At 72.3% G+C, this 115,343-nt stretch carries 76 protein-coding genes and 2 pseudogenes (1 of these 78 running past the window's edge); 23 read left to right on the forward strand and 55 right to left on the reverse strand.

The window, feature by feature from the left end; genetic code table 11:
- Window positions 1-258: glycoside hydrolase family 11 protein (locus FLV34_RS12610; protein WP_147943159.1), on the reverse strand; the 258-nt coding region annotated here is incomplete at its 3' end.
- 867 nt (window positions 259-1,125) lie between these two features.
- On the opposite strand from FLV34_RS12610, the gene FLV34_RS12615 reads away from it, so the two are divergent.
- A complete protein-coding gene (locus FLV34_RS12615) occupies window positions 1,126-2,856 on the forward strand; it encodes an RICIN domain-containing protein (protein WP_147943160.1) in 1,731 nt (576 codons plus the stop codon).
- A gap of 63 nt (window positions 2,857-2,919) precedes the next feature.
- Here FLV34_RS12615 and FLV34_RS41385 read toward each other — a convergent pair whose 3' ends face one another.
- The 5 genes from FLV34_RS41385 to FLV34_RS12640 all read right to left on the reverse strand — a co-directional run bounded on the left by FLV34_RS41385 (window position 2,920) and on the right by FLV34_RS12640 (window position 7,310).
- Entirely contained in the window at window positions 2,920-3,060 is a 141-nt protein-coding gene (locus FLV34_RS41385; protein ID WP_205830212.1) for a hypothetical protein, read from the reverse strand.
- A 172-nt stretch (window positions 3,061-3,232) separates the two neighbouring features.
- A complete protein-coding gene (locus FLV34_RS12625) occupies window positions 3,233-4,432 on the reverse strand; it encodes an MFS transporter (protein ID WP_187280619.1) in 1,200 nt (399 codons plus the stop codon).
- A 167-nt stretch (window positions 4,433-4,599) separates the two neighbouring features.
- The gene (locus tag FLV34_RS12630; protein WP_142647537.1) at window positions 4,600-5,202 is read right to left on the reverse strand and encodes a helix-turn-helix transcriptional regulator; all 603 of its coding nucleotides are present in this window, start codon (window positions 5,200-5,202) and stop codon (window positions 4,600-4,602) included.
- Between the two features lie 177 nt (window positions 5,203-5,379).
- Window positions 5,380-6,063 carry a response regulator transcription factor gene (locus FLV34_RS12635; protein WP_147943162.1) on the reverse strand — a complete coding sequence of 228 codons (684 nt, stop codon included), beginning with the start codon at window positions 6,061-6,063 and terminating at the stop codon, window positions 5,380-5,382.
- The gene (locus tag FLV34_RS12640) at window positions 6,060-7,310 is read right to left on the reverse strand and encodes a sensor histidine kinase (protein ID WP_147943163.1); all 1,251 of its coding nucleotides are present in this window, start codon (window positions 7,308-7,310) and stop codon (window positions 6,060-6,062) included. The genes FLV34_RS12635 and FLV34_RS12640 overlap by 4 nt, the downstream gene beginning before the upstream one ends.
- 248 nt (window positions 7,311-7,558) lie before the next feature.
- On the opposite strand from FLV34_RS12640, the gene FLV34_RS12645 reads away from it, so the two are divergent.
- Window positions 7,559-7,975: a DUF6223 family protein gene (locus FLV34_RS12645; protein WP_222709484.1), complete on the forward strand. Its 417-nt coding sequence runs from the start codon at window positions 7,559-7,561 to the stop codon at window positions 7,973-7,975.
- Window positions 7,976-8,098: 123 nt separating this feature from the next.
- Here FLV34_RS12645 and FLV34_RS42345 read toward each other — a convergent pair whose 3' ends face one another.
- The 6 genes from FLV34_RS42345 to kdpF all read right to left on the reverse strand — a co-directional run bounded on the left by FLV34_RS42345 (window position 8,099) and on the right by kdpF (window position 14,385).
- Window positions 8,099-8,419 carry a cellulose-binding domain-containing protein gene (locus FLV34_RS42345; protein ID WP_261985757.1) on the reverse strand — a complete coding sequence of 107 codons (321 nt, stop codon included), beginning with the start codon at window positions 8,417-8,419 and terminating at the stop codon, window positions 8,099-8,101.
- Window positions 8,404-9,330, reverse strand: coding sequence for a hypothetical protein (locus FLV34_RS42350; protein WP_261985758.1), 927 nt, complete (start codon window positions 9,328-9,330; stop codon window positions 8,404-8,406). The genes FLV34_RS42345 and FLV34_RS42350 overlap by 16 nt, the downstream gene beginning before the upstream one ends.
- A gap of 290 nt (window positions 9,331-9,620) precedes the next feature.
- A complete protein-coding gene (locus FLV34_RS12655; protein WP_142647545.1) occupies window positions 9,621-10,493 on the reverse strand; it encodes a potassium-transporting ATPase subunit C in 873 nt (290 codons plus the stop codon).
- Window positions 10,494-12,635, reverse strand: coding sequence for a potassium-transporting ATPase subunit KdpB (kdpB, locus tag FLV34_RS12660; protein ID WP_147943165.1), 2,142 nt, complete (start codon window positions 12,633-12,635; stop codon window positions 10,494-10,496).
- Window positions 12,635-14,296 carry a potassium-transporting ATPase subunit KdpA gene (gene kdpA, locus FLV34_RS12665; protein ID WP_147943166.1) on the reverse strand — a complete coding sequence of 554 codons (1,662 nt, stop codon included), beginning with the start codon at window positions 14,294-14,296 and terminating at the stop codon, window positions 12,635-12,637. Before kdpA ends, kdpB begins: the two co-directional genes overlap by 1 nt.
- Window positions 14,296-14,385 carry a K(+)-transporting ATPase subunit F gene (gene kdpF, locus FLV34_RS12670; protein ID WP_142647549.1) on the reverse strand — a complete coding sequence of 30 codons (90 nt, stop codon included), beginning with the start codon at window positions 14,383-14,385 and terminating at the stop codon, window positions 14,296-14,298. Before kdpF ends, kdpA begins: the two co-directional genes overlap by 1 nt.
- 549 nt (window positions 14,386-14,934) lie before the next feature.
- Here kdpF and FLV34_RS12680 point away from each other — a divergent pair.
- The 4 genes from FLV34_RS12680 to FLV34_RS12695 all read left to right on the forward strand — a co-directional run bounded on the left by FLV34_RS12680 (window position 14,935) and on the right by FLV34_RS12695 (window position 16,567).
- Complete coding sequence (locus tag FLV34_RS12680) at window positions 14,935-15,195, forward strand: SAV_915 family protein (RefSeq protein WP_222709485.1); 261 nt, start codon at window positions 14,935-14,937, stop codon at window positions 15,193-15,195.
- Entirely contained in the window at window positions 15,195-15,398 is a 204-nt protein-coding gene (locus tag FLV34_RS12685; RefSeq protein WP_147943167.1) for a hypothetical protein, read from the forward strand. The genes FLV34_RS12680 and FLV34_RS12685 overlap by 1 nt, the downstream gene beginning before the upstream one ends.
- A gap of 23 nt (window positions 15,399-15,421) precedes the next feature.
- Entirely contained in the window at window positions 15,422-16,297 is an 876-nt protein-coding gene (locus tag FLV34_RS12690) for a DNA-processing protein DprA (protein ID WP_147943168.1), read from the forward strand.
- Between the two features lie 66 nt (window positions 16,298-16,363).
- A complete protein-coding gene (locus FLV34_RS12695; protein WP_147943169.1) occupies window positions 16,364-16,567 on the forward strand; it encodes a hypothetical protein in 204 nt (67 codons plus the stop codon).
- Here FLV34_RS12695 and FLV34_RS12700 read toward each other — a convergent pair.
- Window positions 16,564-18,468 carry an amino acid transporter gene (locus FLV34_RS12700; RefSeq protein ID WP_205830214.1) on the reverse strand — a complete coding sequence of 635 codons (1,905 nt, stop codon included), beginning with the start codon at window positions 18,466-18,468 and terminating at the stop codon, window positions 16,564-16,566. The genes FLV34_RS12695 and FLV34_RS12700 overlap by 4 nt on opposite strands.
- A 303-nt stretch (window positions 18,469-18,771) precedes the next feature.
- Here FLV34_RS12700 and FLV34_RS40400 point away from each other — a divergent pair, with 303 nt between their 5' ends.
- The gene (locus FLV34_RS40400; RefSeq protein WP_187280620.1) at window positions 18,772-19,239 is read left to right on the forward strand and encodes an Lrp/AsnC family transcriptional regulator; all 468 of its coding nucleotides are present in this window, start codon (window positions 18,772-18,774) and stop codon (window positions 19,237-19,239) included.
- The gene (gene lysA / locus FLV34_RS12710) at window positions 19,236-20,564 is read left to right on the forward strand and encodes a diaminopimelate decarboxylase (protein ID WP_147943171.1); all 1,329 of its coding nucleotides are present in this window, start codon (window positions 19,236-19,238) and stop codon (window positions 20,562-20,564) included. Before FLV34_RS40400 ends, lysA begins: the two co-directional genes overlap by 4 nt.
- Before the next feature lie 293 nt (window positions 20,565-20,857).
- Here the strand turns inward: lysA and FLV34_RS12715 are convergent, their stop codons facing one another.
- Window positions 20,858-24,946, reverse strand: a complete 4,089-nt coding sequence (locus tag FLV34_RS12715; RefSeq protein WP_147943172.1) for a trypsin-like peptidase domain-containing protein — start codon at window positions 24,944-24,946, stop codon at window positions 20,858-20,860.
- Window positions 24,943-25,290 (reverse strand): CU044_2847 family protein, encoded by a 348-nt coding sequence (locus FLV34_RS12720; RefSeq protein ID WP_142647565.1) that lies wholly within the window; start codon window positions 25,288-25,290, stop codon window positions 24,943-24,945. The genes FLV34_RS12715 and FLV34_RS12720 overlap by 4 nt, the downstream gene beginning before the upstream one ends.
- 144 nt (window positions 25,291-25,434) lie before the next feature.
- Between FLV34_RS12720 and FLV34_RS12725 the strand changes: the two genes are divergently transcribed.
- Together FLV34_RS12725 and FLV34_RS12730 are read left to right on the forward strand one after the other, a co-directional pair.
- On the forward strand, window positions 25,435-26,292 hold the full coding sequence (locus FLV34_RS12725; RefSeq protein ID WP_142647567.1) for a hypothetical protein: 858 nt from the start codon (window positions 25,435-25,437) through the stop codon (window positions 26,290-26,292).
- A 21-nt stretch (window positions 26,293-26,313) separates the two neighbouring features.
- The gene (locus tag FLV34_RS12730; protein ID WP_142647569.1) at window positions 26,314-26,667 is read left to right on the forward strand and encodes a nuclear transport factor 2 family protein; all 354 of its coding nucleotides are present in this window, start codon (window positions 26,314-26,316) and stop codon (window positions 26,665-26,667) included.
- A gap of 104 nt (window positions 26,668-26,771) precedes the next feature.
- Here FLV34_RS12730 and FLV34_RS12735 read toward each other — a convergent pair whose 3' ends face one another.
- From FLV34_RS12735 to FLV34_RS12745, 4 genes and pseudogenes are all read right to left on the reverse strand, one after another.
- Window positions 26,772-27,704 carry an LLM class flavin-dependent oxidoreductase gene (locus tag FLV34_RS12735; protein WP_147943174.1) on the reverse strand — a complete coding sequence of 311 codons (933 nt, stop codon included), beginning with the start codon at window positions 27,702-27,704 and terminating at the stop codon, window positions 26,772-26,774.
- Window positions 27,701-27,985: pseudogene (locus FLV34_RS42355) on the reverse strand (sulfurtransferase); the annotation flags it as partial. The gene FLV34_RS12735 and the pseudogene FLV34_RS42355, both read right to left, overlap by 4 nt.
- A gap of 60 nt (window positions 27,986-28,045) precedes the next feature.
- Window positions 28,046-28,309 (reverse strand): annotated as a pseudogene (locus FLV34_RS40405) (LLM class flavin-dependent oxidoreductase); the annotation flags it as partial.
- On the reverse strand, window positions 28,198-29,289 hold the full coding sequence (locus tag FLV34_RS12745; protein WP_147943175.1) for an ATP-binding cassette domain-containing protein: 1,092 nt from the start codon (window positions 29,287-29,289) through the stop codon (window positions 28,198-28,200). The pseudogene FLV34_RS40405 and the gene FLV34_RS12745, both read right to left, overlap by 112 nt.
- 108 nt (window positions 29,290-29,397) lie before the next feature.
- Between FLV34_RS12745 and FLV34_RS12750 the strand changes: the two genes are divergently transcribed.
- Both FLV34_RS12750 and FLV34_RS12755 read left to right on the forward strand, forming a co-directional pair.
- Entirely contained in the window at window positions 29,398-29,853 is a 456-nt protein-coding gene (locus FLV34_RS12750; protein ID WP_147943176.1) for a MarR family winged helix-turn-helix transcriptional regulator, read from the forward strand.
- A 202-nt stretch (window positions 29,854-30,055) separates the two neighbouring features.
- Complete coding sequence (locus FLV34_RS12755; RefSeq protein ID WP_142647574.1) at window positions 30,056-30,814, forward strand: AfsR/SARP family transcriptional regulator; 759 nt, start codon at window positions 30,056-30,058, stop codon at window positions 30,812-30,814.
- Between the two features lie 76 nt (window positions 30,815-30,890).
- Here the strand turns inward: FLV34_RS12755 and FLV34_RS12760 are convergent, their stop codons facing one another.
- The gene (locus FLV34_RS12760) at window positions 30,891-32,324 is read right to left on the reverse strand and encodes an MFS transporter (RefSeq protein ID WP_142647576.1); all 1,434 of its coding nucleotides are present in this window, start codon (window positions 32,322-32,324) and stop codon (window positions 30,891-30,893) included.
- Window positions 32,325-32,466: 142 nt separating this feature from the next.
- Between FLV34_RS12760 and FLV34_RS12765 the strand changes: the two genes are divergently transcribed.
- The 4 genes from FLV34_RS12765 to FLV34_RS12780 all read left to right on the forward strand — a co-directional run bounded on the left by FLV34_RS12765 (window position 32,467) and on the right by FLV34_RS12780 (window position 37,677).
- Entirely contained in the window at window positions 32,467-33,051 is a 585-nt protein-coding gene (locus FLV34_RS12765) for a TetR/AcrR family transcriptional regulator (RefSeq protein WP_142647579.1), read from the forward strand.
- A 216-nt stretch (window positions 33,052-33,267) separates the two neighbouring features.
- Window positions 33,268-36,060 (forward strand): LuxR family transcriptional regulator, encoded by a 2,793-nt coding sequence (locus FLV34_RS12770; protein ID WP_147943177.1) that lies wholly within the window; start codon window positions 33,268-33,270, stop codon window positions 36,058-36,060.
- A gap of 60 nt (window positions 36,061-36,120) precedes the next feature.
- The gene (locus tag FLV34_RS12775; RefSeq protein ID WP_168065913.1) at window positions 36,121-36,666 is read left to right on the forward strand and encodes a hypothetical protein; all 546 of its coding nucleotides are present in this window, start codon (window positions 36,121-36,123) and stop codon (window positions 36,664-36,666) included.
- Between the two features lie 12 nt (window positions 36,667-36,678).
- Window positions 36,679-37,677 carry an aldo/keto reductase gene (locus FLV34_RS12780; RefSeq protein WP_142647583.1) on the forward strand — a complete coding sequence of 333 codons (999 nt, stop codon included), beginning with the start codon at window positions 36,679-36,681 and terminating at the stop codon, window positions 37,675-37,677.
- Between the two features lie 295 nt (window positions 37,678-37,972).
- On the opposite strand, the gene FLV34_RS12785 is transcribed toward FLV34_RS12780, so the two are convergent.
- The 20 genes from FLV34_RS12785 to FLV34_RS12880 all read right to left on the reverse strand — a co-directional run bounded on the left by FLV34_RS12785 (window position 37,973) and on the right by FLV34_RS12880 (window position 88,918).
- Window positions 37,973-38,215 carry a ferredoxin gene (locus FLV34_RS12785; RefSeq protein ID WP_147943178.1) on the reverse strand — a complete coding sequence of 81 codons (243 nt, stop codon included), beginning with the start codon at window positions 38,213-38,215 and terminating at the stop codon, window positions 37,973-37,975.
- Window positions 38,216-38,244: 29 nt separating this feature from the next.
- The gene (locus FLV34_RS12790; RefSeq protein WP_260617249.1) at window positions 38,245-39,483 is read right to left on the reverse strand and encodes a cytochrome P450; all 1,239 of its coding nucleotides are present in this window, start codon (window positions 39,481-39,483) and stop codon (window positions 38,245-38,247) included.
- A gap of 125 nt (window positions 39,484-39,608) precedes the next feature.
- Window positions 39,609-40,718 (reverse strand): acyltransferase family protein, encoded by a 1,110-nt coding sequence (locus FLV34_RS12795; protein ID WP_369074151.1) that lies wholly within the window; start codon window positions 40,716-40,718, stop codon window positions 39,609-39,611.
- Between the two features lie 110 nt (window positions 40,719-40,828).
- Window positions 40,829-41,044 carry a ferredoxin gene (locus tag FLV34_RS12800; protein ID WP_260617250.1) on the reverse strand — a complete coding sequence of 72 codons (216 nt, stop codon included), beginning with the start codon at window positions 41,042-41,044 and terminating at the stop codon, window positions 40,829-40,831.
- Window positions 41,041-42,228, reverse strand: coding sequence for a cytochrome P450 (locus FLV34_RS12805; RefSeq protein WP_142647589.1), 1,188 nt, complete (start codon window positions 42,226-42,228; stop codon window positions 41,041-41,043). Before FLV34_RS12805 ends, FLV34_RS12800 begins: the two co-directional genes overlap by 4 nt.
- 114 nt (window positions 42,229-42,342) lie before the next feature.
- The gene (locus FLV34_RS12810) at window positions 42,343-43,998 is read right to left on the reverse strand and encodes an ABC transporter ATP-binding protein (protein WP_147943180.1); all 1,656 of its coding nucleotides are present in this window, start codon (window positions 43,996-43,998) and stop codon (window positions 42,343-42,345) included.
- Window positions 43,995-44,795 (reverse strand): ABC transporter permease, encoded by an 801-nt coding sequence (locus FLV34_RS12815; RefSeq protein WP_142647593.1) that lies wholly within the window; start codon window positions 44,793-44,795, stop codon window positions 43,995-43,997. The genes FLV34_RS12810 and FLV34_RS12815 overlap by 4 nt, the downstream gene beginning before the upstream one ends.
- Before the next feature lie 3 nt (window positions 44,796-44,798).
- Window positions 44,799-45,803, reverse strand: a complete 1,005-nt coding sequence (locus FLV34_RS12820; protein WP_142647595.1) for an ABC transporter permease — start codon at window positions 45,801-45,803, stop codon at window positions 44,799-44,801.
- A complete protein-coding gene (locus tag FLV34_RS12825) occupies window positions 45,788-47,416 on the reverse strand; it encodes an ABC transporter substrate-binding protein (protein ID WP_147943181.1) in 1,629 nt (542 codons plus the stop codon). The genes FLV34_RS12820 and FLV34_RS12825 overlap by 16 nt, the downstream gene beginning before the upstream one ends.
- Before the next feature lie 227 nt (window positions 47,417-47,643).
- Window positions 47,644-48,630 carry an LLM class flavin-dependent oxidoreductase gene (locus FLV34_RS12830; protein ID WP_205830216.1) on the reverse strand — a complete coding sequence of 329 codons (987 nt, stop codon included), beginning with the start codon at window positions 48,628-48,630 and terminating at the stop codon, window positions 47,644-47,646.
- Window positions 48,631-48,726: 96 nt separating this feature from the next.
- Window positions 48,727-50,628 (reverse strand): HAD family hydrolase, encoded by a 1,902-nt coding sequence (locus FLV34_RS12835; protein WP_205830217.1) that lies wholly within the window; start codon window positions 50,626-50,628, stop codon window positions 48,727-48,729.
- Window positions 50,625-54,050, reverse strand: a complete 3,426-nt coding sequence (locus FLV34_RS43255; RefSeq protein ID WP_147943183.1) for a type I polyketide synthase — start codon at window positions 54,048-54,050, stop codon at window positions 50,625-50,627. Before FLV34_RS43255 ends, FLV34_RS12835 begins: the two co-directional genes overlap by 4 nt.
- On the reverse strand, window positions 54,043-64,713 hold the full coding sequence (locus FLV34_RS42370; RefSeq protein WP_147943184.1) for a type I polyketide synthase: 10,671 nt from the start codon (window positions 64,711-64,713) through the stop codon (window positions 54,043-54,045). Before FLV34_RS42370 ends, FLV34_RS43255 begins: the two co-directional genes overlap by 8 nt.
- A 60-nt stretch (window positions 64,714-64,773) precedes the next feature.
- Window positions 64,774-83,982, reverse strand: a complete 19,209-nt coding sequence (locus FLV34_RS42375) for a type I polyketide synthase (RefSeq protein WP_147943185.1) — start codon at window positions 83,980-83,982, stop codon at window positions 64,774-64,776.
- Between the two features lie 46 nt (window positions 83,983-84,028).
- Window positions 84,029-84,790, reverse strand: a complete 762-nt coding sequence (locus tag FLV34_RS12855) for a thioesterase II family protein (RefSeq protein WP_142647602.1) — start codon at window positions 84,788-84,790, stop codon at window positions 84,029-84,031.
- Window positions 84,787-85,869: an alpha/beta hydrolase gene (locus FLV34_RS12860; RefSeq protein WP_142647604.1), complete on the reverse strand. Its 1,083-nt coding sequence runs from the start codon at window positions 85,867-85,869 to the stop codon at window positions 84,787-84,789. The genes FLV34_RS12855 and FLV34_RS12860 overlap by 4 nt, the downstream gene beginning before the upstream one ends.
- On the reverse strand, window positions 85,866-86,621 hold the full coding sequence (locus FLV34_RS12865) for a 2-oxo acid dehydrogenase subunit E2 (RefSeq protein ID WP_142647606.1): 756 nt from the start codon (window positions 86,619-86,621) through the stop codon (window positions 85,866-85,868). Before FLV34_RS12865 ends, FLV34_RS12860 begins: the two co-directional genes overlap by 4 nt.
- A complete protein-coding gene (locus tag FLV34_RS12870) occupies window positions 86,618-86,851 on the reverse strand; it encodes a phosphopantetheine-binding protein (protein WP_142647608.1) in 234 nt (77 codons plus the stop codon). Before FLV34_RS12870 ends, FLV34_RS12865 begins: the two co-directional genes overlap by 4 nt.
- A complete protein-coding gene (locus tag FLV34_RS12875; protein ID WP_142647610.1) occupies window positions 86,851-87,882 on the reverse strand; it encodes a 3-oxoacyl-ACP synthase III family protein in 1,032 nt (343 codons plus the stop codon). Before FLV34_RS12875 ends, FLV34_RS12870 begins: the two co-directional genes overlap by 1 nt.
- 202 nt (window positions 87,883-88,084) lie before the next feature.
- Window positions 88,085-88,918 carry a metallophosphoesterase gene (locus FLV34_RS12880; RefSeq protein ID WP_147943186.1) on the reverse strand — a complete coding sequence of 278 codons (834 nt, stop codon included), beginning with the start codon at window positions 88,916-88,918 and terminating at the stop codon, window positions 88,085-88,087.
- Between the two features lie 876 nt (window positions 88,919-89,794).
- Here FLV34_RS12880 and FLV34_RS12885 point away from each other — a divergent pair.
- Together FLV34_RS12885 and FLV34_RS12890 are read left to right on the forward strand one after the other, a co-directional pair.
- On the forward strand, window positions 89,795-90,400 hold the full coding sequence (locus tag FLV34_RS12885; protein ID WP_142647614.1) for a bifunctional 2-polyprenyl-6-hydroxyphenol methylase/3-demethylubiquinol 3-O-methyltransferase UbiG: 606 nt from the start codon (window positions 89,795-89,797) through the stop codon (window positions 90,398-90,400).
- Between the two features lie 120 nt (window positions 90,401-90,520).
- Complete coding sequence (locus tag FLV34_RS12890) at window positions 90,521-91,426, forward strand: hypothetical protein (protein WP_147943187.1); 906 nt, start codon at window positions 90,521-90,523, stop codon at window positions 91,424-91,426.
- 323 nt (window positions 91,427-91,749) lie between these two features.
- Here FLV34_RS12890 and FLV34_RS12895 read toward each other — a convergent pair whose 3' ends face one another.
- From FLV34_RS12895 to drmA, 5 genes are all read right to left on the reverse strand, one after another.
- Window positions 91,750-94,020 carry a DUF262 domain-containing protein gene (locus FLV34_RS12895; protein WP_147943188.1) on the reverse strand — a complete coding sequence of 757 codons (2,271 nt, stop codon included), beginning with the start codon at window positions 94,018-94,020 and terminating at the stop codon, window positions 91,750-91,752.
- A gap of 95 nt (window positions 94,021-94,115) precedes the next feature.
- Complete coding sequence (locus FLV34_RS12900) at window positions 94,116-95,639, reverse strand: serine/threonine-protein kinase (protein WP_312845738.1); 1,524 nt, start codon at window positions 95,637-95,639, stop codon at window positions 94,116-94,118.
- Window positions 95,640-95,680: 41 nt separating this feature from the next.
- Window positions 95,681-96,439 carry a DISARM system phospholipase D-like protein DrmC gene (gene drmC, locus FLV34_RS12905; protein WP_260617252.1) on the reverse strand — a complete coding sequence of 253 codons (759 nt, stop codon included), beginning with the start codon at window positions 96,437-96,439 and terminating at the stop codon, window positions 95,681-95,683.
- Window positions 96,436-98,352: a DUF1998 domain-containing protein gene (drmB, locus tag FLV34_RS12910; RefSeq protein WP_147943189.1), complete on the reverse strand. Its 1,917-nt coding sequence runs from the start codon at window positions 98,350-98,352 to the stop codon at window positions 96,436-96,438. The genes drmC and drmB overlap by 4 nt, the downstream gene beginning before the upstream one ends.
- Complete coding sequence (gene drmA / locus FLV34_RS12915; protein ID WP_147943190.1) at window positions 98,352-102,269, reverse strand: DISARM system helicase DrmA; 3,918 nt, start codon at window positions 102,267-102,269, stop codon at window positions 98,352-98,354. Before drmA ends, drmB begins: the two co-directional genes overlap by 1 nt.
- Window positions 102,270-102,467: 198 nt before the next feature.
- On the opposite strand from drmA, the gene FLV34_RS12920 reads away from it, so the two are divergent.
- On the forward strand, window positions 102,468-102,974 hold the full coding sequence (locus FLV34_RS12920) for a hypothetical protein (protein ID WP_142647624.1): 507 nt from the start codon (window positions 102,468-102,470) through the stop codon (window positions 102,972-102,974).
- Window positions 102,975-103,100: 126 nt separating this feature from the next.
- Here FLV34_RS12920 and FLV34_RS12925 read toward each other — a convergent pair whose 3' ends face one another.
- From FLV34_RS12925 to FLV34_RS12955, 7 genes are all read right to left on the reverse strand, one after another.
- Window positions 103,101-103,880 (reverse strand): DUF6082 family protein, encoded by a 780-nt coding sequence (locus FLV34_RS12925; RefSeq protein WP_147943191.1) that lies wholly within the window; start codon window positions 103,878-103,880, stop codon window positions 103,101-103,103.
- 32 nt (window positions 103,881-103,912) lie between these two features.
- Window positions 103,913-104,521, reverse strand: a complete 609-nt coding sequence (locus FLV34_RS12930) for a DUF6879 family protein (protein ID WP_147943192.1) — start codon at window positions 104,519-104,521, stop codon at window positions 103,913-103,915.
- A 4-nt stretch (window positions 104,522-104,525) separates the two neighbouring features.
- Window positions 104,526-104,795, reverse strand: coding sequence for a hypothetical protein (locus tag FLV34_RS12935; RefSeq protein WP_147943193.1), 270 nt, complete (start codon window positions 104,793-104,795; stop codon window positions 104,526-104,528).
- Between the two features lie 412 nt (window positions 104,796-105,207).
- On the reverse strand, window positions 105,208-105,627 hold the full coding sequence (locus FLV34_RS12940; protein WP_142647629.1) for a hypothetical protein: 420 nt from the start codon (window positions 105,625-105,627) through the stop codon (window positions 105,208-105,210).
- 84 nt (window positions 105,628-105,711) lie between these two features.
- Window positions 105,712-105,930 (reverse strand): DUF397 domain-containing protein, encoded by a 219-nt coding sequence (locus FLV34_RS12945; protein WP_147943194.1) that lies wholly within the window; start codon window positions 105,928-105,930, stop codon window positions 105,712-105,714.
- A gap of 131 nt (window positions 105,931-106,061) precedes the next feature.
- Window positions 106,062-106,397 (reverse strand): hypothetical protein, encoded by a 336-nt coding sequence (locus FLV34_RS12950; protein ID WP_147943195.1) that lies wholly within the window; start codon window positions 106,395-106,397, stop codon window positions 106,062-106,064.
- On the reverse strand, window positions 106,394-106,612 hold the full coding sequence (locus tag FLV34_RS12955) for a hypothetical protein (RefSeq protein ID WP_147943196.1): 219 nt from the start codon (window positions 106,610-106,612) through the stop codon (window positions 106,394-106,396). Before FLV34_RS12955 ends, FLV34_RS12950 begins: the two co-directional genes overlap by 4 nt.
- A 178-nt stretch (window positions 106,613-106,790) precedes the next feature.
- On the opposite strand from FLV34_RS12955, the gene FLV34_RS12960 reads away from it, so the two are divergent.
- Window positions 106,791-108,038, forward strand: a complete 1,248-nt coding sequence (locus FLV34_RS12960) for a transcriptional regulator (RefSeq protein WP_142647637.1) — start codon at window positions 106,791-106,793, stop codon at window positions 108,036-108,038.
- Between the two features lie 12 nt (window positions 108,039-108,050).
- Window positions 108,051-108,767, forward strand: a complete 717-nt coding sequence (locus FLV34_RS12965) for a 5-formyltetrahydrofolate cyclo-ligase (protein ID WP_142647639.1) — start codon at window positions 108,051-108,053, stop codon at window positions 108,765-108,767.
- A 98-nt stretch (window positions 108,768-108,865) separates the two neighbouring features.
- Here FLV34_RS12965 and FLV34_RS12970 read toward each other — a convergent pair whose 3' ends face one another.
- Together FLV34_RS12970 and FLV34_RS12975 are read right to left on the reverse strand one after the other, a co-directional pair.
- Entirely contained in the window at window positions 108,866-109,138 is a 273-nt protein-coding gene (locus tag FLV34_RS12970; RefSeq protein ID WP_312845739.1) for a helix-turn-helix transcriptional regulator, read from the reverse strand.
- Window positions 109,056-109,724 (reverse strand): HAD family hydrolase, encoded by a 669-nt coding sequence (locus FLV34_RS12975; protein WP_142647641.1) that lies wholly within the window; start codon window positions 109,722-109,724, stop codon window positions 109,056-109,058. Before FLV34_RS12975 ends, FLV34_RS12970 begins: the two co-directional genes overlap by 83 nt.
- Before the next feature lie 462 nt (window positions 109,725-110,186).
- Here FLV34_RS12975 and FLV34_RS12980 point away from each other — a divergent pair, with 462 nt between their 5' ends.
- Together FLV34_RS12980 and FLV34_RS12985 are read left to right on the forward strand one after the other, a co-directional pair.
- Window positions 110,187-110,561, forward strand: coding sequence for a hypothetical protein (locus tag FLV34_RS12980; RefSeq protein ID WP_142647643.1), 375 nt, complete (start codon window positions 110,187-110,189; stop codon window positions 110,559-110,561).
- A 294-nt stretch (window positions 110,562-110,855) separates the two neighbouring features.
- On the forward strand, window positions 110,856-111,203 hold the full coding sequence (locus FLV34_RS12985; RefSeq protein ID WP_142647645.1) for a type II toxin-antitoxin system PemK/MazF family toxin: 348 nt from the start codon (window positions 110,856-110,858) through the stop codon (window positions 111,201-111,203).
- A gap of 647 nt (window positions 111,204-111,850) precedes the next feature.
- Here the strand turns inward: FLV34_RS12985 and FLV34_RS12990 are convergent.
- On the reverse strand, window positions 111,851-115,343 hold the 3' portion of the coding sequence (locus FLV34_RS12990) for a DNA methyltransferase (RefSeq protein WP_187280621.1). It continues 650 nt past the right edge of the window; the window shows 3,493 of its 4,143 coding nt (coding positions 651-4,143); its start codon lies off the right edge, out of view; its stop codon occupies window positions 111,851-111,853.

The raw sequence follows: 115,343 nt of genomic DNA on the forward strand, positions 1-115,343 counted from the left end.
GAAGTTGCCGGTGTTGCGCCAGGAGGTGCTGTAGTTTCCGCCGGAGCCCAGCTCCATGGAGACCGTGCCCTGGCTGTCGGTCCAGAACGAATAGAAGTATCCGTTGTTGGTGCCGGTCTGGTTCGTCGTCACGGCCGCGTTGGCGACACCGGGCAGCAACGCCACGGCAGCGGCCAGCGCCACGGCGCAGACACGGCCGATGAACAGCCGTACGCCGCCGGACCCGCGGCTTCTCATCCGGACGGGAAGGTGATTCATGTACGCGCCTCCTCCTCAACGGGCCGACGGCGGCCGGAGCGACGTGGTGCCGACGGCCGGGGTGGCGGCCCCCGCAGCGCCGCGGCGGAGGTTGGCCGGTCGTCACACGGCCGCCGATCTGAGGACCCTGTCGCGGTCCGCGATCCGGATCGACAGCGGTCGAGACCCTTCGTAGCGGGCGAAATTATCGGACAGACGGCGAAAGTGTCGGCTCGAACCTGCGGGGCTGTCAACGACGCGGGTAAAGCCGCTTTCACCCCGCAGGTCATCTTGACAGATCGGCCCTGGTTACCGGCGACATACGACGGAACGGACGCTGGCGAAGGCGATGAAAGTTACGTGAAATCCTCCGGGCGAATCAGGGTCACCCCAGGCGGGACGGCGGCGATCTCACGTCCTGAGCTCCGAGATCTTACGGCAGGATGCCCAGAAAGCTATCGCGAGATGAGCGAAATTTTCACGCTCACTCATCCCGAGCGTCGCCGGTGAAGCCTCCCGGCATGCGCCCGCTCGGCCGACGAGGAGCCTCCGGCGGCGGGCGGCCGGGGAAATCCCCTGGCCAGGCCGGTTTTCGCGGAGGCTCGCCGACGTGATCGTACGGCTCGATTCCGGCGTACGCAATCCTTTGCCTCCACCTTTGCGGTGGTCCCGATACCCCCGCTGTCCGCGTCGGGAAATCGTGCGCAGAAAGAAAGCCGCATGGCGGACAGTCTTGACGGCCGGACAAGTTCATCGTACGTTTCCGGCTCGGAAAACCTTTGCGCACAGTTGCTCAGCCCGGGTTGTGCGCCCCGCGTCATCCTCGTCGCCCGCCGACGCCCCCGCGGTCCACTCCGCGGACACCCCCACACCCCCCAGGAGAGACGCATGAAGACGACCAGATCCAGAGCCGGGCAGGCCGCCGCCCTGCTCACCTCGCTCGCCCTCAGCGCGGCCGGCGCGCCCCTCGCCGCCGCCCCCGCCGGCGCCGCCGCGAGTCCCTCGACCACGCTGGTGGTCAACGCCGACCAGCCCTTCCGTCCGGTGACGCACGTGGCGAGCGGCTCGCTGTACGGCCTGGCGGACGCGTCGACGCCGGCGGACAACCTCGCCCAGGCCATCAAGCCGAACACCTTCGTGCAGAAGCCGCAGGGCGGCAGGCAGCAGCCGACGGGCGACATCCTGACCGTCGCCCCGAAGGCGGCCAGGGCCGGCGCGAAGGTCGTGAACCGGCTGTCCGACGTGTACGCGGGCTGGCCATACCAGTTCAGCTGGAGCAACTGGTTCAGCCTGGTCGACCAGCAGATCGCGCAGACCAAGGCGTCCGGCATCACCAACCTCGCCGCGTACGAGCTGTGGAACGAGTCGGACAACACCTGGAACTCGGCGAACGGCACCTTCGAGGACTTCTGGACCAGGACCTACCGTGAGGTGCGGGCCAAGGACCCGACGACCCCGATCCAGGGGCCGAGCTTCTCGGACAACATCAGCGACATGGACAACTTCCTGAGGAACGCGGTCGCGACCAACACCGTGCCGGACATCATCGCCTGGCATGAGCTGATCAGGTCCTCGAAGATCGCCGGCGACATCGCCACGGTCGTCAACCTCGAGAAGAAGTACGGCATCAGCCCGCGTCCGATCGCCATCGAGGAGTACGCCGCCCCATCGGAGGTCGGCATCCCCGGCGCCCTCGTCGGGTACATCGCCAAGTTCGAGCGGCTGGGCGTCCACGACGCCGAGCTGGCGTTCTGGAACCAGTCCGGCACGCTCGGCGACCTGCTCACCGGCCGCGGCGGCTCGCCCAACGGCGCCTACTGGCTCTACAAGTGGTACGCCGACATGAGCGGCAACATGGTGACGACCACGCCGCCCGCGCAGACCGGCATCGACGGCGCCGCGGCGATGAACAGCGCCGGTGACCAGCTCAGCGTCATCGTCGGAGGCGGCTCCGGTGACAGCGCCGTGGCGATCAACGGGCTCGGCTCCTTCGGCGGGACCGCCCATGTGAAGGTCGAGTACACCCCCTCCCCCGGCCGTACGGTGGCCGTCTCCGGACCCAGCACGCTGGCCGAGTCGAACTACACCGTGAACAACGGCTCGATCACCGTGCCCATCCCGGCGATGAACGCCACCTACGGATATCACCTGGTCGTCACTCCGGGCAGCGGCGGCGGCAACCCCGGCACCTCGCTGGCCGGGTCGTACCAGATCAGGAACGTGAACAGCGGCCTCGCCCTGGACACGCTGAACTCCGGCACCGGCCAGGGCACCCTGGTCGACCAGGCCACTCCCTCGTCCAGCGCCACCCAGACGTGGACCCTCGTCGACAGCGGCTCCGGCCTCTACAAGATCGTCAACAGGGCGAGCGGGCTGCTCCTCGGCATCACCAACATGAGCACCGGCAACGGCGGTACGGCCCTGATCTGGGGTGACAACGGCACCGCCGACCATCTGTGGTCGTTCCTACCGGACGGGAACGGCCGCTACAAGATCCGCAACTACAACAGCGGTCTGCTGCTCGGCGTCAACGGCATGAGCAAGTCGCCCGGCGCCCAGGTCCTCCAGTGGGAGGACAACGGCACCGCCGACCACCTCTGGACCCTCACGGCCCGCTAGCGGCGGCTCGTCCCCGCCGGCCGGACCCGGCCGGCGGGGATCGTGCGCGTTCGGCCCGCGGGGTCAGATGATCGGGGGGCGGCCCGCCAGGGTGAGCCGCACCACGGTGGCCCACGACATGGGGCGGCGCTGCCCGTGCCCGCCCTCGGGCCGGTCGTTCATGGTGAGCACCACCACGTCGACGGTGGCCCTGTGGCTGGACATCGTGTCGCGTCTCCCGGGTGGGCGTGGCGTACGGACACGAGCAGGGAACGCGTCATGCGCCGTTCCCGTCGCGTCGACCCGCCCACCCTAGTGGCCGTCGCCTGCGTCTCCGGGCCGAACACGAAGGAAAAGCGGCCGCTCGGTCTCGTGATGGCTCCCGCAGCACCGGACCTCATGCAGGGTGGTGACGATCCGCCGGGTCTTCGCGGGGTGTGGTGGCCGCGCGGATCGATCGGGTGCCGAGGGCTACGCCGGTGGCGGCGATTTCGGCGATCGCGCAGGCGCCGAACGCCGCGTGGAGGCTGAAGCGCTCGACCATGACGGCGAAGACGGTGTAGGAGACGGGCACCAGCCCGAGGGCGGAGAAGCTGACCAGTGCCATGACGCGCCCCAGGTAGGCATGGCTGGTGTTGGCCTGGACGACTCCGAGGAGCAGTGCGCCCGCGGGTCCCGAGGTGAACCCGAGCCCGGCGGCCGCGACGGCCGCGAGCGGGAGGCCGGGCACGAACGGCAGCAGCGCGACGAAGGCGGCGCCCGCGGCGACCCAGCGCAATCCCGTGACGGCCGGTTTACGCGCGGGCGGGAGAGCCACGAGAAGCAGCGCACCGGCGACGGCTCCGATGCCGAATCCGCTGATGACGAGGCTGAAGCCGGTCGCGTTCCACCCACGGTTTTCGGCCAGCAGCGCCACGCCGACGTTGAGGGGGGCGGAGAGCGCGAGATTCAAGGTGGTGACGACCAGCAACACGGGGCCGAGGACGGGTGTGGTGGCGGCGTAGCGCAGTCCGGTCCACAGGGACGCGAACAGGTTCTCCTTTTCACGAGGGTTCTCCGGCTCGTCCGGCTGCGGTCGTACGCGGAGCCGCAGGGAGCGCAACAGCAGCAGCGCGGCGGTGAACAGCGCGGCGTTGGCGGCGGCGGCCAGACCGGGGCCGCCGGCGGCGACGAGAATCCCCCCGAGCGGAGCCCCGAGCACCGTGGCCGTTCGTTCCAGGGTCTGGACGAGTCCCTGACCTGCGGGCAGCTGCCGCGGCTGCAGCAACGCGGGCGGCAGCGCCGCTGCGGCGGGCATGTGGGCGGCGTCCAGTGCGCCGAACAGCAGCGCCACCCCGATCAGCAACCAGAGGTGCGGCGCGGATGCCGTCACCACCGCGACGGCGAAGGCGAGCATGAGGGCGGCGCGCAGCGTCTGGCTCGCCAGGGTCACCCGCAAGGGACCGTAGCGGTCGGCGACCGTCCCCCCGAGCAGGATCAGCACCGCCCGGGGAACGGACGCGGCCGTCATGACGAGTGCCGCCTGCCGGGGGTCTCCCGTGCGGGCCGCCGCCCAGCCCAAGGCGATGAACCAGATCTGGTCGCCCACCAACGACATGCCGAACCCGGTGAGATAACGGCCGAAGCCCGGCGCGCGCAGTACTCCCGCCGGCCGCTCAGTCCGCTGCCGTCCGGTAGGGCTCAGGGGCCGTGGCAATCGTCGTTGCGACCTGCTGTCGTGCGGCATGGCGGTGTTCCTGGGGAGAAGGGGGATGAGGTCTGGGCCTACCGGGGCTCGGTGCCCGTGTCGCTCGCGGGTGCGGACCCTGCGATGGGAAAGGCGTGCAGGAACAGGAACACGTGGTCTCGACCCGGGCCGTCGGGGCGTCCGGCCCATCGTTCGATGACGGCGTCGAGTTCCCTGCCGAGCTCGCGCAGCTCGTCGGGTGTGAGGCGGAGCACGCTGTCGGTGCTCTTCGCCGCCGACGCCCAGGCGGTTCCCCAGCGCTGCGGACCGTCGGCCAGCCATTCCTGCAGCCGATCGATGTGGCGCCCGATGAGCACCCGCTGCGCGGTCGCCGCCACCTCCTGCGCCCCCGGGCTGTCCGCGAAGTCCTCCGGGGACCAGCGGACGCCGCCCGGTATCGCCCGCCACCAGCGCTCCCGCCCGTCCTCGCACAGGTCGGGCGCCTCCTCGATGAAGCCGTGGGCGGCGAGCCTGCGCAGGTGGTAGCTCAGCGAGCCGGGCGCCCCGGGGACATGTCTGGCCAGTTGGGCGGCGGTCGCCGGCCCGTCCGCCACCAGGACCTCGTACAGCCGTAGCCGTGCGGGGTGGGCGATGACCTTGAGGACCGTTGGGTCGGTGATCCGGCCCGTCTTCTTGCTCACGCCCGACAGCGTAGCAAATCCACGAGATAATTTGCGCAAATAAATTTGTGCTTCCGCCGCCCGCAGTCGTCAAGAGGTGCGGTTGCCGCACCTGCGGCGCCCACCTGGAACGCCGGTGCGGTGCGGGCGGTGGCGGCACGGCCCCCAGCCGCCGCACGAGCGCGACCCGGCCGTGCCTCACATCGCGGGGCCGACCAGTCCTGCCTGATAGGCGATGACGACCAGTTGCGCGCGGTCGCGCGCGCCCAGCTTCGCCATCGCGCGGCTGACGTGGGTGCGCGCGGTGGCCGGGCTGAGGAACAACTCGGCGCCGATCTCGTGGTTGCTCAGCCCCCGTCCCACCAGGGCCAGCACCTCGCGCTCGCGCTCGGTCAGCACCGCGAGGCGGTCCTCCCCCGCCCGGGCGGCCGTTCGCAGCGCGGCGAACCGGCCGATGAGGCGCCGGGTGATCCGCGGCGCGAGCAGCGCGTCCCCGGCGGCGATCACCCGGATGGCGTGCAGGAGCTCGGCAGGCCCGGCGTCCTTGAGCAGGAAGCCGCTCGCCCCGGCCTGCAGTGCGTCGAACACGTACTCGTCGGTGTCGTAGGTGGTGAGGATGAGCACCCGCACCTGCTCCAGCCCGCGCGTCTCGGAAATCCGGGCGGTCGCCTGGATCCCGTCCAGCCTGGGCATGCGGATGTCCATGAGGACGACGTCGGGGCGGGTGGCACGGGCCCGTTCGACGGCTTCGGCGCCGTCGGTGGCCTCCCCCACCACCGTGATGTCGTCCTCGATGTCGAGCAGGACCTTGAACCCGGAACGCACCAGACGCTCGTCATCGGCGATCAGCACCTTGATCGGTGCGGCCTCCGCCGCGTTCATGCGCGCGGCCCGGTCGGCGCGAGGGGCAGGCGTGCCCTGACCTCGAACCCGCCGCCCGGAAGCGGCCCGGCGTCGAGCTCTCCGCCCAGCAGCCGGCAGCGCTCGCGCATGCCGGCGATGCCGCGGCCGGGCCCGGCCGAGCCTGCGACGCCGCTCGGATGCCGGGCGGGCAGGCGCGGATCAGCATGACCTGCGGCGGCGCGGCGGCCCTCATCGGTGACGCGGATCTCCAAGGCCTCGATCCCGGGGTTCAGCTCCACCGTCACCTGGGTCGGGCCGACGTGACGGACCACGTTGGTGATCGATTCCTGGACGATCCGGTAGGCGGCGCTGCCCACCGCGCTCGGCAACGACGTCGCGGGCGGAGCCTCCTCGACCGTGATGTCGAGTCCGGCCTCGCGCGCCTTGGCGGCCAGCTCGCCGATCTGTCCCAGCCCGGGGTACGGCTCCCGCCCCTCGTTGTCGTCGCCGTCGTCGTCGCGGAGCACTCCCAGGATGGCCCGCATCTCCCGCAGCGCCCGGGAACTGTGCTCCTCGATGGCGCGCAGCGCCTCGCGCGCCACTTCCGGCCGCTTGTCGAGCACGTGCGCGGTGACACCGGACTGGACGTTGATGACCGCGATCGCGTGCGCGACGGTGTCGTGGACCTCGCGCGCGATCCGGAGCCGTTCGGCGTTCACGCGCGCCCGCGCCTCCTCCTCGCGGGTCCGCTCGGCCAGCTCGGCGCGCTCCCGGGCCTCGGCCGCGATGACCTGCCGGGACCGGACGGACTCGCCGAGGGCCGCGCTCATGACCGACGCGCCGATGCGGAAGTACACCCAGCCGATGGCGGCGCGTGGCTCGATGCCGGACGCGGCGACCAGCCAGACGGCGGTGAGCACCGCGATACCCGCCCCGGCGATCACCAGCGACCGGCGCCCGTCCCCGTACGCGGCAAGCGTGTAGAGGGCGGCGAAGAGCCCGAGCCAGCCCGGCCCGTCCGGGAAGCCGAGGCCGTAGTACACCAGGCTGGCGAGCGCGGCGGTGACGAACACCGGCACCGGCCACCGGCGGCGTACGGCGACGACGACGCCGCTCACGACCAGCAGGACATATCCGAGGTTTCCCAGGTCGGTGAGGGGACGCTGCACCACCTCGCCGGCGTTGCGGACGATCGTGCCCTGCACCTGCGCCACCGTGACGAACAGCGCGAGCAACACGTCCTGCGCCGGTGCCGGCAGGCGCAACGACGCCACGCGGTGTTCCATGCCGCGATCCTACGGTTCCGCGTGTGCGGGGCCACTCCGCCCGGACGCGCGGCCGCCCTACCGCCAGGGGCGTACCTGGGTCCGGCCCGGCTACGCGGAACCGCGTAGCCGGTGCCGACCGCTGCCGGAAGCCCCGGCCGCCCCGGCGGCGCGACGATCGGTTTCCGTGAGGCCCCTCCCGGGCGCTCCGCACCGGCGCCTCGGCACGCGCATGCCGCGGGCCCGTTCAGCCGACCGAAAGGATCCCCATGTCCCTTCTGCACCTGCCCGCCGCCGCCACCGCCGCCCTGCTCACGATCGCGGGGCGCACCACACCGGCGGCCGCGCGCGTTCTGGTCCAGCCGGTCGGTGCCTACACCCTGACCACCGGGCGTCTCTGGGCCCTGGCGGCGGCGCTGCTGGGGCTGGCCGGCGTCGTCGTCGGCGGGCTGGCCCTGGCCCGCGCCGCGGGCCGAATCGGTGCAGGCACCGGGAGAAGGGGGGCCGTCGTGGCCCTGGCGGCTGGGCTGACCTGCACGATCATCGGCGTGCTGGTCGTGGCCGCCGCCAAGGGTGGTCCCGGCACCGGCTACGGCATCGTCGGGGGCTGGGTGGACCTGGTGGCCGGGCCGATCGCCATGCTTCTCGGCGGGCTCGCTCTGGCCCGCTCCCGCCGCACCACCTGACCTGGTCCCGTGCCGGCGCGCATAGTGTTCTCCAGGCGCCGCCTCGGCGGAGACGACCACCCGTGAGTCATCGTCGGTTCCGGGCGGCGCGAGCGCGCGCGTCGGCCGGGGCCGGTCGCGGGGTCACCTCCGTACGCAGGGGGCGCCGTTGAGCGTGAACATGCCCGGGGCGGCGTTGGATCCGCTGTAGCTCGCCTGGAAACCGAAGCTCGCCGTGCCGCCGTTGGCCGGGATCGCGCCGTTCCAGCTCGCGTTCTGCACCGTCACCCGGGTGCCGGACTGGGTGGCGGTGCCGTTCCAGGCGTTGGTGATCTTCTGGTTTCCGGCGAAGTCGAACACCAGGGTCCAGCCGTTGAGCGCGCTGCTCGTGCCGTTGGCGATCGTGACGTCAGCGGTGAAGCCGCTCCCCCAGTCGTTGGTCTTGTACGTCACCGTGCAGGGCACCGACGTCGGCGTAACCGAAGGAGAGGGAGACGGGGCCGAAGGAGAGGGAGACGGGGAGACGGACGGGCCGGCGGAAGGAGACGGTGACGGCGACGGTGGCGACGGGGACCGGCTGGGCGAGGCGGACGGAGACGCGCTGGGAGACGCGCTGGGAGACGCGCTGGGAGACGCGCTGGGAGACGCGCTGGGAGACGCGCTGGGAGACGGAGAGGGCGAGGCGGCGCCTCCGCTCTTGGCCGCCATCCGGGCCGAGTGCGCCCGGAACACGGCGAGCGCCGGGTGATCCCGCTGTAGTGGTTCGTGCGGTTGAGTGCGTAGTCGACATAGTTCTTGTACTGGGTGAAGCAGCCCGGGCACTTGGTCTTGTCGAAGAAGACGGCGCGCCCGGGGTGCCCGCCGCTCAGGCCCTCCCACCTCAGCCGGGTGTCGATGCCGCCGTACGCCTCCCAGTAGTTCTCGAACACCGGGATGAGCCGGATGTCGTGCGCCTTGGCGGACTCGATGACGTAGTCGAACAGCGCGAACTGCTGGTCGTTGTACACGCCCTTGCCGGGCTCGAACCCGTGCCGGCTCTCATGGCTGAACATCCACAGCCGCAGCACGCTCACCTTGTCGGCCTGCAGCTCGGCCATGTGCGCGTCGATGCGCGCCTTGTCCATGTACTGCGTCTCGGTGTCGCCGTAGCTGCCGCCGTAGGTGAACACGTCGTAGGTGTTCGCGCCCGCGAAGTAGTACATCTTGCCGTCCAGGCAGAAATGGATGCCACACCGCTGCACGAAGCCGGAGCTCGCCGCGCCGGCGGCCGTGTGGGAGAACGCCACCATGCCCGCCGCCATGCCCGCCGCCATGCCCGCCGTCAGGGCGAGAGCCGGCGACACGAGCAGGTGGAGTGGGCGTAACCCTCGTCTCATGGGGACTTCCTCATCGAGCGTACGTACGGGAGCGTTCGCACCGAATACGCCCGGAGGCCCTCTCCGCAATCACGCCGCCCGGCCCGATCTTCCCACATGCCTTCTCACCTGTGGTGAACCGGTTAGTGCCAGGACCCGGCCGATGAAAGTTACACCTGCCTGCACCGGTTAAGCGGGCGCCCCGTCCACCGGCTCCAGACGCCGGACGTTCGCCACCGGGCGGTCGTGGGTCCTGCCGGCCCCGGGTGCCGCGCCGCGGTGGACTCGCGGCCGCCCGAGCGCCCTTCAGCTCATCTCTTCAGCCTGTCGAGATCCAGGTTGAGCTCCAGCACGTTCACGCCGGGCTCTCCCATGAACCCGAGCGCCCGGCCGGTCGTGTGCCGCCTGATGAGGGCTCGTACGGTGTCCAGGCCGACGCCGCGCTCCCTGGCCACCCGTGGGGCCTGCAGTTCGGCGTACGCGATGGAGATGTCCGGGTCGAGGCCGCTGCCGCTCGCGGTGACGGCGTCCGGCGGGACGACCGCGCGGGCGTCGCCGCGCACCGGCACAGTGCGCCCGGCCGAGTAGTCCTCGCCCGGCCTGCCGCACTCGACCTTCACCCCTTCGTAGACCGGGACGAACGGCGTGGCGGGACAGGCCTGGTTGACGCTGACGACCTTCGTGGGTGTGCCGGCGGCGGGGAAGACCTTGAGCACCGCGCCGACGCCGTCCGCCGTGCAGTACGGCCTGGCCCCGCTGACGCCCTCCAGTTCGCCGATCGCCTTGGACCGGGCGCACACCTGGGTGAGCAGGCTCTGCCTGCCGGTGTCGGGGTTCCCCTCGTCGTCCTTGGCGCCCGGCACGGGGAGGGTGTCGAGGACGTCCTCCGGGCCGAGGTTGCTCGCGCCCGAGGCCGACGGATCGTAACCGCTCGCGGATGGGCGGCTCTGGAAGTACGTTTTGATCGGGTTGCCGTCCGCGTCGGTGAAGCTCTGGCCGATGAGGGCGCTGCCCACATCCTTGCCGCCCTCCTTGAGGAGGGAGCCGTCGGCGTTGCCGTTGAACACGGCCTGCGCGACGCCCGTGACCAGCAGCGGGTATATCGCGCCGGTCACCAGGGTGAGCACGAGAAGCGCGCGCAGCGCCGCGATGTGCCGGCGGATCCAGCTTGGCAGGCGTTCCATTTATGACATCCCCGGAAGGAACATGATGAGCAGGTCGATGAGCTTGATGCCGATGAACGGGACGACGATCCCGCCGAGGCCGTAGATGTAGAGGTTGCGGCTGAGCAGTTTCGACGCGCTGGAGGGGCGGTAGCGCACGCCGCGCAGGGCGAGCGGGATCAGCGCGACGATGACCAGGGCGTTGAAGATGACCGCGGACAGGATGGCCGACTGCGGGCTGTGCAGCCGCATGACGTTCAGCGTGTCCAGGCCCGGATAGACGGCGGCGAACATGGCCGGGATGATCGCGAAATACTTCGCGATGTCGTTGGCGATGGAGAAGGTGGTCAGCGCACCCCGGGTGATCAGCAGTTGCTTGCCGATCTCGACGATCTCGATGAGCTTGGTCGGGTTGGAGTCGAGATCGACCATGTTCCCGGCCTCCTTGGCGGCCGAGGTGCCGGTGTTCATCGCCACCCCCACGTCGGCCTGGGCCAGCGCCGGGGCGTCGTTGGTGCCGTCGCCGGTCATCGCGACCAGCCGCCCGCCCTCCTGCTCCTTGCGGATCAGGGCGAGCTTGTCCTCCGGGGTCGCCTCGGCCAGGAAGTCGTCCACGCCCGCCTCGTCGGCGATGGCCTTGGCGGTGAGCGGGTTGTCCCCGGTGATCATGACGGTGCGGATGCCCATCCGGCGCATCTCGTCGAACCGCTCGCGCATGCCCGTCTTGACGACGTCCTTGAGGTGGATGACGCCGAGCACCCGGGCCGTGCAGCCATCGATCTCGCCCACCACGAGCGGCGTGCCGCCGGAGGCGGAGATCCCGTCGACCAGCTGCCCGACGTACGCGGAGGGCCGGCCGCCGTTGTCGCGCACCCACCTGATCACGGCGGCCGCGGCGCCCTTGCGGACCCGGCGCCCGTCGACGTCGACGCCGGACATGCGGGTCTGCGCGGTGAACGGAATCCAGCCGGCGTGGGCCAGCTCGCCCGGCCGCCGTTCGCGCAGGCCGAAGGTGTTCTTGGCGTAGACCACGATCGAACGGCCCTCGGGGGTCTCGTCCGCCAGGCTGGACAGCTGCGCCGCCCGCGCGAGCTCCATGACGGGCACACCGGGCACCGGAAGGAACTCGGCCGCCTGCCGGTTGCCCAGGGTGATCGTGCCGGTCTTGTCGAGCAGCAGCGTGCTGACGTCACCGGCTGCCTCGACCGCGCGGCCGGACATGGCCAGCACGTTGCGCTGCACCAGGCGGTCCATGCCGGCGATGCCGATGGCCGACAGCAGCGCCCCGATCGTGGTCGGGATGAGGCAGACCAGCAGCGAGATCAGCACGATGCCGGTGACGCCGTTCCCGTTCAGTGCCAGGGAGTCGGGGATACCGGGGTTCTGCGCCTTGGAGTAGATCGCCAGCGGCTGCATGGTCACCGTGGCGATCAAGAAGATGATCGTGAGTGCGGCCAGCAGGATGTTGAGGGCGATCTCGTTGGGGGTCTTCTGCCGGTTCGCGCCCTCGACCAGGGCGATCATCCGGTCGATGAAGCTCTCCCCCGGCTTCTGGGTGATCCGTACGATGATCCGGTCCGACAGAACCTTGGTGCCGCCCGTGACGGCCGAGCGGTCGCCGCCGGACTCGCGGATCACCGGTGCGGACTCCCCGGTGATGGCCGACTCGTCCACGCTGGCGATGCCCTCGACCACGTCGCCGTCGCCCGGGATGATCTCGCCGGCCTCGACGATGACATGGTCGCCCTGCCGGAGTTCGGGGGCGCCCACCGTCTCCCGGCGCCCGGGGTCGGCCGGGTCCGGCAGCCGCCGGGCCATCGTGTCGCGCTTGGCCGCCCGCAACGTGGCGGCCTGGGCCTTGCCCCGGCCCTCGGCCACGGCCTCGGCCAGGTTGGCGAACACGACGGTCAGCCACAGCCAGACCGCGATCGCCCAGGCGAAGAACGAGGGATCGGTGAGCGCGAGCACGGTGGTGAACGCCGCGCCGACCTCGACGATGAGCATCACCGGGTTGCGCCACAGCGTGGCGGGGTTCAGCTTGCGCAGGGCCTCGGGCAGCGACCGCACGAGCTGCCTGGGGTCGAGCAGACCACCGCCCACCTTGCCGCCCTTCTCCGGAGCGGGTGCGGGAGCCGAGGTTTCCGGCGCCTGGAGCATTGTCATCACTGGATTCCTTCTGCGAGCGGGCCGAGCGCCAGAGCGGGGAGGAAGGTCAGCGCCACGACGATGATCGTCACGCCGACGACCATGCCGACGAACTGCGGGCGGTGGGTGGGGAGCGTGCCCGCCGAGGCCGGTGCGGGGGCCTGCCTGGCCAGCGAACCGGCGAGGCCGAGCACGAAGACGATCGGCAGGAACCGGCCGAAGGCCATGCACAGCCCGAGCGCGGTGTCGTACCACGGGGTGTTCACGGTGATGCCGCCGAACGCCGACCCGTTGTTGTTGGAGGCGCTGGTGAACGCGTAGAGCACTTCGGACAGGCCGTGCGGCCCGGAGTTGAGCATGCTCGCCCGCTGCCCGGGCGAGGCCATGGCCAGGGCGGTGCCCACGAGCACGAGCACCGGCGTGGTCAGGAAGTAGAGCGAGGCCAGCTTGATCTCGCGCGAGCCGATCTTCTTGCCCAGATACTCCGGCGTACGGCCCACCATGAGACCGGCGACGAACACGGTGATCACCGCGAGCACGAGCATGCCGTACAGGCCCGCGCCCACCCCGCCGGGCGCCACCTCGCCCAGCATCATGTCGACCATCGTCATCATGCCGCCGAGCGCGGTGTAGGAGTCGTGGAAGGAGTCGACCGCGCCGGTCGAGGTCAGCGTCGTGGCCGCGGCGAAGGTGCCCGAGTCGGGCACGCCGAACCTGACCTCCTTGCCTTCCATCGCGGCGCCGACCGCCTGCGGAACGGTGCCGTGATGCGCGATCTCCAGCCCCGTGAGCAGCGCGACGCTCGCGAAGGCCAGCACGCCCATGATCGCGACGATCGCGTAGCCCTGCCGCCGGTCGCCCACCATGCGCCCGAACGTGCGCGGCAGCGCGAACGGCAGCACGAGGATCAGGAAGATCTCCAGCCAGTTCGTCCAGGAGGTCGCGTTCTCGAAGGGGTGGGCGGAGTTGGCGTTGTAGAAGCCGCCGCCGTTGTTGCCGAGCTCCTTGATGACCTCCTGGCCGGCCACCGGCCCGCCGGTGATGCCCTGCGTGCCCCCGGTCAGCGTGGCGACCTCGTGGACGCCCGCGAAGTTCTGGATCACGCCGCCGGCCACCAGGAGGAGCGCCCCGGCGAACGCGATCGGCAGCAGGACGCGGACCGTGCCGCGCACCAGGTCAACCCAGAAATTGCCGAGCTCGTCCGTCCGCTTGCGGGCGAAGCCGCGCACCAGGGCGATCGCCACGGCCATGCCGACGGCGGCCGACACGAAGTTCTGCACCGCCAGGCCGGCCATCTGCACCAGGTGGCCCATCGTGGACTCACCCGAGTACGCCTGCCAGTTGGTGTTGGTGACGAAGCTGACCGCGGTGTTCCACGCCACGTGGTCCGCCACCCCGGGAAAGCCGAGGCTCAGCAGCAGCTTGTCCTGCAGGCGCTGGAAGGCGTAGAGGAACAGGATCGAGACGGCGGAGAAGGCGAGCACGCTGCGGGCGTAGACGCTCCACCGCTGCTCGGCGTCCGGCCGTACCCCGATGAGCCGGTACATCACTCGTTCGACGGCCAGGTGCCGCGTGCCGCTGTAGACGCGGTGCATGTAGTCGCCGAGCGGCCGGTGCGTCAGCACCAGGACGACGACGAGGGATCCGATGAACAGGATCCCGGCCGTGGTGGGCGACATCAGAAACGCTCCGGGAACAGCAGGGCCGCGACCATGAAGACCACCAGGCCGGCGGCCACGACCAGACCCACGGCGTTGACAGCGCTCACAGGCGCTCCACCGCCTTCACCACGAGCCCGCAGATCGCGAATATCGCGACCGTCAGGGCGACGAAGATGACGTCGGCCATCTCACTTCCTCAAATCCGGATGCTTGCCCGGCCGCCGGACCGGCGGCCCTTTAACCAGCAAAGCGCCTGCTCTGAGGGGTCTTGAGGTTCTTGACGCGTTCGCTACGCCGAGCGCCGGAACATCTACGCCACTCCTACACCGCTTCCACGCCGCTTCCACGCCGCTTCTACGCGGCCGGGCATGCCCTCGTAGTCGCGCGTTCGAAGGCGGCGGACGCCGCCGTTGCCGGTCGACGGGCGACGGGCGACGGGCGACGGGCGACGGGCGGCGACCAGCACGGTGAGACGTGCTCGACGCCGCGACCCGCGCCGGTGAAGACGTGCTCGTCGCCGCGGCCAGGGACGCGGCGACGCATCAACGTCGCGTCAGCTTTCGGCGGCAGGGCGTCGGGATTCCGTAGTGACGGCGTTCCCGCTGGTCGCGTGGCGCCTAACGTCGCCTTCGTTGCTCCCTCCGGAAGGCATGACAATGCTCGAAGATCCCTTATATGTGCCGGTCCGCCGCAGCTCGTTCTCCCTGGCGCTACGCCTGTTCCGGACGGCCGCGGGCACACGGACGGCCGTGGCCTTCACCTCGCCGCTGCGGCTGACGAAGGTGCTGGGCAGCGACCATGGCTGGGTCCGTCTGAGCGAGCCCGCGCTGCGGAGCATGCTCAAGGATCTCGGCGTGATCGGCATCGTGATCGACCCCGCCGGCCTGATGAGCCGGCCGAACTCCAGGACCGCGTGATGTGCATCCTCCACCAGACCCTCGATGACCAGTTCACAGAGCCGCCGACGGCCGGGAGCCCGCTGTCGCGCCGGGAGGAGAACCGCATCGGTCTCCCGCGCGCCCGCGACCGGCAGGCCCCGCCGTACGGCGAGGGCGGGATGGACGTCGAGGACGGCGAAACGACGCCGCCACGCCGCGACCCGGTCGTCGCCACTCCCTGAGGCGCTCCCCGGCGTAGCAGGCGTTGAACGCCTGGGACTCCGCCGGAATCGGGGTGCACGCCTTCTTCGACCCCGACTACCCGAGCCGACTGCGCAGCATCCACCAGACGCCGCCGGTGCTTTTCTCCCGCGGCACGCTCCGGGCGGACCACCGTGCGATCGCAGTGGCCGGCACCCGGCAGGCCAGCGAGCGAGGACTCGGCATAGCCTCTGCGGTGGCCACTGACCTTGCTCGAAATGGCGTGACAGTGGTGAGTGGTCTCGCGAAGGGGATCGACACCGCCGCCCATCGAGCCGCGCTGGACGCGGACGGACGGACGGTCGCCGTTATCGGAACGGGAATCAACCAGTTCTATCCCGCCCAGAACCGCGCACTGCAGGAACGAATCTCCTGCGATGGCCTGGTCATCAGCCAGTTCTGGCCGGACACTCCGCCGCACCAGCGCAACTTCCCGATGAGAAACGCCGTGATGAGCGGCTACGCGGCGGCTACCGTCGTGGTCGAGGCTCCGTGGAAGAGCGGTGCACGCATCCAGGCCAGGCTCGCATTGGAGCACGGGCGGCCCGTGATCATGCCGGACCAACTGCTTGAACACGACTGGGCCCGCGACTACGCGAAAAAGCCCGGCGTCCATGTTGTCGCAAGCCTGGGTGAGCTTCTCGATGTCGTGGAAGGATTGATCTCGGAACTGAACACCGGCCCCGATTCTCTTCCGGAGATCCCCACGGATCACCACCCTTGCGCCGCGAAAGCGGCCCACGTCGACCGGTGGAGCCACGTGGCGGTGGTGCCGAGCACGAGAGGACGGTCCGGCGAACATCCGCTGCGCCTGCTGATCGGGAACAGGCTCCGGCTCCCCTGGGTGCGGCTGACCGCGAATTCGGCACTCCCCCCCTGACCTGCGATCTTTTCACAGAGAGCGCTTCTCGGTACCCGATCCGCCTGACGGCTTTCCGGGTGCCGTGTGCTGCTCGTCGACGACACCTGGACGACGGGAGCCCGCGTCCAGCCCGCCTCGCACGCTCTCAAGCAGGCAGGAGCGGAACGCGTAGCTGCGATCGTGCTCGGGCGGCACGCCAACCCGGAGTTCGGCCCCTGTGAGCCGATCCTTGGGAAGATCAAGAACCGGCCCTACCGTCAGGAGGTCTGTGCGGTGCATGCCGATTAGCCGACGTGGACGTGGGGCCGGCGTTCGAGGTCCGGCTCCGCCTTGCGCAGCACCTCGCGGGTGAGCGGGGGCACGTCGCCGCCGCCGAACACCAGGTAGCGCAGCATGGCGAGCACGGGATTGCCCTCGGCCCAGTGGAAGTAGATGTGCGGCACCGCACCGGTGCGGTCGCGGACGTGGAGCAGGAGGGCGGCCAGCGAGTTCGGCACGGCCGAGCTCTCGATCCGCAGGATCCTGTGCCCGTAGCGCTCCTCGCCCCGGACGTGCAGCTCGGTCTCGAACTCCGACGCGTCCGGCACGGTGACCTCGACGAACATCACGGGCTCGTCGCTACGCAGCCGGTGGTTGATCCACTGCTCGCGCAGCTTGTCGTGGTATTCGTGCTGGTCACGTTGATTGGGCTCGTTCGCGATCAGGTGGATCAGGCCGCCGGCCTCGTTGACCCACTGCTGGGCCAGCGGGTCCAGGCCGACCTCGGTCACCCGTAGCTCCGTGGAACGGGTGGCCCGGGAGATCACCGAGGTGATGATGATCGCGGCGATGAAGAAGGATGCGATCTTCACGCCGTCGGGCCGTTCGACCACGTTGTCGACCAGCGTGTAGGCGAGGACCGCCGCGATCAGCCCGAAGCCGATCGCGGCGGCCGTCTGGCCCTTCCTGAACGCCGACAGCGTCACCGCGACCGCCGCCGACAGCATCAGCACCAGCACGCCCGTGGCGTATGCGCCGCCCTGGGCGTCCACGTCGGCGTCGAAGATGATCGTGATGGCGAACGCGATCGCCGCGAAGACGAGAACCAGGGGCCGCACCGCGCCGGTCCATTCGGGCGCCATGCCATATCGGGGGAGATAGCGCGGCACCAGGTTGATCAGGCCCGCCATGGCCGAGGCGCCCGCGAACCACAGGATCGCGATCGTGGAGACGTCGTACACGCTGCCGAACCACTCGCCGAGGAACGTGTGCGCCAGGTAGGCCAATGCACGGCCGCTCGCCTTGCCGCCCTCCTCGAACTCCTCGTGCGGGATCAGCGTGGTCGTGACGAAGCTGGAGAAGATCAGGAAAACGCTCATGACGAGCGCGGCCACGGTGAGCAGCCGCTTGGCGCCCTTGATGCGCTGCCGTACGTCGCCCCTGACGACGGGCATCACGGCGACGCCGGTCTCGAAGCCCGACATGCCCAGCGCGAGTTTCGGCATGACCAGCAACGACAGGCCGATCATGGCCAGCGGGCCGCTGTAGCCGGCGTTCAGCGCGTGGGTCCAGTCGACGACCACCTGGGGCGCCTGGAGCACGTGGACGAGCGAGGTGACCACGACGACGGCGTTGAGCCCGAGGTAGACGAGGACGAGGATCACCGCGACGCCGATCGCCTCGGTGAAGCCCATCAGGAACACCCCGCCGAGCATGGCCAGCAGGAACAGGGTGACGGGCACGCGCTGTCCTTGGATCCAGTGCGGCGCGAACGGGTTCTCCAGGATGTGCGCGGTCGCGTCGGCGGCCGACAGCGTCATGGTGATGACGAAATCGGTGGCCGCGAACCCGAGCAGGGCCAGGACGAACAGCTTGCCCCACCACTGTGGCGCCAGCTTCTCCAGCATCGCGATCGAGCCCTGGCCGTACGGGCTCTCGGCGGCCACCCGGCGATAGACGGGCAGCGCGCCCAGCAGCGTGAGCGCGACCAGGAAGACCGTGGCGAGCGGCGACAGGAACCCGGCCGCGAGCACCGCGATGCCCGGCTGGTAGCCGAGCGTGGAGAAATAGTCCACGCCCGTCAGGCACATCACGCGCCACCACGGGTGCTTCGCGTGCGGCCCGTGCTCGATCTCCTTGCGATCGGTCTGGAGACCTTCGAGCAGCCAGGTGCGCATCGGACCCGCGGGCGTGGCGACAGAACGCCCCAACCTGGCCACCTCCGGCATCAACATCGCGTCAATGAACGCATGCACACTACTGGCGCAATCACCGCAAACGACGGGGTATGGGCGTCAAGAACGCGTCAAGAGCGGAAGTCGTCCGATCACGCTGCGCGACGACGGGACGACCCGCCTCGAACGTCAATCGGGCGTCGGATTCGACGTGCCCGCCGTAGGAATCGCGTCAGGATCGCCCACCCATGGCATGTCCCGTACTTAGCGTGTCGTGTGTCCAACTTTCGGGGCGTTTGCCCGTTCAGCATGGCAGGACCGTTCAGGAGGCGGTGTGCGGTGAAATCGCTCGACGACGTAGACCGGTCGTTGCTCCAGGCACTCGCCCGGGACGGCCGCGCTCCGGTGCGGGCCCTCGCCCGCGACCTCGCGCTCGGCGACAGCACGGTGTCCGTCCGGTTGCGCAGGCTGCGCGACAGCGGCGCGCTGACCGCCATCCGCGTCGAGGTGGACCCGGCGGCGCTGGGACGGCCGATCCAGGCCCTCGTACGCGTCCGGCTGCGCCACGGCGTGACCTGCGGAACCTACGAGCGGCGGCTGCGCGAGATGCCCGCGGTGCTGAGCGCGCTGGTCCTGCTCGGCGACGCCGACATCGAGGTGCGGGTGGCCTGCCGGAACATGGACGACCTCGAACTGGCGGTGGCGACGCTCCGCGAGGCGGGCGCCGCCACCACCAGCACCCAGATCGTGACCCGTACGGTCACCGGACTCGGCCAGGCGCTCCTGGCGGAGAAGAGAACGAAATGAGCCTGCTGATCACACCTCCGCGTACGACGGAGACGGCCCACGGCCCCTGGCCGGCCACCGCGCGCTTCGGCCCCGGCGGGCACGCCGAGGTCGGCGGCGTCGACCTGCTGGAGGTGGCCGGGCGCTTCGGCACCCCGGCGTACGTCATGGACGAGGCGGACGTGCGCCTGCGCTGCCGCGCCTACCGCGCCGCGCTGCCCCGGGCCGAAGTCGCGTACGCCGCGAAGGCCTTCTGGTGCCGCGCCATGGCCTCTTGGATCCGATACGAGGGGCTCGCACTCGACGTGTGCTCGGCCGGTGAGCTGGCCGTGGCGCGGGCCGCAGGCTTCCCCCCGGACCGGATCATCTTCCACGGCAACGCCAAGACCCCCGCGGACCTGCGCGCGGCCGTGGAGCAGCGGGTCGGCCGCATCGTCATCGACGATCTCACCGAGATCAACCGTCTCACCGCGCTCGTCCCCGTGGGGATGCGGCAGAAGGTGCTGGTGCGGGTGATTCCCGACATCGAAGCCGGGGCGCACGCCGCCATCCGCACCGGCGGCGAGGACCACAAGTTCGGGCTGTCGATCGCGGCCGGTGGGGCGCGGGAGGCGGTGAACCGGATCCTCCACCAGGCACGCCTTGAGCTGGTCGGCCTGCACTGCCATCTGGGATCCCAGATCACCGCAATCGGGCCGTACGAGCAGTGCGCGCGTGTCCTGGTGGACCAGCTCGCGCGGATCCGCGACGCGCACGGGGTGACGCTGCCCCAGCTCGACCTCGGCGGCGGTCACGCCATCGCGTACACGAACGGGCAGGCCGGCCTGGCTCCCTCCCGGCTCGGCGCGCTGGCCGCGACCGTCGAGAGGCACTGCGCGGGCATCGGCCTGCCGGCGCCGCGGCTGACCGTCGAACCCGGACGGGCCGTCGCCGGGCCCGCCGGCGTGACGCTCTACCGTGTGATCACGGTCAAGAAGGGGCTGCGCCGCACGTACGTCGCCGTCGACGGAGGCATGAGCGACAATCCCCGGCCCGCGATGTACGGCTCGCGATACGAGATGCGCATGATCGGCCGCGCGACGCACGAGGGCACACGCGACTTCACCGTGGTCGGCCACCACTGCGAGAGCGGGGACACGCTGGCCGAGGCCGCCGCGCTCCCCGCCGACATCCGCCCCGGCGACGTGCTCGCCGTCGCCGCCACCGGCGCCTACAACCACTCGATGGCCTCGACGTACAACATGACCGGGCGCCCGCCGGTCGTCGCCGTGAGCCGGGGCAAGGCCCGCCTCGTCGTCCGCCGCGAGGGCCTCGACGACCTGATGCGCCGCGATGTCGGCCTCTGACACGAGCGTGGGAGACGTCGTGCGCACCTCCTCGGCCGGACGCGTCCTCGCCGCCGCGCTCCTGATGGTCGCCTGCGCGACCAGCGCAAGCGTCGGCGCGCTCCTGACCCGCAACACGGACACCTACGCCGACGGCCACCGGCGGATGACCGCCCACGTCGTACGGGTGCTGCGGACCCCCGTCGCCGCCGGAGGTCGCCGAGCACGCCCTCTCCCGGCACACCCGGCCGGACGCACGTGGCCGCCGGCAGGGTCCGGGTGCCCGCCTCGGCGCGAGTCCGTGTGCGGCGTGGTCAGTCGTCCTCGGGGATCGGGCGAGCGAGATGCCGGGTCGCGAGTTCGATCAGGGCGGCCGAGGTCGCCGGCCAGATGCGCGCCGTGCTGTCCCGGCCGGCCGTGGCGAGATATCGGCCGTCCGGGCTGAAGGACAGGCCCCATACGGCTTCTTCGTGCCTCACTCGTGCCACCTCGGACGGCTCCTGGGCGCCACGCACGGACCATATTCGTACGTCACCGTCCTGGCACCCTGCCGCGAGGTGGCTGCCGTCAGGGCTGAAGGCCACCGACTCCACGGCGGCGTCGTGCCGGATGTCCAGTGGTGCGTCCTCCCCGTGAACCGGCCAGATGCGCGCGTATTCGGCGCTGGCCGTGGCGAGCCTCCTCCCCCCTCGCGCGAAGCTGACACCCCAGACGATGTCGGTGTGCCGCAGCACTCTGCGGACCTCGCCGTCGGCGATCGACCAGAGGCGTGCGCATCTGTCCGCGCAGGCCGTGGCCAGCAGCTTCCCGTCCGGGCTGAACTCGACACCCCACACCGTTTCGTCGTGGGGGAACTGCGCGATGAGGTTCCCGGTCTCGATCTCCCAGATGCGGGCGATCCGATCGGCCCCACCTGTCGCGAGCAGGCGCGAGTCGAGGCTCAGCGCGATGCTTCTTATCCAGTCGGGATGCGGCAACTCCGCGATCTCACGGCCCGTGCCGATTTCCCGCACGCGGGCGTGGCCGTCGGCACCCGCGCTGGCGAGCAGCCTTCCGTCAACGGAGAACGCCACGGACTGCGCGGGTCCGGTGTGCGAGTAGCCGGACATACTGGTTCCCGACGCGACGTCCCAGACCTGCACTTCGCCGCAGTAGCATGCCGTGGCCACCCGAGTGCCCTGGTGGTCGAAGGCGACCGCCTCGACCCAGGAGTCATGCGTCAGGCGTGCGATCTCATCCGAGGCATGGACATTCCACACACAGGCCGTCGCATCGGCGCCGGCGGTGGCCAGCTTGGCCCCGTCCGGGCTGAAGACCACCCAGTTGACCGGTCCGTCATGCGCGACCCGTGCGGCTTCGTTTCCCGTACGCGCGTCCCAGACGTGCGCGGTCTTGCTGTCCCCCGCGACGGCGAGCCGGGTGCCGTCCGGGCTGAAGGCGATGCTCTCCACTGAGCCTTCATGGTGCAGGTGCTGGATCGGTGTTCCGCTCTGCGCGTCCCAGATGCGTGCGCTTCCGTCACGGCCGGCGGTGGCGAGAAGGCTGCCGTCCGGGCTGAAGGCCACGGTGCGGACCCAGCCGCTGTGCTTGAGCCGGTTCTCTTCCTGGATGCGGGTCCGCCCTCCGGTCGCGACGATGTTGTTGATCCTTTCCGCCGTCCAGATCCGCGCCCGCTCGTCGCGGCTGGCCGAGGCGAGCGCGCCGTCGGCGCTGAAGACCACGGCACGGACCCATCCGTCATGGGGCAGCCGCGCGATCTCCACGCCGGTGGGGACGGCCCAGAGGCCCACGGTCGCGTCGGCGCTCGCGGTCGCGAGCACGCTGCCCCTGGGGTGGAACGCCAGATTGCGCACGACGTCGTCGTGCGCCATCGTCGCGAGCAGATGCCCGCCACGCGGGTCCCACAGGCGTGCTCTCCCGTCGCCGCACGCGGTGGCGAGGAACCGGCCGTCCGGGCTGAAGTCCACGGCCCATACGGTGTCGCCGTGCGGCAGCGAGCCGACCGGCGTTCCCGTCCGGACGTCGTAGATCTTCGCCTGATCCTCGTGACCGCCTGTGGCGAGGAGCCCCCCGTCCGGGCTGAAGGCGATCGACCAGACGGCCATCGCGTTCCGGATGGTCACTCGCGCCCGCCCGGTGGCCGCCTCCCACACGCATACGGTGCCGTCGAAGCCCGCCGTCGCGAGATGGAATCCGTCGGGGCTGTACGCCACACAGCGCACGGCGTCGTCGTGCTCAAGGCGAAGTTCGGGCTTGGTCGTGCTGGCGAGCGCCTCGCGCAGTGCCCGATCCCCCTTGAACAGGGGCATGCGCTCCAGGGAACGGATGGCGAGGTCCAGCGCCGTGGTCGGGGTCTCCGCCGGGGAGAGCCGGGCGAACTCGGATTGCTCGGCCAGGCGCGTCGCCTCGTTGTACGCGAGAAGGCGCTCCTGGTTGCGCTGTTCCTCACGGTGCACCTCCATGCTGTGGACGACGTAGGGCATGACGCCCATCGCATGGTGCGGATGCTCCTCCACCACCTTGAAGGCGCGCTCGAGCAGCGGCGCGGGCAACACGAATTTGGGATCCTGGTCGTGGTTCTCCCATTGGGACTTGTAGCCCTGGATCACCCCCACCATGGCGAGGACCTCGCTGTCCCGTGCCAGCAGGTCCCGCAGGCGATCCCAGCCGCGGAGCAACGCCTCGTGGACGACTTCGACCGTCTCGCCGTTGAAGGTCACCAGCCGCTTGTCGTGCAGGATCCCGGCCACCTCCAGGTCGTCCGGGGAGAGCCGGTCCCGGCGCACCGGTTGCGCATAGTCGCTCGTGCCCGGAGTGACCAGCATGGTGAAGATCCGCTCTGCCGCGTCTCGCTGTCGTTGCGGAAGGCCCTCGATGACCTTGTCGGCGTACTTCGAAAGGGCGCTGGCCCCGCCCATGTCCTCGTACGTCTTCCGCGTCAGCCGCCACGGCGGGTCCTGGAGGGGCCACATGCTGTGCAGCACGAACTGGAGGAGCGGCAGCCGTCCCGGCTGCCGGCCGAAATCCGCGCAGAGCGCTTCGATCAGGTCCTCGTCGCACACGACCGGGTGTTCGGGATCGGCCAGGCGCGCGGGTTCGGTGATGGCGGTTCGGAGGTCCACGTCCGACAGCGCGCGCAGCACCCGGGAACGCATCTGAAGATATTCGCCAAGGCGTTGGTGCTGGAGCAGACCGCCGAAGTGCTCCTCCCGGATGGTCAGGACGACGGTGATGTCGGCCTGTTCCGACGGCCTCAGCTCTGTGGCGGTCTCCGCCAGCAGGTCGAGGAAGGTGGAACGTTCCCCGGCATCGGTGCAGCGCGTGAGGATCTCCTCGGCCTGGTCGACCACCACGACCAGCCGATCCACATTCAGCCCGATCGCCAGCCGGCGCCCCGCGTCCCGCAGGCCCAGCTCCAGCAGGCGAGAACGCCACCGCTCGATCTGGGACTGCTGGACCTGGGCGTCACGGCCTTCGGCGGCGGCGAACTCACGGGCCAGCGCGAACATCGGCAGCTCCCCCGGCCGGAGGCGCACAGCGTGCATCGACGATCCACTCCGGAGCGATTCACGGCGGAGCCGTGGGATGAGCCCTGCATTCACCACGGACGACTTCCCGCAGCCCGAAGGGCCCGTCACGGCGAGCAGCCTGCGGGACCTGGCGTCATCGACGAGTTGCTCGACGAAGCCGGCGCGGCCGAAGAACAGCTCGGCGTCCGACTCTTCGAAGGGCAACAGCCCACGGTAGGGATTGCGGGGCGGCCGGTGAAGGACCGCGGGCCAGGCCGCGGCGAGCGCGTGCAGCCCGATCATGTAGATCTGCTCGTCACCGGCGATCGCCTGGAGCATGCCCACGACCTCACCGCTGTCCCGGTGCCAGACCGGCCCGCCGCTGAAGCCGGGCGCGGCCGTCATGCGTGATGTGATTCGCCGATCGACCTGGCTGCGGACCGGGTCTGCCGCCCCGAGAAGCTCGCCGGTGACGTGCCCCATCACTCGCCGGTTATGCAGGAATCCCCATACCTGGACGTAGGTCCCGGCCGGGCTGCCGGTCACGCGGAGCCTGGCCGGGGCGGTCGACTGAGGCGGCGGCTCCAGCAGTTCCAGGCCGGCGATGTCGCTCCACTCGAAGGGGTGGACGCCGCCCGGTCGCCACCTGACGATCTTGGCCGGACGGACGTGGCTGTGGCGGCCGTCGCCCCCGAGCGGAAAGTCGACGAAGATCAGAGTGTCATCCGGGGGTCCGGCTGGTTCACGCTGTTCCCGGCCGAGCGCCGAGTTGACGACATGCGCGCATGTCACGATCTGTTGCTGACCGACCAGGAAGCCGAGGCCCACAGGCCGATTGCCGTTTGCGAGGATGCGGACCGTCGCGCGTTCCGGCCGGGATCCGCTTCCGGTCATGACGGCGGATTCTCCGGAGCCCAGGTCATGGTGACGTTGAACGACGCTTCGGCGGTTCCCTTCGTGAAGATCAACCCCAACTCGCCGCCGAACTTCAGGCCGAACTCCACCTGGATCTCCTTGGGCGGGCGAGCGGCCGTCTGGAGTTTCGTCATTATCGTCTCGATGACGGGTCTGATGTCGTCCAGTGCCGCCGACAGCGACCGCGAAGCCTCTTCCAGCCTTCCGTCGATACCCGAAGAGGCCAGCTCCAGCGCGTCATTTGCATCTATTTCGGCTATGAGATAGTTACTAGTGCCGGATTGTCCGTCTCCGATCGGAATGCGAACTTGGGTCGAGCTCACGTTGCCTCCGACTGTCCCACAGCTCCCGATATCAACGGTAATCGGTAAACGCTTCGGACGAGAGTGGGGTTGCGGTAATACGTACAATGTGGTCCACGCGATATGGGTGATCTGACCCCGCACCGGCCGTCCTCGGAGGCCCCCATGCGTTCTCCGGCGTTCGCCGTCACGTTGCTGGTGGTCCACGCCGCCTCCCTCGGAAGCTCGGTGGTCATCCTTGCCGGTTCCCCCCTCGGGGTGGCCGGGTGGACGGCGGTCGGGCTGCTCGCGGTGTCGGGCCTGACACTCGTGTTCGCGCTTCTGCACATCGTCCGGCAACTGCCCGTGAGCGTGACGCACCTGCAGGATGCCGTGCACTCCCTCACCAACGGCGAGTCCCGGCTGAAGGCGACCTATTACAAGGCCGACCGCGCCGAGGACATCGAAAGGCTGCACCGTGATGCGGGCGAAGTCATCCGCAGAGCCCCGCGCGGCGCCCAGATCTATGCGGTCAATTCCTACGTGGAGGTATTCAAGGCGTCCAACGATCCGCGGTGGACGCATATCCAACGTGCCTATCTCAGCGAGTTCGAAAGGCGGTTCGGCGAGGTCACCTATCACCGGATCATCCAGTCCGACGGCAACGGCGATCGCAGCCCCGGGCACCTCGCCGAACAACTCACGCCCGCTTACCTGCACCACTACCGGAGCATCGCCAGGCACAGCGCCAAATGGGGAGCGCAGCGTCTGCGCGTCGCCGAGGTCCGAGCAACTCTCCCCACGTCTTTCGTCCTGGTCAAACACGAGGACGGCGGCTCGATCATCTGGCAGATTCACAAACACGCCCCGAACCTGCGTGATCAGGACGCCGTACAGATCATGGGGATCTTCATCATCACCGACCCGGAGGGGCTTTTCGTCCGGCACTTCATGTCGTGGTTCCGCGACATGGACCACCGGCAGCTGAGAACGCTGACGGAAACGGACCTGCAACCCCCCGACGGTGTCCCCGCGTCCGATTGAGGTGCCTCGGAAGGAGGCGCGATGGACCCCCACGAAAAGCTCATCAGAACACTCTTCTCGACGATCGACGCGAGTGACTGGGCCACGCTCAGAACGCTGGTCACGAGCGACGTCACCTACGACCGTCCGGGCTTCCCCGAGATCAACGGCGTGGACGATCTCTGCGACTTCTACCAGGCGAAGCGTCCGATCGGCGCGGGAGTCCACGAGTTGCGCTCCGTGGTGAGCGGCGCGCTCCAGGGCTTCTGCTGGGGTCACTTCAACGGTGTGTCCAGGGAGGGCGCGCCGCTGAACGAACTCTTCGCCGACTGGTTCGAGTTCCATGACGGCCGGATCCACCGCCGCCGGACCTTCTTCTACCGGCCTGCCATCTGAGCAGGCCCGGGTGACCGGGGGCGCACGGCGGGCGCGCCGTGCCGGCGGCCGGCGCGCCTCCGTACGGGCACGCCGGCCGCTTTCGCTCACGCGGGCGCTGCCTCCTATGCCGTGCGGCCCTGCCCGGACGCCGTGTCGGCGTCGGCGAGGCCGGGGTCGAGGTTCGCGGCCCGCTCGCGCACCTGCGGGATGATCTCCCGGGCGAAGAACTCCTGCTCGCGCATGGTCGGCAGGGCGAGCAGCAGAGAGGTGAAGCCCGCCGCGACGATGCCGGTGAGCTGGTCCACCACCGCGTCGACGCCACCGGTGACGAGCTCCGGGGTCGGCGACCTGGAGGGATCGACGAGGACCCGGACGTTGCAGGCGCACGTGATCGAGCCGGGGTCGCGCCCGGCGTCCCGCGCCGCCCGCCGTACGGCACGGCGCATCGCGGCGGCCTGCGCCAGGGAGATGCGCCCGAGCGAGGGCAGCCATCCGTCGGCCAGTTCCCCGGTGAGCGCCAGCGAGCGCGGGCCGTAGGAGCCGAGCCAGATCGGGATGGGCCGCCGGGCGGCCGGGGTGATGACCGCGTCGCGGACCGTGTAGTGGTCGCCGCGGAACGAGACCGGCTCCCCCGCCCACAGCCCGCGGATGATCCCGATCGCCTCCCGCAGCGCCGCGACCTTCTGGCCCGGGCTGCGCCCGGCGAGCCCGAACGCGGCGAACTCGTGGTCGAAACCGCCGCCTCCGAGGCCGAGGACGAGCCGCCCGCCCGACAGCCGGTCGACCGTCTCGGCGGTCTTGGCCACGACGGGGGGCTCGCGGTAGGGCAGCCCGAGCACGTTGGTGCCGACCTCGATGGTCCTGGTGCGGGCGGCGATCCAGGACAGCGCGGTCAGCGGCTCCAGGCTGGGACGGCCGCCGTGCAGATGGTCGCTCAAGGTGAACAGGTCGTAGCCCAGCTCGTCCGCGCTCTGCGCGAGGTCGAGCGTCTCGCCGGCCGACAGGCCGCCGACGGCCCCTCCCGCGCCGAAGCGCAGCCGGTCGCGCGCGCTCATGCCCGTGCCTCCTCCTGGTCGTGCGGCCACGGCCGCTCCCCTCGTACGGCCGGCCGCCGCGGGTCCGCCGACCAGGCGGACCAGGAACCCGGGTAGAGCGCCGCCGAGCCGACGCCGGCGAGTTCGAGCGCCAGCAGGTCATGGCAGGCGGTCACGCCGCTGCCGCAGTAAACGGCCACCTCGGTGCCGTCGTCCACGCCGAGCTCCCGGTAGCGCAGCCGGAGGCGCTCCGGCGGCAGGAAGAAGCCGTCCTCGGTCAGGTTGCCCGCCCAGGGAGCGCTGTCCGGCTCCTGGCCGAAGACCGCGTACGGCTCGGGGAAGAACGAGCCACCGGCGATGAGCTCTAGCCGGCCGTCGGAGAGGAGGTCGAGGAGGGCGTAGTCCTCGGCGACGAGCACCGGGTCCCGGTTGGCCACCAGGGTGGTCCCGGTCGCGAGCCGGATGGAGGAGGTGCGTTCGGCGATCGCCGCCAGGATGACGACGGGCGACGGGATCACGTCCCGCTCGCCGAAGTGGTGCTCCCCCACCGTGTACCAGGCGAAGCCGAGCTCCTCGGCGGTGACCGCGGCACGGACGACGTCGCGCAGCCGTTCCCGCTGGGACAGCCGTTCGCCCGTGTGCGGGTCCGGCAGCAGGCTGCCGAAGGTGATGAGACCTGACTCCATTGGGGTTCCTCCGTCTGTGTCCGGAAACCGGGGATCGCGGCGAGCAGCTCCCGCGTGCAGGGGTGCCTCGGGCTGGTGAAGACGTCTTCCGCGTCGCCCTGCTCGACGATCCGGCCGCCGCGCATGACCGCGATCGTGTGGCTGACCTGGCGTACGACGGCCAGGTCGTGGGAGATGAACAGATAGGTCAGGCCGCGTTCGCGCTGCAGCCTGGCCAGCAGCTCCAGGATCTGGGCCTGCACGGTCACGTCGAGGGCGGAGACCGGCTCGTCGCACACCAGCAGGTCGGGGTTCAGCGCCAGGGCGCGGGCGATGGCGACGCGCTGCCGCTGGCCGCCGGACAGCTCCCCCGCGCGGCGGCGGGCGAGCGAGGCGGGCAGGGCGACGTCGTCCAGCAGCGCGCGTACGGCCGCCGCCCTGCCTGCCGCGTCGTCCACGCCGTGGTTGCGCATCGGCTCGGTCAGCAGGTCCTCGAACGTGAAGCGGGGGTGCAGCGAGGTGTAGGGGTTCTGGTAGACGAGCTGGACCCGGCGCCGCAGCCGCCGCAGGGCCTCGCCCCGGGCGAAGGTGACCTCCTCGCCCGCGAAGCGCACGCTGCCCGCCGTCGGCCGTTCCAGACCGAGGATCATCCTGGCCGTCGTCGTCTTGCCCGACCCGGATTCGCCGACCAGGCCCAGCGTGGTCCCCGCGGGGATGTCGAAGTCCACGCCGTCCACCGCGTTCCTGGTGCCTCTGCGCCGCAGCGGGCCGGTGCGCACCGGGAAGGTCTTGGCGAGGCCGCGGACGCTGAGCAGCGCGGACGTCTCCCAGCAGGCCCAGGGCGGGGACCACCACCGTCTGCATGAGGGCGTAGCCGAAGACCGCGAGGCCGAGGGCGGCCAGCACACCGGCGCCTCTCGCGGCGGGGCTCGTCGTGTCATCCGCGTTCACGAAGCCTCATTAGTTCGTAGTACGAACAGTTCGTAGTACGCACAAATTAGTTGGCTGTACGAACCGATGTCAATTACGCTCGGACCAGGAGGATGCAGATGACCACGACGACGGCCACGGGGACGGCCACGGGGACCGGCACGGACGCGGCGTTCGCCACCGCGCTGGTGCGCATGTCCCACGTCGTGCAGTACGTCTTCGCCGACGTGAGCCGGGAGCACGGCGTCACTCCGCAGCAGGCGCAGTTGCTGTGCATGCTGAACGACGGCCCCATCGGCATGACCGAGCTCAGCCGCCTCCTGCATCTGGAGAAGTCCAGCCTCACCGGGCTCGTGGACCGGGTGGAACGGCGCGGGCTCGTGACCCGGGTCAGCCATCCGCGCGACCGCCGCGCCTGCCGGATCTCGCTCACGCCCGAGGGCGCGGGGCTCGGCGAGCAGGTGCACGCGGAGATCTGCGCGCGTCTGGACGTCCTGGGCGAGGAGATGCCGGAGGCCGACAGGCTCCGGATCGCCACGGCCCTCATGGGCGTGGTCGCGCGCTACACCACCTGAGACGCACTGACCTGAGCCGGACCAGCCACCCGGCCGCGACTGCCCGAAGAAGGCGGAGCAGGCAGGTAATTACGCACACCGAAATGCCCGCCGTACGCACTTCCGCTGATGTCAGGGGCGTGGGCTCTCGCAAGAATCGTCGTGATCGCGGTGATATGCGCCGATTCCAGGAGCACCTCAGGCAGCGTGCGCGGGGAGACCAATGAGATACGAATTGCTCGGGCCATTACGCCTGGTGGACGAGGAGACGCACACGATCAGCGCGCCCAAGGTCGAGACGCTGCTGGCCGCGCTGCTGATCCGGGCGAACCAGCCGGTGTCGACCGACGAACTGCTCGACGAGCTGTGGGGGAACGATCCTCCGAAGCGCGCTCGCGCCGCCCTGCACGTCTACATCTCGCATCTGCGCAAGACCTACGTTCAGCCCGCGGTGGACGGGGCGGCCATCCGGACGCACGCCCAGGGCTACCTGCTGGAGGCGGACCGCGCGTCCGTGGACGTGTTCCGTCTGCAGAGCCTGCACGCCGCGGGCCGGGACGGGGCGGACCGTGACCCGGAGCGGGCGCTGGAGTCGTTCGCCGCCGCGGCGGCCCTGTTCCGCGGGCCCGTGCTCGCCGGGATCGACAACGGGCTCATCGTCGGCACGTTCGCCCGCTGGGCCGAGGAGGTCCGGCTGGAGTGTCTTGAGGCGATCGCGATGTGCTCGCTGCGGCTCGGGCGGCACCGCGAGGTGATCGGCGACCTGTCCCGGTGGGTCGAGGAGTATCCGCTCAACGAGAACCTGCGCGAGCAGCTCATGCTGGCCCTCTACCGTTCCGGGCGGCGGGCCGAGGCGCTGGAGGTCTTCCAGTCGGCCCGGCAGGTGCTGCGGGAGGAGCTCGGGCTCGACCCCCGCGTGACCATGCGCCGGCTTCAGTTCGCGATCCTCTCCGCCGACGCCGACCTCGCCATCGCGGGGTGAGCCCCGGAGACGACACGAGGGGCGAGCCGGCTGCGGACGGCTCGCCCCTCGTTTCGGGGCGCGGGGAACGGCCCCGTCAACCCCGGGCGGCGGGTGCGGCCCCCCGCGCGCCGGGGCGGTACCAGAAGACGAGCGCGACGAGCAGGGCGATCACCAGGGCGCCGCAGGCCCAGACGAACACCGACGAGATGCTCCCGGCGAGACCACCCGTGCCCTGCGTGAGCGGGATCAGCATCGCGGCCAGGCCGAGCGAGCCGCCGATCGTGAGCGCCGTCTGCAGCACCCCCGCGGCGACCCCGGCGTACTCCTGCGGCGCGGTGGTCAGGACGATCATGTTGAACGGGATGATCGCCACGCCGACGCCGAGCCCCATGACGACGAGGGCGGGGAGCACGCCGCCGGCGTAGGTGCTGCCGCCGTCGAGGCGGGTCAGCCAGGCCACTCCGGCCAGCACCACGACCAGACCGGCGACGGCACGCGTCTTGAGACCGATCGCGGCGATGTGCTTGGTGAGGATCTGGGTGCTGACGAGCAGCGCCAGGCCGAACGGCAGGATCGCCAGGCCGCTCTGCAGCGCGTTGAGGTGCAGCACGCCCTGGAGATACTGCACCAGGTAGATGAGGAAGCTCGTGAGCACCGCCGCGAGCAGCAGCAGGGCGAGGAAGGCGCCGGCCCGATCGCGGCCGGAGAAGAGGGCCAGGGGCAGCAGCGGCTCGTCGGCCCGCCGGTCCACCAGCAGGAGAACGACGGCCAGCACGACCGCGGCGCCGAGGGCGGTCAGCGTCCAGCGGTCGCCCCACCCGTTCTCGGCGGCGTGGACGAGGCCGTACACGGCGGCGGCGAGGGTGGCGGTGCTGAGCAGCGCGCTCGGCAGGCCGAGCGGGCGGCGCCGGGTCGCCTCGTCCCGCAGGCCGAGGGCACGGACGGCGACCGCGATGATGACCAGGCCGATGGGCACGTTCACCAGCAGGCTCCATCGCCAGTCCCCCGCCCACGTGAGCACGCCGCCGAGCACCATGCCGGCGGAGGCGCCGAGCCCGGTCACCGTGGAGTAGAGGCCGAAGGCCCGCTGCTGCCGCTCCCCCTCGAAGACGATCGCCAGAAGCGCCAGCCCGGTGGGACCGGCGATCGCCGCGCCGGCGCCCTGCAGGATCCGGCCCGCGAGCAGCACCTCCACGTTCGGCGCGAGCCCGGCGACCAGCGACGCCACCACGACCAGCCCGACCCCGGAGAGGAAGACCCTGCGATGCCCGAGCACGTCGCCGAGACGGCCGGCGAACAGCAGGAGGCCGCCGAAGGCGAGGAAGAAGCCGTTCGGCACCCACGATCCCCCGGCCACCGACAGATGGAGGTCGGACTGGAGGGTCGGGAGCGCGACGTTCACGATCGTGCCGTCGAGCTGGAGCATGAACTCCGCCCCGACGATCGCCGCGAGCACGAGTGCCCAGGCGCGGCCGGCTCGCGGCGGCGCGCCGGCCGAGACGTCGCCGGGGGCGCTTTCGGTGGTCATGGAACCTCCACGGTCTGCTGACTGGGGGCATCAGACTGAGGCAACCTCAGGTTAGCGGGCGTATCTATACTGAGGTCGTCTCAGGTTAAGTGACAGGATTCAAGCTGAGGCATCCTCAGGATGTCAAGCGGGAGGTATCGGAGTGGACGGCAAGCCCTACATCGCCCAGCGCCCCAAGCGGGCCGACGGCCGGCGCAACTACGACGCGATCCTGGCCGCGGCCCGCAAGGCGTTCGAGAGCGCCGGGGCCGACGCCTCCCTGGAGGACATCGCGAGCCAGGCAGGAGTGGCGATCGGCACGCTATACCGGCACTTCCCCACGCGGGCCTCGCTGGTGGAGGCCGCGACCCGCGACGGCCTGGAGAACCTCGTCGCCCACGCGGAGCGGCTGGCCTCCGGGCCGGACCCGCTCGACGCGCTGGTCGCCTGGATGCGCGAGGCGGTGGTCCACTTCAGCACCTTCCGCGGGCTGGTGGGCATCCTCGCGCAGAGCATGTACGACGAGGGCACGCCCTCCCACACGATGTGCAGCGCGATGCACCACAGCGGCGCCGACCTGCTGCGCGCCGCCCAGGCGGCCGGCAGGGTGCGGCACGACCTGACCCCCGACGAGCTGTTCGACCTCCTCAGCGGCGCCGCCTGGGTGCGCGAGCAGGCGACCCCCGACCGGGACGGCAGCTCCCGCTTCCTCGAACTGGTGCTGGAGGGCATCACCACACGGGACTGACTCTCCGCACCACCCCATCTCCGTGACGCACGTCATAAAACCAACAAAGCAGCTAGGTAATATAGAATAAGCGGGCATCCCGTCCAGCACACGTCGCCCGAACCTCCGCCCTCCGCTACCAGTGGAAGTCTCGGCCCGGATGCGAGAAAGGAGCGCGATCAGGGTCGAAAAGCTCTTTTCGGTCACTCAATGCCTGGGGTCGTCACAAAGATGAGCGTGTACGAAGACAGACTGACCGACACCGCGTCGACCAGGGTGGTGCGCACGGCCGAGCTCGACCTGCTGCTGTCCCTGACCCAGGAGCCCGGCTCCGAAGGGCGTCTCATCGCCGTCCTCGGCGAGCCCGGGTCCGGGAAAACCCACCTGTTGTCGGCGCTCGTCCGGGAGCGCCAGTGGACCGCCCTTCCCGCGACCGTCTATCGATGCTCCTCCGGCGATCGGGAGCGGGCGATGAACGCCGTGAGGAAGCTGCTGTGGCGGGCGCGCCGGGCCGGCGAACGCGAGGGGGGCGACCGCCCCGTGATCGGCCTCGCGCGCCGGCGCCACCGGCCCGACCGCGAGCTCGTGGTCATCGAGGACGCCCACCTCGCCGACGACCAGACGATCGGCGAACTGGTGGGCATCGCCGCGGGTGACCCCGCGCCGCTGGTCGACGTGATCGTCTCACTGCGCCCCCGCCAGACCCCCGACCGCCTGGCCGAGGCGGTGTCCGTCACCACGGCCTTCGGGCGCACCGTGCGGATCGAGCTGGGACCGCTCGACGACGAGCAGATGCTCGCCATGTCGCCCGTCCCCGCGCCGTACGAGCTCCGCCACCGCAGCGGCGGCAACCCGTTCAACCTCCGGGCGCTGCAGGCGATGGAGCACGGCGCCCGCTCGGGCGGCGACGGTGCGCTCGCGCCGTACGAGTTCGCCGTGATGAGCGAGGTGCGCGACCTGGCGCCCGCCGAGCGCTACGCGCTGCACGCGGCCGCGATCCTGCGCTCGCGGTTCGACACGGACCTGCTCGCCGAGGTCGCGGAACTCGACCCGCTGGTGGCCTCCGCCGCGCTGCGCCGCCTCGTCCGCCGGGACCTGGTGCGGGTCGAGCCCGTCGGGACGCTCTTCGCCATCAGGGACGAGGTCTTCGGCATGCTGCTGCGCCAGATGATCGACCCCTGCTGGGCCGCACTGGCCCACCAGCGGGCGCTGCACCGGTTGTCCGCCCGCGGGCAGGCCGGCACCCAGATCGGCTTCCATCTGGTCAGCTCCCTGTCTCGGTCGAGCGAACTGGCGCGGATCGTGGACGCGTCCCAGGAGATCATGGAGACGGACGTCAGCGAATGCGTCTCCTGGCTCACGCCGGTGCTCGCCGAGGCGCCCGCCTCGACCGAGATCGGAGCGCGCGCCCGGCTGGCGCTCAGCACGGCCTTCGGCCGCCTGGGACGGATGGCCGAGAGCCGCGACCTGCTGTTCGTGGTGCACGAGTCGGGCGCCGCCGTGGATCCGGCGGCGCTGGCGGAGCAGGTCGCGTTCGTCTCGGTGGTCGAGGGCGTGCTCAGCCAGGACGTGCAGACGCTCGACCTGCTCGGCGACCTCCTCAGGCGGCCCGACCTGCGCGACTCCCCCGTCTGGCCGCGCCTGGTCCTGGCACGCGGCTTCCGCGTGTCGATGCTGGGCCGTACGGCCGGGCGGGCCGAGACGGAGTCCGCGCTGCGCGCGGCGCGGGCCGCGGGCGACGACCCGGTCGCCGCGGGGCTGCTCGGGCTCGCCGCGCTGGCGTCGATCACCGCCGGGAACGTGGATCGAGCCCTGGCAGAGGCCGACGCCGCCGCCGAGGCGCTGGACCGCACTCCCGAACACCTGATGGCGCGCCACATCGAGTGCCTGCTGCTGGCCGGGCTCGCCTACATCTACCTCGGCCGGAGCGCCGACGCCCAGCGGCAGGTCGGCCGCGGCGTGGAGATCGCCCGGCGACGCCGGCGGCCGTTCCTGCTGCCGACGCTCCTGGTGCTGCTCAGCGAGGCCGAGCGACACCTCGGCCGGCTCCGGCAGGCCAGGGACGCGGCGGACGCGGCCATCGTCGAGTCGGATGCGGGCAACCCGCTGCGGCACGCCCAGGCGGTCGCGCTGAAGTCCGCCGCCGAGGTGTGGATGCAGCCCCCGGGCAGCGGGCGGGCCAAGTCGCTGGCCCAGCAGGCGCTGGCGCAACAGGCGCTGACCGGCGCGCACGTGAACGGCAGCGCCTCGATCGCGGCGCTGACGCTCGCCAGGTGCGCGTGGCTGGACGGCGACCCGGCGCACTGCGTCACGCTCCTGCTCAACGAGGGCCGGGGCGCCGACATGCGGGTGATTCCGTCGGGCAGCCGCCTCACGATCTGGGAGACGCTCTGCGCCGCCGGGATGGACGCGGGCATGCCTCTGGACGACTGGGCGCGCCGGGCCCAGGAGCACGCCCGCGCCGTGCCCGTGCCCCCCAACCTGGCGTACGCCGCCATGACCCGCGGCCACCTGCTGCGCGTGCAGGGGTCGCCGGGCGAGGCGGTGCGGTGCTACCGCGAGGCGGCCGACCTGTTCGCCTCGGTGGGCATGCCGGTGGAGCAGAGCTACGCCCTGGGGCAGGCGGCGCGGGCGCTCGGCGAGCAGGGCCGCGCCGAGCAGGCGGCCCACACGGTGCGGCTCGCCGCGGAGATCGCGCGACGGTCGGAGGCGGTGACCCTGCTCGACTGGCTGGGCCGGCAGACCGGCGGACCGCCCGCGGCCCCCGCCCCCCAGCCCGGGGCGCGGCAGGAGATGCTCGGGCGTCTGGAGGTGTTCGGCCGCCTGACCCACCGGGAACGCGAGATCGCGTTGCTCATCTGCTCGGGGATGAAACGGCGGGACATCGCCGACCGGCTCACGATTAGCATGCGGACGGTCGACGTCCATCTGACCCGCATCTACCGCAAGGCGGGGGTCAGCTCGCGCATGGAGCTCGCGCTGGCGATTCAGCGGAAGACGGCCGGGCAGGAGTACGCGACCCGCTTTTAGGGCCGCTTGAGCGCCTCCTTCTAATGTCGGACCACCTTGTTTCCGCCTCGGGAGGCGAATATGGATCTGCGCGCGCTGTCCGGCCGGATCGCGCCGGTGCACGACGCGGTGAGCTCCTTCCTGGTGCCGTTCCTGGCCGCACCGCCGGAGACCACCTCGGACCGGGTGGGCGCCCTCGCCCGGCCCGGACGGTCGCTCATCCTGCGCGACCTCACCGAGAAGGTCGTGGAGTATCGCTCCAACAACGCCGACCCCACCGGGACGACCCCGACCGAGAAGGACTTCGCCACGGTCAGGCTGGAGATCTTCGGCCCGGACGGCGAACCGCTCGGCGAGACGACCGGCGCCGGCCGCATGCTCTACAAGCAGGAGCACGACGGCCACTTCATCGCGTACTTCGGCGAGGAGATCCGGCTGCGGGACGGCAACGTCATCCGCTCCGGCGGCCTGGTGGACGACGCGCGGCTCACGGCGGGCGAGGCCGCGCACTTCCCCGCCGTCGTCGTCGCGGGGCCGCTGCGCGGGGCCGTCGGCGTCCGCTGGTTCCGCCCGCTGGTCAAGGAGGCCCACGACACGTACGAGTCCGCGATCGTGGTCTACCGGTAGCGGGGGGACGCCATGACTCTGACCCGGCTGCCCGCCCGCAGGATCGGCTCCCTCACGGTCGGCGCCCAGGGACTCGGCTGTCTCGGCATGTCCGAGTTCTACGGCCCGGTCTCGGAATCCGAGGCGATCGCGACCATCCGGCGCGCCCTCGACATCGGCGCCACCCTGCTCGACACCGCCGACGTGTACGGCCACGGCGCCAACGAGGAGCTGGTCGGCCGCGCCGTCGCCGGCCGCCGGGAGTCGGCGGTGGTGGCGACCAAGTTCGGCGTCGTGCGCCCCGGCCCCGGCGTCGGTTCGGGTGTGCGGGGCGACGCGGCGTACGTGCGGCGGGCGTGCGACGACTCCCTGCGGCGGCTCGGCCTCGATCACGTCGACCTGTTCTACCTGACCCGGGTCGACACCGAGGTAGGCGTCGAGGAGACGGTCGGTGCGATGGCGGAGCTCGTGGCCGCCGGGAAGGTGCGCGAGATCGGGCTGTGCGAGGCGGCCCCGGAGACGATCAGGCGCGCCCACGCCGTGGCCCCGATCGCCGCGCTGCAGACGGAGTGGTCGCTGTGGTCGAGGGACATCGAGCGGCGCGTCCTCCCGGTGTGCCGGGAGCTCGGGATCGCCGTGGTGCCGTACGCGCCGCTCGGCCGGGGCTTCCTCGCCGGCGCGGTCCGCTCCCGCGACCAGCTGGACGACGGCGACTTCCGGAGCTTCGGCCTGCCCCGGTTCTCGGCGGAGAACCTCGCCCGCAACCTGCCCCTCGCGGACCGGCTCGGCAAGCTCGCCGAGGAGTTGCGGATCACCCCGGCCCAGCTCGCGCTCGCCTGGCTGCACCACCAGGGCACGGACGTCGTCCCGATCCCCGGCGCGAAACGGCGAGCCCATCTGGAGGAGAACGTCGACGCGGTGTTCCTCAGCCTGACCCGGGCCGAGCTGGCCGCGGTCGAGGCCGCCGTGCCGGCGGACGAGGTGCACGGCACCCGCTGGAACGAGCAGAGCATGCGCTTCGTCGATCTCTGACGCGTTCCGCCGCCACCGCGCCACGCCGGAAGCGGAAGCGCGCACGCCGCGGGCATCACCGCGCGCTCGCCGCGCACCGCAGGCCCACCACGCCCGGCGAGCCGGAAAGGCCGTAAGCCGGAACGGCCGTAAGCCGGAAAGGCCGTAACCGAAAGGGCCGTAACCGAAAGGGCCGTAACCGAAAGGGCCGTAACCGAAAGGGCCGTAACCGAAAGGGCCGTAACCGAAAGGGCCGTAAGCCGCAGGGCGGCGCCGCGGGAGACCGTCCCGCGGCGCCGCCCCTCGTCCGTGCCGGTCAGCCGGCGGAGTCCGGCGCGCCCCCCTCCTGCGGCGCCGTCACCGCGGCGGTGCGGAGGATGGCGATGGCGCGGGACGGGCACAGGTCCTCCGCCACCTCCACCTCCCGGCGCCGCTGCTCCCCCGGCTCCGCGTCCAGCACCACCACCAGCCCGTCCTCGCCGTGGTCGAAGACGTCCGGCGCGCTGATCGCGCAGTGCCCGGCGGCCATGCAGCGGCTCCGGTCGGCGGTCACCTTCATCGCTTCTCCTCTCTCGCCCCTGCCGGGGCTCACCACTCGATCGGCAGGGTGTGGACGCCCTGCATCGTGCCGCCGCTGCGCGTGGGCAGCGCCTCCAGCGGGACCCCGAGCCGCAGGTCCGGGATCCCCTCGAACAGGACGGAGAAGGCGACCTCCAGCTCCATGCGGGCGAGGTTCTGTCCCAGGCACTGGTGGATGCCGAACCCGAACGTCAGGTGCTGGCGCCCCGACGCCGCGTTTCCGCCGCGGGTGCGGTGGACGTCGAACTCGTACGGCCGGGGGAAGACCTCGGGGTCGCGATTGGTCATCGACGACGACACCAGGACACCATCCCCGGCCCTGATCACCTCTCCGTCGATCTCGATGTCCTCGGTCGCCACCCGGACGCCGGAGACGTCGGTGATGGAGACCATGCGCAGCAGTTCGTCGACGGCGGCGGTCAGGACGCCCGGGTCCGCGCGGAGCGCGGCGAGCTGGCCGGGGTGCTCCAGCAGCGTGACGACGCCCAGCGCGATCATCTGGGAGGTCGTGTCGTGCCCCCCGATGAGCAACGCGAGCGCGATGCGCAGCAGGTCCTCGCGGGTGAGGTCGCCGTCCTCGTCGACCTCGCTCGCGAGGCGGCTCAGCACGCCGGGGCCGCCGGGCTCGCGCTCCTTGCGTGTGATGAGTCCGTCGAGGTAGTCCCACAGCTCCCGGCCCGCCCTCTCGGCGTCCTCGGCCGACTTGGCCTGAAGCAGCCCCACCGTCTTCGCCTCGAAGAACTCGTGGTCGTCGTACGGCACGCCGAGCAGTTCGGAGATCACCATCGAGGGGATGGGCAGCGCGTACGCCTCGACGAGGTCCACCGGCGGCCCCGCCCGGAGCATGTCCGCCACCAGCCGCCGGGCGAGCTCCTCCACGTGCGGGCGCATGGCGCGCACCTGCTTGAGGCTGAAGTCCGGGGCGAGCAGCCGGCGGTGCACGTCGTGGACGGGCGGATCGAAACCGATGATCGCGATGGGCTTGAAGATGGGCGCGTCCAGCCGGGGCAGGACGGCGGGGAAGTCGTCGCGGGACCGGTCGGCCGACATGCGCGGGTCGGCGAGCAGGCGGCGGGCCTGGCTGTGGCCGGTGACCATCCAGATCCACCTGCCGTCCCAGAGCCTGACCCGGTGGAGCGGCCCCTGCCGCCCCAGGTCCTGGTAGCCCGGAGACGGTTGCCAGGGGCAGGTCCGATCCTGCGGATAGGCGAACAGGTCGTCGTTCGCGGTGGTCGTGGGAGCGTTCACGTGGGTACCTCGGTTCCTTCCGTCTCGAAGCCGATCTGTCTCGAAGCCGATCTGTCTCGAAGCCGATCTGTCTGGAAGCCGGTCTGGTTCGAAGCCGGTCTGGTTCGAAGGGGTGTGCGCAGGGATCAGGCGGTGGGTTCGGGTGAGCGGGCCCCCGGCAGCGGCGCGGCTCCGTGCCCGCCGGCGGGCCGCGAGCCCGCCCAGGCCCGCATCGCCGGTTCCTCGACGAACCGTGTCAGCCCCCAGGCCAGCACCGTGGTGACCCCGAACAGGGCCGTGACGAGGAACAGGGCGGACGGCGCGTCCCACGTCCGGCCGGCCCCGAGAGCGACGTGGGAGTACGTCAGGACCAGGTAGTGGACCAGATAGGAGGCGTACGAGATGCCGCCGAGCCACACCAGGGGGCGGGAGCGGAACGGGCTGAAGCGGCCCCGGTGGTCGGCGACGGCGACCGCGGCGATCAGCAGGGCGATCGGCAGGGCGACGGGCGCGGTGAGCCCGTAGACGGTCGGCCACAGGAACATCTGCAGGCCGAAGGCGGCGGCGACGATCGCCAGCGCGGGCGCCCAGCCCAGCCGGATCCAGCGGCCGGTGACCACGATCCTGGCCATCAGGATCCCGAGGACGAAGTCCAGCGCCCGGGTCGGCGGGAACGACACGAGGAACCAGTTCTGGGTGAGCGACATCTCCTGGCCGGCCAGCCTCGGCGTCCCGGGCAGGACGGCGAGGGCGACCGCGGGCAGCACGGCGATCACCACGACGACCGCCACGGCCGCCGGCCACAGCCGCGCGGCCGGGATCCGCCGGACCAGCCGGTACAGGAACGGGAACGCCAGATAGAACAGCACGTCGCAGGCGAGCGACCAGGTGACCACGTTGATCGAGAGGATGAAGTCGGCCCGGGGCAGCCAGGTGTGCACGAGCAGCAGGCTCGGCAGGGCCGTGAGCAGGTCGACGGACTGGCCCGCCCAGACGGCGAGCCCGAGGGCGGCGAACCAGGTGACGACGTGGCTGGGGTAGACCTTGACGAGCCGCCGCCGCCACAGGCGGGTGCGCGGCTCGCCCTCCCGGACCGACCAGGTCAGCACGAACCCGCTCAGCACGAAGAAGAACTCCACGCCGAGCCAGCCGGACGTGAAGGCGTAGGTCTGGAGCGAGGCCGCGACCTCCTGGTGGAAGTACCCCAGCACGCAGGCGTGGCAGACGAACACGAGGAACGCCGCGACGAATCTCATTCCGGTCAACGAGGGGAGGGGAGAGGATTCCTGTGCCGCTTGTGTCATTTCCGTCCGCCTGTTCCGTTGTGCGTGAGCCATGGGCCCCGGCGGGGCCCGGCGGATGGGGATCAGCCCTCCAAGGGGCCGTCGCCGATCCGGATCGCCCGCGACGGGCAGAGGTAGGCCGCCTTGCGAACCCGGTCCTCCAGCTCCGGCGCGACCTGCGGGGTGAGGACCACGACCAGGCCGTCCTCGTCCTGGTCGAAGACCTCGGAGGTGGCGGCCATGCAGCGGCCGCCGCTGATGCAGCGCTCCTGGTCGGCCGACACCCACACGGCCGTCACCACGCGACCGGGAGCCGGAGCACCCGCTGCACGGTGCCCGCGCCGAGGATGGGCAGCTCGCCGACCGGTGCCGCCAGCCGGATGCCGGGGATCCGGGTGAACAGCTCCTTGAACGCGACCTCCAGCTCCATCCGGGCGAGGTTCTGGCCGAGGCACTGGTGGATGCCGAAGCCGAACGTGAGGTGGTGGCTGTCCTCGCGCAGGACGTCGAGCTCGTCGGCGCGCCGGTGCACGGCCGCGTCGCGGTTGGCCAGCGTCCCGGAGACGAGCACCCCCTCCCCCTCCCGGATGAGGTGGCCGGCGATCTCGATGTCGCCCTTGGCGACCCGCGTGGCGACGAGGTCGGTGGTGGCGATGTAACGCAGCAGCTCCTCGACCGCGCCCGGGAGCCGGTCGGGGTCCTCGCGCAGCAGCGCGAGCTGCTCGGGGTGCTCGAGCAGCGTGATGACGCCCAGCGCCAGCGAGGACGAGGTGGTCTCGTGCGCGGCGATCAGCAGCACCAGCGCGATCGACACCAGCTCGTCGTGGCCGATGTCGCCGGTGACGACGCGCTCGCGGACCAGCGTGCCGAGCAGCCCGCCGGACGGGTCCTTGATCTGCTCGGCCACCAGCCGGTCGATGTAGTCGAACAGGTCCTGCGCCGCAGTCGCCGACTCCTCCTCGGTGCCGAGCATCACCTTGCCGCTGGCGTCCTGGAAGAAGTCGTGGTCCTCGTACGGCACGCCGAGATGGCGGCAGATGACCAGGGACGGCAGCGGCACCGCGAGCAGCGGCACCAGGTCGGCGGGCGGCCCGTGCTCGACGATCCGGTCGACGAATCCCGCGACGATCCGCTCGATCTCCGGCCGCATCCGGCGGACCGACTTGAGGCTGAAGTGGGGGTTGAGATATCGGCGGTACACGTCGTGGACGGGCGGGTCCATCGCGATGAGCGCCAGCGTGCGGGCGATCTGCGAGCGGAACCGGGGCGCCACGATGGGGAACCCGGGATGGGTGCGCTGCGAGGACAGGTTCGGGTGGGTGAGGATCTCCCGGGACTCCCGGTAGCCCGTCACCATCCACGCCTCGCGCCCGTCGAAGAGGGTCACCTTGAGCACCGGTCCCCGCTCGGCGATCTCGCGATAACCGGCGGGCGGCTCGTAGGGGCAGGTGCGCTTCTGCGGGTACGGCGGAGCTTCCGTCATTTCCCTTTCCCTTCGGCGAGAGGGCTGGACGTCGTTTCGTTTCCGAGCGACGCGGTGATGTCGAGCGGCCGGGCGGTCGCGGGACAACGCGTGTTCGGCGGGCTCCGGATCGGCTTATGCGCTGGTCACATCCGCCCCCCTTGGAACTCCACCGGAACGCGACGAGAAACGGGGAACCGCGTCGATGAGCGTTTTCGTGTACGGATGCTCGGGGTGGTCGAACACCTTTTCCATGTCGCCGCTCTCCACCACCCTGCCGTCTTTCATGACCACCACCCGGTGGCTGAGCCGCCGGATGACGCCGAGGTCGTGGGAGATGAACACGTACGCGACGCCGAGCCGCTCCTGGACGTCGGTGAGCACGTCGAGGACCTGGGCCTGGATGGACGCGTCGAGCGCGGAGACCGGCTCGTCGCAGACGATGACCTGCGGTCCGGGGGCGAGCGCGCGGGCGATGGCGAGGCGCTGCCGCTGTCCCCCGGACAGCTCCCGGGCGCGCCGGTCGAGCACGTCTGGGGCGAGGCCGACGTGCTCCAGCAGCAGCGCCACCCGCCGGTCGCGCTCCTCGCGCGGCGTGCGGTCCGCCCGCAGCGGCTCCTCCAGAATCTGCCGGGCCGTGTAGCGGGGGTCGAAGGACGACAGCGGATGCTGATAGATCATCTGCACCCGGCGCCGGGCCGCGCGCCGTTCCGTGCCGCGCAGGCCGTCCCAGGGCCGCCCGTCGAGCAGCACGCGCCCGGCGTCCGGTCGCAGCAGGCCCATGAGCAGCCGGCCGAGGGTGGTCTTGCCCGAGCCGGACTCGCCGACGACGCCGAGGGTCTCCCCTGCTCCTACGGTGACCGACACGTCCTCCACGGCGGTGAACTCGCCCCGCCCCGGCAGGGTGTAGCGCTTGACCAGGCCCTCGGCCCTGAGCACCTCGCGGGTCGTCCCCGTGCCCCCGGGCTCGGCGGGGCTCGCCCGGCGCGCCCTGCGCGCGTGCCCGGCGACCGCGCCCACGAGCGTCTTCGTGTACGGGTGCGACGGCGACTCCAGCACCACCGCCGCCGGGCCGTCCTCGACGAACCGTCCGTCCTTCATCACGTACACGTGGTCGGCGATTTCGGCGACCACGCCGAGGTCGTGGCTGATGAGCAGCACCGCGGTGCCGTCGATCACGCGCTCGCGCAGCAGCGCGAGCACCTGACGCTGCACGGTCGCGTCCAGGGCCGTCGTCGGCTCGTCGGCGATGAGCAGGTCGGGCCGCGCGGCGAGCGCCGAGGCGATGAGCGCGCGCTGGCGCAGGCCTCCGGACAACTGGTGGGGGTACTGCCGCGCGCGGCTTTCGGGAGCGGGGATTCCCGCCTCCCCGAGCAGCCGCACGACCTCGGCGTCCACCTGCCGTCCCGGCACGACCCGGTGGGCGCGCAGCGGTTCGGCGACCTCGGCGCCCACGCGGCGCAGCGGATCGAGCGAGCCCAGCGCGTCCTGCAGGACGAATCCCACCCGGCGCCCGCGCAACGCGCGCCAGGCCCGTCCCCGCACCTCGCGGAGGTCGACGCCGTCGAACGTCAACTCGGCCGCGCCGACCCGCGCGCCGTCCCCCGCGAGGCCGACGAGGCTGCGGGCCGTGACGCTCTTGCCCGAGCCCGACTCCCCGACGATCGCGACGACCTGCCCGCGGTCGATGGCGAACGACACGCCCCGCACCGCCTCCACCACCTCGTGGCGGGTGGGGAAGCGCACCGTGAGGTCACGTACGGCGACGAGGGGGCCGGCGGCCGGCGTCACGAGAGCCTCCCCTCGACGCGGCGGTTGAGGTGCTGCCCGACGAACGTGACGGCCAGCACCGCCACCGTGATGGCCACCCCGGGGAACACGGCGGGCCACCAGGCGAGCGCGAGGAACTCGCGGCTGTCGGAGAGCATGGCCCCCCACTCGGCCGTCGGCGGCCGCGGGCCGAGGCCGACGAAGCTCAGCGAGGAGCTCGCGACGATCATCGCGCCGAGGCTCACGGTGGCGAGCGCCAGGACCGGGCCCGCGGCGTTGGGCAGCACGTGCCGGGCCACCACCTGGGCCCGCGACCAGCCGAACCCGTGGGCGGCCTCGACGTACTGGGCCGACCGCAGGCGGATCACCTCGCTGCGCACCACCCGGGCGAAGCCCGGCATGGAGACCACGGCGAGCCCGACGGCGGCGGTGCCGCTCCCGGGCCCCAGCACGGCCACGGTGAGGAACACCAGCAGCAGGCCGGGGACCGACAGGACCACGTCGAGCGACCGGCTGAGCACCTGGTCGGCGACGCGGCCGAGCTGGGCGGCGGCGACCCCGATCACGATGCCCGCGGCGAGCGCCAGCAGGACCGCGCCGGTCCCGATGAGCAGGGACGGCCGGGCGCCGTACACGATCCGGGCGTACAGGTCGCGGCCGTTCTGGTCGGTGCCGAGCCAGTGCTCGGCGCTCGGCGGGCGCAGCGGGGCGTCCAGGTCGGCCGCGTCCGGGTCGATCCCGGTGAACAGCGACGGCACCGCCGCCATGACGGCCAGCACCACCAGCACGGCCGCCCACGGCCACAGGCTCCTGGGCATCGGCTACCTCCCCGTGTCCCGCGTCCGGGGGTCGATCACCCAGGTGAGGATGTCGACCGCGATGGTCACCAGCACGAACGCGACCGCCGTCACCAGGACGACCGCGATGACCATGGGCATGTCCTTGTTCGCCACGGCCGACAGCGCCAGCCGCCCGATGCCCTGCCGGGAGAAGACGATCTCGATGATCACCGCGCCGCCGATCAGCGAACCGGCGATCCATCCGAGCAGCGTGGTGACGGGGAGCAGGGCGTGGCGCAGCACGTGGCGCAGGCGCAGAGCCGCCTCGCCGATGCCCCTGGCGCGGGCGGTCACCACGAACGGCTCGTCCATCGCGCGCAGCAGCCCCTCCCGCAGCACGCCGGCCACCACGGCCGCCGGGCCGGCGGCCAGGGCGGCCGTCGGCAGGACGAGCCCGGCCGGCGAGGAGGACCCGATGGCCGGGAACCAGTGCAGCGTGAAGGAGAAGACGGTCAGCAGCAGCAGCCCGAGCCAGAACGGGGGCAGGGCCACGACCAGCGACTCGGCCGAGGCGAACAGCGAGCGCACCCACGCCCGGCGGTTGGCGCTCACCACCCCGAGCACGACCGAGGCGACGACCGTGGCCAGCAGGGTGGTCGCCACCAGCAGCAGCGTGCCGGGGAGCTGCGCGGCGATCTCGTCCCACACCGGCCTGCGCAGCACGTACGACTCGCCGAACTCGCCGCGGGCGATCCGGCCGAGATAGGTGAGGTACTGCACCGGGAGGGGGTCGTCGAGCCCGTACTCCGCGATGATCCCGGCCCGCACCTCGGGGCTCACCGAGGAGCGCGCGAGCAGGACGTCGGCGGTGCTGCCCGGCATGACCTGCAGCAGCACGAACGTCACCGTCACCGCGCCCCAGAGCACGCCGGCGGAGGCGGCCAGGCGCACCAGCACCAGGCGCACGAGCGTCTCGCGTCCCCGGCCGGAGCGGCGGCCCGGAACGGCCGCCGCTCCGGCCGGGGACGTCTTCAGGACGCCAGCCATATGCCGGACAGATCGGGGGTGCCGTCGACGTTGAACCGCACATCGCGGACGCCCTCGCGCGCCGCCAGCGTGGACAGCGGCGAGTAGATCGGCAGGACCGCCGCGTCCTCGGTGATCCGCCGCTGCACCTCGGCGTAGACGCCGAACTGCTCCGCCTGGTCCCTGGCGCCGAGCGCCCGCTTCAACGCGGCCTCCACCTCGGGGTTGTCATACCGGGCCATGTTGTTGCTGATCCCGCGCTTGGGCGTGGGGATGTTGTCGGCGCCGAACAGCACCCGCAGCACGTCGGGCCCGGGCGAGGAGAAGCTGGTGTCGATGAGCTCGTAGTCGCCCTCCAGCAGGCGGTTGACGAAGGTGCCGCCGTCGAGGTTCTCCTCGACGAGTTCGACGCCGATCTGCTTGGCCGCGGCCTGGATCTGCACCGCGAGGTTGCCGACCGACGGGTCCGACCACATGTGGCGCAGGGTCAGCCTCGTGCCGTCCTTCGTCCGGTAGCCCTGCGCGTCCCGCTGCGTCCATCCGGCCTGGTCGAGCAGCCGGTTCGCCTCACCCGGGTCGTAGCTGTAGGCGGCGGCGACCGAGGAGTCGTAGCCCGGGGTGCTGGCCGACAGCGGCCCGGCGGCGCCGTCGTACACGCCGAGGTAGACGTTCTTCACGATCCGCCGCCAGTCGATCCCGGCCCGCAGGGCCTTGCGCACGTTGACGTCGCTCAGCGGGCCCTTGGCGGTGTTGGGCCAGTAGCTGTAGTTGGCTCCGGGGAACGGGGTCGTGTGGAGGGCGAAGCCCGGCGTGTTCTTCAGCGTGCCGATGCCGGCCGGCGCGAGGCCGGTGACCGCGTCGACCTGGCCGCTGGTGAGCGCCCCCAGGCGGGCCGAGTTGTCCGGCACGACCGTGACCTCGATGCGGTCGAGCAGCGCGGGTCCGCCGCGGTCCGCCCCCTCTGGCGCCCACGCGTACGCCGGGTTCCTGACGTAGTCGATGCCCTTCTGCGGCGTGAACCCGCCGTCGCTCCTGAACGGCCCGGTGCCGACGACGACGGCGCACAGCTTCGAGGCCGGTCCCTTCAGCGTGGCCGGGGACTCCATTCCGAGGTTGGGCTGGGCCAGTGCGGACAGGAAGCCGGAGTCGGGCCGCTTCAGCCTCACCTCGACCGTCAGCGGATCGACGGCCTTCGCCGACTCGTACGCAGCGATCAGGCTGCCGGCGAGCAGCGACTTGGTCTTCGGGTCGACCACGTGGCCGAGGTTGGCCACCACCGCCGCCGCGTCGAACGTGCTGCCGTCGGCGAAGGTGACGCCCTCGCGCAGCCGGAAGGTGTAGGTGAGCCGGTCTTCGGAGACCGTCCACTCACGGGCGAGCCAGGGGTGGAGGCCGCCGTGCGGGTCCTGGTAGACCAGCGAGTCCACGAGCGGCCGGGTCAGCAGCCGGGCCGACTCGGTCGGGCTCTGGTGGGGGTCCAGGCACTCCGGTTCCTTCTCCACCGCCAGCCGCAGGGTTCCGCCGCTGCGGGGGGACGCGGCGCCCGCCCCGCCGCCCGCGGCGCCTCCGGCGGCGGGTCCCGGCCCGTCCGCGCCGGAGGAGCAGCCTGCGGCGGCGAGAGCCAGCACCAGCATGGCGGCCCCCGCCGTCAGGGCGGGGGCGGTGGTTCCGCGTCTCCCGATGGTGCCGGGCCTCCTGGTGGTTCCGCGCCTACTGGCGGTTCCGGGCCTCCTGGCAGCACCCATACTCGTCTCATTCCTCGCCACGTCGCTCACGGCCGGAAGGGATCTCCGGCCCGTACACACAGTGGTGGCCGGTTCTAAAGCGGCACTGAACCGGCGGCGGCGCGGCCGTCAGGCGGCTACAGAGACGAGACGATCTTGGCGATCAGCTCGTAGGAGCGGATCCGGGCCTGGTGGTCGGGCACCTGCGTGAGCACGAACAGCTCGTCGGCGCGGGTGCGGTGCAGGAGGTCTTCGATGCGGGGGGCGATGCGCTCGGGGCTGCCGACGAACTGGGGGTCGATCTTCTCGCGCAGGAACCGCTCCTCCGCCGGGGTGAAGACGTGCGCGGCCGTCTCCTCCTCCGTGGGCAGGACGGTGGCCGGATCGGTCGTGCGCATGAGGATCTGGCCGTACACGAAGGAGGCGGCGAGCCGGCGCGCGCGTTCGTCACTGTCGTTCGCGACGGCGATGACGGCCACGCATGCGTGCGGCTCGGCCAGGGCCGCCGACGGCCGGAACGCCCGCCGGTACGCCTCCAGCGCCTCCGGCGCCCCGCCGCCCACGATCGCGTGCGCGTACACATACGGCAGGCCGAGCCGGCCGGCGTTCGCGGCGCTCGACGCGCTCGACCCGACCAGCCAGATCTCGGGCGGGGTGCCCGGCTCGGGGATCGCGCGCACGCCGCCGCTGCCGCCGGCGAAGTACTCGTGCAGCTCGCGCAGCGCGTCGCCGAAGTCGAGCCGGCGCGGGTCGCCGAGGCGGGCCGCGGCCTCCCCCGACCCGCCGGCCGCGCGGCCGATCCCGAGGTCCACCCGCCCCGGGTGGAGCCCGGCCAGCACGCCGAACTGCTCGGCCACCACGTACGGCGAGTGGTTGGGCAGCAGCACCGCGCCCGAGCCGACCCGGATCGTGGAGGTCGCCGCGAGGATGGAGCCCGCGAGCACGGCCGGGCTGGAGGTCGCGAGCGCGGGCGTGTTGTGGTGCTCGGCCACCCAGTAGCGCCGGTATCCCAGAGCCTCGACGGCCTGGGCCAGATCGACGGAACGGCGCAGCGCGTCGCCCGCGGCGTCGCCGCGCCAGACGGGGGCGGTGTCGTGCACGGAGACGGCGATTCCCTCGGCCAACGTCCTCTCCCTCCCAAGGGGGTCACACAGGGGGTCAACGGGCATATCCGGAGGTTTCCTCACCTTATGCCGCGGCACAGTTAACCTGAGGTAGCCTCAGATTGTCAACGCCTCCGGAGACGCCTCCGGGACCACCCGGCCCTCCACGTGCAGCGTCAGATGGGCGGGCACGCCGACGATCTCGACGAGGTCGTGGACGAACCGCGAGCCCTCCTCCACCGGGGTGAAGCCGTAGTGCGGGTAGAGATCGCGGACCTTGCCGTTCTTGGCGGTCGGCTGGTAGCGGCCGTGAACCGCGGCGAAGCCGGCATCCCGGGCCGCGTGGAGCACCGCCGACAGCACCGCCTGCTCGATGCCGCGGGCGAAGACCCGGCAGCTCAGCAGGAAGTTGTCGACGACCAGGCCGTCCGGCCGGGCCCGCAGGAAGAGCGCGCCGACCAGGCCGTTGCTCCCGAAGCGGTCCGCCGCCGAGATCGCCAGCACCCGGCAGCCGGGCCGTTCCGCCCGCTCCCGGACCTCTTCCGGCGACAGGCGCTCCGTGGTGAGGTTGAACTGGTTGGTCCGCAGCGTGATCTGGGAGAGCCGGGCGGTCTCCCCCGGCTCCGCGGGAGCCAGCCGTACGGACACGTCCAGGCCGGCCAGGAACTCCTCGGCCGAGCCGGCGGCGGCGAGGAACTCCGACCGCGCCGCCTCCTCGTGGTAGCGACGGGTCCGCGCCCGGTCCTCCGCGGTGACCTCGGTCGTGGTGAACCACCCGTCGGCGAGCAGCGTCGTCGCGTGCAGCGCCGGATCGCCGCCCAGATGGACCACGACGGTCTCCGGGACCCCGGCCGCGACCGCGGCGCACTCGTGGACGCTGTCGTCGGCGAACACGACGCTGTCGCCGCCGAGGTTCAGGCCCTCCGCCAGCGCGCGCAGGTGCACCGGCTTCGGACTCCAGTCGGCCAGGATCCGCACGAAGTCGTCCTCGCGCAGCAGCATGCCGGGGTGGTCGCGCAGGGCGGCGAGCACCGTGTCCCGGTCGTTCTTGCTGACCACGGCGAGCAGCACGCCCTGGGAGGCGAGCTGTTTGGCCACGCCCTGGAAACGGCGGAACGCCTCGCCGCGCGGGCCGTGCCCGACCTCGATGCCCTCCACGCCGTCGTCGCCGAGGATCCCGCCCCACAGCGTGCCGTCCAGGTCGAGGGCGAGCACCTTCTTGGCCCGTCCGGTCCTCGCCCTGACGAGGTGGCCCAGCTCCCGCGCGTACGCGCCGAGCAGTGCGTCGGACAGGTGCGCCCCCGCGTAGATCTCGAAGCGGGGGTCGCTCAGCTCGGTCGCGGACGACAGCAGCGGGTCGACGTCCACGACGACCACCCGGTCGGCGGACGCGCCGAGCTCCAGCAGCTCGGCGTTGGCCCGGCGCCAGGCCGCGCCCAGCCGGGCCCGCGACCTGTGGTCGAGCAGCCGCGCCTGCCACAGGCGGGGCAGCGGCACCGTGTTGAGCACGAGCGTCCCCGAACCGCTCTCGCCGTACCGGGCGGCCAGCCCCCGCCACAGGGCGATCTTCCCGGCGAGCACGCGCTCCACGTCCTCGGCCGTGAACGGCACGCTCACCTCGTCGAACACGGTCGCATGATCGAGCACGCAGACCACGAGATCGGGCCGTTCCGCGTACAGCTCGCTGCCGGGGTCGCCCAGCTCGAAGACGTACGAGCCGAAGCCGGTGAGCCGGACGGACGGCACGTATCCGTGCCGGGCCAGCTCCCCGACGAGCGCGACGCGCAGCGCCTCCAGCGTGCCGTGCCCGGTGACGGTCACCCGCACGGCCGGCAGGCTCGGGTGGAGCTCACGGGCGGTGTCCAGATCGGCGCGGGCGAGCAACCGCGCCGCCCGGGCGGCGTCCTCGGCGGACATCGCGGCGAGGAGCGGGCCCACCTCGTCGAAGCGCTCGGCGAGCGCCCCGTCCCGGTGCAGCCCGCGCAGCCGCGCGAGCGCGGCGGCGGTGTCGATGGTCATCGGAGCTCCATGGCGTCGTGCTCGGATCGTGAACGCGGGTCGTCGCCGGCCTGGGAGGCGAGCAGCTCGTCCAGGCGGGCCGCCAGCTCGTGGGCCGTGCGGTGGTCGAGCACCAGACCGGGCGGGACGTTCACGCCGGTCTCGCGGGAGATCCGCCCGGCGATCTCCAGCGCGCCGAAGGACGTGATGCCCGCCTGGGTGAGGTCGTCGTGCGGGCCGACCGCCCCCGCGGCATGCCCGAGGGCGCCGTCCACGGCCGCGAGGACCATGGCCAGCAGCACGGCGTGCCGCTCCTCGGCGGGCACCCCGTCGAGCGGGGACGACGCCGCCGCCGGAATCTCGCCGGACTGGTTCTCGCCGGACCCCTGCCCGCTCACGCCGGACCGCCAGCGCCGCAGCGCCGCCACGACCTCCCCTACGGCGTCGGGAGGCGCGGCCACGCCGCCGACGACGGTCGCGAACCGCTCGGCGTCGAGGTCGTCCACGGCGCGCCACAGCTCCCGCTCGCGCGGCGAGCCGCTCCGGACCCCGTACGAGGGAGTGATCCAGTGCCGCTCGTGACGGAAGGGGTAGGTCGGGACGGCGGCCGGATCGGCGCCCGGGCCCTCGCCGATCACCTTCGCCCAGGCGACCGCGACGCCCCGCGCGTACGCCTGGGCGAGCGCGCGCAGCACCGAGCGGGCCTCGTCCGACGGGTCGCGCACCAGCGGGATCGCGGCGACCTCGCCGCTCTCCCCCGCGAGGCAGTCGGCGACCATGCCGGCCGTCGTGGCGTCGGGGCCGATCTCCACGAAGGTGTCCACGCCGAGGGCGCGCAGCGCCCGCACGCCGTCGTGGAAGCGGACCGGCTCGCGCGCCTGGGCGGCCCAGTGGTCCGGCGCGGCCAGTTCCTCGCGCGTCGCGACCCTCCCGGTGCGGGTGGAGACCAGCACGGCGGCGGGCTCCCGTACGGTCAGGGCGCGGGCGGCCTCCGCCAGGCCGCGCAGCGCCGGGTCCATGTGCGGCGAGTGGAACGCGTGGCTCACCGCGAGGAGCTTGGTCCGCACCCCCCGCGCCCGCCACGCGGCCGCCAGCTTCCGCACGGCGGCGGCGTCCCCGGAGATCACCGTCGAGCGGGGGCCGTTGACCGCGGCCACCGCGACCAGGCCGTCCACCTCCTTCAGCGAGGCGGCGACCTCCGGCTCCGGCGCGCGCAGTGACACCATCGCGCCGCCCTCGGGGGCCGCCTGCATGACCAGGGCGCGGGCGACGACCAGGGCCGCCGCGTCGTCGAGCGAGAGGGCCCCCGCGGCGTGCGCGGCCGTGAGCTCCCCGATCGAGTGGCCGAGCAGCGCGCCGCCGGCCAGGCCCAGCTCTCCGGCCAGCCGGAACATGGCGAGCTGGGTGGCGAACAACGCCGGCTGGGCGAACTCGGTGCGCCGCAGCAGCGCGGCCGCCGGCGACCCCTCGGGGGCGAACACCACGTCGGCCACGCCCGGGCCGTCCGCGCCGCGCAGCGGGCGGGCGCGGTCCAGTGCGGCGCAGGCGGCGTCGAACGCCGCGGCGTCCGCGGGGAACCGCCGGTGCAGCTCCCGGCCCATGCCGGGACGCTGGGTGCCCTGCCCGGAGAACACGAAGGCCACCGAGGGGGCGGGCCCGGCGGTGCCGACCGGCGCGGCGGGCGCGGCCAGCGCGTCCAGCTCCCGGGACAGCTCGGCGGCGTCGGCGCCGATCGCCACCGCCCGATGGCGGAACGACGAGCGGGCGCGGATCAGCGTCCGCGCCACCGCCGCGATGTCGGCCCCCGCTCCGGGCCCGCCGGCGCGCATGCCCGCGACACCCGAGCGCTCCCCCGTCGCTTCGGAGCCCTTCCCCGCCCCGTCCGCGGGCTCCCCGGGCGTGCTCGCGGCGCGCAGGAGGTCGCGCAGGCGTGCGGCCTGGGCGCGCACCGCCTCGGGTGACCGGCCCGACAGCACCCAGGGGATCGCCACCGGATTTCCGTCCGGCTCCGCCGACGGCTGCCCGCCGGGTCCGGGAGCCGGCGCCCCGATCTCCCCGCCCCGCCCCGCGCCGGCCCCTCCGTCCGGCTGGGGGGCCGGGGGCTCCTCGACGATGACATGGGCGTTGGTCCCGCTGATGCCGAAGGAGGAGACACCCGCCCGCCGGGGCCGGCCGGTCCTGGGCCAGGGCCGGGGCCGGGTCAGCGGGGCCACCCCGCCCTCGTCCCAGTCGACCAGCTCGGACGGCTCGTCCGCGTGCAGGGTCGCCGGAAGCGTCTCGTGCCGCAACGCCTGGACCATCTTGACGACCCCGGCCACCCCGGCGGCGGCCTGCGTGTGCCCCAGGTTCGACTTCACCGAGCCGACCCACAGGGGCTCCCGCCGCCCCGGGGCCCTGCCGTACGCCTCGATGAGGGCGCCCGCCTCGATGGGATCGCCGAGGGCCGTCCCGGTGCCGTGCGCCTCGACGGCGTCCACGTCCGCCGGGGACAGTCCCGCCGCCCGCAGGGCCGCCTCGATCACCTTCCGCTGGGCGGGGCCGCTCGGCGCGGTGATGCCGTTGCTCGCCCCGTCGGAGTTGACCGCCGAGCCGCGGATGACGGCGAGGACCGGGTGACCCGCGCGCAGGGCGTCGGAGAGACGTTCCAGCACCAGTATCCCCGCGCCCTCGCCGAATCCGGTGCCGTCGGCCGACCGGGAGAACGCCTTGCACCGGCCGTCCCCGGCGAGCCCGCCCTGCAGGGCGAACTCGGCGAACACCCGGGGCGTGGCCATGACCGTCGCCCCTCCGGCGAGCGCCAGGTCGCACTCGGACGCCCGCAGCGACCGTACGGCCAGATGGATCGCCACGAGCGACGACGAGCACGCCGTGTCCACCGTGAGGGCGGGCCCCTCGAACCCGAAGGTGTAGGCCAGGCGGCCCGAGGCCATGCTGGTGGCGTTTCCGGTCATCAGGTAGCCCTCGGCCTCGGGCGGCACGCCGTCCAGGGGCGGGGCGTAGTCCTGGTAGATCACCCCGGTGAACACGCCGGTCCGGCTGCCGCGCAGCGAGGCGGGCACGATGCCGGCCCGCTCCATGGCCTCCCACGACACCTCCAGGAGCTGGCGGTGCTGGGGATCCATCGCGGCGGCCTCGCGCGGCGCGATCCCGAAGAAGGCGGCGTCGAAACCCGCGGCGTCGTCGAGGAACCCCCCGGCCTTCGCGTGCTCGCGCAGCGCCGGATCCCAGCCGCGGTCGTCCGGCGGCTCTCCCACCGCGTCGGCGCCCTCGGCGACCACCCGCCACAGGTCCTCCGGCGAGCGGACGCCGCCGGGAAACCGGCAGGCCATCGCCACCACGGCCACCGGCTCGGGCTCGGTCAGGACCGCCAGCTCCCGCTTGACCCGCGCGAGCTCGGCGGTCGTCCACTGGAGGTACTCCACCAGTCGCTTCTCGTCAGACATGCCGCCGTCCCTCGGATCGGAACTCGGAGTCGATGAACCGGAACAGCTCCTCCGCGGTCGCCGGGACCTCCGCGCCGGTCGCGGGAGCGGGAGGAGCGGTGAGCGCCGGGACCGGCGGCTCCTGGCCGTCCGGACCACCGGGGGCGTCCGGGGCCAGGCGGCCGGGCAGGTACTCCGCCAGGGCGTCCGGGGTCGGATGGTCGAAGACCACGGTGGCCGGCAGCCGCAGGCCGGTCGCCTTGCCGAGCCGGTTGCGCAGCTCGACGGCGGTCAGCGAGTCGAACCCGAGCTCCCGGAAGCTGCGCGGCTCGCCGGCGTCGTCCTCGGGCGCCCGGCCGAGCACGGCCTCGACGTACCGCAGCACCGTCTCGTTCACCAGCGCGCGCCGCCGGGCGGGCTCCGCCGCGGCGAGCAGGCCCGGCAGGTCGGGGGCCGTCCCCGCCGGAGCGTCCGCCCGGGGTGCGTCCGCTCGGGCGAGCCCGCGCAGGGGCGCGGCGAGGTCCGGTGCGGCCGCCAGCCTCGCGGGGTCGAGCCGTACGGCGGTCAGCGCCGGGGCGGCCGCGTCCAGCGCCGCGTCGAGCAGTGCCAGGGCGTGCTCCGGCGTCATCGGCAGCAGGCCGGAGCGGGTCATCCTGGCCCGGTCGGCCGCCGAGAGCCCTCCCGTCATGGCGCTGCCGGACCGCCACAGGCCCCAGGCGACGGAGGTCGCCGGGAGCCCCTCGCGGGCCCGCAGGGCGGCCAGTGCGTCGAGGAAGACGTTGGCCGCCGCGTAGGCCGCCTGTCCCGCGCTGCCGGCGATCCCGGCCGCGCTGGAGAACAGCACGAACGCGGCGAGGTCGAGGTCCCGCGTCAGCTCGTGGAGGTGCCAGGCGCCGTCGGCCTTCGGCCTGAGCACGGCGTCGAGCCGTCCGGCGTCGAGCCCGGCCAGTGTGGCGTCGTCGAGAACGCCGGCCGCGTGCACCACGGCCGTCAGCGGCCGCTCCGCGGGCACCTCGCCGAGCACGCGGGCCATCGCCGCGCGGTCCGCGACGTCGGCGGCGGCGACCGTCAGCCGCGCCCCGAGCCCGTCCAGCTCGGCGCGCAGGTCCTCGCCCCCGGGCGCCCGCTCCCCCCGCCTGCTCACCAGCAGCAGGTTCCGTACGCCGTGCCGCCGGGCCAGGTGCGCGGCGACCAGCCGTCCCACGCCGCCCGTGCCGCCCGTGACGAGGACCGTGCCCTCGGGGTCGAGCGGGCGGGGGATCCGCAGCGCCACCTTGCCGACGTGGCGGGCGAGGCCGAGGTGCCGTACGGCCTCGGGCGCCCGGCCGGCCTCCCAGGCCGTCACCGGGAGCGGAGCGAGGACGCCCTCGGCGAAGAGCCCGGCGATGTCGGCGAGCATGGCGGCGATCCGGTCCGGCCCGGCCTCGGCCAGGTCGAAGGCCCGATAGAGGACGCCGTGGCGGTCGCGGATCTCACCGGGGTCGCGTATGTCGGTCTTGCCCATTTCGACGAAACGGCCGCCGGGCGCGAGCAGCCCCAGCGAGTGGTCCACGAACTCGCGGGCCAGCGAGTTGAGCACGATGTCCACGCCCCGGCCGCCGGTCGCGGCGCGGACGGTCTCGGCGAAGGACAGGTCGCGCGAGTTCGCGACGCGCTCCGGTGGCAGCCCCGCCCGTTCCAGGTAGGGCCACTTGGCGGGGCTGGCGGTGCCGAACACCGTGAGCCCCCAGTGACGGGCGAGCTGGATGGCCGCACCGCCCACGCCGCCCGCCGCCGAGTGCACCAGCAGCCGCTCACCGGGCCGTGCGGCGGCGAGGTCGCGCAGCGCGTAGCAGGCCGTGAGGAACACCGCGGGCACGGTCGCCGCCTGCGCGAACGTGAGCCCGGCCGGGATCGGGGTGAGCAGGCGGTGGTCGGTGACGGCCCGCGGCCCGATGCCGCCGGCGACGAGCCCCATCACGCGGTCTCCCGGTGCGAGGCCGGTGACGTCGTCGCCCACCTCCAGCACGACGCCCGCTCCCTCGGTGCCGAGGTCGGCCGAGCCGGGGTACATGCCGAGGACCAGCATGGCGTCGCGGAAGTTGAGGCCCGCGGCCCGCACGGCCACCCGCACCTCGCCGGGCCCGAGCGGCCGGTCCTCCACGGGCCGGCACGCGAGGTCGTCGGCGACACCGCCCTCCCCCGCCTCCAGCCGCCAGCCGCCGCGCGGCCGCATGAGGTCGGGGCGGCGGGGGGTCAGCCGGGGCGCCAGCGGGCGGCCGTCCCTGAGCGCCGTCTGCGGCTCCCCGGTGGCGACGGCGTCGAGCACCGCGGAGAGCGGAGCGCCGCCGTCGTCCACGAGGGCGATCCGGCCCGGCTCCTCGCTCTGCGCGCTGCGGACGAGGCCCCAGACGGCGGCGCCGTCGAGCGCACCCACCGGGTCGCCGGGGGCGGCGGCGACCGCGTCCCGGGTGCGTACGACGAACAGCGTCCCGGCGAGCCTGGCGTCGGCGAGGCCGCGCCGCAGCGTGCCGAGCACCTCCAGCAGGGCCGTCCTGACCGCCCCGGGCACGTCGCCGTCCGACACGGCGACAGGCGCGGCGACGGGCGCGGTGATCACCAGCACCCCGGGGGCGGGCGCCCCGGCGTCCAGGGCCGCGAGCGCCGCGTCCACGCCGGAGAAGTCCGCGTCCGCGGCCCCGAGCACCCAGGCGTGCTCGCGCGGGACGCCGGAGCCGGGGGGCACCGGCTCCCAGACGAGCTCGTACAGCGAGTCGCCGGAGGCCGCGGCGAGGTCGGCCGGATCGGCCACGCGGAACGTCACCGCGTCGGCCGACGCCACCGGCGTGCCGTCCGCGGCGGTCAGTTCGACGGCCACCGCGTCGTCGCCCGCCCGGCGCAGGCGTACGCGGACGGTCCCGGGAGCCGGGCCGTGCGGGGTGAACCCCCGCCACGTGAAGGGCAGGCGTACGGCGCCGTCGTCGGGGAACAGACGGGCGGGGGCGAGGGCGTGCAGCGCGGCGTCGAGCACGGTGGGGGCGAGACGGAAGCCCGCGGGGGCCTCCAGGGACACCTCGGCGAAGACGTCCTCTCCGGACCGCCACGCCGCCCGAAGGCCTCGGAAGGCCGGGCCGTAGCGGTAGCCCTTCGCCGCCAGATCCTCGTACAGCCGGTCGACGGGCAGGGGGACGCTCCCGGCCGGCGGCCATGCCCCCGCGAGGGAGCCCGCGTCCGGACCCGCGGGCACGGCGGGGGCGGGCACGGCGGGGGCGGGCACGGCGGGGGTAAGGACGCCGTCGGCGTGGGTGGTCCACGGCGCGCCGAGTGGATCGCCCTCGGGGTCGGGGCCGGAGGCGGGCCGGGCGTGCACGCCGACCTCGCGCCGCCCGTCGGGATCGGCCGGGCCCACCGTCACCTGGATCTCCGTCGCGCCGGACGGCTCCAGCACGAGCGGCCGGGTCAGGGTCAGCTCGTCGACGCGCGGCGTGCCCACCGTCTGTCCCGCGAAGGCGGCCAGCTCCGCGAGCACCGCGCCGGGCACCAGCACCGTGCCCTCCACGGCGTGATCGGCCAGCCAGGGGTGGTCGCCGAGCCCGAGACGGCCGAGCAGCAGCACGCGATCCTCGCCCGCCGGCCGCAGCACGGCGTCCAGCAGCGGGTGGGCGACCCGGCGGGCCCCCGGCACGGCGGCGGTCCTGGCCGGCGCGTCCAGCCAGTGGCGGCGCCGGTCGAAGGCATAGGTGGGCAGGGTGGGGATCGGCCGCGGCGCGCGGCCTGACGGCCCGGCGAGCAGGTGGGCTCCCCAGTCGACCGGCACGCCGTTCACCCAGGCCTCGGCCACCGAGACGAGCACGCGGCGCAGGCCGCCGTCCTCCCGCCGCAGGGTGCCGACGACGGCGGGCGAGCGGACCTCGGGGTGCGCGTCGAGGATCTCCTGAACGCCCATGCCGATGACCGGGTGGGGGCTCACCTCGATGAACACCTCGTGCCCGGCCGCGACGGCCGCCTCCACGGCCGGTTGGAGCAGCACCGGGCTGCGCAGGTTGCGGTACCAGTACGCGGGCCGCCCGAAATCGGTGTCCCCGGCGGGGTCGACCCTCTGCCCCGTCACCGTCGAGAAGACGTCGGCCGTGTACGCCGGCGGCGCGGGCTCGGGCAGCACCTCGAGCAGCTCCGCCTCCAGCGGCTCCACCTGGGGAGAGTGGGAGGCGTAGTCCACGTCGACGAGCCGGACGCGCACGCCTCGCTCCCGCAGTTCGCGCCGCAGCCTGTCCACCGTTCCCGCGGTCCCCGCGACGACGGTGGAGGCGGGCCCGTTGACGGCGGCCACCGCGATCCCGGCCGCCTCGCCCTCGGTCGCCTCGATGGCCTCGGCGACCACGTCCGCGGGAGCGGCGACCGACAGCATCGCGCCCCCGCCGGACAGTGCCCGGAGCGCGCGGCTGCGCAGCGCCACCACCGCCGCCGACTCCTCCAGCGACAGGGCCCCGGCCGCGAGCGCGGCGGCGATCTCGCCCTGGGAGTGACCGACGACCGCGGCGGGACGTACGCCGAAGGACTCCCAGACCGCGGTCAGGCCGGTCATCGTGGCCCACAGGACGGGCTGGACGACGTCGGCCCTTCCCAGGTCGGCGCCGTCGAGCAGTGCCTCACGCAGCGACCACCCGGTGACCGGGTCCAGGGCGGCGGCGCATTCGGCGATCCGGGCGGCGAAGGCGGGCGACTCCTCGATCAGCGCCCGGGCCATGCCGTCCCACTGCGCGCCCTGCCCGGGATAGAGGAAGACGGGCCGCCGGGGCTGCCTGGCGTAGCCGGTGACGGCGGTCGCGACGGGCGCCGCGTCGGCGACGGCGGCGAGCCCCTCGATCGCCTCCCCGATGTCCGAGGCCACGACGACCGCCCGGTGCCCGAACTCGGCCCTGGTGCGCACCAGCTCCGCCGCGACGTCGGCCAGCGGGACTCCGGGGTGCCGCTCCAGATATCCGGCCAGTTTGCGCGCCTCGCCGCGCAGGGCGCCCGGCGACTTGGCCGACAGGACCAGCGGGACCGCGGCGGCGGGCGCCGGCTCCGGCCGGGCGCCGGGTGAGGCGTCCGCGGCGGGCGGCTCCTCGACGATGACGTGCGCGTTGGTGCCGCTCATCCCGAAGGCCGAGACGCCGAAGCGCCGGGGGCGGTCTCCGGCGGGCCAGGGCACGGCCTCGGTGAGCAGTTCCAGCCCGCCCGCGTCCCAGTCCACGTGGCGCGACGGGCCGTCGACGTGCAGCGTGCGCGGCAGCGTCTGGTGCTCCAGCGCGAGGATCATCTTGATGAGGCCGCCGACCCCGGCCGCCGCCTGGGTGTGGCCGATGTTCGACTTGAGCGACCCCAGCCACAACGGCGGGCGGTCGCCTCTGGCCGCGCCGTACGTGCGCAGCAGGGCCCGCGCCTCGACCGGATCGCCGAGCGTGGTGCCGGTGCCGTGGGCCTCGACCGCGTCCACGTCGGCCGGAGTCAGCCCGGCGGCGCGCAGCGCCTCCTCGATCACCCGCTCCTGGGCGGGGCCGTTGGGAGCGGTGAGCCCGTTGCTCGCGCCGTCCTGGTTCACGGCCGTCCCCTTCACGACGGCGAGCACCGGGTGGCCGTTGCGCCGTGCGTCCGACAGCCGCTCCACGAGCAGCAGGCCGACGCCCTCGCTGAAGCCCGTCCCGTCCGCCGCGTCCGCGAACGCCCGGCACCGGCCGTCGGGCGACAGCCCGCGCTGGCGGCTGAACTCCACGAACGTCGCCGGTGTGGCCATGAGCGTCGCGCCGCCGACCAGGGCGAGGTCGCACTCCCCGGCCCGCAGCGCCCGTACGGCGAGGTGAAGAGCGACGAGGGAGGACGAACACGCGGTGTCGACCGTGATCGCGGGGCCTTCCAGGCCGTAGGTGTAGGCGATCCGGCCGGACGCCACACTTCCGGCGCTGCCGGTGCCGAGGTAGCCGCCGTGCTCGCGGGGGTCGTCCTGGGCCCGCGCGCCATACTCGGTGTAGATGAGGCCGACGTATACGCCGGTGCGCGAGCCGCGCAGGCGGAACGGGTCGATGCCGGCCCGCTGGAACGCCTCCCATGACGTCTCGAGCAGCAGCCGCTGCTGCGGGTCGGCCGCCCGCGCCTCCCGGGGGTTCATCTCGAAGAAGCCGGCGTCGAAGTCGGCGGCGTCGTGGATGAAGCCGCCGTAGCGGGCGTAGGACGTGCCCGGGGTGTCGGGGTCGTCGTCGAACAGCGCCGCGAGGTCCCAGCCGCGGTCGGCGGGGAACGGCCCGATGGCGTCGCCGCCCGCCTCCAGCAGATCCCAGAGTTCTTCGGGGGTGGTCACGCCGCCGGGGTAGCGGCAGGCCATGGACACGATCACGACGGGCTCCTCCGCCGCCGCGCCATCGTGCCGCGCCGGGACCGCCGGAGCCGCGGCGGTGACGGCTCCGGCCAGGGACTCGCCCAGATGGCGGGCCAGTGCGCGCGGAGTGGGATGGTCGAACACGAGCGTGCTCGGCAGGCGCAGGCCGAGGGCGCGGCCGAGGTGGTCGCGGAGTCGCACGCCGGTCAGGGAGTCGATCCCCAGGTCGCGGAAGGGCCGGTCGGGACGCACCTCCCCTGCCGAGTCGTAGCCGAGGATCCCGGCGACCGCCCGGGCCACCAGGTCGAGCAGGCGATCGTCCCGCTCCCGCGCGCTCCGGCCGTCCAGGGCGGTGTACGCCCCGGCGGGCGTCTCCGCGGAGACGTCGTTCGCGGCCGCCCGCCTCTCGAGGGGCGTCAGCCGCAGCCCCGGGGACACGGCCGGGGACGCCTCGTGGCCGGCCTGCGCCGATGCGGCACGTACACGTACCTCGTCGGCCGTCAGCACGGTCCTGCCGTCGTGGTCGGTGAGAAGCACGGTGAAGGTGTCCGGGCCGGTCCTGCCCAGCCGCGCCCGCAGGGGGCCGCCGGCCGGGGCGTGCGCCCGCACCCCGCTCCAGGCGAAGGGCACGACTACCTCGGACGGGCCGTCGTCCCGCGTCACGCGGTCGAGGAACGCGGCCTGCACGACGCCGTCCAGCACGGCGGGATGCAGCGCGAAACCCTCCTCCCGGGGCGGCGCCGGCGGCCCGGATGCCGCCAGCTCGGCGAACAGCTCACCGTCCCGTCGCCAGGCGGCGCGTACGGCGCGCAGGGCGGGGCCGTAGTGCGCCCCCGCCTCGGCCAGCCGGTCGTAGCCGGCCGCCACGTCGATCCGCTCCGCGCCCCCGGGCGGCCACTCCCCGGGAGAACCGCCCGGCCGCACGCCCTCGGGTGGCCGTTCGGCTCCCGCACCGCCGGGGGGACTCGCGGGGCTCAGGGAGCCGGAGGCGTGCAGCCGCCAGGCGCCCGCGGCGTCGCCCTCGCCCGTCCTTGCGTGGACCGTGAAGGTCGCGCCGCCGGCCGCGTTCTCCACCTCGGTCCGCCCCTGCAATGCGTCCTCCACCTGCACCGCGTCCTCGGCCTGCACCGTGCCCTGGACCTGGACCGTGCCCTGGACCTGGACCGTGCCCTCGGCCTGCACCGCGCCCTCGGCCTGCACCGCGCCCTGGACCTGAACCTGGACCTGCACCTGCACCGGACCCGCCGTCTCCACCGGGGCGACGAGCGTGACGTCTTCCACGACGGGCAGGCCGACCCGATCACCCGCCGCCAGCGCGAGTTCGACCAGCGCGCTCCCGGGGAGCAGCGGTCGCTCCCCCAGCCGGTGTTGCCGCGCCCACCCACCGGCCGGCAACGCGCCCGCGAACAGCACCCGCTGCCCCTCGGCGTCCTCGACGGCCACACCGAGCACGGGGTGGCCGGTCGGGGGGAGGCCGGACGGCCCGGCGGTCACCGCGTCCAGCCAGTAGCGCCGCTCCTGGAAGGCGTACGTGGGAAGGTCGAGCACCCGCCCGGCCGCGAACGGCCCCCACTCCACCGGCACGCCGGCCGCGAACAGCGATCCGGCCGAGGTGAGCAGCCGGTCGAGCCCTCCGTCGTCGCGGCGCAGCGTGGCCACGACGTCCGCCTCGGCACCGGCCTCCTCGGCCGTGTCCCGCAGCGGCGCCGCCAGCACCGGATGCGGGCTGACCTCCAGGAAGCATCGGTGGCCCGCGGCGATAAGGGCGGCCACGGTCTCGCTGAGCCGCACCGGCTCGCGCAGGTTGGCGTACCAGTACGCGGAGTCGAGCGCGGCCCCGTCCAGCTCGCCGGCCACCACCGTCGAGTAGAAGGGCGTCCCGCCGGACCTGGGGCGGATCCCGGACAGGCGGGCGAGCAGCGTCTCGCGCAACGGCTCCACGGCGGGCGAATGGGACGCGTAGTCCACGGGCACGAGCCGGGCCCGCACGCCCTCGGCCTCGCATCGGGCGACGAGCTCCCGCACCGCGCCCGCCTCGCCCGACACGACGGTGGCGGCGGGCCCGTTCAGGGCCGCGACCACGACGCCGCCGAGACCGGCGAAACGGCCGCGGACCTCGGCGGCGGGCAGCTCGACCCACGCCATCGCGCCGCCGCCCGCGATGTCCGCGATGGCGCGGCTTCGCCGGGCGACCAGGGCCGCGGCGTCGGCCAGGTCCAGGACGCCGGCCGCGTACGCCGCCGCGATCTCGCCCTGGGAGTGGCCCACCACCGCGGCCGGTTCGACGCCGAGGGAGCGCCACGCGGCGGTCAGCGACGCCATCACCGCGAACAGGGCGGGCTGCACCACGTCGACCCTGTTCAGGAGGCCGGCCGCGCCGCCCTCCGGCGAGGTCACCACCTCGACGAGATCCCAGTCGACGTGCGGGGCGAGTGCGGCGGCGCACCGCAGCAACTCCTCCCGGAACGGCTCGGAGGCGGCGAACAGCTCACGGGCCATCCCGGCCCACTGGGACCCCTGGCCGGGGAAGACGAACACGGGCCGCGCCACGCCCTGCGCCTCCCCCGCCACGGCACGAGGGGACGGCAGGCCCTCCTCCAGCGCGGCGAGCCCTCCCGTCAGCGCGCGCAGGTCCGTCCCCACCACGACCGCGCGGTGCGCGAGGTCGGCCCGCGCCGTACGCAGCGTGCGGGCGACGTCCGCCGGGGCGGCTTCCGGGTGGTCCCGGGCCCACCGCCGCAACCGGCCGAGCTGGGCGCGCAGGGCCGCCTCGGTGTGCCCCGACACCGTCCATACCACCGGCCGGACCACCGGCCGCACCGCATCGGCCGCGTCCGGCGCCGCGCCGGACGCGGCCTCCTCCGTGGACGGGGCCACCGCGGGGAGGGCGTCCCCCGCACCGGCCTCACCCTCGCCGGCTTCCCGCGCGCCCGGCTCCCCCGGCGGGGAGAGCGCCCCGGTCTCGGCCGGGGGCTGTTCGACGATCACGTGGGCGTTGGTGCCGCTGATGCCGAAGGAGGACACCGCGGCCCGGTGGGGGCGGTCCCGATCGGGCCAGGGACGCGCGGCGGTGAGCAGGGCGAGACCACCGGCGGCCCAGTCGACGTGCGGGGTGGGCTCGTCGATGTGCAGGCTCGCGGGGAGCACGCCGTGCCGCATGGCCAGCGCCATTTTGATGACGCCGCCGACGCCCGCGGCCGCCTGGGTGTGCCCGATGTTGGACTTGAGCGAGCCCAGCCAGACCGGATCACCGGCCGGGTGGGCCTTGCCGTACACCTCCATGAGCGCGTTCGCCTCGATGGGGTCGCCGAGGCCGGTGCCGGTGCCGTGCCCCTCGACCGCGTCCACGTCCTCCGGCCCGAGACCGGCGTCGGCGAGCGCGGCCCGGATGACCCGCTGCTGCGCCGCACCGTTGGGTGCGGACAGGCGGCTGCTCGCGCCGTCGGAGTTGACCGCGCTGCCGCGCAGGACCGCGACGACCGGATGGCCCCTGCGCCGGGCCTCCGACAGCCGCTCCACGAGCACCAGTCCGACGCCCTCGGCCCAGCCGGTGCCGTCGGCCGCCGCGGCGTACGCCTTGCACCGGCCGTCGGGGGCCAGCCCGCGCTGGCGGCTGAACTCGACGAAGGTGGCGGGGGTCGCCATGACGGTCGCGCCTCCTGCCACGGCCAGATCGCAGTCGCCGCGGCGGACCGCCTGCGCGGCGTAGTGGAGGGCGACCAGCGACGACGAGCACGCCGTGTCCAGGGTGACCGCCGGTCCCTGCAGGCCGAAGGCGTAGGCGATGCGGCCGGAGGCGACGCTCCCCGCGCTGCCGGTGCCGATGAACCCCTCGAATCCCTCGGGAGCGCGCACGTGGCGGGAGCCGTAGTCGGAGTACATGACCCCGACGAACACCCCGATCCGCTCGCCCGACAGCCCGCGCGGGTCGAGCCCGGCCCGTTCGAAGACCTCCCAGGTGGCCTGGAGGAGCAGCCGCTGCTGGGGGTCGACGGCCAGGGCCTCGTGCGGGCTGATGCCGAACAGCTCCGCGTCGAAGCCCGCCGCGTCGTGCAGGAACCCGCCCTCGGAGGCGTAGCTCGTGCCCTCCCGGTCCGGGTCGGGGTCGAACAGCTCGTCGAGGGGCCACCCCCGGTCCCCCGGGAAGGGGGTGATCGCGTCGGTGCCCGACTCGACCAGCCGCCACAGGTCCTCGGGCGTCCGCACGCCGCCGGGGTAGCGGCAGGCCATCGCGACGATCGCCAGCGGCTCGTGCTCGGCCTGTTCGAGCCGTTCCAGCTCCGCGCGGGCGCGCAGCAGGTCGGCCGTGGTCCGCCGGAGGTAGTCGCGCAGCTTGTCTTCATTCGCCATGGATGAACCGCTCTCCGTCCTGAAGATCCGTCGTTCCGCGGGGAAGGGCGTGCGGCGGGATCACTCGCTCAGCTCCCGGTCGAGCAGGCCGAACAGCTCGTCGTCGGAGGCCGCCTCGACTCCGGCCAGGGAGTCGCCGCCGTTCGCGGCCGGCCGTCCCCCGGCGGGGTCGAGGACGCTCAGCGCGCCGCGCAGCGCCCGTACGAGCTCGGCCCGCTGCCGGTCGCCGCCGGTGCGGCCGGAGGCGGCCGACACCCAGGCGTCCAGAGCCGCCGGGTCGAACACCGGCCGCTCCCCGCGCACCCGGTCGAGCAGGTACGCGGTCAGCTCCCGTACGGTCGGGTGGTCGAACAGCACGGTCGCCGGGAGCCGCTCGCCCGATTCCTCTCCGAGCCGGTTGCGCAGCTCGATCGCCGTGAGCGAGTCGAGACCGAGGTCGAACAGCCCGCGATCCTCTGGGACGCGCGCTCCGCCGGGCAGCCCGAGCACCTCCGCGACCCGGCCCGCGACGACGCCGCGCACCAGGGCCCGGGCCGCCTCCTCGTCCAGCCCGTCGAGGCGCCGCGCCAGCGGCACGGCCCGTACGGCGGGAGCGGCGGCGGCGGGCGCCAGATCGGCGAGCACCTCGGGCGGTTCGCCCTGCCGCCGGGCGAGCGCGGCCCGGTCGAACCGCGCCGGGACCAGCACGGCGGGGCCCGCCGCCAGTGCGTGGTCGAGCAGGTCGAGCGCCTCGCCGCTGACCAGCGGGCGGACGCCCATCCGGTCGAGCCGTGCCCGCGCGGCCGCGCTCAGCTCGGCGGCCATGCCTCCGCCGGAGTCCCACAAACCCCAGGCGAGCGACAGTGCGGGCAGCCCGGCCGCCCGCCGGTGCCGGGCGAGCGCGTCCAGGAACGCGTTGGCCGCGGCGTAACCCGCCTGCCCCGCGTTGCCCAGCACCCCCGCGACGGACGAGAACAGCACGAACGCCCGCAGCGGCAGGTGTGCGGTGAGCCGGTGGAGGTTCCAGGCCGCGTCCACCTTCGGGCGCAGGACCCGGTCGAGCCGTTCGGGGGTCGTGTTCTCCAGCACGGCGTCGTCGAGCGCGCCCGCCGCGTGGACCACCGCGACGAGGTCGCCGGCCACCCCGGCGACCAGCGCCTCCGTCGCCGCGGGGTCGGCCACGTCACAGGCGGCTGTACGGACATCGACGCCGTCTTGTGCCGCGAGTTCCCCGGCGAGGGCACGCAGCGCGGGATCGGCGTCGCCGCGCCGGCTGACGAGCAGCAGCCTGCGGGCGCCGTGCCGGCGGGCCAGGTGCCGCACGACCTCGCCGCCGAGCGCGCCGCCGGCTCCGGTCACCAGGACCGTGCCCGAGCCCAGGTCCGGCGCGTCGCCGGGGGCGCCGGTCAGGGCGCGCAGGCGGGGACGCACGACCTCGCCCCGGCGCAGGGCGATCTGGCCGGGCCGGGCCGCCAGGGCGCGCGGCAGCCCGGCCGTCGACTCCGGGCTGTCGTCGAGGTCGACCACGCCGACCTTGCCGGGGAACTCCTGGACCGCCGCACGGACGAACCCCCACAGCGCCGCCCCGATCAGCCCGCTGAGGTCGCCCGGCCCGCCGGAGGGCGCCGGGCCGGGGGCCTGTGGTCCCTCGTCTCCCGTGGCTCCCCGGGTCACCACCACGAGGTGGCCGTCGTCGGGCAGCCCGAGGACGGCCGCGCGGGCCGCGTCCAGGGCCGCCCGGACCGCCGCGGCCGGGCCGCCCGGGGGCGCGGCGCTGCCTCCCGGTTCTCCGCCGGTCGGGTAGGTGACGACAGGGCAGGGCGCGTCGGCGAGGAGCCCCTCGGGGGCCAGGACGACCGCGGGTCTCCCGGCCGGGGGCGTGCCGTCGAGCGGGGCCGGGGCCCAGACGATCTCGTACGGCCGCGGGCCGGCTCCCCCCGCGCTCAGCAGCGCGCGCTCCTCTATCGGGCGTACGCGTACCTCCGCCACCGACAGCACCGGGGATCCGCCGGCGTCGGCCGCGTCGAGTGTGAACGTCTCCTCCCCGGTGAGCCGGATCCTGACCAGCAGCCGTCTCCCCGCCACGGCGTGGAGAGCCAGGCCGCGGAACGCGTAGGGGACGGGGATCCGCCCCTCCGGCGGGTCCGCGGCGACCGCGACCCACGGGTGCAGGGCCGCGTCGAGCAGCCCGGGGACGATCTCGCTCTCGACCTCGGCGTACAGCTCGTCCTCGGTCCGCCACATGGCGCGCAGGCCCTGGAAGGCGGGGCCGTACTCGTAGCCGCGCGCGGCGAACCGGGCGTACGCGCCGGTCACGTCAACGGACACGGCCTCGGGCGGACGGCGGCCCGGCCAGCCGGGCCCGGGACCGTCGTCGCCGAGCACCGCCTCGGCGTGCAGGGTCCACTCCCCGGACCCGGAGGGACGGCCGTGAACACGCACCCGGGCGCCGTCGACCGTGATCCGCAGCTGGACCTCCCCTTCCGCGGGGATCGGCACCGGCGAGCGCAGCTCCAGTTCCCGCACCCCGTCGGCGCCGTGCCGGGCCGCGAGCCAGGCGGTCACGTCGAGGAGGGCGGCGGCCGGGAGCACCGGGGCCCCCGCGAGCGCGTGGTCGGCCAGCCAGGGCTGCCGCCCGGCCGACAGCACGCCGGTGTAGACGGTGGGTCCCCCGTCGGGGACGGTCACGGCGGCCGTGAGCAGCGGGTGGCCGGGATCGTCCGCGCCGACGCCGGTCGCGGTCGCGTCCGGCGAGGGCGCCGCGAGCCACAGCCGCTCGCGGCGGAAGGCGTAGGTGGGCAGCGGGACCACGACGCCCCCGCCCAGCAGCGCCCGCCAGTCCCAGGCGACCCCGGCCACGAAGGCGCGGGCCACGAACGTCCACAACGCGGTCACCTCGCCGGTCCCGCGGCCGAGCGCGGCCGCCGCGACGGCGTCCTCGCCCAGGTCGCACTGGCGGACCATGGCGGTGAGCGCCGAATCGGGGCCGATCTCCAGGAAGCGGGCCGCGCCGAGGCCGCGCAGCCGTGCGACCGCGTCGGCGAAGCGCACGGTCCCCCGCACCTGGCCGGCCCAGTGGTCCGGTGACCCCAGCGTGCCGGCGCCGGCCTCCTCTGCGGTGAGCGTCGACACGAGCGTGCGGTGCGGGGCCGACGCGGCCAGTCCGGCGATCTCCGCGCGGAACGGCGCCAGCATCGGCTCCATGCGGGCCGAGTGGAAGGCGTGGCTCACGGTGAGCCGTCTGGTCCGGTGGCCGCGCCCGGACAGGATCGCGGCCAGCCTCTCCACGGGCTCGGCGTCCCCGGAGATCACCACCGAGCCGGGGGCGTTGACGGCGGCGACGTCCACGGGCGCCTCCGCCTCCCGCGCCAGCCGTTCCACCGTCGCCCGGTCGGCCTGCACGGCGACCATCAGCCCGCCTTCCGGCAGTTCCTGCATGAGCCGCCCGCGCGCTGCCACGAGCGCCGCCGCGTCCGGCAGGGTCAGCGCCCCGGCGACGTGCGCGGCGGCGATCTCCCCCACCGAGTGCCCCGCGAGGGCGTCGGCCGCCAGGCCCCACGACTCCAGCAGGCGGAAGAGGGCGACCTCCAGTGCGAACAGCGACGTCTGCGTGTAGCGGGTCCTGTCGATGAGCCCCGGCTCGCCCTCCCCCGCGATCACCGCCGCCACGTCGACGCCGTCGATCCGGAGCAGCTCCGCGCGTACCTCGTCGAAGGCCCGCGCGTACGCCGGGAACGTCCGGTACAGCTCCGTGCCCATGCCGGTCCGCTGGCCTCCCTGGCCGGCGAACAGCACGGCGGTGCGGCCGCGCACCGCCGTGCCGGTGACGACGACGGGGAAGCCGCCGGCCTCCGGCCGCGTCCCCGCGACGAGGTGGTCGAGCCCGGCGACCAGCTCGGCGCGGTCCCGGCCGAGCACCACGGCCCGATGGTCGAACGCGGTCCGGGTGGTGGCCAGCGACAGGGCGACGTCGGCCGGCCGCAGCCCGGGATCGGCGAGCACATGCCGCCTGAGCCTCGCCGCCTGCTCGCGCAGCGCCTCGGCGGTGCGGGCGCTGAGCACCCACGGCACGACCCGCGTCGCGGACGTCTCCTCGCCGGGCGCCACGGCGGGCGGGGCGTCCGGCGCGGGAGGCTCGTCGCCCATTTCGAGGATGACGTGGGCGTTGGTGCCGCTGATGCCGAACGAGGAGACCGCGGCCCGGCGCGGCCCGGGGGCGTCGGGCCAGGGGACCGGCTCGGCGGGCACGATGACCGCGCCGCCGGACCAGTCGACGTGTTCGCTGGGCCGGGCCAGGTGCAGCGTGGCGGGCACCCGGCCATGCCGCATGGCCAGCACCATCTTGATGATCCCGGCCACTCCGGCCGCCGCCTGGGTGTGGCCGATGTTCGACTTGACCGAGCCCATCAGCAGCGGAGCGCGCCCGTCCCGGTCCCGGCCGTACGTGCCGAGCACGGCGCCCGCCTCGATCGGGTCGCCGAGCCGGGTGCCGGTGCCGTGGGCCTCCAGCACGTCGACGTCCGACGGCCGCAGACCGGCGCCGCGCAGGGCGGCACGGATCACCCGCTCCTGCGCCGGGCCGTTGGGCGCGGTGAGCCCGTTGCTCGCGCCGTCCTGGTTGACCGCGGAGCCGCGGACCAGGGCGAGCACACGGTGGCCGTTGCGCCGCGCGTCGGAGAGGCGTTCCAGCACGAGCAGCCCCACGCCCTCGCCCCACGCGGTGCCGTCGGCGTCGGCGGAGAACGGCTTGCAGCGGCCGTCAGGCGCCAGCCCGCGCTGGCGGCTGAACTCGACGAACGTGGCCGGGCTCGCCATCACGGTCGCGCCGCCGGCCAGGGCCAGGGCGCACTCGCCGAGCCGGAGGGCCTGCGCGGCCTGGTGGACGGCGACCAGCGAGGAGGAGCAGGCCGTGTCCACGGTCACCGCCGGGCCCTCCAGGCCGAGGGTGTAGGAGATGCGGCCGGACGCGACGCTTCCCGCGCTGCCGCTGACGAGGTAGCCCTCCAGGTCTCGGGCCGCGCCGCGGCGCTGGTGGACGCGCGCCCCGTAGTCGGAGTACATGACGCCGACGAACACCCCGCTCTGGGAGCCGCGCAGCGTCGCCGGATCGATTCCCGCGTCCTCGATCGCCTCCCAGGCGGTCTGCAGCAGCAGGCGCTGCTGCGGGTCGACCGCCAGGGCCTCACGGTGGCTGATGCCGAAGAACTCGGGGTCGAACTCGGCGGCGTCGTGCAGGAACCCGCCATACCGGGTGATCGACGTGCCCGGATGGTCGGGATCGGGGTCGAACAGGTCGGGGTCCCAGCCTCGGTCGGCGGGGAACTCGGTGATGGCGTCGGTGCCCGAGACGAGCAGCTCCCACAGCTCCGCCGGCGTCCGTACGCCGCCGGGGAACCGGCAGGCCATGCCGACGATCGCGACGGCGTCGTCGTCCGGCGCGTACGGCTCCCGCGGCCCCTCGGCCTCGTCGCCGCGCGTGCCGGGGCCGCCGGTGACAATGCCGTCGAGATGGGCGGCGAGGGCGGCCGGGGTGGGGTGGTCGAACACGACCGTCGCGGGCAGGCGGACGCCGAGGTCGCCGCCGAGCCGGTTGCGCAACTCGACCGCGGTCAGCGAGTCGAACCCGAGATCGGTGAACGCCCGGCCCGGGTCGATCTCCGAGCCGTCGGCGTGCCCCAGCACGGCGGCCACCGCGTCGAGCACCACGTCGAGCACCGCGTCGAGCACCGCCCGCGCGGTGTCCGCACCCTGGGAACGGGCGCCGGGGCGCCGGTGGGGCTGTGCGGCGGTGGGGCGGATCCGTGCCGCCGCCGCCGGGAGGTCGAGGCTGCCCGCCACCACGACGGGGACGTCCAGCCCCAGGGCGCGGTCGAACAGGTCGAGCCCGTCGGCCGGGGACATGGGCCGGATGCCGGCCCGCCCGAGCCGGGCGACGTCCCGCCCCGAAAGGCCGCCGCTCATTCCGTCGCCGACATCCCACAGGCCCCAGTGCACGGTCAGCCCGGGCCGGCCGGACCGCCGTCTGCGCCGTGTCAGCGCCTCCAGCGCGGCGTTCGCGGCGGCGTACGCGCCCTGACCCGCGGTGCCGAGCACACCGGCCACCGAGCCGAACAGCACGAAAGCGTCGAGGTCGCCCTCGCGTGTGGCCTCGTCGAGGTTGCGGGCCGCCGCGAGCTTGGCGTCGAGCACCCTGCGCAGAGCCGGCGCGGTGAGCCTTTCGACGACCGCGTCCTCGGCGACGCCCGCCGCGTGGACGACGCCCGTCAACGGGCCGTCGAGACCGGCGAGCAGGGCGGCCAGGGCCCGCGGGTCCGCCGGGTCGCAGGCCCGTACGGTGACGGCGGCGCCGAGGGCGGTCAGTTCCGCCCGGATCGCGGCGGCGTCCGGGTGACGCTCGCCCCGGCGGCCGACCAGGAGCAGGTTCCGCACGCCGTGCCGGGTGACCAGGTGAGCGGCGATCCGCCGGCCGAGCGCGCCGAGGCCCCCGGTCACGAGCACGGTGCCGCCCGCGGCGCTGCGCGGCCACAGCGGCGGCGCTCCGGAGGACGGCGCCGCGGGCTCGGCGACGAGCCGCGGCACCAGCGGCGCTCCCCCGCGGATCGCGGCCTCGGGGAACGCCGCGCCGACGGCCGCGAGCAGCCCCGGATCGAGCTCTTCCGCGCCGATGTCGAGCAGGGCGAACCTGCCGGGGTGCTCGGCCCGGGCCGACCTGACCAGGCCCCAAAGGGCGGCAGTGGACGGTCTGGCGTCCTCGTCGCCGTCCACGGCGAGGCCACGCGTCAGCACCACCAGCCGGGCGTCCGCGGCCGCGGGATCGGCGAGCCATCGCCGCAGCGCCTCGCGGGCCGCGTCCAGCGCGGCGTACGGGTCGTCATCGAGGTCGAGCCCGTCGAGCAGCACGAGCGGCGGCGGGTCGCCGGGGAGGTCGTCGGCGAGGGCGAAGTCCCCGACCGGCTCGGGCGGTGCCGCCGCCTCCCAGGCCAGGCCGTACAGCGCGGCGGCGGCCGGGAGCGGGCGCAGCCGCAGCCGCTCCACCGTCAGCACCTCCCCTCCGTCGTCGCCGACGAGGTCCACCCGGTAGGTGTCGGAGTCCAGCGGGGTGAGCCGGGCGCGGACACGGGTGGGCCCCGCTCCCGACGGCCGCGCATGGCCCGCCCCCGCCGCCGGGCGCGCGCGCACACCGCTCAGCGCGTACGGCACCCGCCGGGGCCCGTCGAGCCCGTCCAGCGAGAGCGCGTGGAGTGCGGCGTCCAGCAGAGCCGGGTGCGCGGCGTATCCGGCGGCCTCGGCGCGGAGCGACGGCGGCAGCGCCACCTCGGCGTACAGGTCGCCCTCGTCGCGCCAGGCGGAGACGAGCCCCCGGAACGCCGGGCCGTACTCGTAGCCGTGCTCGGCGAGCAGCCGATAGGCGTCCTCCGGCGTGCCCGGATCGAGGCGGGTCCCCGGGCCCGACGCGAACGGCCGGCCGGGGAGGACCTCGTCCTCGGTGAGCGTGGCCGTGGCGTTGACGTCCCAGTGCGCCGGCCCCTGCGCCGCGCCCGGGGCGCGGCTGCTGCGGATCGTGAGGGTCCCGCCCGCGGACACGGCCACCTGGAGACGGACCTCCGCCGCGCCCTCCAGCTCGATCGGCGTGTGCATCACGAACTCGCCGAGCGTCGGCCGGCCGGCCGTCGTGCCCACGGCGAGGGCCAGCTCGACCAGGGCCGTGGCGGGGACCAGCACCCGCCCGCCGACCCGGTGGTGGGCCAGCCACTGCTGGCGGCGGGTCGACAGCACGCCGGTGAACAGCAGGTCGCCGTCCGGCAGCTCGGTCGCGCCGGCGAGCAGCGGATGCGGAGACGTGTCCAGCCCGTACGCCGCCGGCCGGTCGTCGTCCACGGGCGGCAGCAGCCAGTAGCGCCTGGTCTCGAACGGATATGTGGGCAGGTCTGTGAGCCGGCCGCCCTCCACGAGCGGACCGAACTCGACCGGGACGCCCGTCACGTGGAGGCGGGCGAGCGCCGCCCGGAACGCCTCCGCGTCCGGACGGCCGGGCCTGAGCAGCGGCACCGCGACCGCCGCGCCGGGAGTCTCCGCGTCGTCCGCCTCCTGGGCGAGCGCGGCGAGCGACCCGTCGGGGCCCAGCTCGGCGAACCGGGTCGCGCCCGCCTCCCGCGCCGTACGGACCGCGTCGGCGAACCGCACGGCGCCGCGCAACTGGGCCACCCAGTAGTCCGGCGACGCCATCTCCCGCTCACCGGCGAGCTTCCCGGTCGCGGTGGAGACGACGGGCACCCGGGCGGGGGCGAACGTCAGCCCCGCCGCCACCCGGCGGAAGTCCTCCAGAACGTCGTCCATGTGGGCCGAGTGGAAGGCGTGGCTCACCTTGAGCCGGGTGGCCTTGCGGCCGGCGGCCTTCCATCGCCCGGCGAGCCGGTCGACCTCGTCCGCGTCGCCCGACAGCACCACCGACGCCGGTCCGTTGATCGCGGCGATCTCGACGGCGCCGTGCGCCGAAGCGGCCAGTTCGGCCGCCTCCCGGGGCGTGGCGGCGAACGCGGCCATCGCGCCGCCCTCCCTGGCCGACTGCATCAGCCGGCCGCGTGCGGCCACCAGCGCGCAGGCGGAGGCGAGGTCGAGCACCCCGGCGACGTGCGCGGCGGCGAGTTCGCCGACCGAGTGCCCGATCAGGAAGTCGGGCCGCAGGCCATGCGACTCGGCGAGCCGGTGGAGCGCGACCTCCACCGCGAACAGCGCCGGCTGGGCGTACCGCGTCTGTCCGAGCCGCTCGGGATCGGCCAGCAGGTCCCGCAGGGCGACGCCGATGTGCGGCTCCAGCAGCGCGGAGATCTCGTCGAACGCGGCGGCGTACACCGTGGAGGTCTGCAGCAGCCCGGCGCCCATGCCGGCCCGCTGCGCCCCCTGCCCGGAGAAGAGGAAGGCGAGCCGCTGGTCCGGCGTCGCGCGCCCGGTGATCACCCCGGGATGGCGTCCGCCGTCGCGGAGAGCCGCCAGCGCCTGAACGGGGTCCGCCCCCGGGCCGACGTCCACGACGGCCCGGTGCTCCAGCCGCGCCCTGCGGGTGAGGGTGTACGCGACGTCGCGCGGCGCGGCGGACCCCGCGGCGAGGACGTCGTGCACGAGGCCCGCCTGGGCGCGCAGCGCGGTCTCCGTCTTCGCCGAGAGCACGAACGGAACGCCCCCGCCGACGTTGGCGCCCGCCGCGCCGGGGGCCTCGGCCGCCGTGACCCCCTCCTCGGGCCCCGCCTCGCCCAGGCGCGCGTTCCCGCGGCCGGAGGCGTCCGCCGGACCGGTGCCCGTAGTGCCGGTGTGCGACGTGCCGGCGCGTGGTGTGCCGGTGTGCGGCGTGCCGGTGTCGGTGGGGGGCTGCTGAAGGATCACGTGGGCGTTGGTGCCGCTGATACCGAAGGACGACACCCCCGCCCGGCGGGGCCGCCCCGGCCAGTCCCACCGCACCGGACGGGTCAGCAACGCCACCCCCGACCCATCCCAATCCACATGCGGACTCGGCTCATCCACATGCAACCTCACCGGCAACCACTCATGCCGCAACGCCATCACCATCTTGATGACCCCGCCCACCCCCGCCGCCGCCTGCGCATGCCCGACGTTCGACTTCAACGACCCCACCCACAACGGCACCCGCCGTCCCCGCCCATACGCCGCGATCAACGCCGGCGCCTCGATCGGATCCCCCAACCGCGTCCCCGTCCCATGCGCCTCCACCACATCCACATCACCCGGACCCAGCCCCGCCTCCGCCAGCGCCCGCCCGATCACCTCCTCCTGAGCCCGCCCATTCGGCGCCGTCAACCCATTACTCGCCCCGTCCTGATTCACCGCCGACCCCGCCACCACCGCCAGCACCCGATGCCCGTTACGCACCGCCGCCGACAACCGCTCGACCACCACCACCCCCGCACCCTCAGCCCACCCCGTACCATCCGCCGACGCCGAAAACGCCCGGCACCGCCCATCCGCCGACAACCCCCGCTGCCGCGAAAACTCCACGAACATCCCCGGCGACGCCATCACCGCCACCCCACCCGCCAACGCCAGCGAACACTCCCCCGACCGCACCGCCCGAACCGCCAGATCCAACGCCACCAACGACGACGAACACGCCGTATCCACCGTCAACGCCGGACCCCGCAACCCCAGCACATACGCGATCCGCCCCGACGCCACGCTGGACTCGTTGCCCGCCAGCAGCAGGCCCTCCAGCTCCCCGGGCACGGTGCGCAGGCGGGCGGCGTAGTCGTCGTACATGGCCCCGATGAAGACCCCGGTGTCGCTGTCCTTCAGCGACAGCGGGTCGATCCCCGCCCGCTCCAGCGCCTCCCACGACACCTGCAACAACAACCGCTGCTGCGGATCGGTCGCCAGCGCCTCCCGCGGGCTCATCCCGAAGAACGCCGCGTCGAACTCGCCCGCGTCGTAGAGGAAGCCGCCCCGGCGGGTGTAGGCGGTGCCCCGGTGGTCCGGGTCGGGATGGTAGAGGCGCTCCAGGTCCCAGCCCCGGTCGTCCGGGAAGTCCCCGGTCGCGTCCACACCGTTGGCGACCAGCTCCCACAGATCCTCCGGCGAGGCGACCCCGCCCGGGAACCGGCACCCCATGCCCACGATCACCACCGGATCGTCGTCCGCCGCCGTCCGGACCGCCGCCGGGGACGACGTCGCCGTGTCCCCCGCGGTGAGGAGCCCGAGCAGGTGCCCGGCGAGCGCGGTGACCGTGGGGAACTCGAAGACGACGGTGGCGGGCAGGGTCAGCCCGGTCAGCGTGTTGAGCCGGTTGCGCAGCTCGACCGCGGTCAGCGAGTCGAAGCCGAGCTCCTTCAGCGGGCGGTCGCCGGGCACCTCGGCCGGGTCCGCGTGGCCGAGGACGGCCGCGGCCTGCTCGCGGACCAGCCGGGTGACGAGGTGGACGCGCTCGTGCGGCCGCCCGGCCCGCACCCGGCTCGCCCAGGCGCCCCCGGGCGCGCGCCGGGCCCCGCGCGGGAACGCCACCAGGCGGGAGAACAGGGCGGGCAGCCGGCCGGCCGCCGCCTCCTCCCGCAGCACGGCGTCGTCGAAGGGCGAGACCACCACGTACGGCTCGCGCGCGCGGTCGAAGGCGTCCAGCGCCGTGGCGGTGGCGAGCGTGCCGACGCCATACCGGGCGAGCCGGGCCCGGCCGGCGTCGTCCAGGCCGCGGGTCATGGTGCTGGCCTCCTCCCAGACGCCCCAGGCGATGGAGGTGGCGGGCAGGCCGAGGCTCCTGCGGTGCTCGGCCAGCGCGTCGAGGAACGCGTTGGCCGCGGCGTAGTTCGCCTGTCCCGGCACGCCGAAGGCGGCCACGGCGGAGGAGAACAGCACGAAGCGGTCAAGCGGCAGGCCGGCGGTCAGCTCGTGGAGATGCCAGGCCGCGTCGGCCTTCGGCCGCAGCACGGCGGCCAGCGCGTCCGGGGTCAGCTCACTGAGAGTGGCGTCGGCGAGCACACCCGCCGTGTGCACCACGCCGCGCAGCGGACGGCCGGAGGGGACGGCGGCCAGCAGATCCGCCAGTGCGTCCCGGTCGGCGACGTCGCAGGCGGCCACCGTGACCTCCGCCCCGGCGGCGCGCAGGTCGCGGGCGAGCGCGCCCGCACCCGGGGCGTCCGGCCCGGAGCGGCTCACCAGCAGCAGGTGCGGGGGCCGGGCCGAACCGGCCAGCCTGCGGGCGACGAGCGCCCCCAGCGTCCCAGTGCCACCCGTGATGAGCACCGTCCCCGGCTCCGCGTCCACGTCGGCAGAGGCGTCCCCTTCACCCGCCCGCCCACCCCCGCCGGGCGCGCCGCTTTCCGGGTCCGCCCCGGTCGTGCCGTCTGCGCCGGGTGTCCCCGCCTCCGCCTTCCGCGCCGCCGCGGGATCCGCCGGGCCGAGGTCCTGCGCGACGAGCCTGGGGACCAGGACGACCCCGTCGCGTACGGCCACCTCGCGCTCGCCGTGGCCTGCGGCGAGCAGCGCGACCGGCGCGGGGCCGTCCACGACCGCGAGCGAGAACCGGCCGGGGTGTTCGGCGGCGGCGGTGCGGACCAGGCCCCTGATCGCCGCGGAGGCCAGGTCGCGTCCGTCGACGACGACCGTCAGCGGGACGCCGTCGGACGCGGTGCCGGTGAGCCATCGCCGCAACAGGGACATGACGGCGGCGGTCCTGGTGTGCACCTCCTCCATCGGCCCCGGCGAGGCCCCCGAGGCGGACGGGAAACCGCCGACCGGCACCAGCACCGTCCCTGCCCCGGCCACCGCTTCGGTCGCGGCTTCGGTCACTGCTTCGGTCCCGGCTTCGGTCACGGCTTCGGTCACGGCTTCGAGATCGGCGAGGACGTCCACGCCCGTGCCGTCGCCGAGATCCAGCAGGTCCGCGACCGGCCCGAACCCCTCCAGCACGGCGACACGGCCCGGCGCCTCACCGGGATCGGCGAGGGGCTCCCAGACGACGCCGTACGCCTCCGGGACGGCCCGGGCGCCGGTCAGGTCGGCGCGCGTCGCGGGCCGGAAGGCCAGCGACTCCACTCCCCCGGCGATCCGCCCGGTCTCGTCGGCGAACAGGTAGCGGAACCGGTGGCCGCCGAGCGGCTCGATCCTGGCCCGCAGCGTCGGCCCCGCCTCGCCGGTGAAACGCAGGCCCTCGAACGCGAACGGCAGCAACGGCGCTCCCGCGTCGGGGACGGCGAGCCCGGCGAGACCGGCCACCACGGGGTGGAGCGCCGCGTCGAGCAGCGCCGGATGCGGCGCGAAGTCGTTCGCCCCCGCCGGGGAGCCGGCGTCGCCGGGAACGCTCAGTTCCGCGTACACGGTGCCGCCGTCCCGCCAGGCGGCGGCGAGACCCTGGAACGCCGGGCCGTAGTCGTATCCCAGCCGATAGAGGTGGTCGTAGACGTCCGACACGTCCACCGCCTCGGCGCCCGGGGGCGGCCAGGGCAGCAGTTCCCCGCCGGCCGGTGTGACCACGGCCTTCCCGGCGCGGACCAGGGTCGCATGAGTGCCGTCGGCCTCCGCGAGCACGCCGGAGGCGTGGCGGGTCCACGGCTCGTCGTCACCGGTCCGGGCGTGCACGCCGATGCCGCGCCGCCCGTCCGCGTCGAGCGTCCCGACGAGCACCTGCACTTGCGCGGTGCGGCCGGCGTCCAGGACGAGGGGGGCCTCGACGGTCAGCTCCCGCACCTCCAGGCCGCCGGTGAGACGGCCCGCGTGCGCGGCCAGCTCGGCGAAGGCCGCCCCCGGCAGCAGCACGGTGCCCAGGACCCGGTGGTCGGCGAGCCAGCCCTGCACGGCCGGGTCGATCTGCCCGGTCAGGACGGCGCGGCCGTCCGCGAGGGTGACCATCGCGCCGAGGATCGGGTGCCGGGCCGCGGCGAGGCCGAGCCTGGCCGCCTGGGCCGGCCCTGCCGAGGGCGTCATCCAGTAGCGCTCGCGCGCGAACCGGTAGGTCGGCAGGTCGACCGTCGCCCCGCCGACCGGCCACGCGACGGAGACCCCGGCGAGGTGGGCCACGGCCAGGGCCCGCCGGAACGCGTCCGTGCCGCCCTCGCCCCGCCTGAGGGTGCCCGTGGCCAGGCCGCTCACACCCCGCTCGGCCAGGATCTCCTCCACGGCGACGGTGAGCACCGGGTGCGGGCTGATCTCGATGAACCTGCGGTGGCCGGTGCCGGCCAGCCCGGCGACGACGGCGTCGAAGCGGACGGTCTCGCGGAGGTTGCGATACCAGTAGCCGGCGTCGAGCGTGGTCGTGTCGACCGGCTCGCCGGTCACCGCCGAGTGGAACGCCACCTCGGCCGGCCGCGGCGTCAGCCCGGCGAACGTCTCCAGCAGTTCCTCCCGCAGCGACTCCACGTACCGGGTGTGGGAGGCGTAGTCCACCGGCACCCGGCGGGCCCGCACCCCGTTGTCCTCGCACCAGGCGAGCACCTCGGTGAGCGCGGCGGCGTCCCCGGCGACGACGGTGGAGCGCGGCCCGTTGTGCACGGCGACCTCGACGGCCCCGCCCCAGCGGGCCGCGAGCTCGGCCGCCTCCCCGGGGCCGAGGGCCACCGACACCATGCCGCCGTCTCCGGCGATGCGGGCGATGGCCCGGCTGCGCAGCGTGACCAGCCGCGCCGCGTCGTCCAGGGACAGCGCGCCCGCGACGTACGCGGCGGCGATCTCGCCCTGGGAGTGCCCGGCCACCGCGTCCGGCCGGACGCCCGCGGCACGCCACATCGCGGCCAGCGACACCATCACGGCGAACAGCACCGGCTGCACGACGTCGACCCGCTCCAGCGAGGGGGCGCCCGGGTCGCCGCGCAGCACGGCGTGCAACGACCAGTCCACGTGGGGGGCGAACGCCTCGGCACACGCGTCGATCTCGGCGCGGAAGACCGGGTGGGCGGTCAGCAGGGCGCGGGCCATCTCGGGCCACTGCGACCCCTGCCCGGGGAAGACGAAGACCGTGCGGCCGGTGATCCGCTCGCCCGTCACCGCGGCCTCGTGGACCTCTCCCCTGGCCAGCGCCCGCAGGGCGGCCTGATGGTCGCCCAGGACGGCGGCGCCGTACGCGAGCCGTGACCGAGCCGCGAGCGTGGCGGCCACGTCGCGCAGGTCGAGCTCCGGATGGTCCCGCAGGTGATCGGCGAGCGCCGCGGCCTGCCTGCGCAGCGCGGCGGCGTCGGTCCCGGACAGCAACAGCGGCGCTTCCGGCGCCCCGGCCTCGTCCCCGTGCTCGATCCCCGCCACAGTGCCGGCGAGCGGTGTGCCGGTGTGCGGCGTGCCGGTGTGCGGCGTGCCGGTGTGCGACGTGCCGGTGTGCGACGTGCCGGCGCGTGGTGTGCCGGTGTGCGGCGTGCCGGTGTCGGTGGGGGGCTGCTGAAGGATCACGTGGGCGTTGGTGCCGCTGATACCGAAGGACGACACCCCCGCCCGGCGGGGCCGCCCCGGCCAGTCCCACCGCACCGGACGGGTCAGCAACGCCACCCCCGACCCATCCCAATCCACATGCGGACTTGGCTCATCCACATGCAACGTCACCGGCAACCACTCATGCCGCAACGCCATCACCATCTTGATGACCCCGCCCACCCCCGCCGCCGCCTGCGCATGCCCGACGTTCGACTTCAACGACCCCACCCACAACGGCACCCGCCGACCCCGCCCATACGCCGCGATCAACGCCTGCGCCTCGATCGGATCCCCCAACCGCGTCCCCGTCCCATGCGCCTCCACCACATCCACATCACCCGGACCCAGCCCCGCCTCCGCCAGCGCCCGCCCGATCACCTCCTCCTGAGCCCGCCCATTCGGCGCCGTCAACCCATTACTCGCCCCGTCCTGATTCACCGCCGACCCCGCCACCACCGCCAGCACCCGATGCCCGTTACGCACCGCCGCCGACAACCGCTCGACCACCACCACCCCCGCACCCTCAGCCCACCCCGTACCATCCGCCGACGCCGAAAACGCCCGGCACCGCCCATCCGCCGACAACCCCCGCTGCCGCGAAAACTCCACGAACATCCCCGGCGACGCCATCACCGCCACCCCACCCGCCAACGCCAGCGAACACTCCCCCGACCGCACCGCCCGAACCGCCAGATCCAACGCCACCAACGACGACGAACACGCCGTATCCACCGTCAACGCCGGACCCCGCAACCCCAGCACATACGCGATCCGCCCCGACGCCACGCTGGACTCGTTGCCCGCCAGCAGCAGGCCCTCCAGCTCCCCGGGCACGGTGCGCAGGCGGGCGGCGTAGTCGTCGTACATGGCCCCGATGAAGACCCCGGTGTCGCTGTCCTTCAGCGACAGCGGGTCGATCCCCGCCCGCTCCAGCGCCTCCCACGACACCTGCAACAACAACCGCTGCTGCGGATCGGTCGCCAGCGCCTCCCGCGGGCTCATCCCGAAGAACGCCGCGTCGAACTCGGCGGCGTCCCGCAGGAACCCGCCATACCGTGTGTACGAGGTGCCGGGCCTGCCGGGGTCGGGGTCGAAGAGGGCGGCGAGGTCCCAGCCCCGGTCGGCGGGAAACTCGCCGATGGCGTCGACGCCGTCGGCGACCAGCTTCCACAGATCCTCCGGCGAGGCGACCCCGCCCGGGAACCGGCACCCCATCCCGACGATCACCACCGGATCGTCGTCCGCCGCCCGGACGGCGTCGGCGGGCGTGTCCGCGCGGGTGTCCCCGGCCAGGTGGCGGGCCAGGGCGGCGGGGGTGGGGTGGCTGAACAGCGCGGCGGCCGGCAGACCGGCGCCGAAGGCGTCGTTCAGCCGGTCACGCAGTTCGACCAGGCCCAGGGAGTCGAGGCCGAGGTCCCGGAACGTCGCCTCGGGATCGACGCGTGCGGGGTCGGCGAAGCCGAGCACGGCCGCGACTTCCTCGATGACGCGGCGCTCCCCGGCCGCCGGGCCGGCGGGAAGGGCGGCCGTCGAACCGGCCGTCGAACCGGCCGTGGCACCGGCCACCGCGCCGGCCGCGAGAACGGGCGCGGGAACGGGCGCGGGAACGGGCGCGGAGCCCGGCTCCGGAGCCGGGCCGGAGGCCGAGACCGGTGCGGAGGCCGAGACCGGTGCGGAGGCCGCCGGTGCGCCCTCGCCCGGGGTCAGCCAGTGACGCTCGCGCTGGAAGGGATAGGTCGGCAGCGGGACCCGGGGGGCGCCGGGCGGGAAGACGGCGTCCCAGTCGAGGCGCACCCCGGCGGTGAAGAGCCTGCCGACGGCGGCTTCGACGTCGTCGTCCTTGCCGAGGACCGGCACGAACGCGGCCGCCGTTCCCAGGGTCTCCCGCCCGGCCGCGCTGAGTGCCGTCCCCGGTCCCGCCTCGACGAAGATCCCGGCCCCCAGCGCGCGCAGCCGGGTCAGGCCGTCGGCGAAGCGGACCGTACGGCGGGCGTGCTCCACCCAGTAGCCGGCCCAGTCGTCCGCGCCGTCGAGGTCGAGCGGTTCGCCGGTCACCGTCGACACGAACGGGATGCGGGCCCTGCCGTACGTGAGCCCGTCGAGCACCGCGCGGAACTCGCCGAGGGCGGGGTCCATCAGCGGCGAGTGGAAGGCGTGGCTCACCGGGAGCCGCCGGGTCCGGTGCCCGCGTGCGGCGGCGAGGGCGGCGACGGCGTCGAGCACCGCGTCCTGACCCGCGACGACGACCGACCGCGGTCCGTTCACGGCGGCGACGACCGCGAGGCCGTCCACCTCCGCGAGCAGCCCGGCCGCCTCGTCCTCCGGGATGCCGGCGGCGAGCATCCCGCCGCCGGAGGGCAGCGCGTCCATCAGCCGCCCCCTGGCCGCGATCAGTTCGGCGGCGGACGACAGGTCGAGCACGCCCGCGACGTGCGCCGCGGCCACCTCTCCGATGGAGTGGCCGGCGACGAAGGACGGCTCGACGCCGAGCGCCCCCAGCAGGCGGAAGGTCGCCACCTCGACCGCGAAGATCGCGGGCTGGGTGAAGGCCGTGCGGTCGAGGAGCCGGGCCTCCTCGCTGCCCGGCTCGGACCAGACGACCTCCGTGAGCGGCCGGGGCAGCCGCTCGCCGAGCGCCGCCGCGGCCTCGTCGAACGCGGCCCGCCAGGCGGGGTGGTCGTGGTGGGCCCGCCTGCCCATGCCGGGCCGCTGGCTTCCCTGCCCGGGGAACAGCACCGCGACGGGCGCGGTCCTGGCTCTGCCCGTGACGAGACCGGCAGCGGGACGTCCCTCCGCCAGCGCCGCCAGCCCGGCCGTCACATCCCCCGTGATCGCCGCCCGGTGGTCGAAGGCGGTCCGGGTGGTCGCGAGGCTCCGTGCCAGGCCCGCGGCACGCCTCCCGGGAAGCGCCCCGGGCCCACCGGACGCCCCCGGCTCACCTGACGTCTCGGATGCGCCGAGGAGGTCGTGCTCGGACATGAGGTCGCGCAGCCGGGCCGCCTGTTCCCGCAGCGCCGCACCGGTGCGCGCGCTGAGCACGAGGGGCATGTGCGCGCGGGAGTCGTGGTCCGATGGTCCGGCCTGCCGCGCGGCGGGGGCCGCGTCCTCCTGGCGGGGCGGTTCGGCGACCACGACGTGGCAGTTGGTGCCGCCCATGCCGAACGAGCTGACGCCGGCGACGAGCCGTTCAGTGTCCCGGGGCCATGCTCCGCCCGCGCTGCGGACGGACAGACCCCAGCCGTCGAAGTCGATCTCCGGATTCGGCTCGGCGAAGTTGAGACTCGCGGGCAGCCGCCGTCTGTCGACGCTCAGCACGGTCTTGATCAGCCCGGCTATGCCCGCCGCACCCTCCAGGTGCCCGATGTTCGTCTTCACGGACCCGACCTGGAGGACCGGCCCCTCGCCGGGGCGGGCCAGGCCGAGGCCGCGCGCCTCCACCGGGTCACCGACCCGGGTGCCGGTGCCGTGCAGTTCGACGTACTGCAGCGCCGAGGGCGCGACGCCGGCGGCCGCCCACGCCCGCCTGAGCACCTCGGCCTGGGCGCGGGCGCTGGGCGTGGTGAGGCCGTCGGTGCCGCCGTCGTTGTTGACCGCGCCGCCGAGCAGCACCGCGTAGATCCGGTCGCCGTCCTCGACTGCGGCGTCCAGCGCCTTGAGCAGCACCAGCCCGGCGCCCTCGCCCCGGACGTATCCGTTGGCCCGGCGATCGAAGGTGTGGCACCGGCCGTCCGGCGACAGCCCGCCGAACCGGGCCACCGCCGCCGTGCCGGCGGCGTCGACGATCAGGTTGACGCCGCCCGCGAGCGCGAGGCGCGACTCCCCGCGCCGCACGCTCTCCGCCGCGAGGTGGACGGCGACCAGCGACGACGACTGCGCGGTGTCGACCGCGACGCTCGGCCCGCGCAGCCCGAGCGTGTACGACACGCGGTTGGCGATGATGGCCCGGGTGGTGCCGGTGAGAGTGTGGCGGCCGATCGCGGAGGCCCGCGACAGCGTCGCGTACTCGTCCGCGATGGAGCCGGCGAACACGCCGACCGGCGTGTCGCGGAGCGTGGCGGGCACCACCCCGGCGTCCTCCAGCACCTCCCAGGCCAGCTCCAGGACGAGCCGCTGCTGCGGGTCCATCGCCGCGGCCTCGCGCGGGGAGATCCCGAAGAACTCCGCGTCGAATCCGGCGATGTCGTCGAGGTAGCCGCCGTATCGCACGCCGGGGTGCTCGCGGGCGAGGTCGTCCAGCAGCGCGGACAGCGCCCGTCCCTCGGGCACCTCGCGGACGGCGCTGCGGCCCTCCTCCAGCAGCCGCCAGAGGGCGCCGGGACCAGATGCACCGGGCAGGCGGCACGCCACTCCGACGACCGCGACGGGCCGGGACACCTGCTGGTCGGGGCTGATCACGTCGTGCCTCACTCTCAGTCGTGGTGCGGACGGCCGGCGAGAGGGATCAGACGGGTACGGCGAGCCCTCGCCGTACGGTCTCCGCGACGTCCTCCAGCCGTCTGGTCAGGTAGAAGTGGTCGCCGGGCAGCACCGTGAGCCGGAAGGGGCCGGAGGTGTGCTCCCGCCACCGGTCGGCCTGGGCCACCGTCACCCTCGGGTCGTGGTCGCCGACGAGCGCGGTGATCGGGCAGCGGACCCGGGCGCCGGGATCGGGCAGGTAGCCGCGCAGCGCGCGGTAGTCGCCGCGCAACGCGGGCAGCACGAGTTCGCGCAGGTCGGCGCTCTCCAGCACCTGCCGGGAGGTGCCGCCGAGGAACAACACCTCGTCGAGCAGGGAGCGGTCGTCCCGCAGGATCGCCGGGTCCACACGGGTGAGTGCGGGGGCCCGGCCACCGGAGACGAACAGCCGCTCCGGAGGCGTGCCGAGACCGCGCTCGGCCAGCAGCGCCGCCTCGAACGCCACCAGGGAGCCCATGCTGTGCCCGAAGAAGGCCGTGCGGGGGCCGTCCGGTTCCCCGGCGATCACCTCCGCCACCTGGCGGGCCAGCACGCGCACGTCCTCCACGGCGGGCTCGCGCCGCCGGTCCAGGCGTCCCGGGTACTGCACGGCGAGCACACGCACCGCCGGGGCCAGGGCCCGCGCGAGCGGGATGAAGAAGCCCGCCGAGCCTCCGGCGTGCGGGAACGCCACCAGGCAGGGTGCGCCCGGCGCGGCGGGGGCGTATTCGCGCAGCCAGTCGTCGCGGATCCGCGCGGTGGCGGTCATCGGCCCGCTCCCGTGCGGGCGTCCTGCAGGGCCGAGGTCAGCGCCGCGATCACCTCCGGATCGGCGTCGGGCCGCATCCGCTGCACCGCGAGCAGGCTCCACACCCGGGTCTCGGCGAGGTGGGAGGGGGCGCCGTGCACGTCGTCGTGCTCGACCAGCCGCAGGTCCCGCACGTGCCGTTTCAGGCGTTCGACGTCGCCGGGCGGGATGATCTCGTCGCGCCGGGCGGTCACCGCGGCGAGCGGCACGGTGAGCGCGGCCAGGTCGGCGTCGCGGAGGGCCCAGTCGCGCACATGGGCGAACACGGCCTCCGGCGGCACTCCGACGAGATGCGCGAGCGTGTCCCGGGTGATCTTCGGCACCCGCGCCTGCCAGGCGGCGTCGGTGAAGAAGTCGTGGATCGGCGGGCCGTTGCCGACCACGCCGCGCACCCGCGGGTCGCGCAGCGCGGCGGTGATCGCCGCGTGGCCGCTGAAGCTCAGCGCGAGCAGGTACGTCTCGCTCACCCGGGCCCGGTCCTCCAGCGCGTCGAGGATCGCCGGGAACAGGGTCCAGGCGTCGGAGCCGTACCGGAGCGGGCTCTCGCCGACGCCGGGCAGGTCGGCCACGACACCGGCCATGCCGAAGGACGCGATCTGCGGCAGCACCGCGGCCCACTGCTCCTTGGGGCTCACGATGCCGCCGGTCATCACGAGCAGCGGCCGGGGCCGCTCGGCCGACAGCCCCGCGGCCCACACCCGCACCGGCACCCCGCCGACCTCCACGACGACCGGTTCCAGGCCCGGCACCCCGCGCCGCCAGCGGTCGAACGCGTCGAGGCCGCGGGCGAGCGCCCGCTTGCGGCCCGGGCCGTCGACGTACGGGAACCGGCCCATGGTGTAGTACTGGGCGGCGAGAGCCGTCTGTCCCGCCGCGTCCCACTCGTCGCCGGCGCGGATCCACTCGTACGGCCAGGAGCCCGGCTCGTCGCCCGCGTCCGTGGTGACGCGGTCCAGCAGGGCCGCGTAGTGGTCGGCGGGCAGGCCCTGCGAGATCGCGTGCGCCACGACGAACCGCTTCAGCTCGGTCAGGTCGTTCATTCCTCGTACGCCTCCAGCGCGTCCTTGATCTCGGTGAGCACGTCGGCGGCCTCCGCGCCGTCGATCACGCGATGGTCGAAGGCCAGCGACAGGCGCATGACCGGAGCGATCACCACGGCCCCGTCCCTGGCCACCGGGCGGTCGGCGATCCGGCCCACGCCGAGGGTGATCGTGGTTCCGCCGACCGAGTGGAAGCCGTCGACCGCCCGGTGGCCGAGCGAGGTGACGCTGAACGTGCCGGTGATCGCGGGCCGGCGATCGAGCGACCCGGCCGCCTCGCGGAACCGGTCGAGCGCCTCCCTCCAGGGCAGCCGCCGCAGCGCGCGGATGCCGGCGAACTCCTCGGCGGTGCCGGGGTCGGCCGCCGCCGCCCGGTCGAGGCAGGCCTGCACGTCGGCGAGCGACGCCGACTCCAGCCCCGGGATCACGGTCGCGAGCACGACCCGGCGGCCCTCCCACGTCTTGTCGAGGGTGACCTTGGCCGCCACGGTGTCGTAGGAGGCGACGACCGGATCGAGTCCGCCGTGGATCGCGGCGTTGGCCTCCGGGTGCTTGGCCAGGACGCCGGCGGCCGCGTGCACGACGTAGGAGACGACCGAGCGGCGCTGTCCCGCCCGGCGGGCCCGCTCACGTCCGGCGGTGATCGCCGTGGCGTCCACCTCCGTGTCGAGGAAGACCGGCGAGAAGTCGCGGATCTGGTCGAGGAAGAAGAGCGTGTGCCTGCGCTGGGGAGGGAACGGCCGCCCGGTCATCGGTTCACCAACTCGTAGATCGTCTCCAGGCTGGCGGCGTCGAGGAAGTCGGGCAGCGACAGCGGACGGCTGACCCGCTTCTCCAGCAGCACGAGCATGGTCAGCAGGTGCAGCGAGTCCCAGCCCGGCACCTCGTCGAGCGTCCGGCCCAGGTCCTCCGCGGCCACGGCGAGGCCGATCTCGTCCCGCAGCAGGTCCACGAACTCCGCCCGGCTGATCGCGGCCGGCATCAGACACGCTCCAGGGCGAGGCCCGACCTGATCCACTTGCTCGACTCGATGGCGACCGCGATCGCCCGCGACGGCCTCGCCATCACCGGCAGCAGCCGGTCGAGCTGGAAGAACAGCAGGGCGTTGCCGTTGTTGCCGGTCTCGGCGACGCAGGAGACCTCCTCGGCCGCCGGGAAGGCGAGCCTTTCGGTGATCTTCGCGGTCATCGTGACGGACAGCTGCGGCGGCAGGAGGTAGCCGACCTCCGCGCGGTCCCAGCCGAGGTCGTCCAGCAGGTCGTCGGCCGTCTCCTCGGCGAGCACCGGCACGTGCTCCTCGATCGCCTTGTAGTCCTCGCTGGCCGGCGCCTCGCCCCCGTCGCGGTCGGCCAGGCCGTACCAGCGCAGGGTCTGGCCGGGCGCGCGGCCCAGGCCGGACAGCCGGGTGAGCACCGACCGCAGCACCGGCGCCTCCGGATGGTCGCCCACGGCGAGTACGGCGGCGCCCGCGCCGTCGCCGAACAGCACGTAGTTGACCAGTTCGTCCGGCGGCAGCGCCGTCAGGTCCGCCTTGACGTCGTAGTGCTTGGCGATCACGTCGCCGCCGATCACCAGCGCCGTGCGGTAGCGGCCGGTGGACAGCAGCGAGGCCGCGACGTCGAAGGTCTGCACCGCCCCCGAGCAGCCCGACTGGAGCTGGAACGTCGGCACGCCGTCGATGCGGAGCCGGTCGGCGACGACGTTCACCGTCGCCGGCATCAGCGTGTCGGGAGTGGCCGTGCCGAACACGACCACGTCCACGTCCTCCGCGGACACGCCGGCCCGGGCGAGTGCCTGGGTCGCGGCGCGCTCTCCGAGATCGGCCAGACTTTCCCGCCGCTCGCCGGTGGACAGGTCGACCGCCAGGTGACGCGTCCGGGTCCCGATGAACGTGTCGACCCACTGCCGCCACACCTGGTCCATGCCGAACGCCGAAGCCAGGGCGGCCGTGTCGATGGGTGGGCCGGGCAGTGCCGTCCCCACCGACAGTAGTCGTACCGGTATGTCCCCCATGCGCTCCTCCAACGAGCCGCGTTCGCGCCGCCCGCGCGCTCCGCGGGCGCGGCCGGGATGGTGACCCGGATCTACTGATCACCGCACGAACGCTAAGCGCGGCCCCTAAAGCAGCACTAAGCCCCAGATTTTGGGCACGGGAGACATAACGCGCGGCAGACGGGCGCGCCGCTCCGCGCCGGCCGCCCCGGGATCCGCCCGGTCACGGGACCGGCAGGATCTGACGCGGGCGGCCCGGAAGGGTGGCCCGGAGCTTCCACTCGCGCGGGTAGCCCACGGAGACCTCCTCGAAGCGGACGCCGTCGTGCCAGGTGGTCCTCGGGATGTGCAGGTGGCCGTACACGACCGTGGCCGCGCGGAAACGCAGGTGCCAGGCGGCGGTGGCCTCGGTGCCGCACCAGATGGCGAACTCCGGGTAGCGCAGGATCCGGGTCGGCTCGCGGACCAGGGGATAGTGGTTGACCAGGATCACGGGCAGGCCGTCCGGCAGCTCGCGCAGCCGCCGTTCGGTCTCCTCCAGCCGCGCGGCGCACCACGCCTGCCGTGACGGGTACGGGTCGGGGTGCAGGAACATCTCGTCGCTGCACACCACCCCGGTCTCGTACGCGAGGGCGAGCGCCTCCTCCGCGGTCCGCGCACCGGGGGTGCGGAAGCTGTAGTCGTACAGGACGAACAGCGGGGCGATCACGGCGGGGCCGCCGGCGCCCTCCCAGACGGGATACGGATCCTCGGGGGTCGTCACGCCCAGCGAGCGGCACACCTCGACCAGGCGGCGGTAGCGCGCCTCTCCGCGCAGGGTGACCGGGTCGCGGGGATGCGTCCACAACTCGTGGTTGCCCGGCGCCCACACGACCCTCGCCCAGCGTCCGGACAGCAGGCGCATCGCCCACTCGAAGTCGGCCAGGATCTCGCACACGTCGCCGGCCACCAGCAGCCAGTCGTCCGGGGATGACGGCCGCAGGTCCTCCAGGATCGCCCGGTTCTCCGGGTAGCCGATGTGCAGGTCGCTGATGGCGAGGAGCCGCCCGCTAGACAACGGCGGCCTCCCCGGACGCCCCCGCCTCGGCGGCCCCGCGTACGGACGCCGGCGCGCGGGCCGCGCCGCGTTGCCCGCTCGGGTCCATGGGCAGGTCCCGCCGCGGCTCGGAGATTTCGTCCGGACAATTCCATAAGAACTGTGTCATCGCCCCTCCATGACAGGCATGGGAGCACGGACACGGGCCGCGCGCCAAGGGCATGGGCCGGATAGACGGCCGGCCTCGGCCACGGCCCGGCGCTTTTCCGGCACGGTTGCCTCGATGCCCTCGTCGGCGAAGCCCGGCGGCATCCGCAGGTCGGTGACGACCACGGCGGGCGGATCCGGGCGCACGCGTCGATCTCGGCGCCGTGGCGCGCCCGGCCGATCACCTCGAAACCCATCTCGGTGAGGATGCGCGCCATCCCCTCCCGGAACAGCAGCGCGTCGTCGGCGACGATCACCCGCATGGCAGCACCGTCCTGAGCCGCGTCCCGCCACCGGCATGGCCGCGCACCTGTTCGCCGCGCTGGAGGCCGATTCCCGCGCGGCGGGCCGGCCATCTTCACGCTGCAGACCTGGAACGAGACGATCATCGACACGATCTGGGCACTGAGCATCGCGTTCCTCGCCGTCGCCGGCGGGCTCACCCGTACGGCCGGCAACCGCGTCACGCTCGCGCTCGGCCTGGTGGACGGGCTGGCCTACGCACGCCTCCGCCACCATCGCCTTCACCGACCGGTTCGACCCCCTGTTCCCGGTCGGGTCGCTCATCGGCGTCTGGGCCGTCGCCGTCGGCGTCGTGGCGATGATCCGGAAATGACCCCCGAGCGGCCGCCTGACCCGGTCGTCACCCCTCGGTGCCGATGGCCTCCTCCGGCGCGGGAGAATGCGGGCATGGTCGAAGAGAGCATATGGATGCGGAAGGTCGCCGCCGACCCCGGTCACTCCACCTGGTTCATCGAGCGCTTCCGCTCCATGGCTCGCGCCGGCGACGACCTCGCCGGGGAGGCCCGCCTCGTGGACGCCATGGTGCCGCGCCGCGCCCGCATCCTCGACGCGGGTTGCGGGTCCGGCCGGGTCGGCGGCGCGCTGGCCGAGGCCGGCCACGACGTCGTCGGCGTCGATGTCGACCCGGCTCTGATCGAGGCCGCGGAGCAGGACCACCCCGGGCCGCTGTGGATGGTCGGCGACCTGGCCGAACTCGACCTTCCCGCGCGGGGCATCGCCACGCCGTTCGATGCCGTCGTCTGCGCCGGGAACGTGATGACGTTCCTCGCGCCGAGCACCCGCCGTGACGTGCTGCGACGGTTCCGCGCGCACCTCGCGCCGGACGGCCGGGCCGCGATCGGCTTCGGCGCCGGCCGCGGCTACGAGTTCGGCGAGTTCCTCGCGGACGCGGCCGCCTGCGGGCTCGAACCCGACCTGCTGCTGTCCACCTGGGACCTGCGCCCGTTCCGGGACGACTCCGGCTTCCTGGTCGCACTTCTCCGCCCGGCCTGACAGGACGACCGGAAGGCCGAGCCGTCCTGTCTGGACTTCGCTGCTCCCGGAGTCCCTCGGGCGGAGGCATCCGGTACATCGCCGGCGGGTGAGTCGTGTCCGAGTGTCTTGAGGCCGTCATTGCTGTGCACATCCTGCGGGGGCGACGCCGTTCCCGACTGGGTCGTCTGCCCCCTGTGCGGGGCGGAAGAAAGTGACGCCCGCCCTGCCGGGGCGGCACCCGCCTCCCCGCCACCGCCGCGTCCGGGCCGGACGGCCGACCGGGTCGTCTCCGCCGCCCTGCTCGCGGGTGCCGTGCTCCACACCGTCGGGATCGCGACCGCTCCCCTGTTGCGGGACAACTGGTATCCCACCCTGTTCGCCTCCTCGCTGTCGCCTCTCCTCCTTGCCGTCGCGGCCGGGCTGTTGTGGTTCACCCGGACGGCGGCCGCGGGAGCGGGCATCGCGGTCGCCCACCTCACCGTCGCCTTCTCTCCCAGCGCCCTGCCGGCGCTGCGGAAGCCGCCACCGGAGACGGTGATCATCGAGAGTCTTCCGCTTCGTCTGGCCTGGTGGATCCTGATCGTGGTCCTGGCCGCCTCTCTCCTGGTGTGGCACCGCAGCGACCGGTTCACCTGGCGGCGGGACGGCAGAGCCTGGGCCCTCCTCGGGGTGCTGCCACTGGTCTACCTGGCCGGTCGTTGGCTGCCGCAGACGGCTACCCCGGTGGTCGGCTTCGGGGGCCGTGACTACGTTGCCTGCTGCTTCATGTTCGACGACCCGAGCCGGGCCCTGTACGACTGGCTGATCGTGGGGATGGCCGCCGGCGCCGTGGTCATGACGGTGCTGGCCGGGCTCGTCGTGAACCGGCGCCTGGCCGGCGGTCTGCTCCTCGGGGTGGTCGTGGCGCTCATGCCGATCGAGGTCACAACCCCCGAGGACGGGACCGTGCTACTCCCCGGGTTCTGGATAGCGCTCGCGGCTGTCGCCGCGATGACCGCCCTCGCCCTGGTGCTCCTCGCCTGGAAGGAGACGAGCCATCCCTGACGGCACCACGTCCATCCCGCTGATGCCCGGACGAATCGCGTCCCTTCGGCGAGCTCGAAGGCATGCGCCTCGTCGTCGGCGGACTGGATCGCGAGCACAGGCCCGAACACCTCCTCCTGTACTCCGCCACGAGGAACGTCGTGAGCGGGGCGACCTCCGCCGACTTGAGCACGACGCCGAAGCCCGCTTCGTGCTCGTCGGCGCCGACGTCGCCCTCGCCGCACGCGCCTCCGAGTCCCTCGCCACGACCTTCATGCACGACAAAGACGATTCGACCCGCCCCTCGCACTGACCCCCTACTCGACGGCTTCCTGGTCAGCGGGTCAGGCGACGGCGGCGCCCCAGCCGAACTGTTCGAGACGGTGCCGGGCGACCTCGGTCTCGGCGGGGGTGAACAACTCCGCGAACCTCGGCTGCACGACCAGAGCCTCGACCGTGAGGTCCAGCCGGCCGCGCTCCCACAAGGCCGCGAACCCGTCCGACACCGCCGGCGAGCGCAGCAGCCTGCGAGCCGTCGCCAGGCTGCCATGCTCGGCCAGCATGCTGAGGAAATAGGAGGCGTGATAGTTGGCCTCGCTCCGCGCCCGGTCGTAGACGGACCGCATCGCGGCGTCGAACTCGGCGTGCACGCCGCTGCTCGCCGTAGGCGGTGGGGCGACCGGCTCCTGCTCGTCTCCCGCCGCGGTCTCGTTGCGGCGCGTCGCGTAGCCGAGCAGCGCATCCACAGAGGTGAAGACCTCATACCCCAGCTCTTCCAGCCTCGGCAGGTCCGCCACCTCGGGGTCGAGCTCCAGGACGACCGGCTTGCCCTGGCCGGGCTGCAATCCGTCGGGCCAGAAAGCCTCGGCCATCGCCAGCGCCCGGCCGCTCACGGGGTCGGCGATCTCGCTGTCCAACGCCGGCTCGGCGTAGCCCAGCCGTGCCAGCTCCTCGACCATCGCCTTGATCTGGGCGGCCCGTACGTCGTCCTGCTCGTCGGCGATGACGGCCACCGGACGCAACTCTCCAACGGCCTCCACGGGGGCGGCGCCGTCACGCAGTTGCGTGAGGAAGGACTGGGCGGCCTGGGCGAGCAGCTCGCGCCGGGCTTCGAGGAAGTCGAGATAGCGGTCCACGCGCCACAGATCCGGATTCATCGGGATCCACTGGGAGGCGAGGACGCCGGGGTGCTTGTCCTCGGCCTCGGCGAAGTAGTCCTCCGGGCTCCGCTTTCCGATGGCGAGGTTGGTGTTCTGGGTCAGGAAGCAGAAGTTGGCGACGGCGTTGACGTGGACGCGGTCATATCCGGCCTTGTACAGCAGCGCCTTCGGGAAGATGTGATGCACCTGAAGTGAGGTCAGCTTGCCGAGCATCTCGGCGTGCAGCTCCAGCCCGCTGCCGAAGTCACGGGCGCCGTGCACCCGGGTGAGCATGTAGAGCAGCGGATAGAACCGCGACCCGCGCGTCGAGCCCTCGAAGTCGTGCGGCCTGACCTCCAGGTTGCCGCCGCGCCACCGTTCGAGGGCGGCGATGAGGCCGTCGATCCCGGATCGTTCCACGGTGTCGTAGTCCTGAGCCAGGATGGTCTCGGTGGAACCGGCGAAGCGCCCCCACAGCGCGGCGTGCACGTACCAGAACAGCACCTTGTCACGGTGGGCACTGTCAAGGAACGTTCCGCCGGGCGTGAGATGGAGCAGGCGGGAGACGACCGGGATCGCGTATCGGCCCATGAGGACCTGGTCGTGGTCGAGCCCCAGCCGCCCCGACACCGCACCGAGCAAGGTGTTCACATATCCGACCGACCTCGTCAGGGCCGTTTCGAACTCGGTGTCCGTCACGGTGTCGAGAGCCGTGAAGACGGCACGGCCGGTGGCGACGGCGGTGATGTTGCGCAGCAGCCAGTCCAGCGAGAAGTCGAAGCCCTTGGCCTGCCACTCGTTCAGATGGTCGCGCATGACCTGACGCGCGGGCGCCCACTGCGCACAGATCTTCGCCAGGGCCAGATCACCCTTGGAAAGGGCGGTTCCACCGGAGTTGACCCGGTTGAAGATGTCCACAACGACATCGACGTTCTTGTCCGGGCCGGTGATCTTCTCCTCGTGGAACTCCCGGTTCTCCAGATTCTTCAGCTTGTTCAGCCGCGCGATGTAGGTGGCGAACTTGTCCGAGTGCTGCGCGAACGCGCCGATGAACGGCTCCAGCCCCTCCATGAACAGGCGGGTGACGTCCACCCAGCGTGGATCGTCACGCATCTTCGCCGGGCCGTAGAACTCGAACGTCTCGTCCTCGACGTTGAAGCGCAGGCCGGTGAAGGCGGACGGGTCCCCGTCGAAGAAGGCCGGGGGCTTGCCGCGCATGATTCCGTACAACGACGTGATCCGCTGCTGTCCGTCCAGGAGCAGGAGACGCACGCCGCCGCCGGTCGCGGCGCCGCGGACGGAGGCCATCTCGGGCTCGGTCGCCCACAGCAGCAGACCGCCGACCGGATAGCCGCGGTACAGCGAGCGCATGAGCCCGCGAACCTGGTCGCGGGTCCACACGTACCCGCGCTGGAACTCGGGGAGAAGCACGGTGCCGTCGTCGATCTGGTGGAGGAGCACAGAGAGCGTGGCCAACAGTCCGTCCCTTGGTGAATCCGTTGACGATCTTCGGAACTTCACTGTAGGCACGAGCTCACCCAAGTTTCAGGCGGTCTTGTAACGATCCAGGGTCAGCGCGCCGTGGCGAGGCCGTTAAGCAACTCCCGGACCTTGCTGACGTTCGGGTGCCCCGAGCCATACCGACGTTCCAGGTCCGGCAGCAGGTCGCGCAGTGTCCGGCCGGCCCGGTCGCGGTCGCCCGCGCCGAGTTCCAGCAGCCCGATGCGGCGCCGTAGCTCAAGGATCCGGTCCTCGTCCACCCCGAACCGTTCCTCGTCCGTCAGCAGCCGCCGCATCTGTTCGAGAGCGAGCGCCGTGTCGCCCAGCGCGGCGTAACAGTTCGCCTCCATCAGGCGGAACCGCAGGACGAGATGATCGTCCTCACCTCTGCGAGTGGCCAGGTCGGCGGCCAGTCCACGGAATTCGGACGCGGCGCGCCGGTAGTCCCCGGCGAGGAACAGCACGTCGGCCAGCTCGATGCGCAGCTCCACCGCCCTGTCGTCCGTCGGCTCGATGGACCGGACGGCCTCCACCAGCAGTTCGGCGGCCTGCCGGAAGCGGGACTCGGCCTTGAGCGCGCCGGCTTCCCTCCGTACGCGCTGGATGTCCTCGCCGCCCAGCACCCGTCGCCCGGGTTCCCGGGCTTCCACCGCCGGCGCCTTCGTGGCCGTCACGGCGACCCGCCCGACGACGGCCGCGTACATCCGCACCGGATGGACGGCGGACCCGTCCACGAAACCCGGCAGCGGCGACAGGTCACGGCAGAACGGCACCAGCCGCTCGTAGACGAGCGCGGCGCTCTGCGGACGGTCCGCGGGCCGCTTGGCCAGCAACCAGAGGATCAGCCGTTCGAGGCCCTCGGGCACGTCCGGGCGCAGTTCGCGCACCGGCCGCGGCGGTTCGTCCACGTGTTTGCGCATGCAGGCGAGCGGAGTCCCGGCAGCGAACTGGTTCTCGCCTGCCAGCAGTTCGTGGAGTATCACGCCGAGGGAGTACAGGTCGGTCTGCGGGCTCGTCGTGCCGCTCATGGTCTGCTCGGGCGCCATGTACTCCGCGGTGCCGATGACGACGCCGGTGGCGGTCAGCTTGGTCGCCGACGGCGACAGCGCGGCCGCCACCCCGAAGTCGAGCACCTTGACCGTGCCGTCGGGGCAGAGCATCAGGTTCGCGGGCTTGAGATCACGATGCACGAGCGAGTTGGCGTGGGCGACGGCCAGGACCGAGCACACCTGGGCGGCGATCGCCGCGGCCCAGCCCACCGGCACCCGGTCCACTTCGGCGATCAGGTCGGTCAGCGGGTTGCCGTTGATGAGCTGCATGACGAGGTAGAGGTCGTCGCCGTCGGTGCCACAGTCGTAGACGGCGGGCACCCCCGGATGCTCCAGCCGTGCGGTGATGCGAGATTCGCGGACGAAACGCTTGGTCAGCTCGTCGTCCGGCATGCCGTCCGGAAGGCGGTCCACGCGGATGAATTTGATCGCGATCGGCCGGTCGAGCCGCTTGTCGTAGCCGAACCAGACCTCCCCCATCCCGCCCTTACGGCGCGAGTTCGGGTCGAGTTCGTACCGGCCACCGATGATCTTTCCCTGTGCCACCACACCCTCGTCTCACGCAACATTTTCACGAACTTCGCCTCCTATCGGAGACGCCGCAGCACACCACGGCCGCGCAGGCGGGCCACGTGCTGGGCGGCCCGCTGTGGTGCCGTGCCGCCGCGCACCAGCAGCCCGGCCTCGATGTTCCTCGTGACCCCCGACTGGGTCAGGTTCGCACTCGACACCAGCAGCACCCTCTGGTCGGCCACGGCGATCTTGGCATGCATCTTCGCCCCCTGCTCCGTGCGCGCGTCCACCGGCCAGTGCCACACCTGAACGCCCTCGGCGCCGCCGAACGCGTGCGCGGGCTCCGGGCCGTTCAGCGCCGAGCCCGCGCCCTGCAGCGTCTCGACCACCACCATCACGGTCACACCGCGCCCGACCGCCCCGCTCAGGGCCTTGAGCAGCGGCTCGTACGCCGCGGCCGAATACGTCATGAGGATCAGTTCGTACGACGCCTCGTTCACCAGGTCGACCAACACCTGCGCCGTGGAGCGAACGGGCACGGCGTGCGTCGCCGGGCCGGTCCACACCGATTCCACCGTGGTCGTGGCCCGGTGCCGCTCATAACCGGCGGCCACTCCACGCAGGTAGACGGCGGCCTCTCCCGCGGACATCCGTACGGACGCCAGGCCGGCCAGCACCCGGCGGGCGGCGTCGGGGAAGTCCGGCAGCGGCACCGCGTCGACGATCCCGGCCGCCGGACCGCCCTCGGCGATCCGGTCGGCCAGGGTCCGCAGGTGCACCGGCCCGATGCGCTCCACCGCGTCGGCCGCCGCCTTCTCGAATGCGCTCGTCACGGTAACTCGGGATAGATCGCCAGGGCCGGGTCGTCGATCGGCACCACGAACCGCCGGTCGAGGAACCGGTTGCCGCGCTCGCATGTGGTTTCGGAGACGAACAGGCACACGTGGCAGGCCGCGCCGTGCAGGAAGTCCTCCGGCGTACGCGGGAGCCGTTCGGAGCACAGCGGGTCGGACGAGCAGCTCATCGCCCCGGTGAGCGCCCGCTTGGTCAGCCGCACCAGCTCCTCGGGCTGGGCGAGCGACACCAGGCCGCCGAGCGTGCCCTCGGCGTCCGGCACGGCCGTGTAGATGAGGATCCCCGAGCGCTTGTCGTCCTCCGTGGTCCCCGCGTAGATCCGCTCGGCGAGGCTCGCGGAGTTGTAGCCGCATTCGAGCGCGATCGTACGGATCAGCAGGTGTGACAGCGTATGCAGGACGTAGTAGCGCGGGAGGGGCCAGTAGTCGTATCTGGTCGACTCGTCGAACGGCTGGCCGGTCCGGGCGGAGTAGCGATACTCGCGGAAGCGGCCGTACGCCTCCTTGTGCAGCCGCAGGGCCTCGGACTTCTCCACCTGCTTCTCCCACCGCGACAGCAGGTCCTCGGGCAGCCGCAGGAAGATGCCCTCGCCCCGGACCTCGCTCGCCGGCACCCAGGCCGGCTTGGAACGGGAGAGCGGCACCCGCTTGACGAGCGTCGGGTCCTCCGGGTCGGGAGCGTCGAGCCGGGTGAAGCCGATCATGGCCCGCACCTCGCGCAGCCGCTCGACCTGGACGACGTCGGAGTAGAAGCCCTTGAGCAGCGGTGGAACGGGCCCGTCCGGGGCCCGGTGGGCGGTGAAGTCGTCACTCGGCGGCGGCAGCACAGGGCTGGAGAAGATCTCCCACTCCGGAGTGAGCAGGTCGGGGTAGCTCTCCGGCCCCTGGTCCTGCCCTGCCGCCTGCTCCCCCCGGCGCCGTTCGATGGCCGCCCAGACCTCCTCGTCCGTCCATTTCTCGAACTCGAACGAGAACGGCGGAACCGTTCGCATGAACGGGAGCATCTGCGGGCCGGGAAGGTTCTCCAGGTTGGCCCAGAACTTCGCCACCTGCGTGTCGAGCTCGCTCCCTCCCGTCTTCGGCACGGCGAGGGCCGACAGCGTCTGCGCGAACCACTGGTTCGACGCGCCGACGACGAGCACGTACGGCTGCTCCTGACAGGGCGTGAACGTGCCGAGATGGGGGTGGCGGCCTCGGCACTGCGGCAGCTGGTCCCGGCCGCGCTTGCCCATCGCCTGCCGGATGTTTCGCTCCCTGCCGCAGCGCTGACAGACGATGCGCACGTTCGCGCCGATGTTGCCGCCGCGGTCCTCCATCAGCAGGTTCGGCTTGGCCGCCTTCTCACACGGCCGGCCCTCGTGGACGAACTCCAGGTAGGGGAAGTCGTCCAGGTGCCCGTCGGTGCAGGCCAGCACGAACCGAGCGCCGACGACGAGACGCTTCTTGTTGCCCTTGCCGCACTCGTGGAAGAACCTCGCCTCGTGCGGCTTGCTCGGCTTGTCGTTCTCGAAGCCGAACGCCCGGGAGTCGACGCGCGCCAGCAGGTTGCACGCGGTGCAGCGCATCCAGCCCGGGAACGGCACGACCGGCACACCGGTCCTGGCCGCCTCACCGTTGGGGTTCGTGTCGGTGCCCGGCATCCAGGGCGCGGGGCGCAGTTCCCGCACGGTCTTGCTGAGCAGCGATTGCACGGCCGACAGGAGCCGGGGCTCGGTGATGAGCGCGGGGTTGTTCTCCGGGTCCTCGGGTGCCCTGTATTGCCAGTCGTCGAGACCCTTCACCAGCACGGAGAAGTTCGGCAGGTCGACGAGCGAGCCGACCCCCGAGGTGAACATCAGGTGGCTGGGCCGCACCGCGCCGACCCGGCGCCGATAGGTGGAGTACGCGGCCATCACTTGCCCTTCCCGTCCATGGTGGTCACGCCCATCTCGTCGCCCACCGGCTCGTCGTCGGCCTCCCCGGCACTGCCGGGGAAGCCCCATTCCGGTGCGCCCACCGGCGCGAGGAAGATCTCGTCGTTCCCCGGCAGGAGCAGGTTGATCTCGTTTTCCGTCTCCCGCATCGAGTTGCCGACCGTACGGGCGTCCCAGCGGCCGTTGCCCGCCCGATAGAGCAGGCCGTCGACGATCTCCTTCGCGTGGCCCTTCTTCCGCTCGTAGCCGAGCCGGGCCGAGCCCTGCTTCGCCGCGTTCCAAAGGTCGGTGAGCGTCTTCAGCCGCTCGTCCAGGGCCTGCCTGCCGCGGGGGCTGCCCGCGACCTCGGCCCTGGTGAGGAAGCGCTCGACGAAGCGGGTCACGGCAGCGGCGTTGAGATCCACGTCCTCCGCGTCGCGATTGCGCGAGTGCGCCTCTTCGACGTTGCGTACGGCGGCGACGAACGCGGCGGTCGTGCCGCGGTCCAGCGCCCGCGCCGTGTACGGCGTGACCGACAACGCCTCCACCTGGCGATAGAACGTGGCGTGGTAGTGCTCGAAGTCCTCGTAATGCGCGAGGTCACGCGGGCGCGACCAGTTGTAGAGCGTGACCACCAGCCCGGGGCGCGCGGCGTCACGGCCGACCCGGGAGGACGCCTGGATGTACTCGGCCGTGTTCTTCGGCTGGCCGGTCATCACCATGAGTCCGAACCGGGACACGTCGACGCCGACCTGCAGCATCGACGTGGCGAGCACAACGTCGACGGGTGGCTGCGCGGACCGCAGGCTCCGCAGCGTCCGGTAGCGATCGGCGAGCGGATGCGCTCGCCTGCGCTTGGACTCGTCCCTCTCCCTCATGACCTCGGCGATCTCCTCGCGGCACTCCCGTCTGCGGCGCGAGGTGTCCAGCTCTTGGTCGAAGCCGATCTCCAGCTGCTTCAGCACCTCGCTGATGTCGCCCGAGGAGATGCGCGAGGTGAGCTCGACGATGTTCAGCAGGTCCGTACGGCCCGGCAGCCGGTTGGACAGCTTCTTGCGCCTGCCGTGCATGCGGATTCTGGTGGTGACGTCGTCGTCCAGGTAACGGCGCATGCCCGCCAGCTCACGGGTGGCGTTGAAATAGCCGACGAGCGTCATGTACGGATCGGCGGGCTCGCCGTACCGGTCGAAGAGCGTCTGCCCGGCCAGCAGCAGGATCTCGGCGAGCCGGATCTCTGCCTGCTTGAGGCGCACGCCGTGCGCGCACACGCCGAGGTAACGCCGCCCGGGGTTCTCCGGGGTGACCGGGACCTGCCGGGAGAAGAACGTGTCGGCGACGTCGATCACCTGCGGCGGGAACACGGCGAGCTCGCGGCCGAAGATGCCGAGCACCTGCGCGTCGGCCCGCTTGGTCGTCGCGGTCGACGCGATGATCTTCGGCCCGGTCGGCCTGCCGTCGACGGTCCACGTGCACAGCTCGTCCACGGCCGCCTCGAACAGGCCGACCACGGTGCCGAGCGCGCCCGAGATGAGGTGCAGCTCGTCCTGGATGATCAGGTCCGGCGGCCGGAGCCGGACGACGGGACGGCTCTCGACCTTGGGCAGCCTGCCCTTGGCGTTGTGCCTGCCACCGCAGCCGATCTGGTCGTCCATGTCGTCGTGCCGGTAGCCGTGCCGGGGGCAACGCCGGCTCACCCGGCCGAACAGGTGCCCGGCGAAGCCGCGCCACGGAAGCTGCGCCAGCTTGTCGACGGTCGCGATGACCAGGCTGGGCGTCAGCCGGTAGATCTCCTCGTCCACGGTGAGGATCGGCAGGCCCTCGCGCCGCGCGTACGCCTCGTCATCACTCGTGACGGACGGCAGGGCCCGCAGCATGCGGTTCTCCCCCAGCCGGGAGAACGGGCACGGTTCGGCGTCGCCCTCGCTGCCGCGCCCGCAGTAGAGCAGCACGCGCCGACGGTCCTCGTCGAGGTCGAGGTTGACGTCCGAGGCCAGCTTCTCGCCGCACCAGGGGCACGACAGCGTCTGCAGAACGTTGGTCTCGCGGCTGGACTCCCTGGCCTCCTGGATCTGGTCCCTGGCCGGGCCGAACCAGTTCGGCGAGACCGCGCTTCCCACCCACAGGCCGATGCGGAACGGCTCCTCGCCCCACGTCGCCGGGTCATCGCGCCGCAACACCTCACAGGCGCACACCAGCGCGGCGGCTCGCTGGAACTGCTGCGCGGTGAGCAGGCGCAGCGTGTAACGCATCAGCACCGCCACGCCGTCCAGGCCGCTGCGCGCCTCCGTCCCGGACCCGACGACCTTCTGCAGCCGCCGGATCGCGAACGTGTACGCCGTGAGGCCAAGATACGCCTCGGTCTTGCCGCCGCCGGTCGGGAAGAAGAGCAGGTCGACGGTGGCCGTGTGGTCGGCGGCCCGCTCCGGGTGCGCGGGATCGGTCAGCGAGGGCAGGTTGAGCAGCATGAACGCGAGCTGGAACGGCCGCCACGACGCCGCCTTCGCACCCTGTGCGTCCACCTCCGCCATGGCCTGCTCGTAGCTCAGCCCTTGTTCGTCGCGGAGCTTCGCCATCGCCGTACGGCGCCGCTGCAGCGCCATCGCCTCGTTGGCGAACTTGAACGCCGCCAGCGCCTGTCCGTGCCCGTCGGTCGTGGCCTGCGTGAGCAGCGCGATCCCGGCGCGGATGCGGTCGGCGGCCCGCCTCGCCTTCAGGACGGCGACCTCGGCGGCCTCGCGCAGCGGCTCGGGCAGCTCGGGGATCTTGAGGTATTGCTTATCGAGCCAGGCCGTGTAACCGTCCGCGAGCGGCGTGAGCCCGGCGGCGAGCTCCTCGGGCGAGGCGTCCGCGAGGGCGTCCATCGACAGCTCCACACCGGCGAGGGGCGTGCCCTGCCCCACCGGGGCGACCGTCGCGGGCACGTCGTGGTGTGGCAGCCAGGTTGTGCGCAGCTCCGTCGCCCGCCGCTCGCCAGGGGCGACTGTCGCGTGTACGGCGACGTTCCGGCCGACGGCATACCTGCGCTCGTTCCGGTAGAGCAGTCGCAGGTGCTTGTCCTCCAGATCCTCCTGATCGCCGTCCTCCCGGCCGCCGTCGAGAGGGTCGTCGATCGGGAGGAAGACGTCCGCGGGTCCGTCCGACGGAGCGGCGGCGACGAGCTCGGGCTGGAACAGCCACGCGGTGTCGGCGCTCGTGTCCGGCTCGATCTGCTGGTTGACCAGCGTCATCTCGACGACGCGCCGGTGGTCGGGCCGGGGCCGTACGGCGACCGCGAGCAGGACGCCGGGCTCGTCGGCACGTTCCATTGTGAGAGGGATCTTCTGGGTGGGCTCGTCGAGCCGGATCGTCATGCGGTGCTCGACCGGCCTGCGCCCCCAGATGCGTTCGGTCCGCGACTTGCCGTTGGCGCCCTCGATCTGGGTCTCGGCCTTGACGTACTGACCCCAGCGGGCGGTCACCGCAAGGGCGTCGAGGTCGGCGGGCACCGCGAACGACATGCCCATGGACGACGCCCACAGACGCCCGAGGTTCTGCGGCGTCAGCACGTCGGGCAACTCGCCCTCGGCCCCGTCACCCTCGGCACCGATCTCGATGTCCGGCAGCTCGTCGGCGTCTTCGGCGACCCGCTTGGGCGACGGCTTGGGGCCGAGCATGCCGACCAGGTAGCGCTCGCGCGGGCCCAGCGACCGCGGCGGCAGCTCCTCGAAGTCGCCGTCGTACGGCCCGAGCAGGTCGCGCTCGACCAACTGCTGGAAGGCGTCCCTGACCTCGAACGGTGTGACCGGCGGGAAGTCCTGCGGCACGTCGAGCGGATGCCGCGCCTCTTCTGTGGGCTTCGCCGCCGCCTCGTCTCCCGGGCCGAACAGGTCGCCCTGGTCTGCTCCTGCGGCGAACAGCTTCTCCTGCCGATCGAACACGTGGGGGTGTCCTTCCCTCGCCTGATCTTTGGCGCAACGTTAGTTGCTCTTGGTAAGCATCTGCATGACGCGTGGCCGGATCGTAAGGTTGCCCTCGATCGCTGGTCGAGACTCCTTCTACCGAGAAGGAAGACAACGATCCCGAGCAGGTTGTCGCCCCTCGACGCACACTCGATTACCGGCTGTAACCTCCTGGCCATGACAGCGATCGACCGCGGAGCGCTCCTGGGGCTCGTCCGCGCCCGCCCCCTGCTCGCGGCAGAGCTTCTCGGGGCCGTCCTTGCCGCCGGCGGGAAAGGACCGATCGACGGGGAAGCGCTCCGGAGACGGCTCCCCTGGACGGACCTCGCGAGCACGGACGCGCCCACCCTGGCCTCCCCCTGCCAGGGGATCATGGCCGACGCATGCAGGGCTCGCGCACACGAGGCGGGAGCCGCGTTCGAGGGGTTGATCGCGTTCTTGCGCGCCCGCATCGCGGAGGGTTTCGACCAGGCAGACAGCGCTGCGGACGACGGGGAGCCCGGCGTCCACAAGGCAGAGCGGGATCTGGCCGCGAAACGGGACCGCGTGGATTTTCTGGAGTCCGTGGTCGTCCACGGCCTCTACCTGACGGTCGAGGAGCACCTCCAGGCGGAGCACCTGCTCAAGCTGGAGGCTTCGGCGTACGACTGGCACGACGACTACGAGGACGCCTGGCAGCCCTGAGTGGCGAGCCCGTCGAGCGAAGGAACCGACTCGGGGCCGCAGTCCGTCGGCAATGGTGGTGACGTACGTGCCCCGCACGTTTCATTGCGCAGACGCCGTGAGGCGTTTGCGCAATGAGGGGCGAGTTCACGTGCGCCGCTGCCGGGACAGGGATGCTGCCATCTTGCGCAGGATGTCGATGACGAGCACGACACCCAGCACGGCGAGCAATCGCGTCAAATTGGCCTCACTTACGAAGCGCCGTTCGATGTTCTCCTTCGCATGAGGAAGCGGATCGGCGCTGCCGGGCGGCTCCCAGACAGGGGCGATCGGGTTCAGGCGAACGACTTCTTGGTATTCGGCGTCAATGATCCGGTTGAAACGGCGCTCCCGACGCGTGCCCGAGCTCGACATGCGCAACGCTCTGACGTCTTGCCAGAACCTTCGACCGATCGGCCCTTCGAGGACCGTGCGAGAAATCTCCCGCAGATGCGTTTCGGTGATTGCCCGCAGCTCCCACATGAGCAGCCAGTGATTGAAAATCATGTTGACGTACATGTGCGCCTTTTGACCGTCCTCCTCATCCGCAGAGAAGAAGGGCCCCCAACATGCACGATAAAGCGGGTCGTCCATCGCCATTCTCATCAGGTCGCCGTGCAGCGCTCGCAAGGCCTGTTCACGAGTGGCCTTGGTCTCTCTCGCCTGCAGAATCAAAGAGAACGACACACCGATCAGGGCGAATACCGACAAGAGTGCGGACGCCACTCCATAGGTCTGCCCTATGTTGCTCAACAGCAACCAGTCGTCACGCTTGGCTTTCAGCGAGTCGAGAAACAGTGGCGAGGAGATGACGAGAACGGAGATGAGAGCAATGGACGCGAAGAGGATTGTGCTGATGACGAAGCGACGACCGATGGCACCGGCCATGCGAGTGATCGGACGTCGCTGATTCATTTGGATCAGGCGATGGGAGTGCCGGACTGTTGCAGAGGCGGAGGAAGAACCGCGCGTTCCTCGTTCAGATAGGGAAGCAGATCCCGACCCACGATGAACAAGCTCTCCACGTCGCGTCGGCAAGACTCGATCAAGGCTCTGCCTACGATCTTCCTTGCTCCCGTGAGCGTGCCGTCCGGTGTGTAGAGGACCTCGTACATCACCATCGAATCCAATATCACCAGCTCAGGCAAGCGATAGGTGAACCCGTGAGCCGGCAGGAGATCCGAGTCGATGACCCTGATATCTTCACCGGCCTGCGCCCGATGACGAATGTAATAGAGTTCCCACTGGATATACGGAGTGAAAGGTTTTTCGACGATACGCACTCGCCGCATTTCAAATCCATGCACCTGTTTTACAGGTTCCTGGATCTCTTCGCGACGTTCGTCGATGAGACGTATGGCTTGGTTCCAGTCCCCCGAGTCGAACGCCCGCCAGCTGGAGTCGTCCGGCTCCCGGAAACTCTGATAGGTCTCCAGCTTCCAAAAGACATCCTGCAATCTTTGGAAGTACGGCCAGAAGTCGGAGAGGTACTCTTCCGAGGTCAGCGTGACGGCCTCCGCCTCGGCCACATTCCTAAGCATCTGGAATATCCGGCTTGGCGGCGACGATCATGGTGCGGGGAATGACGACCAGGCGCTCGTCGTCGCCGACGCTCACGCCCCATGGGAGCCGGTCAGCATAGGCATGGGTGAGATCCCGGCCGATTATGGCGATATCTCCGTTGGACAGCTCCCAGATGTCAGGACACGACGGGCTGCCGGTTGTTTCACCCAGTTCGAGCGCGGATTTGCCGAGACGTCTCCGAAGCTCCGCCGTAGCGTCGGCTTCCCATGGACGAGACACGACATACCTCTTTTCCGCCGATACGGGTTGCCCCGAGTGTCGCACGGGATGACAGAACGGGCAAGCATCAACCGTGGAGGCCACTAAAAGTAGGCGGGAAGCATCCGCATATCGCGGATTTATTGCTGTCACTCGATCTGTCGCAGGCATCCTATGCCCCAGGGATTGCCCATGCAACAGTGATCGCATGGCCTGCGGTAGAGATTGGCACGCGTGAAGTATCAACGCGGCTACAGCCGCCGCATACACAAATAGGACAGCGTCCTCTTTTGCCCGTTTCCACTTTTCTGACCAGAAGAGAATCAGATAGTCCTGCCCTACCTGCCGATTTGCAGAGAGCTTGCGCCCGCCGACCACGAACGACGGCGACCCGAAACGCCGGCCATGACCGGAGACCGGCCGGGAGGGCGGTTCAGGTGGCGGGGCAGCGGTGGGCGGCGTCGCGGTTCGGGGAGCAGCAGATGACGGCGCAGGTGACGAACCGGCCGCCGCGTAGCCAGATGCCCCATTGCACGTCCAGTCCGGCGGCCAGGGCCTCCCCCGCGTTCTCCAGCCGTAGGCCGAGCCCGATGCGCACCTCGTCCTCCGGCCGCAGGAACTGCGGCTCGGCCGCGCGGTAGCGCCCGGTCAGCCACTCCAGTGCCTCCCCCACCGACCCTGGCGAGGCGTCGATGCGGCTGCGTGGTTTCAGCAGCCAGTCGCACGGACGCATCGGCGGTAGCGGTGAGGCCAGGAACGGCCCGGGGTCGCCGGACGGCGGGGGCGGGCGGCGTTCGGCCTCGTTGCGGCGGTCGTCGCCGATGCCCGTCCAGGAGTAGCAGTGCAGATGCATGTGGCCTCTCGGACGTGGTCGTTACAGTGGGGTGCGGTCCCTGCCTGCTATCACCGGGCAGGGGCCGCACCCGGCCTCGTAGGGCTACAGGAGGGCGGTCATCCCGGCGGCGCGGAGTTCGTCGCCGGTGAAGCGGAGCGTCCCGGCGTTGGGGTTCTTGCTGTCACGCAGGGCGAAGGCGTCCGCCGCGCCGGGGATCGGGGCGATCTCGACGCAGGTCTCCTGCTCCTCCTCTTGCTGGTTGCCGCCGCACAGCCGGCGGAACCGCACCCCGGCCAGGTCACGCTCGTACAGGTCGGTCATCCCATTCCTTCTTCCTTGTCGTTCCGTCCCCGCCTCGTGTGGACGGGTTCCTCTGCAGCGGGCGGCCTGCCGCCAAACCCCCTCAGGTGTGCGGCAGGCCGCCCGGACCCCGCCTGCTCGGCGGGGAGCCCTTATCGGGCCTGGCCGGCGAGCAGGCGGCGCCACCAGCCGTAGGCCTCCTCGCGCCGCCAGCAGCGGGCCGTCCAGGACACCGGCGGCACATCGTGACGAGCAAGGGCGTGGCGGCGGAACTGGTAGACGCCGCCGCAGCGGACCAGTTCGTAGGAGGTCATCTGGCAGGCGCAGGTGTGGGCGACGACCCGGCCGCGTCCGAGGCTCTCCTCGATCCACCACAGCCTCGTCCAGCCGGGGCGCGGCACGGCCGGATGCGGCGACACACCCGGACAGTCCTCGTCGCCGTCCTCTTCCGCGGCGGTGACGTCGAGCACCGCGGCAGGCGCGGTCACCGGGCCGCCTGCTCGGCGAGGCCCTCCTGTACGGCGATCACCTGGCACAGCTCCACCAGGTCGTCGGCGTCGACCGTCCGGTGCGCGCCCGCCTCCTCCACGGCCGCGGGGAACGGCCGCTCGCGCGTCGCCCACAACCGCCCGGCGTCGCTTCGCATGATCCGCCACCCGGCGAACACCGGACGGGCGGCGGCGACAGTCCTACTCTGTGTCATGGGTCAGGACCACCATCCTGATCAAGGGGTCCGCACGGCGGTCGCAACGCCTGCGGACCCCGCTTGTTCGCGTCGTCACCTCCAAGTACAACAGTGCGTAATCTCTCCATCACAGATGTTGGTAGGGGACACTAAGGGCGGTCAGGACGCCCCCGGTCTGACGAAAAAGGTGCACGCAGTGGACGCCGAACTCCCCCCATGGGCCGTACGGCTACGCGCCGAGCGGCGCAGCCGGCTGTGGAGTCAGAAGGAGATGGCCCGCCGTCTCGTCGAGGCCGCTGACGACGAGACGCGCAAGGGCCTTCCCTGCCGGGAGACGATCGTTCGCCGGATCAAGGCGTACGAAGCTGGTCACAACCAGCCGCGCGATCCCTACCGGCTGCTGTACACGCGAGCCTTCGCGGTGAGCGAGGAAGACCTCTTTGGCGAGCGAATATCGCCCGGCAACGAAGCACGGGAGAGTCTGCCCGACGAATACAGAGCATCGGCCGACGAGCGGCTGAACTATGTGATGGAGCGTCCGGGTAGCGTCGATCTGGTTGCGGTCGCACACGTACGCGAGCGGGTTCACGCCCTGGCTGCGCGGTACGACAACGTCTCGGCAGCATCATTGCTGGTGGAGGCCGCGCGGTACTTCGGTCAGGTGGCCTTCCTCCGAACGCACGCCTCTTCCAGCCTCGTACAGCGCGAGCTATGCACGGTGGAAGTTGAAGCCGCGACGCTTATGGGGCAACTCGTCTGGGATACCTCCCAACGACGCGATCACGCGACCACCCGCGCTTACCTTGCTCAGGCAATAGCGGCAGCGAGGCAGATTCGGGATGGGGCCGCCGAAGGGCATGCGCTCCTGCGTATGAGCTTCGTCTCGCTCTACACGGAGAAGAAACCGCAAGTCGCGCTCGACCTGGCCTTGCAGGCAGCCGACCGCGCCGCGCACAGCAGCCTGGTGCTGCGGGGTCTTGGACTGCTCCACGTCGCCGAGGCATACGCGATGCTTGGACGGCGATCGGACTGCGAACACGCTTTGGGTGAATCCGAGACGTGCTTCGAGCAGATCAGCCCGGTAGACGCAGCGATCGAGATGTTCTCACCTGCCCAGCATGGCCGGCTCGCCGGCTCGTGCTACCTGCTCCTCAACGACGCCAAGCGAGCGGAATCGATGCTCGAAAGCGCTGCTCAGTCCCTCCAGGATCGTCCGAAATCCCAAGCGATCGTGCTCGGCAACCTGGCTCTTGCTCGCCTTCGACAAGGGGACCTTGAAATGGCAGCGGCGTCGCTCCACGCCGCCATCGACCTCATAGAAACGACACGGGGTGGCGGTGGGCTGAACGTCGTGTTCAGCGCGGGCCGCGAGCTTCAGCCATGGCGGGAAATGCCGATTGTTCGAGATGTGTTCGACCGGTTGTTTGCGCTCGTCGCTGCCTGAAGGGTGATCGCAATGGTGAAAGACCAGGCCAAGCAAGAGGTCCGGGAGCGCGTGTGGGCACTCTTGGAGCAGGAGCGCGTCGTCCCACCCGGTGTTCGCGGTCGCATCCCGGCATTCGTCGGAGCCGAGGCCGCCGCCGAACGGCTCGCGAAGCTATCGATCTGGTGGGAGGCGGCGGTTATCAAGGCCGTCCCGGACAAGGCGCAGCTTCCCGTACGGGCGCGGGCCCTGGCCGAAGGCAAGCTCGTCTACATGGCCGTACCCAAGCTGGCCGAGGCACAGCCGTTCTATCTCCTGGACCCGGCAGCGCTGACGGTGCCCGCGACCGAGGCTGCATCCAGCAAGATCGCCGCAACCATGGCACGCAGAGTCGACGTAGAGGAGATGCGGCCGGTTGACCTGATCGTGTGCGGCAGCGTCGCTGTGAACCGGCAAGGCGTCCGGCTCGGTAAGGGCGCCGGCTACTCCGACATCGAGGTAGCGCTGTTACACGAAGCCGGGTTGATCGGCCCGGATACGACGATCGTGACGACGGTGCATTCCTTGCAGGTCGTCGCTGGAGACCTGCCTGAGGCCGAGCATGATTTCCGTGTCGATTTCATCGTGACGCCCGACGAAGTCATCGAATGCGGACCGCCTCGCCGACCTCGTGGTCTCTACTGGGAGAGCCTCCCCCAAGAGATGATCGACGCGATTCCCGCGCTCGCAACTCGCCGTTCGCGTGGTTGACGAGCGACCGAGGCCGAAGGAATGGGCCCGGCGGGCTCCTGGCCCGAACCTGGCTTGTCACGAGAGCGGGTGGGAGCCTGGTTATCGGGCCTGGCCGGTTAGCAGGGCGGCGCCACCACGCGTACGCCTCCTCTCGCGATGGCGTAGAGCACGTTGTCGCTCGGGTTCCGGCTCCCCTGCTCCAGCTTACGGATCATGCTGCGAGAGACATCGGCCGCCCGTGCGAGTTCGCCCTGCGTCATCCGGCGCGCGGTGCGGACTGCGGCGATACGACCTCCCGGGCCGTCGTTACGACTCCGCGCCACGACCATCGCTCCGCCCGAATGTGGACAGCAGAGCTGGGAGGTCGGCAAGACCGTCGATTCGTACATCAGCCGGTACGGCCGGATCGTTGCCCCAGAGGAGCCCCCACGGTCCCCGTCTGATCAGACAGCTCGCAAGACCTGCTTCCTTCGCCGGCACCACATCGTTGACCGGATGATCGCCGACATAGAGCGTCTCTCCAGGAGAGACCCCGGCGAGCTTGACAACACGATCGAAGAACGCGGCGTCCGGCTTGGCCACTCCCCATTCTCCAGAGGTGGCGATGGCGTCCACGGGAAGACCCAGCCCGCGTAGCAGACTGCCCGCCTTAACCGTCTGGTTCCCGGCGACGCAAACCCGCAAGCCCATGCGTTGCAGTGCCTGCAGGCTGTCACGAACATCGGGATATAGGTCGGTCTCGTCGAGAAACTCACCCCGACCCGAGTGCTCACGTTCCCGGTACGCCGCCTGAAGGTCGATACCGGGCCGGATCATGCGGATGGCTTCGGCGTTGTCCAGCCCGAGTGCGGTCACCGCACCCACGAGAGCGGACATCGTATGACGGGGGACGCCGAGCCAGTCCGCCCATGATCCCCAGTAGCGGTCATCGCGGACCAATGTCTCGCCAATGTCGAACACCACAGCCTTGACCACACCGGCAACGTAAGCCAGCGATCACTCCGCGTACGGCGAGTTTTGCAGGACAAGTCGAGACCGTGAGTAGGCAATCCGTTACTCTTCGACTCGTGTCCCCCACACAAGCCGCGACCCACAACGCGTTCGAGGTGCCGGTGAATGAGGCCGACGGTCATCTCCCTGACGTCATTGCCGCTGCCATTCAAGGCATGCGATCGCTTACCTCACCAACCAGGGTCACCGTGTCGCCGCCATCGTCCCGGCAGACCGAGCCTCATACTGGACAACTTCGCGGAGATCGAGAGCCGGCAGACGGAGTTCTGGCTACAGCGGCTCCGCTGTACTGGATTATCCCGACGGGCAGGTTGACGTGCCCGTGCCGCAGCAGTGAACCGAACCGCCACCTCGATCGTCCAACCCTTAGCTGTACGCGGGGGGCGCTTTATAGCAGGGACACATCACTGGTGTCAGACTGAGGGCGTGCCAGAGGAGAACCCCGTCGTGGAGAACTTCGCCATCGTAGTCGACTGGAGCGACGCTGCAGGCGTGCCGATCACGCACGTGAACCAGTTCGTCGCGCAGCCAGGTCCGCCGACACTGGAGGGTGGCCCTGACGGCATCTACCTCCTACTCGGTAGCATCCCTCCACCTCTCATCCCGAGGGACACTGAGGGGCAACGGCGAGCGATCGAGACCTTGAAGGCGACAGGCCTCAAAGTAGATATTCATGGCCGTTTTCATATGAGCAGAGCTCGACTGGAGGAACTCATTCAGGTGCTGCAGACAACTGCGGATACCTACGACGCTGCAGTCGAGCGTATGGCCCAGGATCGATCTGAAACTGAGGAGGGCTAACTCCATGACCACCCCCCTAACATCGACCTTCATCTCAGCAGGAACTAAGAGCGAGTTCAAATACGAAAACCCCATTGCTCGCCCTCAACCCCGGCCACACAGGCGGATAATCACTGCCAGGCGGCGATCCCCGGACATCATCGAAGGGCCTTGGTCAACAGTCGCAAGTAACGCGCCGCTGGCAGTCGATATGTCCTATGAGGATGACGGCACCGACGAGCACGTGAGGGCGTACGTGTCACGGCTATGGACTGAGGATTGGGACAATCCCGAGGACGCCCTGTACGACAACCTATGACTCCCGGAGAAGTAAGGCTGGTGTGGTTCCCCTTCAGCCACTCAGAAGCCCAGCCATATAAGAAACGACCTGTCCTGATTCTTGCAGCCACCGGCGCAGGGCCGACCCGAACGATTCTCGCCGCCATGGTGTCATCCAGTGCCAAACGTGCCGCGATGATGGGACCATACGACGTGCCGATCACCGACTGGCAAACTATCGGCTTAGTGGCGCCGTCATTTGTTCGGGCGAATCGTATCTGGACCGCCGAAGACCGAGACTTCGACAACCGTCTCTTCGGCACGGTGAAGGACGACGTCCTTCAGCAGGTTCGCCACCATGTCATGAGCCTCCTCACCATGTGAACGGCTTTCTAATGTCATCACTGACATCGCCGCCAGAGCCGAGATGGAGATGGGACGGTACGTTAAAGACACCCTGTTGCTTGGCAAGCATCTAATTGAGCGTGTGCCGCAACTGATGTCACACAACGCGAAGCCTGGGTCCCCGTCAATTCCAGCGGTAAGCCCGGGCTCACTACATCTCCTCTCGCAGGAGTCGGCATCAGGGAGAGTACTTCCTGCTGTAAGTGAAACCGCGTGACTCCCGACACGCAGTAGGCCGAGAGGGGCGGCCTCGGGCCGCTTCAGCGGGCTTACATGTGTTCGGTGCCCATGCAGCCGGGGCATGGAGTCCAGCCGTCGGCTCGGGCTTCCGCTTCGGACATTTGTAGGACGTTATGCAGGCGGTTGCCCTGGCTTTCGCTGCCGAGCCGGCCCGCGAGCCACATGGGGCATTCCTCGCTCGCGTGGTAACGGTCGCTACCCCTCGTGGTGATCACCTGGGGAAGGTTTGGCACGCCTCGCTCCTCTCCGGAGTCCGGCGAGCAGGGGGACGTCTCCCTGCTCGCCGACGCTGCTGGTCAGGCAATCGCTCTGGGCTCAGCAAACGGGCTGAAGTGCATCGGCTGTCAGTCGAACTATGACCGCTCCCGAGGCGAGCCGCTACCGGTTCAGAACAGGCCGGGCGGGGCGGCTTCGGCGTCCTTGGAGGCGCGGGCGGGCTTGGCCGGCTTGGGCTTGGCGGGCTTCTTCTTGTCGTGCAGGCCCTTGGCGACCTCCTCGGCGTAGCGGGCGTGGTTGAGTTCGAGAAGACGGTCCACAAACTCGCGCTGTGCGTAGGGGCCGACCGTGTAGCGGGTTTCCCGGCCCCCCACCGCGTGGAAGCCGTGGTCGAGCTTGTCGAGCATGTCGTCCCAGCCATAGGCCCGGCAGACCGCCGCGTCGATGTTTCGGTGAATGCGGCGCAGTTCGACGATGTCCTCGTCCTGGCAGGCCTGATCGTTGACCAGGTTGTAGGTCGCGGTGAGGCCGGCTTGGCGAGCGAGCATAAGCTCCCGCCGGTACGTGTCGAGCCGATCCCCCAGCTCCCGCATCTCCTGCGTAAGTTCGGGCAGCGGCAGCGTTTCAAAACAGTCCGAAGGAATGTAACGCTGATCCGCCTTCATTTTTGCCGCATACTTGACAACCCACCAATAGTGCGGGGCGCTTGATAGCAGCGTCAGCAGGGCCGAATCGCCAGATGCGAAGACCACGAGCATATGCGAGAAGACTTGCCCAGTCGGCACAAGAACTGGCATCACAGTCTTGCTCGTCTGCGCAATCACAATGACTCGCTTGAGCCCTGCGATAGCTGCATATAACTCTGGCCGCGCTCTTTCAAACAGCCACCAGCGATCTCGCGCAGTCTTGCTATATTTATTTGCGGCCCGCTCGGGCTTAACTAGCCGTAGTACCTGGTCGTACGGCTCGGTATAAGATCTTGCTTTTTCCTCTGACCAGTCATGGAAGTTGATGACCCAGCGACTCCCGGAACAGTCCGGTCGGGAGTTGAGGTCCTGGCCATTCAAGTAGGGGAAGAGCACGTCCTTATTACGCGGATCGCGTCCGATCATGCTCTTCGCAGCGTCCGGCTCCATGGTGAAACCCAGGCCGAGCACGTAGGACCCAATAAACGAGAGATTGGCACTGCCGGACAACCGATACGGATTCCCCGATACGCGGGACTCAGGGTCGAGCGACGGCGTGATGGCTGCAACTGCAACGCCGTCCGCCACTCGCTGAACCTGATCACTAATGGCAGCACGAGTGGTCCAGATAGCGCAGTACTCCAAGACGGCGGACTTGGAGGGCCAGGGCTTGCTCTTGATGGCCTGGCGAATGGTTATGCCCTCGGCTACAAGCTGATCGAGACCGACCTCCCGGGTGTCACCCTGAGCAAGGGTGTTCGTGGCAATCAAACCCGTCTGGCCGTGCTCGTTCAGGATGTCGTGTGCGCGGAGCACGAAGTAAGCCACAAGGTCAGCGCTGCCGCGCGCGCCACGGCCAATGGCGCTCACTATGTACTCGCGGTAGGCGACCCCCAAGGAGCCCGTGAGCTTCTGCCCCCCAAAGAATGGCGGGTTGCCGATGATGGCGTCGAAGCCTGGACCGGCCGAGGCCGAGGGGGTCGAATCGCCGCCGGGCTCAGCCGAGTGGCCCGCAGATTTCTCTTCGAAGACCTCGGGGAACACCAGCGGCCAATGCACCGGCCGACGATCGAAGGTGCCGGGGACCTGGTCGGTGGCGAGCCACTCCTTCCGCGCCTCTTCGGCCGCCGGCCAACTGCCGGGCTCGCCGCGAACGACCGCGCTGGCGAGATGCGCCGCCTGCAGCGAGGCTCTGTCGAAGCCGCGGAGCTTGCCGATCTCCGGCTCCACCTCACGATCACTGATCTTGCCCTGCTCCACGGCGTACTTCAGCGATGCCCCGACCAGCAGGTCGGCGAAGAGCCGGTGCTGGCGGGGCTCGCTGTCGATCTCGAACAGGATGCTGCGCTTCTTGTTCAGCGCGTCGATCCCGTTCTCCTCCACAGAGATGTCGACGAGGCGCCGCCGCTTGTCGGCGGTGCCGCGCACCATGCGCTGCACGTCCGCCGTGAAGTCGAGCGCCGAGTCCCTGAACAGCTTGCGCCCGCGCGACGGCACGAGGTGCATGTATTCAAGCTGCTCCAGCGACGTGATGCCGAGCAACGCGTCGCCGACCACGAGACGGTCGTCCACGAAGGTGAACGGCCGGGAGGAGTCCATAGACACCAGCCACAGCGACAGCTTGGCCATCTCGACGGCCATGGGGTTGATGTCCACGCCATAGAGGCAGTGCTCGATGACCTGCCGGCGGGCCTCGATGACGACGGGGTCCGCGTCGGCATCGGCCGTACGGTCCTCGGCGGTCTCCAGGTAGGCGGCGGCCTCCTCGCGGCCTTCCTGCGACCACGCCTCGACCAGCCGGTCCCCCAGGTAGCGTGCGGCGGCCACGAGGAACGCCGCCGAGCCCATGGCGATGTCGGCGATCTTCAGGCCGCGGTGGCCGTCCCCGCCCACGATCTCGGCCGAGCTGCGCAGCTTCCACTGTGAGCGGTCGGCCGTCTGCAGCGGTCCCGGCGAGTAGACCAGCGGCTCCAGCGCGTTCTTGACCACGTCTTCGGCCAGGAACTTCGGCGTGTAGTGGGTGCCGGTGTTCTTGCGCAGGGCCGACTCGGTGACGTACAGCGCGCCGGGCAAGATGACCACGGGCAGGCCGCGCAGGTCGTCGCGCAGCAGCCCGGCGAACGGCAGCAGCCGCCGCGCGAGGTCGGCGTCGCCGCCGGTGACGGCGAGCAGCCTGCGGGTGGCCTCCAGCGCGCCGGCCTCGTCGAGCGGCGCGAGCCGCTTACGCAGCGCGGCCACGCTGCCGATGCCCGAGTCCTTGTACTTCTCCGCCAGCTTCTCGGCGAGGTCACCGGAAGCGTTTCGGGCCAGCGCCTCCAGGTCGTGGAGCTCGACCTCCTCTTCCCGGCCGGGCTTGCCGACCAGGCCGACGACCACATCGGCGGCGCGGAAGCCGTCGAAGGACAGCAGTCCCTCGTACACGTAGCCGATCTGCTCGACGTCGAGCATGCGGAAGCTGAGCGTGCGGCGCTCGCGGTTCTTGCCGCTGCCGACCTCGACGTACTGCACGGCGCGCAGCATGTGCATGACCGTGCGGTCGTCGATCGTGAGCGGCATCCAGGCGTACGCGTCGGGGTCGAACAGCGATCCGTCGTGGGCGTGCATGGTCAGGCGCGGGTGCTCGACCCCGCTGTGTACGGCGCGGAACAGCGCGAGCAGGCGGTGCCAGGCGGCGTGGCTGTTCTCCAGCTCCTCCTCGCTGCCCTCGATGGCGCGCTGCTCCAGCTCGGCGCAGAGGCGCCCGGCCGAGTACGCCGTGGCGTACACCTTGTTGTCGGACGGCAGCAGGCCGCGCTCCTCGGCGAACAGCAGGAAGACGACGCGCATCATGACCGAGACCGAGCCGCGGTAGACCTCGTGCGCGGTGACGTCGTCGGGCACGCCGGCCCGGCCGATGGCGGCGACGAGCAACTCCACGGCCTGGCGCACCTGCACGCCGAGGGCCTCGGTGATGTCCTCCTGGCTGTCGAGGCTGGCC

Source organism: Microbispora sp. CSR-4 (assembly GCF_008033685.1).
Taxonomy (GTDB): domain Bacteria; phylum Actinomycetota; class Actinomycetes; order Streptosporangiales; family Streptosporangiaceae; genus Microbispora.

Coding starts and splice junctions, on each gene's coding strand:
- FLV34_RS12745 (WP_147943175.1), bottom strand. CDS start 29,289: ATGACACGACGAGCCCCGCCGCGAGAGGCGCCGGTGTGCTGGCCGCCC.
- FLV34_RS43255 (WP_147943183.1), bottom strand. CDS start 54,050: ATGTCTGACGAGAAGCGACTGGTGGAGTACCTCCAGTGGACGACCGCC.
- FLV34_RS12985 (WP_142647645.1), top strand. CDS start 110,856: ATGACTCCCGGAGAAGTAAGGCTGGTGTGGTTCCCCTTCAGCCACTCA.
- FLV34_RS12865 (WP_142647606.1), bottom strand. CDS start 86,621: ATGACCGGGCGGCCGTTCCCTCCCCAGCGCAGGCACACGCTCTTCTTC.
- FLV34_RS12715 (WP_147943172.1), bottom strand. CDS start 24,946: ATGACCGGAAGCGGATCCCGGCCGGAACGCGCGACGGTCCGCATCCTC.
- kdpB (WP_147943165.1), bottom strand. CDS start 12,635: ATGACAATGCTCCAGGCGCCGGAAACCTCGGCTCCCGCACCCGCTCCG.
- FLV34_RS12835 (WP_205830217.1), bottom strand. CDS start 50,628: ATGACCATCGACACCGCCGCCGCGCTCGCGCGGCTGCGCGGGCTGCAC.
- FLV34_RS12940 (WP_142647629.1), bottom strand. CDS start 105,627: ATGCATCTGCACTGCTACTCCTGGACGGGCATCGGCGACGACCGCCGC.
- drmB (WP_147943189.1), bottom strand. CDS start 98,352: ATGGCCGCGTACTCCACCTATCGGCGCCGGGTCGGCGCGGTGCGGCCC.
- FLV34_RS12645 (WP_222709484.1), top strand. CDS start 7,559: ATGTCCCTTCTGCACCTGCCCGCCGCCGCCACCGCCGCCCTGCTCACG.
- FLV34_RS12795 (WP_369074151.1), bottom strand. CDS start 40,718: ATGAGATTCGTCGCGGCGTTCCTCGTGTTCGTCTGCCACGCCTGCGTG.
- FLV34_RS12870 (WP_142647608.1), bottom strand. CDS start 86,851: ATGCCGGCCGCGATCAGCCGGGCGGAGTTCGTGGACCTGCTGCGGGAC.
- FLV34_RS12780 (WP_142647583.1), top strand. CDS start 36,679: ATGACTCTGACCCGGCTGCCCGCCCGCAGGATCGGCTCCCTCACGGTC.
- lysA (WP_147943171.1), top strand. CDS start 19,236: ATGAGCCTGCTGATCACACCTCCGCGTACGACGGAGACGGCCCACGGC.
- FLV34_RS12815 (WP_142647593.1), bottom strand. CDS start 44,795: ATGCCCAGGAGCCTGTGGCCGTGGGCGGCCGTGCTGGTGGTGCTGGCC.
- FLV34_RS12860 (WP_142647604.1), bottom strand. CDS start 85,869: ATGAACGACCTGACCGAGCTGAAGCGGTTCGTCGTGGCGCACGCGATC.
- FLV34_RS12635 (WP_147943162.1), bottom strand. CDS start 6,063: ATGAACGCGGCGGAGGCCGCACCGATCAAGGTGCTGATCGCCGATGAC.
- FLV34_RS12785 (WP_147943178.1), bottom strand. CDS start 38,215: ATGAAGGTGACCGCCGACCGGAGCCGCTGCATGGCCGCCGGGCACTGC.
- FLV34_RS12655 (WP_142647545.1), bottom strand. CDS start 10,493: ATGGAACGCCTGCCAAGCTGGATCCGCCGGCACATCGCGGCGCTGCGC.
- FLV34_RS12955 (WP_147943196.1), bottom strand. CDS start 106,612: ATGACACAGAGTAGGACTGTCGCCGCCGCCCGTCCGGTGTTCGCCGGG.
- FLV34_RS12875 (WP_142647610.1), bottom strand. CDS start 87,882: ATGGGGGACATACCGGTACGACTACTGTCGGTGGGGACGGCACTGCCC.
- kdpA (WP_147943166.1), bottom strand. CDS start 14,296: ATGTCGCCCACCACGGCCGGGATCCTGTTCATCGGATCCCTCGTCGTC.
- FLV34_RS12680 (WP_222709485.1), top strand. CDS start 14,935: ATGCTCGAAGATCCCTTATATGTGCCGGTCCGCCGCAGCTCGTTCTCC.
- FLV34_RS12625 (WP_187280619.1), bottom strand. CDS start 4,432: ATGTCGTTGGTGGGCGACCAGATCTGGTTCATCGCCTTGGGCTGGGCG.
- FLV34_RS12685 (WP_147943167.1), top strand. CDS start 15,195: ATGTGCATCCTCCACCAGACCCTCGATGACCAGTTCACAGAGCCGCCG.
- FLV34_RS12755 (WP_142647574.1), top strand. CDS start 30,056: ATGAGATACGAATTGCTCGGGCCATTACGCCTGGTGGACGAGGAGACG.
- FLV34_RS12855 (WP_142647602.1), bottom strand. CDS start 84,790: ATGACCGCCACCGCGCGGATCCGCGACGACTGGCTGCGCGAATACGCC.
- FLV34_RS12730 (WP_142647569.1), top strand. CDS start 26,314: ATGGACCCCCACGAAAAGCTCATCAGAACACTCTTCTCGACGATCGAC.
- FLV34_RS12885 (WP_142647614.1), top strand. CDS start 89,795: ATGGTCGAAGAGAGCATATGGATGCGGAAGGTCGCCGCCGACCCCGGT.
- FLV34_RS12820 (WP_142647595.1), bottom strand. CDS start 45,803: ATGGCTGGCGTCCTGAAGACGTCCCCGGCCGGAGCGGCGGCCGTTCCG.
- FLV34_RS12970 (WP_312845739.1), bottom strand. CDS start 109,138: ATGTACGAATCGACGGTCTTGCCGACCTCCCAGCTCTGCTGTCCACAT.
- FLV34_RS12725 (WP_142647567.1), top strand. CDS start 25,435: ATGCGTTCTCCGGCGTTCGCCGTCACGTTGCTGGTGGTCCACGCCGCC.
- FLV34_RS41385 (WP_205830212.1), bottom strand. CDS start 3,060: ATGTCCAGCCACAGGGCCACCGTCGACGTGGTGGTGCTCACCATGAAC.
- FLV34_RS12615 (WP_147943160.1), top strand. CDS start 1,126: ATGAAGACGACCAGATCCAGAGCCGGGCAGGCCGCCGCCCTGCTCACC.
- FLV34_RS12965 (WP_142647639.1), top strand. CDS start 108,051: ATGGTGAAAGACCAGGCCAAGCAAGAGGTCCGGGAGCGCGTGTGGGCA.
- FLV34_RS12735 (WP_147943174.1), bottom strand. CDS start 27,704: ATGAGCGCGCGCGACCGGCTGCGCTTCGGCGCGGGAGGGGCCGTCGGC.
- FLV34_RS12945 (WP_147943194.1), bottom strand. CDS start 105,930: ATGACCGACCTGTACGAGCGTGACCTGGCCGGGGTGCGGTTCCGCCGG.
- FLV34_RS42370 (WP_147943184.1), bottom strand. CDS start 64,713: ATGGCGAATGAAGACAAGCTGCGCGACTACCTCCGGCGGACCACGGCC.
- FLV34_RS12920 (WP_142647624.1), top strand. CDS start 102,468: ATGACAGCGATCGACCGCGGAGCGCTCCTGGGGCTCGTCCGCGCCCGC.
- FLV34_RS12925 (WP_147943191.1), bottom strand. CDS start 103,880: ATGGCCGGTGCCATCGGTCGTCGCTTCGTCATCAGCACAATCCTCTTC.
- FLV34_RS12640 (WP_147943163.1), bottom strand. CDS start 7,310: ATGGAACACCGCGTGGCGTCGTTGCGCCTGCCGGCACCGGCGCAGGAC.
- FLV34_RS12750 (WP_147943176.1), top strand. CDS start 29,398: ATGACCACGACGACGGCCACGGGGACGGCCACGGGGACCGGCACGGAC.
- FLV34_RS12805 (WP_142647589.1), bottom strand. CDS start 42,228: ATGACGGAAGCTCCGCCGTACCCGCAGAAGCGCACCTGCCCCTACGAG.
- FLV34_RS12775 (WP_168065913.1), top strand. CDS start 36,121: ATGGATCTGCGCGCGCTGTCCGGCCGGATCGCGCCGGTGCACGACGCG.
- FLV34_RS42350 (WP_261985758.1), bottom strand. CDS start 9,330: ATGAGACGAGGGTTACGCCCACTCCACCTGCTCGTGTCGCCGGCTCTC.
- FLV34_RS12825 (WP_147943181.1), bottom strand. CDS start 47,416: ATGCTGGTGCTGGCTCTCGCCGCCGCAGGCTGCTCCTCCGGCGCGGAC.
- FLV34_RS12760 (WP_142647576.1), bottom strand. CDS start 32,324: ATGACCACCGAAAGCGCCCCCGGCGACGTCTCGGCCGGCGCGCCGCCG.